The sequence below is a fragment of the Bacillus sp. ZY-1-1 genome (assembly GCF_003047165.1).
GTDB classification, from domain to species: Bacteria; Bacillota; Bacilli; order Bacillales; family Bacillaceae; genus Bacillus; species Bacillus velezensis.
Genome location: NZ_CP027061.1, coordinates 1,773,882 through 1,885,712, shown reverse-complemented (window position 1 = coordinate 1,885,712; position 111,831 = coordinate 1,773,882). Strand labels below are relative to the sequence as shown.

Sequence of the window (111,831 nt, the reverse complement as noted above, 5' to 3'; positions counted from 1 at the left end):
AGTCATAATGCTCCTGAAATTGAGGGTGAAACACAGTGGAGAAAAAGAAAAAAGGCTGTTTCGCTGCCGCGGGTCTTATGATGATATGTGTTTTTGTCATGGTTTCCTTCTTCCTCATTCTGTTATTTTCAAATAATGAATGGCTCAAAAGCCTTCCGTTTGATGTCAAACCGATCGTGCTTGAACGGCTGACAGATTACAAACCGCTTGTTGAAGACGAGCTGGATGAAAAAGGACTCACCAAATATACATCGCTTGTACTCGGCATGATATATCAGGAGTCAAAAGGAAGAGGAAATGATCCCATGCAGTCTTCAGAATCTCTGGGTTTAAAGCGAAATGAGATTAAAAACCCTCAAACCAGTATCAAACAGGGAATCAAACAATTCACTCTCATGTACCAAACAGGCAAGAAAAAAGGCGTAGACTTGGATACGATTATACAAAGCTACAACATGGGAGCCGGCTATATTGATTTTGTGGCTGAACATGGAGGATCGCATACTGAGGAACTGGCAAAACAATACTCCGAGCAGCAGGTCAAAAAGAATCCGAAACTTTACACTTGCGGAGGGAACAAAGACAATTTCCGTTATCCCTACTGCTATGGTGATTACACGTACGCAGAAAAAGTAAAAGCAAAAACAAAAACCGTTGAACAATCCTTAAATGTAACAACACTTGAAACGCTTGAAGAGTAAAAGGCGCCCTGATGAGGCGCCTTTTTCCATCAATAGAAAAAAGCCGCGCAGAGCACGGCTTTTTTTTAATAATACGGTGAGATCATTAAGTATACAATGACACCCGTCAGACTGACATACAGCCAGAGCGGCATCGTCCATCTCGCGATTTTTTTGTGGCGCTCCACCTGCATGCTGAATCCTCTGATCAGCGTAAACAGCGCAAGCGGCACGATAACGGCGGAAAGACAGATGTGCGTAATCAAAATAAAGAAATAAATCCCCCGAATGATGCCGTGGCCGCCGAATAAAGTATTCTCAGCTATCGAGTGGTACACGACATAGCAGATCAAAAACAGCAGAGTCGTCGTAAACGCCGCCAAAATAAAGCGTTTATGCGCTTGAATATTTTTTTGCTTAATCATAAAGAGCGCTGCCAGCAAAAAGATAAAAGTAAAGCTGTTAAAAATAGCATTTAACATCGGCAGAATATGAATATTGGCAATGCTGACCTGTCCCGATTTCGGCATAAAAAACAGCACCGCAATTAACCCGTTGATCAAAACGGTCAATGTCAGCACGATACCGGTATAACTTTTAGGTTTGTTTTCTGTCTGATTCATCTTATGACCTCTCTCAATTTTACTGACTATCCAAATGGTATGAGAATTCAGCTTTGATGTCAACGGTTTCGTCCGCTTCGTCAGAAATTAGACAAACTTAAGCCCTAAAAAGACCGGGTGTTTGAGACCCGGCCTTTCGTCATATTATGCTTCCTTCAACAGTTCTTCTATCACTTTATGTTCGTTTTCATTCAACAGATTTTTTGGAATGATCCGATCTATCGGTTTATTCATATGCTGATCGAGAATATCGGCTGTTTCTTTGTCCCCTGCGATTACGAGACGCTCCCATTGGTGTGAAGCGGCCTTTTGATCAAGGTTTGAAGCCAATCGTTTATACAGCCTGTTTTGGTTTTCTTCGACATGGGCTTTGGCGGCGTCTTCGTCCATTGATGCGGAGCTTCCGCTTACATCCTGCGGTTTCCACGATTCATTGATGACGTCGTATTGATAATGCTCCACCCCTTCAATTTTTCCGAGTACGGTTTCTATGATCTTCACTTCATTCTGCTGGGTGAGAATAAAAGCCGTGCTTGGAAATTGTTCACGGAGAAGTTCTAATTGATCAAGGACAGCCGTTTCTTCCCAATAAAATCGTGTTTCGACAGGCACCTGCAATTCAATCGTCTCCCAGACACCGCCTTCCCCCGATGCAAAAAATACGAGGCTTCGCGGCATCTCTTTACCAAGCCCATCGATATATTGATAGACACGTTGCATGATGCGGACGAGAGATTTTTCTTCTTCCGGATCACTTACAGACAGATACTCTTTTAATCTCCGAAAACCGGTTTTCAAGGCGATTTTCCACTCTCCCCCCTGCTGATCCGGATTTCTCATATCCGTATTTACATATAAGGAAAGCATTTTATCAGGAGATTCCGTCATTACGTACTTCAATTTGCCGATGAGTGAGTCAATTGCCATTATAGATTCCTCCTTTTTCCGCTGCTCACTGTTCCTTTCCCTATCCCCACCGCCTTAAAAACGTCAATCCACATATAAACGGCAGACTTTTCTAAAAAAGTTTTTGCAAAACCCATTTACAAACCAAGACATCATTTACTACAATGGATACTTGTGTTTGACTAAGACTTTTACGCTGTGAAAGGAGTATGATTTTGTTTACTGCAGAAGAAAGAGATCAGAAAGAGCTGGAAAAAGAGCTTCATAAACTTGAATTTCAGATTTTCAGAATGCGGGAAAATCTGATAGATGTATCAAAAGACGCGCGAGTGCTTGGTATTGATCAATCGAACAATGACGATTGGATCATTGTTTCCTCGATTGATGATGGCCAAACATGTAAGATTATGCTGACTGATTGTGAATCAGCCTACCGGGGAAGAGGCTGTTTTTCACTGATCGCTTCTTATTATGACAATGCCATTCATATCGGGGATATTAAAGGCCCGCCGAACCACGGCTACGGCTCGATCTGCATGAAATTTTTAAAACATATCGCCAGAGAGCAGAATATCCCGAAAGTGACGGGCGACATCGCTAAGCGTGATTGGGATCATGTCGACCGGCTCGTTCATTTTTATGAAAAGCATCAATTTGATGTCTGGATTGACAATGATACGCAATCAGGCGGCATTAAATGGGTCGACCTGTAAAAAATGATAGATAAACCCTCGTTAATATGGTGTAATAGATTAAACCATTTAAGGAGGGTTTTTTTTGTATCCGGAAAAATTGAAAAAAGGCGACGGCATCCGTATTGTGTCTCCGGCCACAAGCATGTCCGCTATGTCAGATGAAAATATAAATGCCGCGAAGACAAAATTGGAGGAGCTGGGCTTTTGTGTCTCTTTTTCAGAGAATGCGAAAGAAATAAATGAATTTCATTCATCATCGATTGAATCGCGTGTACGGGATCTGCACGAAGCTTTCGCTGATCCTGACATCAAAGCGATTTTGACGACACTCGGCGGCTTCCAATCAAATCAGCTGCTCCGCTACCTTGATTATGAAAACATCAAGCGGCATCCGAAAATCCTTTGCGGCTATTCAGATATTACCGCTCTCGGCCATGCCATATATCAAAAAACCGGCCTTATTACATATTCCGGTCCCCATTTTTCTTCATTTGCCATGAAAAAAGGGCTGGACTATACGATTGACTCTTTCTTGGCCTGCTGTGCTTCTGACAACCCGTATGAGGTAAAACCTTCATCCGAGTGGAGTGATGATAAATGGTATTTGAACCAGGAGGACAGACGTTTTTATCGGAATCCGGGACCGATCGTTATTCAGCCCGGATATGCGGAAGGAACACTGATCGGAGGAAATCTATGCACGCTGAATCTTCTGCAGGGCACCGAATACTTTCCGGAGATGGAACAAGTGATTCTGTTTATAGAAGATGATCATATGTCGGACATTCATATGTTTGACCGGGATTTGCAGTCACTCATCCATCTTCCCGCTTTTTCAGCCGTGAAGGGAATTGTCATCGGACGTTTCCAGCATGCTTCAAATGTGTCTGAGGAGGCTCTGCGTGCCGTCATCCGTACAAAAGAAGAACTGTCATCCATGCCTGTTATCGCAAATGCTGATTTCGGCCATACCTCCCCTTTGATGACATTCCCGATCGGAGGAGCATGCAGGATAGAAGCCGGCTCAGAAGGCGGACGGATATGGATCGATCGGCATTAATACATAAAGACGGGAAAACCGCCCCGTCTTTTTATTTTGACGCCTTATGCCGCGGCGTGCGAGGAGCGATCATAATTCGTCCGCCAGCCGCTGCCGTCACCCATACGGAAGCTCCTTCATAAAAACGGCTGATCTCTTCATTATATACGGCGTGTGTCAGTTCACGTTTATCATGCGTTCCGTCTTGGTTTTTTACGTTTAAAATAAGTACAAGCTCGTGCCTGCCATTCTTCATCACGCCAGTACGTCTCACCTTTTCAATAACGGCTGGCCTTCCTCTCCCTCTGTCAAGCGCCTGAAACAGCCTGACAGCAGGCATAGACAGTCCGATAACGAGCACAATGGCGAAAGCGGTGCATATACCTGCTTGAAACACCGGTGATTCCGTGGAGGCATTCCATAAACATATACATTCCGGCTCCATCAGATTCATCCCTTCCGATTCTTTTTTCACATCCATTCCTTATTATATTAGAGAAACGCTTTTTCTTTTTCCGCATATAACGATTATATACAGTCAAAAAAGGGAAGAAAAAAAGAACACAAAGCATTTCGCCTTGTGTTCTTCATCTCTATATGAAACTAGTCTAATACTTTAACATTTACTGTTCTGACGCCCCAGTTGTTAGCGTCACTTTTCTTTGCAACAAATACGTCAATTTTATTTCCTTTAATTGCGCCGCCTGTATCTGCTGCTGTTGCCACTCCGTAACCTTCAACATAAACCTTAGAGCCAAGCGGAATGACACTAGGGTCTACCGCGATGACTTTTGCATCAGGGTTTTTGTTTAAGTCAACACCGGTTGCCGTTACACCGGAAATGCCGCCGTCGTTAGCAGAGTAAGCAGTTGCAGTCATTGTCAGCTGCTTTTTAGGCTCTTGTTGGTTTGTATTTGATTGAACAGGCTGCTGTTTTGCTTCGACAGCCTTCGCTTCTTGTTTAGGTTGTTGTTGTTCTTGAACAGGTTCTTGTTTAGGCTGCTCGTTTTTGACAGCTTCTTGTTTCGGCTGTTCTGTCTCAGCAGCTGGTTTTTGTTCAGTTTGCGGCTGGCTGGCTTCTTGAGCCGGCTGTGCAGCCTGAGCCTGACCTTTCACATTTAACGTTGTGCCTGCGTAAATTATATCTGATTGCAAGTTATTCAAGCTTTTCAGATTGCCGACTGATGTTCCGAATTTCTGAGCAATTTTCCAGAGGCTGTCGCCCTGCTTCACTGTGTACTGCCCAGATGTGGTTGTTTCTACTGAAGAAATAGTCAGTTTCTCTCCTTCAATGATTAAATCAGAAGATAACTGATTCCATTCTTTTAAGTCCTTTAGGTTCACTCCGTTTTTTTGCGAGATCCCCCAGAGCGTGTCACCCTTTTGCACCGTGATTTCTTTAGCAGAAGCGTGAGCTCCAAATGCAGTTGTTGAAATTGCTGCAACTGCGACAAAGGACATAATCGTCTTCTTCATAAGTAAATCCTCCCTTGTTAGCTTTTTATTGGCGGCTAACAGGTGATATCGTAACATATGAAAATGTCAGTTCAATAACAAAACGATTTGAATTAGATTACAGTTCCTTTACATGAAACATTTCTCTCGCTTGGTAAGTCTTGCTGAAACCTTGATACAGCAAGGGTTTTCAGGCTTCTGATTTTTCCGGCGCCAATGAAAAACACAATGTGCAAATTTCTAAAAAAACTTTTTTTCACTCTGTTTCTCTTACATAATTTCGGATTTCTTCTAAAAAAACCGCTCCGTATTTCAATCTTTTTTGTTCCCCGACCCCTTTTACGGAAAGAAGATCCTGATCTGTTTTCGGAAGTTTCGCCGACATTTCTTTTAACGTCTGATCTGAGAACACGACAAATGGAGGCACACCCTGTTCAGCTGCAATCTCTTTGCGGAGACGCCGGAGAAGCTCAAATAATTCATCATTTTCGGTAACGGCGGCGGCCTGTAAGGCTTCTTTTCTCGCGACTGCGCTTTTTCCAAGCAGAACGTCCCTGCCTTTTTGGGTGACCATAAGCGTGGGAAATGTGCCGTCCGCCATTCTGATATATTCATCTGAAATAAGAAATTCGATAAAATCACTGATTTCCGCTGCGGATTGATGCTTCATAATGCCGTAAGTGGACAGGCTGCTGAAGCCGTTTTCCAGCACTTTTTTATTTTTTGACCCGCTAAGCACCTGCGCCACCATCGTTTTTCCGAAGCGCTCATTCATTCTGATGATGCATGACAATACCATCTGCGCTTCTTTTGTGACGTCATGGGCGGTCCTTGTATCAGTGCAATTGCCGCACGCTTCGCAAGCTTCCGCCTCATTCTCGCCGAAATACTTCAGAATAAACCGCTGCAGGCAATCTTCCGTATGACAGTAATCCACCATCTGTCTCAGTTTTTTGAGATCCTGCTTTTGTTTTTCTTCTCCGGCGGCCGATTGGTCTATTAAAAAACGCTGCACCATAATATCCTGCGGCGAAAATAAGAGCACACACTCGCTGTTAAGACCGTCGCGCCCGGCCCGTCCGGCTTCCTGGTAATAGCTCTCCATATCTTTCGGAATCTGCGCGTGTAAAACAAACCTGATGTTGCTCTTATCGATTCCCATTCCGAAAGCGGACGTAGCTACCATCACTTGTATCTGATCGTTAAGAAAACGCTCCTGCTGGTCTTTTCTGTCATCATCCGCCAATCCGCCGTGATAACGGCCGGCATTGATGCCGCTGCGTTTTAATTTCTCATATAAACGGTCGGTTTCTTTTCTTGTCGCTGTATATATAATGCCGGCTTCGTGTTTATTTTTTTCGAGGTACCGCTCGATAAACCGGTCTTTGTTTTCGCCCTTTACTACTTTAAACGTTAAATTCTCTCTGGCAAAACCGGTATATACAGTTTGTTCTTTCTTAATATGAAGCTGCTTGCAGATGTCATCATGAACCTCAGGCGTAGCCGTCGCCGTTAAGGCGATGATGACGGGCGGTTCTTTTAATTCATTAAAAAGGATTTCGATATTCCGGTAACTCGGCCTGAAATCATGTCCCCATTGCGATATACAGTGAGCTTCGTCAATGGCGACAAGAGGAACCGTAATATTCTGCAGGATGTGAATGAATTCAGAAGAAGTCAAACGCTCCGGTGTGATGTAAAAGAGCCGGTAAGCCCCTTGTTTCAAACCGGTCAGGCGCTCATGAATGTCACGGCTTGTCTGGGTGCTGTTAATATAAGCTGCCGCGATACCCGCTTCTTCAAGCGCGTCGACTTGATCTTTCATTAAGGAAATAAGAGGGGAAATAACGATTGTGGTTCCTTCAAACAGCAGTGCGGGAATCTGATAGCAGATTGATTTTCCGCCCCCCGTCGGCATAATGCAGACCGTGTTTTTTCTCTCCTCTGCAACTGATTGTATCGCCTGCTTTTGGCCCGCGCGAAGACTGTCGTAGCCAAAATAATGCGCCAGAAGGGATTGGGCTTTATCCAGCATATGTTGTAAAACCTCACTTTGTCTTTGATTCTTTCATTTTATCATACTGATAAAGTACGCTGCTCAAGGGCAATTCAAAATAAAAAGCCATCTCCGCAAGGGAAATGGCTTTCGCTACGTATGCCGTACGCAAGTAAGAAAGTTTTAAACCACCACTCCTCAAAGTGGGTGTTTGCAGAAGCGTTCCTGTCGTCCTCTGCAATGGAGGCATGACATTCCGGCTTCGATATAAAACTCCCTATTACAGCTTAAAGGTTAAAACTTAATTAACAATACGAACAATGTAGCTTCTCTTATATCCTACACCATCAGTCGTATTTTGGCAAGAGGGTTAATTCTTTTACAGAAAACCTTTTTTCTTTGTAAAAAATGCTTTATTCTACATAAAAATTGTTTTTTCGACAAAATATCAATATATCAATATAAGATCAGATCGAAAGCTGCCGCCAGTTTCTTCTATAATAGAAAAAACTCTCACACCCTGTAGGGGCGCAAGAGTTATGGCAATTAGAATTTTGCAGCCAGATCTTTCGCTTCTTGCAGTCCTTTTTCAATGATCGCTTGAGCGTTATCCGGTGCAGCATTATGACCTTCAACGACAACAGTGTGAAGATCTTGGACACCCCAGAAACCGAGAACGGTTTTCATGAAGTTTAATGACATTTCAAGAGATGCCATCGGTCCTTCAGAATATACGCCGCCGCGTGCGTTTAAGAGCGCTACTTTTTTATCTCCCATCAGACCTTTAGGGCCTTCAGGCGTGTATGTGAAAGTAACCCCTGCGCGAGACAGGTAATCAACATAAGTATGAAGCACAGCAGGCACTGTGAAGTTCCAAAGCGGGAATGCAAACACGACTTTGTCAGCTTTGACAAATTGATTTAAGTAAATGTCAGCAGTTGACGCTTGTTTTTTCTCTTCGTCTGTCATTTCAATTCCTTTTGAAGCTTTGAATGTTCCGTTAATCATATCTCTTCCGAGGTAAGGAAGGTTTTCTTTATGAAGATCAAGTTCGATCACTTCATCATTCGGATTGTTTTCTTTATAAGCAGCCAGAAACGCTTCGTATAATTTTACGGATACGCCTTCTTCAGCCGTACGGTCGCTTGATTTTACAAATAATACTTGAGACATTCTAAATTCCTCCCGGTAATCTTTTAATATTTACTTACAAATAGTATGTTACTTTCTTTTTTATATAAAGTCAATGATTTTATTTCGATTCTGAGATTTTTTATGGAATAAAAAAACAGGTACATATGAATGTACCTGCTGCTATTATTGTGAATCCTGTTCACGATCCAGGATTTCGTAAGTTTGTGAGCTTTTTTGATCAACGGTTTCTTTATTTGAGAGGTCTTTCACCTGCTCGTGAAATTCCCTTTCATATGACGGAGCGTCTGTTTTCACATCCCCTTCTGTTTCTCGCTGCGCTTCGACGGTCATTCTGGCGTACGGTACGGCTTCAAGTCTTTCATAAGGAATTTCTTTTCCCGTTTTCTCGCAAATCCCGTATGTTCCTTTATCCATTCGTTCAAGCGCGGCGTTCACCTCATCTAAAAGATTCTGATCGACACCGTCCAGCGTCTGATTCGTGACCCTGTCCAAATAAATGCTTCCGTGATCAGCTAAGTGATTATCTACTCCGTTCGACAGTTCTCCTGTGTCTTCGCTCATTGAATGATTTTCTTTGGATTCTCCCTGAAGACTTTCCTTTAAATCGATTAATTTATGATAAAGGCTGTCCTGCTGTTCTTTTGATAATGACATATTCATCATCTCCTTTTTCGTCTGTATTCTTCGCTGCATCTGTTAATACATACCCTCGAAAAAGGAGGATGAAACAATGGGGGTCAATGCTTTCTCCCCCTGATGGTGACATTGGGTGTCTGCTGCTTTGTCTGTCTTTTTTCTTTCGCAGCATCATTTTGCGGGTTGTCCCGACTTTCTTCAGCGCAGGCTTGTTTGAGCCTGTGCGCCGGTGTATGGTAAGTGGCGCCGATATTCAGCATACCGCTCAGCTCTTCTATACTCAGCTGTTCAAAATCAATATTGTATTCAACCTTGTCCACTTTGACGTGCTCAATATGGACATATGTTTTTTCCCCTTCAACCGTTTGCGGCTCAAAATGACACTTATCCTGAAGCTCATCAAGCTGTTGTTCCACTTTCTTAAGCCGGTCTAATTCTTCTTCACACACTTTTTTGAAAATCTCTTTCATTATTTTTTTCAAAGAAAATCACTTCTTTCCCCGTCACTCTTGGAAAGTTCTATGCGTCCCGTATTGCGAATATATAAACATGATATACAAAAAGGAGGCGAATCATGATGTTTTTTCCGTCCGTTATCAACTTTGAGTATATAAAAATGAACGGAATCAGCGGCGGAGCGGCTTTTAACACCGGCTCTTCCGTTATGGTGAGAAACACAGCAGCCAATAAAAGAAATGAAGGGTACGGTGAACAAAACGGTGATTGCACCGTTGTCGCCATCCCTATCATGAGTATCGATGATTCAGATCTGATAGATGGCACAGCGAACAAGATCAGCCTTCGATAATGATCTGGCTTGCATCCCCCAGATGTTTAGCAATCGATATATATAAAATCCCGTCTTTGAATACCGCCTGCATTCCCTTCGTACCTTGAGCGGAATGCGGAAGATCGAGTTTTTTTTCAAAATCGCCGTATTTTCCGGTCTTCTGTTTAAAATCCTGTTCATTGAAAAAGGATTTTCTCGTGCCTTTTACGACAATATATTCTCCGTAGGACAACAGCTGAACATCTTGTTTCCGGTAGCCGGGCAGATACAGCAAAAATTGGAGCTCATCATGGGTTTCCACAATATCTATAAGAGGAAAAGCATCCTCATTTCTTCTCATTTGCCCATCTCCCTGTTGAAAGGGAAAATGAGAATGGCCGTTTTGAAATGATTTCAGTTGTTCATCATCAAAAACGTTTTTCCAAAAGTCGCCGCCGGACATGTTTTGCGCCATTTCCATCCATTGCTTCATCTTATCGAAATCCATTTTTATCGCCCCCTGTCTAAGCATACGGTCATAACAGCCGGCATACACCTGTATTAAAGGAGGTTTGCCTGTGGTTCAACCAACTCCATATATCAATATTAATATTTTCATGTTGAAAATTAATTCCTTTGAAAATGCTTCAGCGGTGAATGTCGGACAAAATTTACTGGCGGAATGGCAGAATTCTGATAAAAAGAATCAGGGATACGGACAGAACTTCGGAGATGCAAGCGGCTTCATCGGCACGAACGGCAAAGTGGATGACCGGGATCAAATTGATTCTCCATCAACCTTTGAGTCTGCATGCGACAAAATCCCTGCCGGAAAAGGAGGCCCATTATGATGTTTTCGCCGGTTTTGGTAAATGTAGGAGGCTTTAAAGTAAATGCGGTCGACCGCGGTTCTTCCATTACGATCGGCCCGTATCAGCAAATCGATTATTTTTTATCCAATAAGATCAACTACGGATTCGGTGAAGAAAATGGTGATTTGGCGCCGATTTATATCCCCATCAGTTCTATCGCTGACCCGGATCTCATTGATTCGAACTCCGGAAAAACAAGCATTATATAATAAAAAGGCCATCCGCATGCATTCGGATGGCTTTTATGTGATATTTAACTGCATAAGTATTTTGTTAAGATGGCTTGAACCTCAGTCAAGTCCGTTTCTTTTGCAAATTCCAATTCGAAAGTTTTTCCCCTTGTCATTAATACAAGCCCGGTATCGGGATCAAACATCCCCGCTTCTTGAATGGCGAAGCTTTCAATTGTTTTATATGGAAGAAATACGCGCACTTTCTTTTTGGAGAACATTTTATTATCAAAGAAAATCACTCGTTTATTCGTAAAGCATATTTGGTCAACCCGCAGTTTATAAATCGTTTCGATCCGTTCTCCCTCAACGAGCAAAGCCTCCAGCTTTTTTGTGTCGGTTGATCTGCTGACAGAAAAAATTCCCAATGAAGAACCCCACTTTCTGCTTCTATACTATTGTTTTATTACAATCATAAAAAATAAGTTCTTTATCCCTATATAAGAATACGACATAGACGGCATTTAAACCATTACGAACAGATTACATTTTTAGAACGTTCATCAAAAAAGCCCTTCGCGAAAGGTGCCGCTGTTATGAAGTAATACGGTTCAGCGGAAGAAAAGGTTTCAAGAAAACGGTATTTTTTTCGAAAAGTCAGTTTTTTATTTTCGCCATAAAAAACCGCGGCTTCTCCAATGCCGCGGTTTCAACAAAACATCAACGATCCGTATCTTCAATTGTTCCTTCTTTATAGGTATCTGAAATTTGTTCCATCGTCGTGTCGGTGCCTTCTTCAGGTTGCACTTGCTGAAGCTGATCTGATGTTTTATTTTGTTTGTCTTGCTCTGTTTTTTTCATTTTGCAGCCACCCTTTATATGTAGTCTTTTTTAGTATGGCTCAGGCAAAATAAATTCATTCAGCTTTAAACTTCTTCAAAATACGCTTTGTAGAAGCCTCCGACTTTGTTTGTATTGTCTGCAACAAAAATGAATTCTTCTGTTTCATTTTTGACTTCATACTCTTTACCCGGCGTCAGCACATTTTTGACAATGTATTTTTTCGCATCTGTATGTACGCATTTGACCTTTTTGACGCTTTCTTTTGTCTGCCAATTATTATGAATCATTTATAAAACTCCTTTTCTTAATCGATAAGCTTATTGTAGCCGTTTTTTCTTGTGAATTGCAATAACGGTTATCGATTGATTTTACCGGGGGTGTTATTATAGAATGACTGTATGCGCTTACTTTGCGCGGACATCAAGATGCTCAAAACAGACCATAAAAAATTTCGGGAGGTTTGTTACGAATGAGTTCTTTAACGATGCAGATCACAAAAAGGCTGGAAACATTTTTACAGGGTACGAAGAAACTTTATATTGACGGAAAATTTGTTCCGAGCGCTTCAGGATCAACATTTGTCACACCGAATCCGGCAACCGGAGAAACGCTGATGACGCTTTACGAGGCACAGTCAGAAGACATTGACAGTGCAGTGAAAGCGGCACGCAAAGCCTTTGATCACGGCGAATGGCGCACTATGCCGGCCGCTTCCAGAAGCAGGCTGATGTATAAGCTTGCCGATTTAATGGAAGAGCACAAAACGGAACTCGCGCAGCTTGAAACACTTGATAACGGAAAACCGATTAATGAAACGACGAATGGGGATATCCCGCTCGCAATTGAGCATATGCGTTATTATGCCGGGTGGTCTACAAAGATAACCGGACAAACGATTCCGGTCGCCGGCTCATATTTTAATTACACCCGCCATGAGCCTGTCGGCGTCGTGGGGCAGATCATCCCTTGGAACTTTCCGCTCCTTATGGCGATGTGGAAAATGGGCGCCGCCCTTGCCACAGGCTGCACAATCGTTTTGAAACCGGCGGAGCAGACACCGCTGACCGCCCTCTATTTAGCGGAATTAATAGATCAGGCGGGCTTCCCTGACGGCGTCATCAATATTGTCCCAGGGTTCGGCGAGACGGCCGGGGAAGCGCTGACCAACCATGACGATGTCGATAAACTCGCTTTTACCGGTTCTACAGAAATCGGCAAAAAAATCATGGAAAAAGCCGCAAAAAAAATTAAACGCGTGACACTGGAGCTTGGCGGAAAGTCACCTAACATCATTTTGCCTGATGCCAATTTGAAGAAAGCCATTCCCGGCGCTTTAAACGGGGTCATGTTTAATCAGGGACAGGTATGCTGCGCAGGCTCCCGTGTCTTCATTCACAAAGACAAATATGATGAGGTCGTAAGCGAAATGGTTTCATATGCGAAATCGCTTCAGCAAGGCGCCGGCCTTCACCAAGATACACAAATCGGCCCGCTCGTCAGCCAGGAACAGCATGAGCGCGTGCTTTCATATATTGAAAAAGGAAAAGCGGAAGGAGCCAAAGCTGTCGCGGGCGGCAGCTGCCCGTTTGAAGAAGGGTATTTTGTCTCCCCGACTGTATTTGCGGATGTGGATGACAGCATGACCATCGCAAAAGAAGAAATTTTCGGCCCGGTCTTAGCCGCCATTCCGTATGATACGGTTGATGAAGTCATTGAGCGGGCGAACCGCTCGGAATACGGTCTTGCAGCCGGACTTTGGACTGAAAATGTGAAAAACGCTCATTACATTGCTGACCGTCTCCAAGCCGGCACCGTTTGGGTCAACTGCTACAATGTTTTCGATGCGGCATCTCCTTTCGGCGGCTATAAGCAATCCGGCCTCGGGCGGGAAATGGGCTCTTACGCGCTGAATAATTATACAGAAGTGAAAAGCGTCTGGATCAACCTGGAAGATTAAATCAAACAAGAAACTGCTGCCTGTCAGCAGTTTCTTTCTTTTGTCATGCCGCCTTTTACATATGAATATATATGCTTCTGAAGGAGTTGAGCGAGTGTGAGCACAATTCATGAAAACGTCAGAAGCTGCCAAAAGAAAACCATCTCCCTATTAAGAGAAACGCAAAATCCGGACGGCTCATGGTCATTTTGTTTTGAAGGTCCGATTTTGACAAACGCCTTTCTGATCCTCCTTCTCACTTCTCTTGGAGACAATGATAAAGAACTGATCGCTGAGCTTGCAGAAGGCATTCGCGCTAAACAGCGCCCGGACGGAACTTTTGCCAACTATCCTGATGACCGGAAAGGAAATGTGACCGCTACTGTACAGGGCTATGCCGGCTTGCTGGCTTCCGGTTTATATAGCCGTTCTGAGGCGCATATGATTCAGGCCGAACGCTTTATCATCTCAAATGGCGGCTTGCGCAACGTACACTTCATGACAAAGTGGATGCTTGCGGCAAACGGCCTTTACCCATGGCCCGCGCTGCATCTGCCATTATCTTTCTTAGTCATTCCCCCATCCTTCCCGCTGCATTTTTACCAGTTCAGTACATACGCTCGTATTCATTTCGTACCGATGGCCGTGACGCTTAACAAAAGATTTTCGCTGAAAAATCCCAATGTTCCGTCTCTCGCGCATTTAGATCGGCATATGACTAAAAATCCGTTTACATGGCTTCGTTCCGATCATGATGAGAACAGAGACCTCTCTTCTCTTTTCGCCCACTGGAAGCGGCTTTTGCAGATTCCTGCCGCTTTTCACCAGCTCAGTCTGCGTACGGCCAAAACGTATATGCTTGACCGGATTGAAGGAGACGGCACATTATACAGCTATGCGAGTGCCACTATTTTTATGGTGTACGGCCTGCTCGCTCTCGGTGTATCGCGCCACTCCCCCGTTATCAGAAAAGCGCTTGCCGGCACGAAAGCTTTGCTCACGTCTTGCAGCGATATACCGTACCTGGAAAATTCAACGTCGACCGTTTGGGATACGGCGCTTCTCAGCTATGCGCTTATGAAAAGCGGCATCTCAGATAACGATCAAATGATAACCGGAGCCGCCCGGTTTCTGCGTGAACGGCAGCAGACGAAAGTCGCTGATTGGGCCGTTCACAACCCGCATGCTGAACCGGGAGGATGGGGTTTTTCAAACATTAATACAAATAATCCTGATTGTGATGACACAGCCGCAGTGCTCAAAGCCATTCCGCGAAAACGTTATCCCGCCTCATGGGAACGCGGACTGAGCTGGCTTTTGTCCATGCAAAACAGTGACGGCGGCTTCTCTGCTTTTGAGAAAAATGTCAATCATCCGCTGGTCCGCCTGCTGCCGCTGGAATCGGCTGAGGAAGCTGCCATCGATCCTTCAACAAGCGACTTAACCGGACGGGTGCTGCACTGTTTAGGAGAAGCGGGGCTTTCTCCTGATCACCCTCAGATTGAAAAGGCCGTCCAATGGCTGATCCGCCATCAAGAAGAGGACGGATCGTGGTACGGCAGATGGGGTGTCTGCTATATTTACGGCACATGGGCAGCGCTGACAGGGATGAAAGCTTGCGGCGTAAGCCAAAACCACCCGGCCGTGAAAAAAGCGATCCGCTGGCTGAAGTCCATTCAAAACGAGGACGGAAGCTGGGGAGAATCCTGTAAAAGCGCAGAAGTCAAAACCTATGTTCCGCTTTCTTACGGGACGCTTGTACAGACGGCTTGGGCGGCCGAAGCTTTGCTGCAATACGAAAAACCTCATCATCAAGCCGTCACAAAAGGCATATCTTTTCTTATTGAAAACCGGCATTACGAAGGAGACGCTTTCAGCTATCCGACCGGAATCGGCCTGCCGAAACAGTTTTACATCAGGTATCACAGCTACCCGTATGTGTTTTCTTTGCTTGCGCTCAGCACTTTTATGAAAGTGAGTGAAAAGGAGGAAGAAAAATGAAACGGCACGCTTATCAAACCGAAATGCTGAATTGGTGTGAAACCTTGAAGGAACAAGTCATACAGCAAGGTCGGTTCGATCGCTTCGCGGCACAAATCGACCGGATTTTTCACACCCTTCAGGATGATGGATTAACGGAGGCGGAATGGTACGAACAGGCATCAGCACTTTACCGGGACATTACCGAACCGGAAGAGCCGGATGAGCGCAGAGCCTATGTGCCGATCGGCAAGCATGTCCTCCCTAAACTGCCATACAGTTATTCCGCACTGGAACCGTATATTTCAAGAGAGATTATGAAACTCCACCATACTAAACACCATCAGAGCTATGTTGACGGTCTGAATAAAGCAGAACTGGAGCTCAAAAAAGCGAGACAAACGAAACAGTACGACTTAGTGGCGCATTGGGAGCGGCAATTGGCGTTTCACGGTGCCGGCCATTATTTGCACAGTATTTTTTGGTTTTCCATGAATCCAAACGGAAAAAGACGGCCGACGGGTGCGCTCTTTCAAATGATTGATGTGTCATTCGGAAGCTATTCCGCTTTTAAAGAGCAATTTTCTCAAGCAGCAAAAAAAGTCGAAGGAGTCGGCTGGGCTATCCTTGTCTGGGCGCCGCGCTCCGGACGGCTGGAGATTTTGGCCGCTGAGAAGCATCAGCTCTACAGCCAATGGGACGTCATTCCTTTGCTTCCGCTGGATGTATGGGAACACGCCTATTATTTACAATATAAAAATGACCGCGCGGCTTACGTGGATCAATGGTGGAATGTCGTTGATTGGCGGGAGGCGGAGAAACGGTTCGAGCAAGCGCGCCGCGTGATGTGGCCGCTTTATTAAAAAAGGCCCCCGTCTTGAACGGGGGCCTGCTTCTTTTGGTCTAAAAAATACCAAGCACGTGCAGAAAAACGATAATAATGGCTACAGGAGCCACATAACGGATTAATAGGAGCCAGACTGCAAACCATTTTCGTTTTATACCGGAACCGCTTTTCAGTTCGTCAAACAGCATCTGTTTCGGAATTTTCAGCGGTACGAACACGGCAATTAAAAGCGCGCCCAACGGCATTAAGACATTGCTGACCAGAAAATCCGCAGCGTCAAAAATACTGCGGTGAAAAATAGAAACATCACTCAAAATGCCGTACGACAGCGCCGAAGGGACCCCGACAATAAATATAGCAAGTCCCCCGATCCATGCATACCGCTTCCGTTTTGCCGAATCGCCTTTTGACAAAACAGCAACTAAAATTTCAAGCATTGAAAAAGCCGATGTCAGCGTCGCAAATAAAAACAGCAGCAAAAAGGCGAGTAAAAACACGATGCCCAACGGCATTTGGTTAAAGACGGTCGGCAGCACGTTAAATAAAAGCTGCGGACCTTGATCCGGCTTGAGACCGAATGCAAATACCGCCGGAAAAATCGCCACTCCCGCCATCACGGCAACAAGGACATTTAATACCGTCACCGATACGGCGGATTGAACAATATTTTCTTCTTTTTCTAAATATGCGCTGTATGTAACCATTACGGACACTCCGACGCTTAACGAGAAAAATGATTGACCCATCGCATATAAAATGGTATTGGCATCCATCGCGCCAAAATCAGGCATGAAGAAGAATTTTAATCCCTTCGCTGCATCATGCAGCGTAACGGAGCGGATCATTAAAAGAATAAACAGAATAAACAGAGCCGGCATCAGCACCTGGCTTACCTTTTCGATGCCGCTGCTCACCCCTTTTGCCACAACTAAAATCGTCAGCACGATAAACAGCAGCTGACCGAAAACCGCTGCATAAGGGTTTGAAATGGTATCGATAAATAACGTATCAAATCCCGAAGAAAGCGTTAAACCGCCTGTAAAGCCTTTTATAATGTAGATTAATATCCATCCCCCCACTACGCTGTAGAAGGATAATAGAATAAAACACGTTATGATTCCGAGATATCCGATCCAGTGCCACTTTTTCCCCGGCGCCAGCGCCTTATAGGATTCAACGGCGTTTTTTTGTGTTTTTCTGCCGATAATAAATTCAGCAAGCAAAAGCGGCAGTCCGATTAAAACAGTAAATAAAATAAAAACAAGCAGAAAAGCGCCGCCTCCGCTGGTTCCCGCTACGTAAGGGAACTTCCATATTGCGCCGAGCCCGATTGCAGAGCCGGCCGTAGCTAAAATAAATCCCAGCTTAGATGACCATTGATTAGCTTCTTTCACTTCAGCACTCCCAATTCATTTCAGTATAAAAAACAATTGTAAGAATATATGTCTGAATAGTCAAGAAGATATTAGTTTACATAATAATTTTATCGAAAACTTATATTTAATATTGAATTATTCAGAATATTATTTATAATGGAGTACAGAAAAGTCAGTCATATTTTCTGACTGATTGATTGGATGTAAAAGGAGCTGTGTTTATGGAATGGCTGAAAAAAATAAGCGGGTTTGCGGGCCAAACCTTTGGCTTGTGGGTTATCGTCTTTGCCGGTTTGGGATTCGCCTGCCCTGATTTGTTTTCTTGGATCAGTTCTTATATGACGATTTTCCTTGGTATTATTATGTTTGGGATGGGGCTTACTCTTCAAGCAGACGATTTTAAAGAATTAATCAGAAAGCCTTGGCATGTCGTGATCGGAGTCGCTGCCCAGTTTACGATTATGCCGCTTGCGGCTTTCTGTTTATCAGTCGGGCTCCGCCTCCCCGCAGAAATCGCCGCGGGCGTCATTCTGGTCGGATGCTGTCCGGGCGGTACGGCATCAAATGTCATGACGTTTTTGGCGAAAGGCAATACGGCGCTTTCTGTTGCGGTCACCACGATCTCAACATTGCTTGCTCCTATTGTAACGCCGGCACTTATTATGCTGTTTGCGAAAGAGTGGCTTCCCGTTTCTTTCGGTTCACTGTTTGTTTCCATTATGCAAGCCGTGCTTTTGCCGATCGTCCTCGGGGTGATTGTGAAGCTGTTCTTCAAAAAACAGGTCGGACAAGCCGTGCACGCACTTCCTCTCGTATCGGTAATCGGCATCGTAGCGATTGTATCCTCTGTCGTCAGCGTAAATCGTGAGCATCTGCTTCAATCCGGACTGCTGATTGTGTCTGTCGTCATCTTACATAACGGAATCGGATATTTGTTAGGATTCCTGACTGCAAAGCTGTTCAGAATGGATTATGCTTCACAAAAAGCGATTGCGATAGAAGTCGGAATGCAAAACTCCGGACTGGGCGCAGCGCTTGCGACAGCGCATTTCTCCCCTTTGTCAGCCGTGCCGAGCGCAATTTTCAGCATATGGCACAATCTGTCGGGGTCTGTTCTTGCCACCTACTGGTCTAAGAAAAAAGAGAAAAACAGCGCCGAAGAAGAAACGGCAAAGATTCCGTTTTCATAACTGAACAAGGATAGGCTGCCGCCGCTCCTATCCTTGATTATTCTGCAGATCACGAAACAGGCGCAAAAGCGCTTTTTTTACATCCCCCTGAAATAAACCTCCATGATAACAAATCAATTGGCGGATATCGTAATCAAGCAGCCGCTGCACAGATCGGACCGCATCATCCATATGTAACGTATAGTCAGGATTAGCAAGTTTCAGCTTTCCGTCTTCAATGACGACCGCATCACCTGTGATCATTGTTTTTTCGGCAGGCAGATAAAGACTGATATGGCCGGGTGTATGACCCGGCGTGGCTACAACGCGAATGCCTCCGCACCAAGGCAGCAGCTCACCGTCAGTAACTGTCCGGTGAACTGGAGCCGATTCGACTGATTGAAGCGAGCAAATGAACTGTTTTGCATAAGGCTTTGCATCCTCTGGCAATGAACTAAACGTTGATTCAGCCTGCTCAAGCCGTAAAGATTTTTTAGAGCCGTCAATATACGGCGCTTCACGCTCATGTACTGTCACGCTGATATCCGGGTGCAAACGATGTAATGCAGCGAGTGAGCCGATATGGTCTATGTCGTGATGCGTTACAATGATTTTTGTCAATGAATGAAGCGACATTCCATGCCGGGCAGCAGCATGTTGAAGATGGTTTGTAAAACCGGGATATCCGCAGTCTATTAATATCGTGTCATGTTCGTCTTGCAGAAGAACCGGAGTGATAGAATGCAATTCTTCATTATATTCAAATTCGATCTCAAGCGGATAACAGCTTTTCATATAAATTCTCCCCTTCGCTCAATAAAAAAGTACACTGCTTGTAAGGGCAGTGTACTTTTTGTCTGTCTCAAATTATCCTTCCAGCAGCAGCTGTTCCGGATCTTCAAGCAGGTTTTTAATGGTGACAAGGAACCCGACCGCTTCTTTACCATCTACAATTCTGTGATCATATGATAAAGCGATGTACATCATCGGACGGTTTTCAGAGCGCTCCGCATCAATTGCTACTGGGCGCAGCTGAATTTTGTGCATACCTAAGATCCCGACCTGAGGGCTGTTTAGGATCGGTGTTGACATAAGCGATCCGAATGTACCTCCGTTTGTGATCGTGAAGGAGCCTCCTTGCAGCTCACCTAATGTTAATTTATTGTTTCGCGCTTTCTTCGCAAGTTCGCCGATCTCTCTTTCAATGCCGGCAAACGTCAGGCGGTCAGCGTCACGTACGACTGGGACGACAAGCCCTTCTTCAGCCGCGACAGCGATACCGATGTCATAGAATTTTTTCACGATCAGCTCATCGCCTTGAATTTCAGCGTTAAGGAGCGGGAATTTTTTCAATGCAGCCACGACGGCTTTTGTAAAGAACGACATGAAACCGAGTTTTACATCGTTTTGCTCAAGGAATTGGTCTTTACGGCGTTTTCTTAGATTCATAACGGCCGTCATGTCAACTTCGTTAAATGTAGTCAGCATCGCAGAAGTCTGCTGCACTTCAACCAATCGTTTCGCGATCGTCTGTCTGCGGCGGGACATTTTTTGCACTTCGACAGGTTTGTCAAAGCTTTGCTGTGTTTTTTGAGCCTGCTGTTTCGGCTGTGCCGCAGGTTTTGAAGCCGGTTTTTCATAAGCTTCCACATCTTGTTTGCGCACGCGGCCAAGCGGGTCCCCCGTCGGAATTTGTGATAGATCAATCCCTTTTTCCCTTGCCAGCTTGCGTGCAGCCGGAGACGCTACCGTTCTGGATTTCGCTTCTGATTGTGCTTCCTGGCTGACTTCTTGTGCAGCAGGTTCAGCTTTTGCTTCCTCTTTCGTTTGTTCATTGGCTGGAGCACTTTCTGAAGGGGCGGGTGCAGAACTTTCGCCAGCGCCTTCTGTAATGGTACCGATAATTTCTCCTACTTGGACGGTATCACCCGAATCTTTCAATACCTCTTTTAGAACACCCGATTCTTCTGCTGTCAATTCAACATTTACTTTGTCCGTCTCCAGTTCAAGCAAGTACTCACCCTGTTCTACATAATCACCGGGCTGCTTTAACCATTGGGCTATCGTTCCTTCTGAGATTGATTCTGCTAATTCAGGTACCTTAATTTCCGCCATTTTTACATTTCCCCCTTAGTTTTTGCGAGTCAAGCTATCAGATACAATGCGTTCCTGTTCTTTTTTGTGGACTGTCGGATCTCCTTCTGCGGGACTGGATCGTCTTCTTCGGCCGATGTATTGGACATTTACTCCTTTTGGCGCAATTTCCGTCAGATACGGGCTGATATAACTCCATGCCCCCATGTTCTGCGGCTCTTCCTGAACCCAAACGATCTCTTGCAGGTTCGGCAGTTTGGCGAAAAGCTCCTTCGTATCTTTTGCCGGGAACGGATACAGCTGTTCGATTCTGGCAATATGAAGCCAATCCTTATCGCCTTCCATTTTGTTGAAGTGATCGCTGATATCAATTGACACTTTTCCGCTTGATAATACGACGCGAGTCACTTTTTCGTAAGCATGGGAAAGACCGGACTGCTCATAGACAGGCTTGAATCGGCTTTCGCTCAGTTCCTGCACTTCAGATACCGTATTCGGGTTGCGCAGCAGGCTCTTCGGCGTCATGATCACAAGCGGGCGGATTTCCTCACGAAGCAGCATTTTCGCTTGTCTTCTTAAAATGTGGAAATACTGAGCCGCACTTGTCAGGTTGGCCACTGTCCAGTTGTTTTCCGCCGCCAGCTGCAGGAACCGCTCGACGCGGCCGCTGGAGTGTTCAGGGCCCTGCCCTTCGTAACCGTGAGGCAGCAGCATGACCAGCCCTGATTTTTGTCCCCATTTTGCCCGTCCTGCAGATATGAATTGATCAAAATAGACTTGAGCCGCATTGGCAAAGTCCCCGTACTGCGCCTCCCACAACACAAGCGTTTCAGGCGAATACACGTTGTATCCATATTCAAAGCCGAGAACCGATCCTTCAGAGAGCGGGCTGTTATGCACCGTAAATGAAGAAGCGCAGTCGTCTAAGTGATGGAGAGCAACAAATTCTTCTCCTGTTTCGCTGTCATGCAGCACAAGGTTTCTTTGAGCGAACGTTCCGCGCTCTGAATCCTGCCCGGTCAGCCGGATCGGCGTGCCGTCTTTCAAAATGGAAGCAAACGCAAGCGATTCAGCCAATGACCATTCAACTTTACGGTCATCATCAAACGCTTTTGCACGTCTTTCCAGGATTCTTTTCAGCTTGCCGAACACGTTAAAGGATTCCGGCCAGTTGATAAGTTCGCCGTTCAGCTTGCGGAGAACATCAAAATCAATGGCTGTGTCAACGTCTGGAAAACCGTTGGACACAGGCTCCGGCAATTCAATTTCCCGTACGGCGTCTTCTTTTTTGGCGGGCACCTTTTTATAGGCGTCTTCAATTCGTTTTGTCACTGCCGTTTCGATGTTTTGCGCTTTTTCCTCGCTGATCAGTCCTTCACTTACGAGTTTTTCCGCAAAGATCCGCTTGACAGTCGGGTGTTTTCTGACGGCATCATACAGCATCGGCTGTGTCGTTGACGGCTCATCCATTTCATTGTGGCCGTATCGTCTGTACCCGATTAAATCGATTAAGAAATCTTTATTGAACCGCTTCCGGTATTCAACCGCAAATTTAACGGCTGACAGGCATGCTTCCGGATCATCCGCGTTGACGTGAACGATCGGAATTTCATAGCCCTTCGCCAAATCACTGGCATATTTTGTGGATCGTGATTCATCGCTTTCAGTTGTAAAGCCGATCATATTATTGGCGATGATATGAATGGCCCCGCCCACCTGATAGCCTTTCAGTGAGCTTAAGTTCAGCGTCTCGGCGACAATGCCTTCTCCCGGGAACGCTGCGTCACCGTGAATTAAAATGGCGAGCGATTTTGTTTCGTCTTGAACCGGGTACCCCTTTTGCGTTCTTGTTTCCTGTGCCGCCCGCGTGCTTCCTTCCACAATCGGATTGATGAATTCCAAGTGGCTCGGGTTATTTGCAAGCGTAATCCGCGCGCTTTTGGTTTCAGCATTCTGAAGCTGTCTGTCTGCACCGAGGTGGTATTTAACATCGCCCGTCCAGCCGTAGCTGATGCCGGTCGATCCTTCAGACGGCACAAGGTCTTTATTCGGCGCGTGCTGGAATTCTGAGAAAATAATCTCATACGGTTTGCCGAGCACATGCGCAAGCACATTTAAACGGCCTCTGTGCGCCATCCCGATATTGACATTGGTTGTGCCCGCTTTCACAGACTGGGCGATAATGTCGTCAAGAACCGGCACAAGCGCGTCTAATCCCTCAATTGAGAAACGCTTCTGACCGACGAATGTCCGGTGTAAAAATTGTTCAAATCCTTCTACTTCCGTCAGTCTTTCTAAAACGGCTGACAGTTTTTCCGGTGAATTTTTCCGGAACAGTTCTCCGGACTCGACCATTTTTGTAATCCATGCGCGCTCTTCGAAATCATGCACATGGTCAAACTCGAAAGAGATGGTTCTTTTATAGGTATTGCGTAAATGCTGGATGGCTTCTAAGCCGTTTGTTATATTGGCAGGTGCGTCTTTACAGATGACAGACGCTGGTATTGCTTTCATTTCTTCTTCTGTAAGCCCGTACTCGGATAACGGAAAGAGCTCGCTCTTTTTCGGATCCTTTCTGAGCGGATTGACGGAAGCGTTCAGATGGCCATAGGTTCGAATATCTTCTGCAAGTTTAACTGCTGCTGCGATCTTTTGAATCAGATCTGCGGTGACGCGTCCCTGTTCCTTTGTTTCCGATGCCTCTTTTATTTGGCTTGGCGGAGCGCCTAGTTCGTCAAACATGTCTTTCAGATCCGGATCAATGCTGTCTGGATCTTCAGCATATTGGTCGTACAGCTCCAGTGCGTAGCCGAGGTTCGGTCCGTAAAAATCTTCCCAATTCATTCTTTGTTTCATATTATTTTGAAACATTTGAATATTACCCCCAACCTAGATAATCAAGTGATCAATTCACTATCTTGAAATAACTTTTGAACGCTGTGCCCAAAATTATGTAATAAAAACGCTTCCAAGGATATTTTACCACTGATTGCGTTTGGATTCTACCTTGATTGTTCACAAAATAGTAAAAAAAACAGATCAATACCGAAAAAATTAAATCATTTTAAAATAAAAAGCGAAAAAGCATAGGAAAAAGCCTATCCTATGCTTTTATGAAGCAGTTTTTTCAAAAGCGGATACAGCACATCGGGCAGCTGATCGACATCCGGAACAAAAATACTGTACTTTCCGTACATATCCTGAATGGTTTTCATCTGGGATTCTTCTATCGCAGTATTGGACAGAAAAACATTTATGACTTCTATCCCTTTTTTTCTCGCTTCGATGACAGCCTCGCTCGTATCGACGATGCCGTTTTGTTCGTATCCGAATGCTGCCGGCTCTCCGTCTGAAAACACGATTAAAAATTTTTGCGCCTCACTCCGCCGCATCAGCTGTTTCGTCATTTGTCTGATGGCGTATCCGTCTCTGTTATCTTCTTCTGGCGCAAGCTGCATGATCAGCGGACCCGCCGCCTGCAGCAGCGACTCTTCGAACGGAATGACGGTATTGAAGAAATTCGGCTGGCTCGTTTCGGTCGCTTCGTTTGTATCCTCCCAAAATCCGACGATTTGGTGAGGGACGGACACTGATTTCAAGGCTTCATGAAAAAGAACGATCCCTCTTTTTGTTTCATCCATTTTGTCAAACATGCTGGCCGAACAATCGACAAGCAATGTAAAAACGGCGTCAATGTCTGAGGACGGGTCCTGCTTTTTATAGAAAAGGCGCGGGTTCCGTTCCGTAAAATAGCGGATCAGTTTGCGATTCAGCCGGCCTGCGTGAAGGTCGGTCCGCGGGAGCGTTTTTTTGTGCTCAAGTGTTTTTTGTATCATCTGCTTCAGGCGTTTTTGATATGATTCTATCGTTTTTGCCTGTTCTTTATAAGACTGCTCCTCTTCAGGAGACGCTTTATGAGGCGTTTGATAAACCGGGAAGGCAAATTTGTTTTCTATTCCGTCAGCCAGCCCGGCGCCCTCATGTTCATCCTGAATGGATTCAAGCGCTTCCAGTTTGGAGTAATCCTCTCTTTTCGTCTGACGTGCGGAACCTTGAACGGAGCCGAGCGCCTGGTCACCGTCATCGCCTTCTCTGGCCGCGTCTTTCCCAAGATCTGACTTCGCGCCGTGCTCAATATCAAATTGAAGGAAGCTTTTTGACGGCGCTTCGGTTTCCCGGTGCCACGTATTCATTTTCTCTTCAAGGATCTCTTCATCTCCGTCGGAAGACTCAGGGAGCGTGAGATCGTCACTTAATGAAGGCGCTTTTTTTACGCTTTCGAATAAAGGCTCTTCAGCCGCTTTTTCGTAATCAAGTTCCGGCAGAAAAAAGTATGTGTTCAGCATATCTTTCTCAAGCACTTCATCAAGGCCTTCCATGAGGTCTTCCGTTATTGTTGCGATTTGTTCCGTAGAATCCGCCTCATACACCCGGATGAGCTGACGTTCAATATACGGTATCATCATATCAATATTTTCATGCATGGTAGGAATGCCTTCAAGCGGAGACTCAGCCGTCAGCTTGACAAACATCGCGCAATACAAAGCGTCGGTGAAAATGCTCCGTTCTAAATTCAATGTCAGCTGCGTCGTGAAATATTTCCTGTACATCTCCCTCCGCTTCTGAAAAACACGTTTCGTTCCCGGCCGTTCTTTTTTGATCAGCTCTTCAATTCTGATATCCTCAAGCAGCATAAACAGCTGCTTGGCAAAGCTTTGGCGGGTGAAGTGCCGGTGAACGTCATTTAAAAACCCCGCAAATACCCGAAATGAGCTGCTGCGTGTTCCGACAGCGCGCAAATAGACATCGCTTTTCAGGCCGGCTTCCATATCCCCGGCTGATCGGTCTTTCCAAAAGTGGCTCATGTAAATTTTCTTTTCAAAGGGATTGTAGTAAGACTGCACGCCGTATTCCACTTCAACTTCACTGCTTCTGGTCAGTGTTTTTGCCAGATCAGTCAGCATCATGAACAAAAACGAATCAATCGTGCTGTCGTTAAATTTGATAAACTTCATTGTATATCCCTCATTCGAACAGCGTTTCTGCAATATTTCTGACAGCGGCTTTTTCCCTGTCGTCATCAAGTTTTTCCACGATGCCTCTTTCAATCGCCCGTTTCGGCGGGATGTACGCAGCCAAGTCGCACGTATCTATGAGAGCCCTGATGGACGCCGCTTCTTCTGACACTTGTCCGTTATGCGCTTGTGCGATTAAATCAGAAGACAGCGTCATAAAGCGCTCAATTAATTTCTCATCTTTTAAGACAGACTGAGAGGTCAGCACCTGTTTCAGGAGGCTTCCTTTAATATACGGAACATCAATGATGACAAAACGGTTTTTAAGGGCTTCGTTCAGCGGAACGGTGCCGACGTAGCCTTCATTAATCGCGGCGATAACACCGAATCCTTCGCTTGCCTTAATCACTTCTCCTGTAAAGGGATTTGTCATCATTTTTCTGTAATCAAGCACGCCGTTTAGAATCGGAAGGGTTTCAGGCTTTGCCATATTGATTTCATCAATGTATAAAAAATGTCCCTCGTTCATTGCGGTTGTTACAGGTCCGGGAACGAATTCAATTGTCGCCTGCCCCTGTTCATTTTCAATCGTTTTATAGCCGACAAGCGCTTCCGCATCGAGGTCTACGGAGCAGTTGACGCTGTGCATCGGTTTATGAAAATAGTTCGAAAGCGTTTCCGCCAATTTTGTTTTTCCCGAACCCGTCGGTCCTTTTAATAAGATATTTTTTCCCATTGTCAAAGCGATGACGGCATCGAATACAATCGCTTTATCTTCGGCCTCATAGCCTGATGATCCGATTAAATCCCGGAATTCTTGGGAAACGGGATGATTTTGATAAGCCTGCAGTTTGTTTTGTATATCTTCCGGAAGTGATAGGTGCTGTAATTCTGAAGTCATAGGTGATGTTTCCTTTCCATTTGTATTCCATAACCGAGTATACTAAAAAAGCCCTTGTATACTCAATACAAAAGGGCTCATTCCCTGCGGGCGCTTTTTGTCAGGGGAGCGCAGGCGATTCTGGCTCCGGAATTTCCGCTCGGGTTTGTTAAATAATCGTCCGTATGTTCATGAATGACGAACGCGCTTCCGTCCCGGTCGAGCAGGCTGAGTCTGCTCCCTTCTTTTAATGAAGTTTGCGGCGCGTTCATAATGACATCCACTTTACCGTCAGCCCCCACTTCAAGATTGGGGAGATCTCCGGCGTGATGACCCATCGGATTGTTGAAGCCGTGTTCTTTGTTCAAAGGGTTGAACGGACCGCCGGCTGATTCGAAATCAGGTGCCTGACATGTCCCTTTTTCATAAATATGAAATCCGAGAGAAGCGCCGGGCGGCAGATGTCCCGCTGATATATGAATGTCTGATCCTTCATCATCAGATTCCCTCACTTCGATATATCCGATCGTTTTTCCGTTTTGATTGATGAGTCCGGCATGCTCACGGTATGCAGATGCTTCCAATGCGCGGCTTTCCCCATGTTTTTTGGGCGGAACAGGAGCGGGTCTCGCCCCGCAGCCGCAAAGCGTAATTGATGCGAGCATGAGAAAAAGCAAGAGACGATTCATGCTTCCTCCCCCTTATTTTTTTACCCATCAGTCTTGTCAAAACGTGAAAATGGTAAACAAAAAAAGCCCCGAAAGGCTTTTTTTTAAAAATAACTGCGCGCTCCTAAATAAGCTTTTTTCCAATATGGATTGCTTAAGTTTGAAATTTCAACCCCGGAGGAGCTTGCGTGAATAAAATCTCCTCCGCCTAAATACATTCCCATATGAGAAGGGCCCGCTTTATATGTCGTAAAGAAGACAAAGTCGCCTGCTGACGGCTGGCTGATATGTTTCATCGTATTCCAATATCCGGCCGTGCTCAGACGGGAAACAGAGCTTACCTTATTTAAAAGGTAATAGATGTAACCGCTGCAATCGAAGCCCGCAGGCGTATTGCCTCCCCAGCGGTAAGGCACGCCGACATGTTTTTTCGCCTCGCCTATCATTCTGTCAATCTTTGACCCTGTCACCGGAGGTTCGGGAGTATTTGGCTTGTTTGGCTTTGCCGGTTTGTTACCCGGCTGCCCCACAGGATCTTCTGTTTTTCCCGTTCCGTTAATCAACAGAACCTGTCCGATTTGAAGCACATCAGTTGTCAGTTTATTTTTTTCTCTGATGAGCTGAGCGGTGATGCCGAACCGATTAGCAATTTTCCAGAGGGAATCGCCTGCTTTTACTTTGTAAGTGGATGGCTTCTCAGAAGGGTTTGAATGAGATGGCGGTGTTGTGCCGCTGTTTCCGTTATGTGAAGAACCTTTGATCTTTAATACTTGATTCGGATACAGCATGTCTGATGTTAATTGATTCAGCTTTTTCAGTTCGGCGATGGTGATGCCGGTTTGATTGGCGATTTTCCACAGCGAGTCACCCGGCTTCACAGTGTAAGTCCCTGATGCGCCTTTATCAGGCTTTGTCTGTCTGCCGCCTCCGTCCGTGCCGCCGGCAGACCCTTTAATTTTCAGTTTTTGGCCCGGATAGATGATATCTGAACTCAAACGGTTCAGGCTTCTCAGTTCAGAAACGCTCATTCGGTATTTTTTAGCGATCACCCATAATGAGTCTCCGTATGTAACTGTGTAAGCACCAGTGTTTCGTTTTCCTTTTTGCCCCGTTTTATGTGTGCCGCTGCCGTCGGGAATGTGCAGCCGCTGTCCTGGGTGGAGTATCGTTGATTTCAGTTTATTTTCCGCCTGCAGGGCTGAAATACTTGTATGATATTGCCGGGAAAGCTTCCAAAGAGAGTCGCCGCTTTTTACTTGAATGGTTTTTGCTTCAGCGGGATGCACGGCGAAGGTTGAAGTCATTACTGCAGATACAGCCAGTCCGGCTGCGATTTTTTTCTTCATATAACGAAAAACCTCCTATTTATCATTGCTGAAAGGGACGTTCCTTTTCTTTGGACGCCTCCTGTTATGCAGGATTCATTCAGAAGTCGACATTAATTCCGAATCATTTGTCTTAGATCATCACCAATGCCACACATTTTACATAAATTGAGAACATTTCACAAAAGACTTTGGAATCATTTTCATAACATGGCTTTTTTCCGCGACATTCCACCTTTCTTGTCTGTTTTTCATACAATTCTCTTCACGGCGTGAAAATCCTCCCGAAAAACAAACAAAAAAAAGCCCGCTTCCTATAAAGGAAGCGGGTGACGGCTGATTACAGAACCCGGGTCTCGGCAGTTTTCACGTCTTCTGCTATCAATTCCGCTGCACGCTGTGCTCCGCCGGCCGCTTTCAGGGATTCTCCGATTTCAGAAGCTTTTGTCTGATATTCAGGATTTTCGCTCAATTCTTTTATTGCTTCAGTGAGCAGTTCCGCTGTTACATCTTCTTTTTTAAACATCTTGCCCGCGCCCGTGTTTTCCACTTGGCTTCCGACGGCGAACTGATCTGCTCCCATCGGAATGACGATCATCGGGGTTTTGTAGTAAAGCCCTTCGCTCGTACTGTTCATTCCGCCGTGAGTGATAAATAAGTCCGCTCTCTTCAGGATCTCAAGCTGCGGAACATAAGGCTTTACAATAACATTCTCAGGAATTTCATCAAGCTCCGTCGGATCAAGATGTTTGCCGATTGACATGACGGCTTTTCCGTTAAAGTTCCTGACCGCTTTTAAGCATTTATTAAACAATTCCTTCTGATTGTTAAAAATCGTGCCCATTGAAATAAACAGGACTTTTTCTCCTTCAAGCTGGTCAAACGGGAAATCCTGAGCCGCCGGCCTTTCAGTTATGGACGGACCGACAAAGAGATAAGAATCGCCAAACTCTTCTTCTTTCGGCTGAAACGCTCTTGAAGTAAATACGATGGTTTTTCTGCCGTCATTTGAGAAAATATCATACGGCGTTTTAATGTCTGCGCTGAATTCTTCATTAAGCCGGCTGACCGCTTCGGTATAAGCCGGATAATGAGATGATTCCTCTGATATAAGGTTTGTATTTGAAAACACTTCTTTAATAAATGCTTCATTCATTGCAAATGTTGTGCAAAGTGAATATGCCGGCAGTTTCAGCTTATTTCTCACAAGCCTTCCTGCCAGAAAATGATGATCATAAAGGATGTAGTCGTATGATTCATCTTTTACTTCCTCAAGAATACGGAGTGCGGCTTTTTCGGAAGTCTCAATCATTAACAGTAAAAACTCGGTAGCATCCCGCTGTTCATCACCCGTTGCGTTTTTTCCGAATTCATCTTTTCGGAAATCTTCACATTCACGGAATTCCGCTCCGCTTGACGCGATTTTGTGCTCATATTCCTTCACGCCGTAATATACGACATGTTCCCCTTTTGCCTTCAGTTCTTTTACGACGCCTAAAGACGGATTGATATGGCCTTCTCCCGGAAAGCCGATCATCAATACATTTGCCATCTTTCCACTCCCTATTCTTTTAAATTTTATGTATATTTAAACGATAACACCAATACAGAAAAAGGTAAAGATGTTCACCTTATTAATATTAAATGGGTACAATATTCCCATTTTCTTATTATTTCGTATGAAGCGCCCGCGGCGAAACAAGCGGATACAGTCCGCCGTCTTTAGCAAAAGACATTTTTCCCGTTTCTTCTGAAACAACGAGCACGAGTGCATCAGTCACGGCCGAAAGTCCCATCGCGGCCCTGTGGCGCGTCCCGTATTTGAGATCGACATGTTTTGTTGTGAGCGGAAGCACATTGGCTGCTGATACAACCCGGTTTTCTCTGACCAATACGGCTCCGTCATGAAGCGGATTGCCGGGATAAAAAATACTCTCAATTAAAGCTGAACTGATCTCGGCATGCAGGCTGGTCCCTTTTTGTATCATTCCGTCCAGCGGATCTGCACGTTCAATCACAATCAGCGCTCCGTGCTTTTCTTCCGCCAGATGCTGCACGGCCCTCGCCAGCTCTGTATAGGAAGGCGTAAAATGTTCGATATATGACTGCAGGTAAAACGACGAAGCGACAGCCTGCATTTCCTGAAACGTATGTCCCAGTTCATCTAATTCGCAAAGAAGGCATTGGTCTTTTTCATCCAATGTCCGCAGTATCATTCCGGCATCCTCGGTAATTTGTTTCAAGTACGTTTGAACGGCGGCCGTAAACGCGCTTTCCGTCATTTGAGTGTGGCGCATGTCACATCATCTCCTTTCCCTTATTTTCTGCATCGCGCGCATGGATATGCGCCGCTGTGTACACCATAATCATGAAAGGAGGAGACATCATATGGAATTCGCACGGCTGATGCAATATATCTGCACCTTTTTAGGGGTCATTTCACTTTCATTCATTTATGCCAAGATGTTTAAAAAGCCGAAACCGGACAAAAAAGAGTAGGCCGGCTTTCATTGCTTTTTATACATAAAATGTTATAATTTCTCTCGTTAAAATAAAGAAACGGGGAACCTAAATTGAGAGAAACGAACACGATCGGCCAAAAGGTCAGACAGCTGTTACATATCTTCATTCCGATTTTAATCACACAGGCGGGCCTTGCCCTGATCACCTTTTTGGACACGGTGATGTCAGGGAAAGTGAGCGCCGCCGATTTAGCCGGTGTTGCAATCGGTTCAAGCCTGTGGACGCCGGTGTATACGGGCCTTGCAGGAATATTAATGGCCGTTACGCCCGTTGTTTCGCAGCTGTTTGGAGCCGGCAGACAAAAGGAAGTGCCGTTTTCCGTCATCCAGGCCGTTTATGTAGCGGCCATTCTCAGTGCGGCGGTTATCCTGGTCGGCTTTTTCACCGTTGATATGATCTTGGGACATTTGGGCCTGGAACCTCGTGTCCGGACGATCGCCAAACACTTTTTAGGCTTTTTATCCCTCGGTATTTTTCCTTTGTTTGTGTACGCCGTTTTGCGCTCGTTCATTGACGCACTCGGCAAAACGCGAGTCACGATGCTTATTACGCTTTGCTCATTGCCTATTAATTTTGTTTTAAATTATGTATTTATTTTCGGGAAATTCAACATGCCGGCATTGGGCGGAGTCGGTGCGGGGCTCGCTTCCGCCCTGACTTACTGGTGTATTTGCGCCGTCAGCTTTTTTATCGTCTTCAGATTTGAGCCGTTTGCCGGGTACTCTGTATTTCAGAAACTGTACCGTTTTTCTCCGTCTGAATGCAGAAAACTTTTGAAAATCGGTTTGCCTATCGGTTTTGCGGTATTTTTTGAAACGAGCATTTTTGCGGCTGTCACACTTCTAATGAGCCATTTCCGGACGGTGACGATTGCATCCCACCAGGCGGCAATGAATTTTGCTTCTCTCTTGTATATGCTGCCGCTCAGCGTATCCATGGCCATGACGATTTTAGTCGGCTTTGAAGCAGGCGCAAAGCGTTACAGGGATGCCCGGTCATACAGCTATATCGGCATTGTGATGGCCCTTTGTTTTTCTTTATGCACGGCGGCTTTCATTTTACTGTTCAGGCCGCAAATCGCCGGAATGTATACATCAGATCCGGAGGTGCTCATGTTGACGCAGCACTTTTTAATCTATGCGCTGTTTTTCCAGCTTTCTGATGCCGTAGCAGCTCCGATACAAGGCGCCCTGAGAGGATATAAGGATGTCAACTATACACTCGGTGCGGCTTTTGTTTCGTATTGGATTATCGGGCTTCCGCTCGGTTACGCAGTCGGCACTTACACGAGCCTCGGGGCATACGGCTACTGGATCGGGTTAATTGCAGGACTTGCCGCAGGAGCTGTCGGTTTATTCTTCAGACTGATGAAGCTGCAAAAGCGTTATGTGAAAAAAATGATGATTTTATAAAGGAGGAGCAGCAATGCCAAAACATAAACTGCTGTACGATTATTTAACCGAACGGGCGGAGGACATCAGTCAGACATGGTTTGATACCCTTCATGATACGGATCCTGATTCTGTTTATGCTTCTACTGACCCGGCTGTTCTCACAAATCTGAAAAAACAAAATCTGGCGTTTAATTATCAACTCAATCGGATTTTTTCTGAAGAGAAGGAAGTATATACAGCGGCATTGGAAAAGTGGGCGTTTGAAGCCGCACGGGATAAAGAACATTTAAAAACTCCCATCCATTACATCATTCGCGAGTTTATCAGAGTTCGTGATTTGTATGTCGGCCATGTAAAGCAGTTTACCAGACTTCATTCAGACACCGTGACAGAAGAAGATGCCGAAGATATATTCCATACGCTGATTAAATCGTTTGATGTGGTCATTCATATTTTCATAGAGGAAATGTATAAAAACACAAACATTCAGCTTGAAGCGCAAAAAGAATTGATTACAGAGCTGAGCTCGCCGGTAATTGTGCTTTTTGACAATGTCGGACTGCTGCCGCTGATCGGGGATATTGACACGGCAAGAGCCAAAATGATTTTGGAGAATACGCTGCACCAGTGTTCAGAGAAGCGCATCACGCAGCTGTACATTGATTTATCAGGCGTAGCCATGATTGATACGATGGTTGCTCAACAGCTTTTCACCTTAATTGAATCACTCGGAATGCTCGGCGTGAAAGCGACGTTATCCGGAATCCGTCCTGAAATCGCCCAAACCGCGGTGCAGCTCGGACTGAGTTTTTCAAATTTATCAATACGGTCTTCGCTTGCGGAAGCGATCGCTTCCGACCTGACACAAAAAAAGGGATAAGGCATTTCAGCCTTATCCCTTTTTTTATCAGTCTTTCCACGGATATGTCCAATACACTTCTTCTTCAAACCATGTCTGAAGAACCGGCTCGTTATTTTTTAATTTTTCTTCCAGCTCTCTCAGCATGCCTTCCGTTTGGGTGCGGTGCGCTTTTAAGGCATTCATTTTAATATCGGCAACCTCTTTAATATCAAGAATGACATCAGGCTTGCCGACGGCTTCCTCCCTGTTGCGGGTGATTGCCATGCAAAGCGTGCGCGGGCGGTCCTCTTTTTTCTTTCTGTAAAGCGCTCTGATGACCGCTTCGCCGCATGCATCATGATCCGGATGGACGCCGTGCTCCGGATAGAATGTGACAATCAGACTCGGTTTTACATCGTCGATAATCTCTTCCATCATATCCGCGAGCCACTCGTCATCTTCAAATTCAAGTGTTTTATCACGAAGCCCGAGCATTCTCAGGTCAGTAATGTCCATTGCTTTGCATGCGTCAATCAGCTCTTGCTTTCTTAACAGCGGCAGTGTTTCACGGTTCGCGAAAAAGGGATCTCCCATGTTCCGGCCCATTTCGCCAAGCGTTGCGCATGCATACGTAACGGGAATATCTTTTTGTCTGTGTAAAGCAATCAGTCCTGCCACTCCGTATGATTCATCATCAGGGTGAGGCAGGATGACGAGTACATGTTCTTTCATGATTTTCACCCTTTTCTTTAAACTGTAAACGGCTTTTCGCTGATTTGAAGCGAAATCGCCAATTTTCCGCCCGGCAGATGCCCCGCCATTAACAAACGGTCTTCTTCATCTACTGTATACTCAGTCAAACCTTCTGCGTAAATCCAGCCCTCTTCTGTTTTCAAACCGACGCGGTACGGGCCGTTTCCTTTGATTTTCGCCTGATGGTACGTCACTTTTGCATTGCGTATATAGGCTACAACCGTCATATTTTTCTCATTCAGATGCGCTGAATAAGAACCGGTCGTTGTTTCCAAATGGATATATACAGGACGATCGGCATATCGCTCTAAAGAAGTTTGCACATCTTCTTTTATGATCGCTTTCATAGTTGCTCCCCTCTTTCTTCTTTTAAAAATTGCAAACGCTTCGTATGTAGTTCAACCAATTCATATTTCTCAATCGGCCGCAGCCGGGAATCTACAATTCGCTGCACCGCCAGAGCAAACTTTTCCTCGGGTGACTTCCGGAGCCTCGGATGTGTTCTTTGATCAAGCAGTTCAAGATCAATCGCCTTTTCCGCTTCTTCAAGGGTTGAAGCCGGGAGAGTGCGGTTATTCCACAGTGCCTGATAGGCTTTTGCTATGTCTTTATCAGTGCCCATTGTACAGCTCCTTTACATACTCGTAATGATTATACATAATTTAAGCTATCGCTGGAAAGCGAAAGGCTTAGCGGCTTTTTATCGGCCGCTTCCATTTTATCTGTGAAAAGGTAAACAAAAGCAATGCTGCCCATATACAAATGAAGGTAAACGCTTTTTGCCCGGAAAACGGTTCATGATACACAAATACGCCAAGCATAAGGGTGATGGTCGGCGCTATATATTGCAAAATGCCGACTTGATACAGCGGCAGACGCTTTGCCCCCTCTGCAAACAATAACAGCGGCAGGGCCGTAAATACGCCTGCGAAAAATAGGAGCGCCCATGTTCCTGCCCCCAAGGACCCAAAAGTGCTCCCGTCAGCTGTATATCCTAAATAAATAAGTGCAGCCGGGGTAATCAAAAGCGTCTCCAGCGTCAGCCCGATCGTGCTGGACATGCGGGTTCTTTTTTTACATAAGCCGTACAGACCGAAGCTGAATGCAAGCAGCAATGCGATATAAGGAACCGCGCCATATTGAAACGCAGATATGAGCACGGCCGCCCCGGCAATAGAAACGGCTGCTGTTTGCATCTTGTTAAGCTTTTCTTTTAAGAATAGGATGCCCAAAAGAACGGAAACGAGCGGATTAATGTAGTACCCGAGACTTGCTTCAAGCAAAAAGCCGTGATTGACGGCCCATATGTACACAAACCAATTAACGGAAATTAAAACGGAAGCGAAAAAAAGCGCCAGCAGGCCCCCTTCCGATTTCAAAAGACGCAGTTCACGCCATCCGGTTTTCCACTTCTTAAGCACAGTTAAAAGCACACACATGAAAACAAATGACCATAAAATCCGGTGAGCTAAAATGTCCAATGCGGGTATTTGTTCAAGAAGTTTCCAATAGACCGGAAACAGCCCCCACATGACGAAAGAACAAGCGGTATAAATGATTCCTTTTCTTACGTTATTCCCTTGCACGGCCTTCCCCTTCCTTTCTGTAAACAGATTATATTATATCACGGGAAGCTTCCGGCGGGCATATACTATGTTGTCCGTTAAGAAAGGGTGAGATGCCGTGTTTGATTGGAACAGATATTTTCCCTTCCAAAATCAGTTCTCTAAAGAAACGTTTAAAAATGCTGATCCGAAAGATGTCGAGACATATGTCAACCGAGTGATGGAAAGCGTATTCGGCGCCGGTTATGCCGGACAGTTCCCTTTTCGCGACCCGATGTCCAAAAAGGCCGATCCGGTCGAAGCGGAACCGCCCAAGCCGGAAATTGACCTGTTTGAAACATCCGATCATGTTTTTGCGAAAATTCCCGCCGAACAAGAGGAACTCGACCGTATCAGGATTAAGCATACGTCACACAGCCTCGTTGTAGAGAACAGCAGCCTGGGAGAAGGAAAAAAAGAAATCGTACTTCCGAGCCTCGTCAAACGGAAAGGAACAAAAGCAGTCTATAAAGACGGGATGATTGAAGTTATGTTTTCAAAACAGGAAGACTACAATCTATCGGAAGTGGAGATTTTAAGATAAAAAAACGGCCCGCGCGATGCAGGCCGTTTTTTCTTAATAAAATGGCGGATAACCGCCGGCTCCCGGCCCGAAACCGCCGTATGGGACGCCTCCGTATCCGTAACCGGCAAACCCGTACGGATAGCGGGGTCTTGTAAAACCTGTGGCAATCACGCCTCCGAGAAGACCGCCTAAAAATCCGCCGAATAAAGGAGCGCCGAACAAAAAAGGACTTCTCGCCGGAAATCCGGCAGGACCGAAATTCCCGCGATACAATGCATGACGAGGGTACATGTTTTTCCTCCTTTATGTCTGCCTATTCTTAAGCGTATTCATAAAATGAGGAAATTGATTGGGCGATTGTAACAACTTGTGCCTCTCTTTGATATTGCGTTAACATGTAAACAATTTGGTTATAATTTAATTATATTTTGATTAACTGTTATACTTTTTTTACAAGTTGCGACATTATAAAACCATCAGGGGGAATAAAATATGCCATTACTTCGTTTTGACGTTATTGAAGGCCGGGATGACGCAGCATTAAAAAAATTACTGGATACCGCCCATTACGCCATGGTTAAAGCTTTTGACGTCCCAGTAACGGACCGTTATCAGATCGTTCACCAGCATCGGCCTCATGAGCTTATCATTGAAGATACCGGGCTCGGTTTCAAAAGAAGCAAAGATCTTGTCATCATCAGCATTGTCAGCAAAGCGCGCACCGAACATCAGAAAGAAACGTTATATCAACTGATGGCTGATCAGCTTAAAACAGAATGCGGCATATCACCCGAGGACGTCATGATTTCCATTACAGAAAACGGGAACGCCGATTGGAGCTTCGGGCTCGGTGAGGCTCAGTTTTTAACCGGGAAACTGTAAAAGGCCTCCCTGCTTGTTTTTTGGATGATTTCAAACTGAATAAAAGAGGGATGTATGTTGGTTAGTGAGTTGTATCCTTGTTTGATATGCGGATTTAAAGGATTAGAGACAAGTCCCGTTTATAACGGCGAATATCAAAAAACATTTGATATCTGCCCTTGCTGCGGGTTTGAATTCGGCTACAGTGAGGACCATGACGTAAGCTTAGGGTTTATTGTAACGCCTGATCATTTAATTGAAGCGGCATTTCAGTTATACCGGAAACAGTGGATTGAGGGAGGAATGGAACTATTTTCTCCAGATGATGTTCCGGCGGAATGTAAAAATGATCATTTCCTTACATTCGATGCTTTATTAAAGCAATTAAAAGGCTTGAACCTCAATCTGAACAATTTTGATATTAATGGTTTTTATGACGATTAAACATTATCATTAAGTAAAGGCTGCCTTGGGCAGCCTTTATTATTCATGACATGTGTCGTTGGCAGATCCCCCGGGCTCGTAAAAACTGTCTGCCCATTTTTGCATTTCCTGAAAAACGGCTTGCAGGGCCATGCCTTTATCAGTCAGTTTATAAATGACTTTGACAGGTGTTTCTGGCAGCACCTGACGCTCGACGATTTCATTTTGTTCCAGCTCTTTGAGCCGCTCCGCGAGCATTTTTTGACTGATTGTCGGTATCGTTTCGGTCATATCTTTAAATCGTTTCGGCCCGTCCATCAGTACATGGATAATGAGGCCGTTCCAGCGTTTTCCCAAAAGAGAAAAAGCGGATTCCATTTTAGGACACATTGTATATCCCACGTGAATTCATCCCTTCATCTATGAATTGACAAGTTTTTTGTGATCCATTAAAATTAGTTTTCAAGTTACATTTAGTAAGCTTCTAACTTTTCTATTATGATAACACGTTTATCCGAAGGAGGAAACATGATGACATCCGTATTAGACGTTTTAAAGGAACGCGCATCTGTTAAAGAATACGATAAAGACGCGGTCATTACAAAAGAGGAATTGACAGAACTCCTTGAAATCACAACGCAAGCGCCTTCCGCCTGGAACCTTCAGCATTGGCATTTTCAAGTTTTTCACAGTGATGAAGCAAAAGCTGCCCTGCTTCCGGTTGCTTTTAATCAAAAACAGATTATTGATTCATCAGCAGTTATTGCCGTATTAGGCGACTTAAAAGCAAATGAAAATGGTGAAGACGTTTATGCTGAACTGGCTGAGCAAGGCAATATCACAGAAGAGATTAAACAAACGCTTTTAGGCCAGATTAACGGTGCATACCAAAATGATCAGTTTGCCCGCGATTCAGCATTTTTAAACGCTTCTTTAGCAGCGATGCAGCTGATGCTTGCCGCTAAAGCAAAAGGCTACGACACTTGCGCGATCGGCGGATTCAATAAAGAGCAATTCGTTAAAGAATTCGACGTGAGCGAGCGTTTCGTGCCCGTCATGCTGATTTCAATCGGTAAAGCCGTTAAGCCGGCGCATAAAAGCAACCGGCTGCCTGTATCTAAAGTGTCAACTTGGCTGTAAGATGAAAGAAACCCTTAGTCCGCTTAAGCAGACTAAGGGTTTTTTATAGGAATCGCTCACTGTACCAGGCTCGTGCCTGCTCGGCTTCCTGCTGTGTGAGCTGATGACCGCCCTCCTGCCATTCAAGAGCAACGGATGCATGAGCATCTGTCAGATACTGATAAAGCTCCTCCGATTCTTCTTTTGTACATAGGGGATCGCGTTTTCCCGCACCGATAAACACAGGCAGCCCTTCCATATCAGGCAGCTTCACTCCGCGTATCGGCACCATCGGATGATGCAGAACCGCTCCTTTCAGTACATCTTTATAATGAAACAAAAGACTTGCTGCAATATTGGCGCCGTTTGAATAGCCGGCAGCAATCACGTTTTCTCTGCTGAACCCGTACATTTGCGCCGCTTCATCAATAAAATTCTTTAATTCTTCCGTCCGTTCAATTAAATCTTTCTCGTCAAATACCCCTTCTTTCAGCCGCTTAAAAAAACGGGGCATGCCGTTTTCCGACACTGATCCTCTGACCCCCAGCAGACTTGCGTTCGGATCGATAAAACGTCCGAGCGACAGAAGATCATGTTCATTTCCTCCCGTTCCGTGCAAAAGCAGCAGAACATTTTCTGACGTTCCCTGTTCAAACATATGTTTCATCATCATTCTCCTTTCTCCATTTTGGGCAGAACAGCTGTAATCTGACTGCGATGCTCTTCCAGCCATTCCGGAAGCTTCAGCTCTGTTCCGAGATTTTCAAAGGATTCATCCGTCATAAAGCCCGGTTCGTCGGTTGCCATTTCAAATAAAATGCCGCCGCTTTCTCTGAAATAGATTGAAGTAAAGTATGACCTGTCAAGAATGTCAGATGAAGCAAGATGAGAATCAGCAAGAATATCCTTCCACTCCGCCTGCTCTTTTTCGCTCGTGCGGAAAGCGACATGATGAACTGTCCCGTAACCGCCGGCTCCCGCTTCTTTCGGAGCAAGGTCAACATCTATAATATGTCCGATCCGTGCCTCCGATTGCAGCCTGACAATTTGATTTTCTTCTCCTGTCTTTGAATAACCGAAGCGTTCTATGAGAAATTGAATGGTTGCTTCAGGACGGTATGAGTACAGAAGAACACCTCTCATGCCTGTGATCGCTTCTTTTTCAGTAATGCCCGAAGGAGTCCATTCACTCTGTCCGCTTCTTTCATCTTCCATTATGGCAAGCGGCAGGTCTTCTGTATCATTAAAGAGAAGGACTTGTTCAGACAGCATGATCTGTTCTTTTACAGACAAGCCGTTTTCTTCAAGCCGGCGCTTCCAAAACGCGAGTGCTCCTTTCGGCACGGAGAAATAAATTCTTCCGGCCTGCCCTTTTCCCACGGTTCCCGGGCGGCTTCCCTGAAAAGGAAAAAATGTAATGATCGTGCCCGGCTCTCCGTTTTGGTTGCCGAAATAAAAGTGATAAGTGGCCGGGTCGTCAAAATTAACGGTTTTTTTAACGAGCCGCAAACCCAGCACTTCAGTATAAAACCGAAGATTTTCAGCAGGATCTTTTGCAAATGCGGTAACATGGTGCAATCCTTGTGTATTCAATGTATTCACTCCTAAATATCTTGATTTCGAGATATTAACTATTCTAATTTAATATGAATGAAGATGCAACTAAAGTGTTTCAGTTAAAAAAGTAATAGAATTCTTTTTTTTCTGAAAAATATGTTGTGATCTTATCTGACACCTGCTATGATAAGGAGCATTATCAAGTTTCAGGAGGAAAGTAAATGGTCAGAAAAGCACTAATTTTCGTTCTCATCTTAATCCCTTTCAGCCAGCTGGCCCTGCTGTCAGTCGCTAATCGGGTTCATCCGATCATTATCGGGCTGCCCTTTTTTCATTTCTGGCTGCTTTTATGGATCGCAGTCACTCCATTATGTTCGTTTCTTATTTATAGGCTGCAGAAGAAACAAGGAGGACTGGACTGATGCCCGCAAATATAACAGCATTGATCATTACAGCCGTCATCGTTTTAACCGTTGTCTGTATCGGCTTTATAGCCGGAAGAGACAAATCATCACGTACTTCTGTTGAGGAATGGTCTGTCGGCGGCAGACGGTTCGGGGGGCTCCTCGTCTGGTTTTTAGTCGGCGCGGATCTCTATACGGCTTATACGTTTTTAGGCTTAACAAGCACAGCCTACACAGGGGGAAGCGTTGCTTTTTTTGCAATCCCGTATTCTGTTTTGGCGTATTTTATCGCTTATTTCTTTCTGCCGAAATTGTGGAAAGTGGCAAAAATTCACAAATTAACGACGCTTGCCGATTATGCCCGTGAGCGTTTTGACAGTAAACTTTTGGCCAGTCTTGTCGCCATTGTCGGCGTTCTTATGCTCATTCCTTATATTTGTCTCCAGCTGAGCGGGATTCAAGATACGCTTCAGGTGGCCGGAACGGGTGTCATTAATGTCAATATGGTCGTCATCATCTCTTTTATTCTTGTAGCGCTGTATACTTTTTTCAGCGGAATTAAAGGGCCGACGTTTACGGCGATTATTAAAGACATTCTGGTGTGGGTGATTATGCTGTTTATGGTCGTCTCACTCCCGCTGATCCATTTTCACGGCTGGACGCCGATGATTCACACTTTGGCTGAAAAAGCGCCGCATATGCTGACGATACCGGATTCGGGGCCGAAAGGAATTCCTTGGTTTATCACAGCTTCCATCGTATCTGCGCTGGCGCTCTTTATGTGGGCGCATGCGGCAACCGGCGTATTTACGGCAAAAAGCGCAGATGCCGTCCGCAAAAACAGCATGTTTCTGCCGCTATATAATATTGTTTTGATTCTTGTTATTTTTCTCGGCTTTATCGCGTTTCTTGTCCTGCCGGAAGATACCAATCCGCGGCTCGCTTTATTGAAGCTGATTCAAACGTCTTACGGCGGAGTCGCACAGGGATTTGCTTACTCCACGATCGCCCTTGCGTCATTGATTCCCTGCTCCATCATGGCCATCGGAGCATCAAACTTATTTGCGAATAACTTATATCGGGATTTGATTCACCCGAATGTGTCACCAAGCAAGCTGACGATGATCACCCGTTCAATGGTATTTGTCGTCATCGGGCTCGCGCTTTTATTCGGTATGCTGTTCCCGACTGCGCTCGTTACCCTTCAGCTTCTCGGTGTTTCCGGCATGGTTCAGATCTTTCCGGCTATCGCCGTCAGTCTGTTTTGGAAGAATCAAACGAAAGAAGCGACAATTACCGGTCTTCTCGTCGGTCTTATCGTGACATTCACGGTAAATATCACCCAATCCGCCCACGGTATATATGAAGGGTTTTGGGGTTTGACCGCTAACATGGCAGCCGTTATTATCCTTAACCCGTTTTTTGTAAAAAAAGCGTCTTCAAACGCCGTCAAAGACGGTTTATTCAATAAAGCGCCCTCTGATAAACTGAACCAAAAAGGCGCTTAACAGAAAAAAGCCGGCACATCGATGTGCCGGCTTTTTTACTTTTTGTGCTGCCATTTGTAGGTGGCGACGGTTTTAGCCGGGATGACGGCTTCAAACTGCCGATTTTCTGAAACGACATGGAATTTTTGTTCTGAAGATGTCTGGTTGATTACGACTGTCACAATGGATTGATCAGGATTAAGGAACGATACATTCGAGACTGTGTTTTTGGAGCCGTAATTACTTTCTATCCGCTTTGCTCCCCGGTCGATAAATTTTGAAAAGTTGCCTGTCATATGAAAGATCGGGATATTCCAATAGCGGTCAGGGTTTTTAGCATCCTGAATAAACAGCGTCGGGTCCGGGGTGCCTATCCAATGATGCGTCTTAATTTGACTGTCGAGCATCGTCACCCACGCATTGTAGCTCGACGCGCCGTTGCGGAAATACTGTGCGATCCGATCCGCCCCTGCCGTCCCCCAGACAGACCGCTCCGTTAAGTGAATAGATTGATCAGGATATCTCTTTCCGATTTCCGACATGACAGAAAGGTCACCGTCATAATCGTGAAAAGCGATGCCGTCTGCCGCCCGGTTTCCTTTTTTATCATCTAAAATCGGCGGAATATAGTTCCACGCCCCGCTCGCATTGTGATCATAAATCCAAATTTTCGTGTCAATTATGTGTTTTTTCAATTCTTTTTTCACGGCTATCGCCAGTTTGCGCTGCTGAGACGGCGGCATGTACATGCTCGGATAGTCGATTTCCAGCAAAGGTTCATTTTGAAGGGTCATCGCATAAATCGGAATTCCCTGCTTTTCGTACGCCTCAATAAATTTGCGGAAGTAAACGGCCAGTGCGCCGATATATTTATCTTTCAGCTTTCCCCGCTTGAGGTTTTCATTCGTTTTCATCCAAGCCGGCGGGCTCCACGGTGAGGCAATGATTTTCAGTTCCGGATTTATCGCCAGCGCTTCCTTGATGGTTGCTGTAATGTGTAAATCAATATCCTTTTGGATCGAGAAATGACGGAGCTTAGGATCTGTTTGGCCTTCAGGCATATCGTCATACGTATAAAATTCCTGTGCCGTAAAATCAGATGTCCCGATCGTTATGCGCATAACGTCCATGCCGATACCATCTTTGGGATCAACCAATTTTTTCAGCACTTCTTTTCTTTTTGCAGGTGTCATTTTTGATAAATTATGGATTGTGGATTCTTCCAGGGACGATCCTACGCCTAACACACTTTGATAGCGGCGCGACGGATCAATATACACGGCGGCGGAGTCAGAAGTCTTCTTTTTTGTCCATGTAAGCGGTGTTTGTTCGTCTAAGGCGTATTTCACTTCCAGCGGCCCGTCATACCACGTACGGGAAGCCGGATCTTTTTCAGAACTGAACCACACCCTTACTTTGTTTTTGTCTGAAGCCTTCCGATCAGCCGCATACACTTCGGCTTCCGTGCTGCTTGATATGAAAAAGAAAAACACAAGAAAAACCAGGGTCATGTGCAGACTTTTTTTAAAAAACATGAACCACCATCCCTTTCCTTATTTTTATAAGCGATTCTAAATGAAAAGCCGGACAGTCACCTCCTTCCCGTTTTAATGAATGCGCTTTCATAGTTACTGATAAAAAGCCGGCTTCACACAACGGTGAAGCCTTCCCTTTTTATACCTTTAGGATACATATGCGCCGTTTGTTTCAATCACTTTTTTATACCATTCAAATGAGTCTTTCTTAAGCCGCTTCATTGAACCGTTGCCTTCATTATCCCGATCAACATAAATCATGCCGTAGCGTTTTTTCATTTCTCCGGTTGTAAATGACACGATATCAATAATTCCCCATGGTGTATAGCCCATTACATCCACGCCATCATATGTGACTGCTTTTTCCAAAGCTTTTATATGTGACGATAAATATTCAATTCTTGAAGCGTCATGAATTGAACCGTCCTCTTCTAATGTGTCAATGGCGCCGAATCCGTTTTCCACGATAAATAATGGAATCTGGTAGCGGTCGTATAAGCGGTTTAATGTGTACCGTAAACCGGTCGGGTCAATCGCCCAGCCCCAATCACTCGCTGTAATATAAGGATTTTCCACGCCGTTTGGCAATCCTCCGTTTACGACATCCCCGGTATTATCGTTTATCACGTCACTTTTTACGGTAGTGGACATGTAATAGCTGAATCCGAGGTAGTCCACTCGGCCATTTTTCAAAATCTCTTCATCACCGTCTTCAAAGTGTATCTGATAGCCTTCTCTTTCAAATTCTTTTAACGCATAGCTTGGATAATATCCGCGAACCTGGACGTCCGGGAAGAAAAAGCGCTGTCTCATCGTTTCTTCAGCCAGCATCACATCATCGGGGTGAGATGAGTACGGGTAAATCGGGACATGTGATACCATCGCGCCGATCCTGAACTCAGGATTGATTTCTCTTCCCTTCGAAACAGCCAATGCGCTTGCCAGCAGTTCGTGATGGCCGGCCTGATACATGACTTCTTTTGCGTTTTCGTTTTCTTTAACGGCGACGCCCGAGTTCGTCCATAAAAAGATCGGATTATTCACATCCATCTTATTATTGATTTCGTTAAACGTCATCCAATACTTCACCTTATGTTTATAGCGTTCAAAACACACTTCAGCGAATTTCACAAAAAATCCGACTGTTTTTCTGTTTCTGAAACCGCCGTATTCCCTCGCCAAATGCAGCGGCATCTCAAAATGTGACAGCGTGATTACCGGTTCAATCCCATGTTTCAGCAATTCATCAAACACCCGGTCGTAAAAAGCCAATCCTTCCTCATTGGGCTCCGCTTCATCACCTTTAGGAAAAATTCTGCTCCAGCCGATGGACGTTCTTAAACATTTCAGGCCCAGCTCGCTGAATAATGCGATGTCCTCTTTATAACGATGATAAAAATCGATCGCTTCATGATTCGGATAAAATTCCCGCTCTTCAATTGTATCTGTTATTTTCCGGGGCACACCATGCGCGCCTGCCGTCATGACGTCCACTACACTCGGCCCCTTGCCGCCTTTATTCCATCCCCCTTCAAATTGGTGGGCGGCCAGAGCGCCTCCCCATAAAAAATCTTTTGGCAATGTCCCCATCGTTTATATCCTCCTTTATTTGACTGCCGCTTGCATACCGAATAAATGCACTGCAGCAGCTTCAAGCACCGCTTCGCAGGTGTAGAAGAATTCCTGCCTTCATTTTCATATTATACGTTTACATTATAATTGTACCGGTATAATTTATCAATACATAAACAATTATAGTTAATTTACGAAATGGCTTTTAAAAACGATTATGCTATAATTCTGAAAGAAGCGGGACAATAAATGAATGAGGAATGGATATGTTAAAATACCAGCAAATCGCGATAGATATTGAAAAATACATAGAAGAACATCAGCTGCAGCAAGGGGATAAACTGCCTGTGCTGCAAACCTTAATGACCCGGTTTAACGTGAGCAAAAGCACGATCACCAAGTCCTTAGATTTATTAGAAAAAAAGGGGATTGTGTTTCAAGTGAGGGGAAGCGGCATTTTTGTCAGACGGAATAAAAGAAAAGGGTATATCAGTCTGCTTTCTAATCAGGGATTTAAAGAATCACTTGAAGATTTTAATGTCACTTCCAAATTATTAGCGCTGGAAGTGAGAAAACCCACGCCTGAGGCTGCCCAAAATCTGAATATGCCGCCTGACGGCGACGTGTATTATGTCAAGCGAATCCGATATATTGACGGGCTGACATTGTGTATCGAAGAGTCATTTTACAACAAATCCATTATTACGTATTTGAATAAAGAGATCGTGGCAGAATCAATATTTGATTATATTAGAGACGGTCTCGGGTTAAAGCGCGGTTTTTCAGATTTATATCTGTACGCGGGGATGTTAAATGAGGAAGAAGCGGAGTACTTAGGTCTGTTTACAGGAGCGCCTAAGCTTTGCGTTGAAACGATTTTTCATTTAACCAACGGCCAGCCGTTTGATTTCTCAAAAGTCACCTATCACTATGAGCAATCACAGTTTTTCATTCAGGCGAACAGCCACCTTTTTGAACAGGAAACGACATAAGACGGGCTTTTCGCAAATAAAAAACACCCCATGCGCGAGCGACGCATCGGGTGTTTTTTACTATTTCATATTCTTATTTAATGTTTCAACGGCTTGTTTCATTTGTGTATCGTTGTCCGCAAGCTGTTTTTGCAGATCCGTCATCAGTTTTGCCGTTGTGTCTCCCGTTAAAATACCTGTTTGTTTCAGCTTCTCTTTTGCTTGGAATTGTTTGACTGCTTGTTCAAATGCTTTATTATACGTGCCGTTTACATTCACGCTGTACCCCAGCGCTTTCAGCATTTTTTGCGCATTGGTGACGGTCGTTCCGGAATCCCCGTATTTGTATGTTTTTTTCGCATCTAAATACGGCAGGTTCGCATATTCAGGAAGCTTAACCTGATATTGCGGTTTGATGCCTTTTTTATGGATCCACTCTCCGTCCGCTGTCAGCCATTTTGCGATTGTCAGTTTAACGGTAGAACCGTCGCTGTAATCTTTTGCCGTCTGCACGGTTCCTTTTCCGAACGTTTTCTCGCCGATGAGCGGAATTCCGGATGATTCATGCAGCGCAGCCGACATAATTTCCGCGGCGCTCGCGGTGCCGTCATTGACGAGGACGACTGTCGGTTTTGTCACTTTGCGCTCTTTCGTCGCTTTCATGACTTCTTTCGTGCCGTCTTTGTATTCGACCTGCATGATATTTTTCCCTTTATCGATAAACATGTTGCTCATTTTGATGGCTTCATCCATCAGGCCGCCCGGATTGCCCCTTAAATCGAGAATGTATCCTTTCGCTCCTTGTTTTTCGAGGCTGTCAATGGCTGAATTCAGCTCTTTTGCCGTCGATTCGGAGAATGATGTGATTTGGATTTCGCCGATGTCTCCTTTTTTCATTTCAGAGTACACCGTTTCAACCGGGATGGTGTCACGTTTGATCGACAGGTTCAGATCGCCGACACCCGCTCTGTGCAGCACAAGCTTGACGTTTGTTCCCTTTTTGCCGCGGATTAATGCGACGGCTTCGTTTACATTAAGGCCTTTAACGCTTTTGCCGTTGACCTTCAAGATCTGGTCATTCGGTTTAACCCCCGCTTTTTCCGCGGGTGACCCTTTAATCGGCGATACGATCAGGATGCTGCCGTCCTTTTCTTCCACTTGTGCGCCGATGCCTTCAAACGAAGCGGAAATTGTTTCTTCAAACGACTTTCCTTCCTGAGGATCCATATAAGAAGAATACGGATCATCCAGGGAACTGATCATGCCTTTTATCGCTCCGTCTACTAATTTGCTGTCATCTGTTTTTTGATAGTAATCACTTTTAATCTGCTCATAGGCTTTATTGAATTTCTCAAATTTGCTGTTCGTCAAAGCAGCCGAGCCTTGTCCGAAAATGGTCGTATTGCCCGTGATAAACAGCGTAAGCGCCGAGGCTGCGACCGCAGTGATCAATATAATAAAAAACAGTTTAAATTGCCGCTTCAAGAAAACACCACCTTTTTATTCTTACATTATTATCATAGACGAACGCTCATTCGTCAACTTCAAACGTGAGGCGCCCTTCTTTCCCGTTTACCCAAACCTATGCTTTTCTCTTAACATATGCTGAGGAAAAAAGGAGGATTCGGCCTTTGAGCAAATATTTAGAAATGCTGTCCTTATTCGGAGTCGGAGGGGCTCACCCGGGCGGGCTCGCTTTTTCCAAAGCCGTTCTCGCAAAAGCGGCTCCTCCTCCTGGCGAACCGATTCTTGACGCCGGCTGCGGAACGGGACAGACGGCCGCTTATCTCGGCCACCTGCTGTATCCCGTCACCTGTGTGGATAAGGATCCTCTTATGCTTGAAAAAGCAGCAAAACGATTTGCCGCTGAAGGCTTAACCATTCCGGGCTATTTAGCGGAGCTTGAGCGGCTTCCGTTTGCTGAAAATCAATTTTCCGCCGTTCTTTCCGAATCAGTTCTCACCTTTTCAAATCTTGATTCATCGCTGTCTGAAATCCTGCGGGTCCTTAAACCCGGGGGCATGCTGATCGGCATTGAAGCTGCTTTACAAAAGCCCATGCCGGAAAACGCCATCACGCAGATAAAAGACTTCTACGGTTTTACCGTATTGCAGGATGAAACCGCATGGAAACAGAGATTGCTTCAGCAAGGCTTTCAGAAAGCGGATTTCATTCCCGCTGTCTATGAAAACAATGCGCAGGAGCCGACTACAGAAATGGATTTATCGCCCGTTATTCAGCCGGTTCACTACGATACGCTGACGGCTCATTACGAGCTTATGCAGACGTACCGTGAATATATGGGACACTGCGCTTTTGTCGCTTACAAGTAAAACGGCAATTGTCCTCCTGTTTTCGTCCAACCTTTTTACCGCACTCTATCATAAGCTGACATAGAAAGATAGGTTGGATAGGAGGAGAAAAGATGCAAAACTATTATCATCTTTGCCGGCAGCACCAAGGAAAAGTAGCAAGAATTACAGAACGAAACGGCAGAGTCCACGTCGGAAGAATCGTACGGGTGACTAACAGCAAAGTGTATATCACCCCTGTCGGCGGCCGTCACAGAGGGTACGGATTCGGTTATTGGGGAGGAGGCTGGGGAGGCTGGGGAGCAGCCTACGGTATCGGCCTTGGTTTCATTACCGGATTTGCGCTTGGAGGTCTGCTCTTCTGGTAATAAAGAAAGCCCGCTTTCTATTTTTCAAGCGGGCTTCTTCTCATTACACTTTCTTTACTTCATTAAAATATTCTTCAAGCGTTAATTGATGGTCATGGATGGCTTTTGCCGCTTTTTTGCCTACATAGCGTAAATGCCATGGTTCATACTCATACTTTGTAACATTTTCTTTGCCTTTAGGATAGCGGATGATAAAGCCGTATTCATACGCATGGTCTTTCACCCATTTGCCGTCCGCCGTGTTTCCGAACGCCTCATTCAGCTCATATCCGTTGCTTTTGCTTGAAATGTCCATGGCAAGCCCCGTCTGGTGTTCGCTTTGCCCCGGATATGCGACGGCTTCTTTCGCCTTTTTTTCACCTTTCAGACTGACTTCATTATCGAAAATAACTTTCTGTCTGTCATAAGAACGGTATCCTGAAACGGCAACCAGGTCATAACCTTCTTTTTTCCCGGCGCTGAATAGTTCCGCCAAAGCATCGGCGGCAGGTTTGCGGATATATCGTTTCTCGATTTTCTCAGTAAAAGAAAATTCGACTTTCGGGATTACGAGATCATTCGGTTTATAATCTCCCGGCAGCGTATATGTCTTATTTACGAGCGCAAGTGTATTTGTCGGGTTTTGAATGGTCTCAAGCCCGTTCACTTCTTTAATATCATTAAAATATTTGCTCTCCAATACAAAATCACTGTTTTCTGTCTTCGTTGTTTTTTTGCTTGATGTGTCATCTGATTGTTTTGTTTCAGCTGCTGTTTTTGTGTCCTTATGGCTGTCGCCGCCTGAAATGCTGCAGCCGGTGCCCACGATTGCGGTTACGCTGAGAGCGGCAGCGAGCGAGAACCATTTAGTGGATTTCTTCATTTTACCCTTACCTTTCTTTTTTTGAATCAGGGCGATGCATAAAGAAGAGGGCTGCTTTAATCAGCAAACCCTCATCTCAAGTTTACGATACAGTATGCAGCGCCAGTTTAATCATATCATGAAAAGTCGTTTGACGCTCTTCTGCCGTTGTTTCTTCTCCCGTTAATACGTGGTCGCTTACAGTCAGGATAGACAGCGCTTTTTTGCCGTATTTAGCGGCAAGCGTATATAAAGCAGTCGTTTCCATCTCTACACCGAGGACGCCGTATCTGGCAAGCTTTTCGATTTGGGAGTCTTCATTGTAAAACTGATCGGCGGTGAATACGCTTCCGACCGCTACGGGAAGATTGTTTTTTTGCGCATCCTGGTACGCTTTATGAAGCAGTTCGAAGTCTGCGCAAGGAGCATAATCTACACTGCCGAAGGCGACACGGTTCATCTGTGAATCCGTTGAAGACGTCATAGCCAAAATCACGTCACGCACCTTCACGTCATTACGGATGGCTCCGCATGAGCCGACTCTGATTAAGTTTTGAACATCATAGCTTTGAATCAGTTCATTCACATAAATAGAGATAGACGGAACACCCATGCCGGTGCCTTGAACTGATACTTTTTTGCCGTTATATGTACCCGTAAATCCGTACATTCCTCTGACTTCATTATAGCATTCCACATTTTCAAGATACGTTTCCGCAATAAATTTCGCTCGGAGCGGATCTCCCGGCAAAAGCACTGTATCCGCAATTTGGCCTTTTTCTGCGTTTATATGTACACTCATTTCCTTTTCCTCCTGCCTATTCAAACTCCCACCCATTGTACACTGAATAACGGTAAGAGACAATCATCAGCATTGATCAGGGCAATCTTGGGCAGAATATGCAGGATGACAAGCCTAAAGAAAAAGGAGTGAACATAATGGGCAAAAAACAGCGCAACCGGGTGACCGGCCAGAAAAAGAACAATCACGTGCCCGTTTCAGACGTCATTGCAGCTGATGAAGCACATGGAAAAGAGCATTCCGCCGCTAAACGGAAGCCTTAACACTGTCTTTCCCAGACAATACGGAAGCCGGCTGAATCTTCAGCCGGCTCCGTCTTACCTCGGCTGGACGAGCAGCCGGTTAATTTTACTCCATCCCGCAGGGTTAAGCCTGTAATAGGTCTTTCCTTTTCTTCCTTCGTCTATGAGTATGACGTCTCCGGTCGCTATGAATCTGGCTTGATAGTCGTTTGGGACCGTATCAGGCACATTAAAAACAGAAAATGCCCTTTCCAGTGCGTCTTGATGATTGTCAGCGGCCAGCTCTGTCCGATAGACGACCCTGTATCCCTTTTTCTCGCCGTAGCGGGGTGTTTGAAAAATCGTCACATCATAGGCACAAGTCTTTTTTTTAAACACGGGCAGCGATAACAGCATCAAGATCCCTCCCTCTTATTTCTTAATAGTATTAGCGTTTTTTCTCATTTTTCCTGTCTCTATTTTTGTCGAAACGGATGATACTTTTCGTCAAAGAGCGCAAAAAGCGAAACGAGGCAAAGTCCGAGACTGAATCCGGCAAGGACATCCGTCGGAAAATGCGCGCCCAAATAAATTCTGCTGAATCCGATCAGAATGACGAGAACTCCGGTAAAGACGGTGAGGGCCCTCTTTCTTTTCGTGAAAAACGGAACATGCTTGATCAAAAAGTAAGCGATGACGGGATACATCACTGCCGAATTCATGGAGTGGCCGCTCGGAAAACTGTATGAGGTTTCATGGACGAGCGGTTCAAAAGCGGGTCTGGCTCTTTCAATCAATTCTTTTATTTTTATGTTTACAATCCGTTCAATGAGAAAGAGAAGCGGCAAAAAAACAACATCCGGCGTTTTTTTGTACATATACAGAGCTGCGCCTGTCAAAAGAAGAAGCGGCAAAAGCACCGCGGTCGTGCCGAGCTCCGTTATCCATAACATCAATTCATTCAGCCAGACAGACCTGATCCTGACAGCCGCTTCTATCACACGCTCATCAAAAGCCCGGACGGCTTCTATCCGGATCGCTGCTGCGAGCAGAATAAACAATGCGAAAAGACTTGCTGGCTTGTACAACGTTTTCCCCCCATGTTTCATTCTCCCGAGCTGATTGAAAAAACCGAAGCTTTTTCACTTCGGTTCCGCAGTTTCAGTCTTCATCAAGCTCTTCGTCTATCATACATTTTTCTAATAAATAATCAAAGGTGATGTCGGCTATTTCGAAGATTTCCTCTTCACTCGGTATGTACCCGCGCATAGCAAGCTGACTGTAAAAATAATCAGCTATTTCTTCTGTGTCAATCACAAGATCTATTTCTTTCATGCAAACACCGCCTCCTTTTTTATGTTTTATGAAAAAACCGTTCAAATTATACCCGAAAGTTCTAAACGTTTTGTCCGCTCATATACTTTTAAAAAAACAAGCCCCGGAGGGAGAAAAGATAATGACGAAAATGATGGCTTTATTGGACGGAGATGGATTTGATATCGTATTGGAAAAAGTGCTGAAAGGAATGTCGTTTGTCATCTTTGCCGGCTGTCTGCCCTGGTTTTTATATGTCACCGTCCGTTTTTTTGCCGGCTAGCTGAAATGCTCCCGCAGGCTTTCCAGCACAAAATTCATCATATCTTTATATTCTTCGTCACCGAACAAATGATAAAGAATCTTATAATCGTTATAAATATCAAGCAGCTCATCTACAATCGATACCGCCAGCACATGCAGGGCATCGGGATCATCAGCATCGCCTTCAAACTGAAGAAGAGCAGACGCGACGGTATCCTCGCCGATCTCATGAGATGCTTCCCCAACATAGTGGACAAACAGCAGCTGATGCACAAACTGATCCATTTCATATTTTCTCAGAACCAGCGTGAGATCCTCTTCCTCCGTTTCAAGCCACTCTCCGTCTTTCAGCCGAGTCAGCTCATAAATAATATCCTCCCAGCCATCCTCTAAATATCTCCATATTTCAGTTCTGTGACCGATAACTCGGAATAATTCCTTTCCGTAGTCCTTTACATATACGACGTCGCCGATCAGAAATTCATATTCAATATCTAATTTTTCCATATCGACGATCACGCCCTCATAATCTTTATAAAGCTGGATGGACGATTCAAAATAAAGCACTTCATTATGATTGACTTCATAAAGATAATGTTTATCAATTTGATGAACCTTCGTAATGGTGCCGACGGTTCCGTACATCACGACGACCACGATGTCTCCCACTTGAAATTTCGGTTTATCTGGCTTCATGCTGTCTCCCCCTTGCCGCGGACTGTCATACGCTATCGTATGCCGGCCGCCATAATTTCGCATGGGCATGAAAACCACAGGAAATATCTATTTCTGCACCTGTTCAAAATGTCAAAAACCCCAACATGCTTGTGCGTTTTTTCACTTACCGTAACAGAAGCGTCTGATGGCATTGCGCTTTCGATCGAATGAGCAGTAACAATGACGAGACAAAAAGCGCCTGTTTTTGAATGAGTTTTTGTTTATTTCTCCGTGACGCAAAGGTAAATACCCGGCCCGAAGGCATGTTGACAATATCACCGCCGTGATGTTCAAGATTTGCCGTGAAACACATCATCGAAGGTGTATGGAGATCCAATTCCGGCTGCATATTCGTAATGGCTTGTTTATCATGAAGAACCAAACTCGTTTCGGCTTTCAATGAAGCCACAACTTCAATCCGCTTCAACCTTGTCACAAAAAATTCCCTTTCCGTCCAAACGTCAGTGCCTCACCATAGATCATTTGATTCCTCTCACTTCATTTAAATGTTTGACTATTTCTCCGTGAAAAGAGGCTCCTTACACGGGACCCCGCCGGCAGCAGGTCTGATCCGGTGAACTCTGCAGCTATACATTCTGCTGCCTTATGATCCGTGCCGTCAGGAAGATTTGTTTACGCCTGATCAAAACGAAAGGCATTGCGGGATTTGATCATACGGCACCTCATAAGCGATTGATTTCAACAGAAAAAAACCGCACAATGTGCGGTTTTTCGTCAGGCGTGATGCACCTCGGTCTCATATTTTTCCCAAGCTTCATCAAATGTCGCCATCGTTTCTAAATAGTCGGCGCTCAGTTCTAAATAAGAACTGAGCTCGTGATAATCGCTTGACGTTTTCGGAAAGCCGTGATCTTCGTATGCCTGATTCGCAAACCGGCTGATTGCGTCCTGCGGTTTGGGATGCCTGTATTTCATCAAATAGTGATAAAAGGATTTCATGGGTTTCCCCTCCTGATGACTGTCTTTTGTTGTACTATTATACAATTCAAGTGTGAAATTACAACAAAAGAAGACTAGGAGAAGTCAAAATAATTCCGTTTCAAGATCCGTTCTGTCCCCATCAGCTCTTGATATGTGAGTGTTTCCGGTAATTTTTTTGCATCGACTAAAAAAAGCTGATTTTCGATTTCCGCTATGACCGCTTCCTCCTGATACGTCATGCCGCAGGAGGAGCAGGCGAATGCGGGTGTTTCTGTAATTTCTATGGCTCTCGTACCGTCAGGAAGCTCCCAGTACACAGCCGCCTGACAAGCTGACGCCTTCTGATTGCCGCACCACTCGCATGGCTTCACGGCGATTCACCTCCGACTTCCGATCCTGCTTTTTGCTCTTTCTTTTGCTGTGCAATAAATTTCTTTTCTTTTAATTCATCTCTCTTTTCCCTGCGGTCTTTCAGCGTTTCATGATCAGGGTTTGATGTAAACGTTTTCCTTCTGGCGATCCTCGATACATTTTCCGGTGTGAACGAAACCTCTTTGTCCGCGAAAATGGCGCTCAGTCCGACAGGCTCGCGTTTGGCCATTGTTCCCGGAAAAACAGATTCAAAATAGTCGTCAGCTTGATTCGGGATATAGTTTTCCGGCTCGGGATAAGATGTAATCACCCCTTCGAAGTTTCTGATCACAACTTTCTCCGGACTTTGGGAGAGCAAGTAGTTCGGCTGCAGGGCGATTTTACCGCCTCCGCCCGGGGCGTCGACGACAAAGGTCGGCACGGCAAAGCCTGTTGTGTGGCCTCTCAGTCCTTCAATGATTTCCAATCCTTTTGACACAGGCGCTCTGAAATGGCCGATTCCCTCTGACAAATCACATTGATAAATATAGTACGGACGCACGCGGATTTTCACTAAATCATGCATGAGTTTTTTCATAATCGGCACCGAATCGTTAATGCCTGCTAAAATAACAGCCTGGTTACCGACCGGAACACCTGCGTTAACGAGCTTTTCACACGCCGCAACCGATTCTTCCGTCAGTTCGATGCTCGTATTAAAATGAGTGTTCAGCCAGACCGGATGATACTTTTTCAAAATCTGACAAAGGTTATCCGTTATCCGCTGCGGAAATACGACGGGCGCTCTCGTTCCGATCCTGATAATTTCAAGGTGGGGAATATCACGCAGGTTTTTCAAAATATATTCCAGAATCTGATCGTTAATTAAAAGCCCGTCTCCGCCGGAAATCAGGCAGTCACGGATTTCCGGCGTTTCCCGGATGTAAGCGATTGCCGCATCGAGCTGTTTTTTCGGCACCCCCATTCCGATCTGTCCGGAAAAACGCCTTCTGGTGCAGTATCGGCAATACATCGAGCATTGATTTGTCACCAGAAAAAGAACGCGGTCGGGATAGCGGTGCGTAAGACCGGGAACCGGTGAATCTTCATCTTCAAACAGCGGATCTTCAAGGTCATATTTCGTTTTGTGCATTTCTTCTGACAGCGGCACGGACTGCATGCGGATCGGACATCTCGGGTTATCGGGATCCATTAAAGAAGCATAATAAGGCGTAATGTTCAGGGGAATGGTTTTTACAGACATCCTGACGCCTTCTTCTTCCTCTTCGGTCAAATGAATGACTTTTTTCAGGTCATCGACGGTTCTTACAGTATGGGTGAGCTGCCACAGCCAATCATTCCACTTTTCTTCCGGCACATCTTTCCACAATTCAATCTCCTTCCAGTGACGCTTCGGCTGAAACCATTTGTTTGTCAAACGAATTCCTCCTTATGAATGGCCAAACGTAAAGTTTTGCACCATATATTCATATTTTCGAGCCCTTCTGAAATGCGGCAGTTGTTCACAAGCCTGCCTCTGTAGCCGTATCCCGCATGATACAAAACGGCGTTCATCCCGTAAGACGCTGCACGGGCCAAGGAAAAAAGATGAATGATTCCCCGGCCAGCGAGTTCCTGCTCCAACGCTTTAAACAAGTGTGCCGTTACGGAGTTCCCCCTGTAATCTGACAGAACCGCGCAATCGGTCATTTCAGCGTGCCCCAAAACCGGATTGATATCTGCGCTTGCCGCCCCAATGAGACGATCCTGATCGAATGCGGCATAATAGATGGTGTTTTCTTTCATTGTTTTTTTAATATAAAGGGGATTAAAAACAGGAGTCGGATAGGTAAGAAAAACATGTTTATATAAGTGCGTTAAACGGTCCGCATCATCTTCGTCCGCTTTTCTGAACATCAGCGTGCTTTCTGTCTGAGTCAGTCCCCGCCGCGGTGTCTCATATAAACGGTCAACAGCCGAATCTTCTGATACATATGAATCTGACCGTCTCCGTTCCTCTGATAAATAGCGCACCATCACAACAGCCTCATGCCCGTTGTAATACCCGTCTATGGCACCCTCAACAATAAAAAGATGCTTGACAAATTCCGGCTCATCGCCGCGCTTGGCAAAGAAAATCACCTTTTGGGCTCCTTCTTGCTTTGCTTCTGCCAAAACGGCCGGTATAAGCGCCGTGATCTGTCCGTCATAACGAATGACTCTAAGCCGCTCATTGAAACGGTCTGCATCAATCTCGGCCGCTCCGCTTTCAGCCCTCAGTTCCTTTATCAGCTCCGTCACCCCCATCTGCCACCCCGCACCATTCCATGATAAAAAGAGAAATGATTTTGACGGCATCGATTAACGCCCGGACTTCAATGTATTCATTCGCCTGATGCGCCGCCTTGACTTCTCCCGGACCGAAGACGATGACCGGCGTCTGTCCCGCGTGCTGCAAAAGCCCTCCGTCCGTTCCCCACGGGGACGCTTCACGAACCGGTTTTGCCCCTTTCATTTTCTCAAAAGAAGATTCCAGAGCGGAAATCAGCGGATGCTCATCCGGGAGATCATTCGGAAGCCACTGAGCCCCAAACCATTCTATTTCCGCGGAGTGGTGTTTAAACCATTCATCCCGGTACTCCAAATCTTTCAGCCAGCTTGCCAGCTCTTCTTTTACTGCTTCGGGCGTTTCATCCGGCGCTATTCCGCACCTGCCTTCTATCACCACACGGTCAGCTACCGATGATGGCCACGTTCCCCCTTGGACGGTGCCGATATTAATGGGAACCGGAATCGGAACGTCCCGATAAAGCGGGTCTTTGATACGGGCGTTACGGACGTGTTCAAGCTCTTTAAGGGCTGTGATGACATGCAGGCTTTTTTCAATGGCGCTCACCCCTTCATAGCGGGTGCCGCCGTGTGCGGACAACCCTCTTACCGTAATGCGGAACCACATGGACCCTTGCTGCTTAACAAACAGCTTTAAATTAGTCGGTTCGGGAATAAGCGCCCCGTCAGCCTTGTAGCCCTTCATAACAGCCGCCAGTGTTCCCGCGCCGCCGCACTCTTCATCTATGACACTTTGAAACAGAACATCTCCTTTTAACGTAATCCCGCAGGCTTCAAGCGCTTCTAACGCAAACAAGAGGGCTGTATTGCCGCCTTTCATATCCGTTGAACCGCGTCCGTAAACTTTGCCGTCCTTTTCAACAGCGGTAAACGGTTCATACGTCCATGCGGCGGGATTTCCTTCCGGGACAACATCAATATGTCCGTTCAGTATCAGTGATCTTCCGCCCCCGGCCCCTTTCTTTACGGCTGTGATATTCGGGCTTTCATGGAAGTCTTCGCGTTCCGATACAAAATAAGGATGCTCTTTCAATTGTTTGACACTCGGCTCCCAGACATCAATATCCATGTCAAACTGTCTCAGTTTTTCTAAAACGACTGCCTGTGCGTTAAATTCATGGCCGAACGTGCTTTTTTCCCCGATCAGCCGTTTCAGCAGGCTTACCGCTTTTGCTGTGTTTTCTTCCGCCCACTCAGTGACTTTCTTTTCTAATTGATCCATGGACAGACCCCCTTTTAAGAAAACATTCTCCCAATCTGATTTCGGCATCCGTTGTTTGAATGACATCGTCTATGGTCGTGCCATTCAGCAGTTCCTCAAGAACAAAAGCTCCCTCATCTATGCTGATGACGGCTTTCTCTGTAATGATGAGATCTGCACAGCCTGCTGCTGTAAGCGGCAATGAACAGCTTTCGACCAGCTTCGGCCGGCCTTTCTGATCGGTGTGGCTCATGACGACAACCACTTTTTTCGCGCCTTGGGCAAGCTCCATCGCCCCGCCCATTCCGGGCACCTTTTTCCCCGGCACGAGCCAATTGGCGAGATCACCTGTCCTGCTGACTTGGAGCGCGCCTAAAATGGTAATATCTATCAGCCCTTTTCTGATCATGGCAAAAGACAGAGCTGAATCAAAATAGGAAGCACCCTTAACTGTACTGACAGGAAATCCGGCCGCATTGCATAAAAGCTCATCCTCCTCTCCGCGCTCCGGACTACCGCCGATCCCGAGGACGCCGTTTTCCGCCTGCAGCATTACCTCCATGCCGGCCGGCAGAAAGTTCGGCACTAAAGAAGGAATGCCGATCCCCAGGTTGACAATCATACCTGAGGTAATTTCACTGGCGGCCCGCCTCGCGATACTCTCTCTTTCCGCTATTCCCAAGCCCATCTCCACTTCACTCCTTCACTTTGCACGACACCCTCCACGAAAACGCCCGGCGTTACAATATGCTCGCTGTCAAGTTCGCCGGCAGGCACAATTTCTGCCGCCTCAGCAAATGTTCTTTCGGCCGCAGCAGCCATCAGAGGGTTCATGTTGCGCGCCGTTTTGTCAAACGTCAGATTTCCGAATTCATCAGCAATATGTGCCGACACAAAAGCGAAATCAGCTGTCAGCGCTTTTTCAACTAAATAGGACTTTCCGTCAATCGTTACGGTTTCTTTGTTTTCACAAACGGTTGCGTTATCAATGCCGATATCAGTTAAAATACCGCCTAGCCCCGCTCCGCCTGCGCGAATCCGTTCAGCAAGCGTCCCTTGCGGCGAAAATTCCACCTCAAGCGCTCCGTCAGTCATTTTTCTGCCCGCGACAGGATTTGAGCCGATATGGGAAGTGATCAGCCTTTTTACCCGCTTATGAACGATAAGCGGACCGATACCGATTTCCGGAAATCCGGCATCATTGCAGATAACGGTCAATTCTTTAACGCCGCTTTCCAAAATCGCTTCGATTAATGACGGAGGGGAACCCACTCCCCCAAAACCGCCGAACATGATGACAGATTCGTCCTTGACATCGGCAATTGCTTCATGAATATCGATTTTTTTATGAAAAATAGACATATCAGCTCAATCCTTCTTCATCATTTTTTCAGCTTCTTCTGCGGACTGGGAAAATAGATCTGACAGCTCATCCAGCTCCGCATATGAAATCGTGAACGGCGGGGCGATGATGACGGCGTCTCCTTCTCCGCTGTCAATACCGGGCTTTGCTGGGTAAATAAGCAGGCCCCGATTTTTTGCCGCTTTAATGATTTTTTCGGTGAAGGCCTGTTTTTTCGAAAAAACGTCCTTCGTCGTTTTATCCTTAACGAATTCAACCCCGATCAGGAGGCCTTTACCGCGGACATCCCCGATCACCCCGCTGCGGTCTTTGATTTCTTCTAATTTCCGCTTCAGCATTACGCCTTTTTCCTCTGACTGCCGAAGCAGCTCGTGTTTCTTGACATAGCGAAGCACTTCAAGCGCCGCCCTTGCACAGTATGGGTTGGCACTGTACGTATGTCCGCTCATAATGACCCCGGAGCCCCGCTTGATCGTTTCAATGATGTCATCAGACGCAACAGCTGCCGCAATCGGAGCGTAACCGGCGCCCAACCCTTTTCCGAGCACCGCGATATCAGGGGCAATCCCCCAATGCTCAGAAGCAAGCATCCGCCCTGTTCTCCCGAGCCCCGTCATGACTTCATCCGCAATAAACAAAATACCGTGCCTGCGGCAGACAACCTCAAGCGCTTCATAATAACCTGCCGGCGGAGTGATGGCCGCCCCGGCTGCTCCGACAATCGGCTCTGCGACAAATCCCGCGATAAATGAGGAACCGATCCGCTGAACAGCCGTTTCCAGTTCAGCCGCCGCAGCTTTCACAAATTCCTCTCCCTGCAGCTCTGAACGATACATATTAGGCGCTGAAACGGCCGGAAACCGTTCAAGCAGTTGGGTGAAGCGGTATCTCCGTTCATAGAACCCTGATAATGAAAGCGCTCCCAAAGTAATACCGTGGTAACTTCCCCATCTTGATAGAAAGACGGATTTTTGGTATTGCCCTTTTTCCTGCCAATATTGAACGGCCATTTTCATCGCTGTTTCGACTGCCTCTGAGCCGCTGTTTACAAAAAATGACCAATTCAGTCCGCCCGGCAGATGATCGGCCAGAAATAAAGCCAGTTCTTCTGCCGGAGTACTGGTGAATTGCGAGCGATACACAAACGAAACGGAGTCAAGCTGCTCTTTTAAAGCTTGTATAATCTCCTCCGTGCCGTGGCCGATATTGCAAGTGACCGCCCCCGATGCTCCGTCCAGATACTTGTTCCCCTCCTGATCATACACATATGATCCCTTACCATGACTGACTGACGGATAATTTGCGTCAAGCTCCGGTTTGATTAAATAGCTCCCCATATCTTTCCACCTCGAAAACCCATTTGCTTCATTGTATGAACAGATGAATAACCGCATTCTTATCCTTCAGAAAGTTTTTTGCAGAAAATACCTTTCTGTAAAACAGGCTGCCGGAGATGTCCCGACAGCCTGAAGAGCGTTCTGGAAATTCTATTCCTATTGTTGATTTTATTCTTTCTTCGGTTCTGCTATTTATCTGCTCATCCCATCATTTTTGATCTGAATCTGTATAAGCAGCAGGCGGAAAATTCCCGTCTTCTTTACTGTATGGGAATCAATATTTCACACAAATGATGATTCACCTTTTGTAAAGTATACCTTTCGATAATAGGCTGTTCTCTGATTGATAAATTATTTTTTTCGATCTCAGAAAAAACAGTGTTCCAAAATCCGCTGACTGCCTCTTTTGTATGATCAAGCAAGAAAACAGCGTACTTCCCTCCGGAAAATGTACCGATCCGGGCTGGTTCAGGCACATGGTCTTGATTGATAACAAGACAAACATCATAGCGGCATTTCTCTTTAGGAGTACGATTCGGATGATCTTGCGGAATTCCTAAAATGACAGAATGATCAAGCAGGCCATTCAATTGCGCCCAGTTTTTAAATGACTCCATCAGTTCTTTGTTTTGCTTTCCGCCATACTCTCCGACGTTTCGGAAATAAGCAATTCTGGATTCTGGTAATTCTTCAATCGTTCTGTTCACATTTCCCCCCCTTCTCCAGAAAGGTAATATGTATTAGTATGTTTTTCAAGCTGATCTTTCAGCATGGAAATAACAAAAAGCCTGCAGAAAGTGATGTTCTCTGCAGGCTGATTTTCATTATAGGATTTTTTCAGTCTAACAAATAAAAGCCGCACCGACGATGATTAATAAAATAAACAATACCACGATCAGCACAAAAGTGCTGGTTCCGCCTCCGCAGCCGCCGTGCCCGTAACCATAGCCAAAACTGCCGCAACCGTAGCCATATCCGTATCCGTACATACGCAAATCATCCTTTCTTCTTACGATATACGGCATTGTATGCGGGCCAACTCCCAATTGGTTTATGCGAATGCCCAACTATGTAAGAAAATAATGAAAAATTGTATGCACGCGCCGAAATCTTTTGAAGCCGAGTTTTTCATAAAAGCGGTTTACACCGTCCATCCCGGACGTCACAAGGTATACGGTTTCCATGCCGTTCAGCTTTGCCGCCGCCATCAGCTCATTCATCAATATCGATCCGTAGCCTTTTCGTTGGAATTGATCCAGAATTGCGACTTCTTCTATTTTTGCGGTTTTATCTGCTTTGTTGATGAAAAGCTCTCCGCAGCCGATCGGAATCGTTTGCGAGGCGTCGCTGTAGCACACGACAAGCATAACCGTTCCCTCCTTATACAAAGGATATTTCCGCTCAAGCTTTTGTTCGGCCGCCGCCTCGCCAATGTAAAGGGCATCATAGATGTTCATAATAGACGACCCATCGGCGAGGCTCTTTTCCGTCCCCCAAGCAGTGAGCGGGTGTCCGGCCTGCAGGTCCCCATTTTCCAGTTTCCTTGCAAAAAACAGCTCATCTTCCACTACGCAGCCCTGCTTTACCAGAGTTTGTTTCAGAAGAAGCGGAAATGCGTGCTCCGGAGACGCTTTCACATGAATATAATTGGCTTGAAGCATGCCCGGAACGGACGAAAGAAACGGCAGCAGTTTGTCTAACGGAAATGTACGGTGCAGCTGAACAAAGTTATGCGAAAAAATCTGCGGCAAAAAAGGGTCCGTATATACACTGAAATGCTCGAACCTCTGAATGCCGGAAGTAAGCTCTATATACTGCTTCTCGGTTTTATCAAATTGATCGGTCATAAAAGCTCTCCTTTTCCTTGCACATCCGACTGCATCTCTCAACCTTTTGTTATATTGAGATTTCTTATAATTTCATCGTACACCGGATAGAACGGCATTCCAATTGGTAATTGTTTAATTTGCTGAAAGGAAATGGGTATCGCCTTCTGATTCGCAAAAAAGCGTTTCGCTACGTCATGACTGATCGGATGGAGAACCCCTCTCAAATAAACATAAAATTTCCGTTCAATGCGAAACAGCATCCTCCCGGGCAAATGTTGAACACAGTCAGATGTCCACCGGCTGATCGGCGGACCGTCCGGAAGCGATTGTATTTCGGCCCGTTCTAAAGCCGGGATGCCATGCCGTTTAAATCGGTAAAAGCGAAATGCGCTATGATCAACCAGCCTTTTCTCCCCGTCTTCTATAAAATAAACATGAAACTGATCCCTGACGAGCTGAAAATTCGGAATACTGGCGGAGTCCTCTTCCTCATATTGAAATAAAAACGGATCCGGAATGACGACGGTCCGGCCTTCGTATAACGTATGCCAGCGCTCGTTTACAGGCTTCCTTTTATTTCGGTCAAGCTGATATACTTTCTGATCCGTCCCCTTTACAAAGGATCCGTCGATCAAGACAGACGGAAGCGATTGATACGTGTTCTGAAATGAGTGGGGTGTTTTATAGGTCGTATCCAACACTTCTTTTATCGGCAGAAATGATGTAAATGTGTTGAGCCTGCTCCAAAAAACAGAGTCTCCGTGATTCCAATGCATAACATCTTCGTCCCAAAAGCTGCCGAACTTCTCTTTCACACGCTCAAGCAATGATCTCCGGTGCATCACTGAACAGTGATCAACGAGAAAAGCGGCCTGATCAAGCACCTCTTCAGCAAAACGATAGAAGTGGAATTGTTCTGTTCCGCGCCCGTTTACATGTATCACCTTCTGGCTGGAATAGACGGCATCAAACTCGCTGCATTGATTAAGCGCTTCCGCCATGCGGCTGAGCCTATTCGGATGAAATACGGTGTCGTCTGTCAAATAAGTGATGTATTCGCCTTCGGCCCGTGAAAGCGCATCATTAATCAAAACGGCATACCGGGTCGACTTCAGCCGTTCGGCCGGATTGATAAAACTGTTGTCATAATATATGCGATGATCTTTTATATACGTACTGATGGCGGCCGAGGTTTCTTCATTTGAATGATCATCCATCACAAACAGCTCCCAATTGCTGTAGGTCTGATGCAAAACACTTTCAATCGCCTGTTTTACAAGATCCGGTTTGTTGTAACTCGTTAAGATAATTGAGACCTTCTTTTCCATCCCATCACCCCTTCTGTAAAACGTAAAAAACGGCTCCGAAAAAGACAGAGCCTGATATCGTTATTAAAAAGCCCCCCAGCTGACGATGCTTGAAATCGCGACGTTTGATCTCGTATTATTGAGCGGATTTTGAAAAACGGCCAAATCTGACAGCACTTCTTTGACAATTACGTTCTGCAGTGTGCTGCCGTTAATCAGATTGACGCGCGATACAGGAACCCCAAGCTCTTTTGCCATTACAAGCTGACGCCGCAAATCTGAATGATCTCCGGACGGCTGATGAGATAACAAAAGAAGAAGAAGCAGTACGAGCTGAAATTCCTCCTCAAAACCCCCGTGTTTTACAGTTTCTCCTGAATCCAAAATATTCCTCTCCTTCATTTTTTAATCTATACAACGTATGTCATACTCTTACAATCCGCATAGGCAAACAAAGCCTGATTCGAAAATTCAGCTGTTTGATTAATTGTTGAAAAAAATGCAAGCAAAACGGCATTCGACTTATACCAATCTTTTCAATCAGGAATATGAATAAACGTGAGGTTGAAATTGTAAAGGAGGTGTATGTCCGCATGAGCGAGGATCGTTTGGAGCTTAAAAAGAAATTATTAAAAACTCTTTTAGCCCCTGTATTTGACAACAGCGCTTTATCTGGCGGCACAGATGGAGGAGATAATGTGGAAAACAAAGTAAAAGATTTATTGGAATCGGCAATTGATGCAAAAGTGGATGAAGCAGCGGCGAAAGACAGTCTCAGCGCACAATCTGTATTGGGAAGCGGTATTTCATTAGCGGCGAGATGGATTTTTGCAAGAATTCAGCCCGGCACTGTCATCAGCATTGTGATGGATTCAGGAGACATGATCGGCCCGGTTCAATTTGTTGCCTTTGACGAAATTCACGGAATCGTTTTTGTTACGCAGGAAAATTCCGTTACACCGGCAGGCTCTGCTACAACATTGCTTGACGTCGACAAAGTTGAAAGTGTCACGTTCACTTCGTAACAGCATATGAACGTTTTATATATCCGTTCAGGATATAAAGGCATATACACGTATTTTGACCGCTGGATCGAGGAAGGCTTTTTACAGTCTTCCGTCCGCTTTTTTTCTGTTTCTGAGTTTGAGGAAGATACCATCCGCAGTATACGGGCATTCAAACCAGACATCAGTCTGATGATGACGGGAGACCGTATTCCGTCTGAATGGCTTCAATGGCTGAAGACAGAACAGATTCCCGTTTATCTATGGATGACGGAGGATCCTTTTTATTTCGATGTGAGTATGACAATCGCGCCGCTTGCGGATGCCGTTTTAACGATAGAACAAAACGCGCTTGATGCTTACCGGCAAATGGGCTTACAGCACGTATATTATGTCCCGATCCCCGTTAATCAGCGGCTTTTTAAAAAACAACCTGCTGAAGCCTCTCTTCACACAAATCTGCTTCTGATCGGATACCCGTATCCGAACCGCGTTGAACTGGTGAAAGCAGCGGCGAAGCTTCCGTATACGCTTCGTATTATCGGGAAGGGATGGCGCAGACATCTGCCTAAAAAAATCGCCAGACAGCAAAATGTGCTCGTAATGGATGAATGGATTGAACCCGAACTTGCCGCATTATATTACAACAGCGCAGAGGTGGTCTTAAACCCTCACCGTTCTTATCGGTTTGCGCTCAATCAGAACGGACGCGGCATCGAAAATACCAGTTTAAATACGAGAAGCTTAGACATTGCGGCTTGTCAGGCCTTTCAGCTGACAGACCTTTCTCCCGCGCCCCCGTTTTCATCATTTGTTTCTTACAGCGGGTTTGCGGATTTTGCGGATAAGATCCATTTTTATATGACAAACCCGGGTGAACGTAAACAAATCGCGGCGCTTAATTATCAAGAGACAGTACCGGCGTACACGTATGACCGGCTGCCGGCTGTGCTTACGGCTATCCGTTCCAAGACTTTCTCATGAAACGCTCTTCACATCAAAAAGCAGCTTGGATAAGCTGCTTTTTTCATGTTTATTTTCCGCTTCTGTCAGTCAGTTTTCTCGGGTCAACCTGTTTATTGACCTGCGGATGAAAGCCGATTTTATCAGCGATTCTTTCCCATGGCACCATTTTAAAATTTTGATTGGCCTTTTGGCCGTGATCTATATTCTCTCCGTCCTGTGCGACAAAAAGGCCGAACGGATACTCAGGCCCCAGCCCGAAACCCAGAACGTCAATTCCGTCTGTATCGCTTGTGCCGTCTGTTTCAGGCCCGTCTGTTATCTGAAAGTCCGCAACATATTTGTTCTGTCCCTGTCTTTCATAAATCGCGTAGCTGCTGTTACCCTGGCTTGAGGCAAGCAGATAACCTTTCCCGTCAGCAGCGTAGTAAATCGTCAGTCCTTCAATATCAGGGGTTAAATGCCTGCCATCGGCACGATCGATAACCGTTCCGTTACTGCCGCCGTCCGGCTCAGCGCTGAACTTCCAGATGGCCTCATCTTCTTCTGCGATATAAAGACTGCCGTATTCATCGTCTGCTGCCATCCCTTCTGTCTGAGAATTCATTTTAAACGCCCTTACCTTTTTGCCGGATATGTATCCATTTTTATCCGCATTTAATTCGTATTGTTCAAATTCGCCTTCTTTCCCTGTCACCATCGCGTAATATTTTCCTGTTTTTTGACTGTGGTACAAGCTGAAACCGTATACTTCATCAATTGCTGATGCAATCGGGCGGTTTGGATCCGTAATGCTTTGTAATGTGCCGTTTTTCCCGTCAATGGCGTAAATCTCAATGGTATTCTTTCCTTCAGACCGATTGGATGCCGCCGCAATATCGACTTTTTTTCCGTTCAACGGAAAATCATAACGGATATCAACATTGTTCAGCTTCCCGGTATGATAGGAATGAAGCATCTTTCCCTCTAGGCTGTACACGACTAAGCCTGATTTTTTATTGGTTGTGATCAATTTGCTGTTCTGAGGATTCTTGGGGTCCAGCCAAATCGCAGGATCATCAGCTGCATCACCGGCTGTATCAACCGGCTCCGTTTCCGCCGCCGCATTCACGGTAAAATGATAAGGATCAGACAGCTTATGTTTGGCCTGGGAAGAAACCGCACCGCATGTGAGCATCAATCCGGCTGCCGCGGTTAACAAAAGTGTTTTTGAATGATTCATTTTCCATCCTCCTTTTATGAACGTGCACTTTAATTGTAAAATACATACAGGAAGTTCAGTGTTAAGTTTTTGTGAAGATTGTCCGAATGTGAGGATTTATGAAGAGAAAAAATTGACGTGAGCAAATATTTAAAATGAATATTTAGTACAATGTTTTATTTGTAATTTCTATTCTATTAATCGGGTAACGCGATATGAAAGCGCATCAGATTAATGTTTTTCTCTAATTTTTGATTTATTGGTTTCTTTCATTAACTCGCTGAAATTGTTCAACATATGATGCATGGTAGAGAAACGAGAGTTGGAGGATAAGCCATGCCTAAACAGCAAGCAGTAGAGCTACAACCGTTTTTTCACGATAAAACTGTTCTCGTCACAGGCGGAACAGGATCAATCGGAAGCCAAATAGTAAAACGCCTTTTGCTCTTAACCCCTAAAGAAGTCATTGTGTTCAGCAAAGATGACAGTAAACAATATGTGATGAAGCAAAAATACGCGGATGAACAAAGACTGTCGTTTGTGCTCGGCGATGTTCGTGACTACAGAAGAGTCAACCAAGTGATGAAAGGTGTTGATATTGTCTTTCACACAGCTGCGCTGAAGCAGGTTCCGACATGTGAGGATAATCCCTTTGAAGCCATTCAAACCAACCTTATCGGCGGACAAAATGTCGCAGAAGCGGCTTTGCTGCAAGAAGTGACGCATGTGATTAATATCAGTACCGATAAAGCCGTTTATTAAGATACTCACCACAAGCAAATCAAAAAAAGAAGCTTACTCTGCACTCCTTTCCAAAGCAGCCTCCAATAAATGCTGAGCAAATTGTTTATAAAATTCATCTAAGTCATTACTCGCTTCATCCTGATCTATATAGCGGATACTGTAATTATCTTTATGGACAACCTTTATTGTTTTCTTCTTTAATTCCTCATAACGTTGGTAAGGTTCCAAAACTACACCCCCGCTTTCACAGGAGTATTATATGTATGTAATGGTTCGTCTCTTGACTGTTCTTTCTTTATCAAAGCCTCGCAAGCTTGTTCAAATGTATGATCCAGCGTTCAGTACCGATCTCTTCGCATATGAATATGGGAATGCTGGCTTTATTCAAGGTGCCCAGTAATTCAAAATGTGTTCTTGACATATGCCTTCTCTGCACCTGAGTCAACAATTGTCAAATAAATCCCGGGGCAGGAATAAGCCACCGCGAATGAAGAATGACGTGAGGTTTGAAGACATTATTTCGGTTCAATATGCCGTTTCAGTTTTGCAGCGGTATTTCTGAGAATTAAAGAATAGGTACTAAATCCTTTCAAACTTTGAGATATTTGTTTTTGGCGGTGAAGATTCATTTAATTTTTTATACCAAATACGAATTTTTTGTCCTTTGCTCAAGTCATCTTTATTGTTAAGTTGACTAAGTCCCAGTAAAACTATATCCGATCTATACTTTTTAATAATCTCTTTTTCACTAAGATTTTCATAGTCTTTAACATCAGCTTTTTCATTATGTATGAAAATTGCTTGATTCTCTCCTTTTAAAATGACATAGCCGACCATGGTTTGCTCAGCCTCCATAAAATGTTTGCTTTGGGTTTTGACACCCTAATGTTATACTTAACAAAATTAACAGCATTGTACATAATCTATACAAGTTCAAACCGCCCTTCTTGCATATTTGTAACAAGAGTAAAACACTGTTTTAGGAAATGACAGACTAAAACGACTCATTTTTAAGGATTTTAACAACTTCCCCGTAGTCTTATGGAACACGGCGAGGTCTTTACCATCATAGAACCGCACAATTGCATCATGAAATATTCAATTGGCTGATCAACCACAACACCTTCTTTAAGCGATCTAATGTGGAATATGTGTAAGGAGGCGGTTTATTTGAAAAACGATCAGATAATAACACTTGACTCTTCTTTTGCGTTATCCACTCTTATTGTCTTACTTATTGCATTGTACCCGTCCTATTCTTCTTGGTTTGTCACAATATTCTTTTTAGGATTTGCACTAATATACACATTTGAAAAAAAGAGCAAATCTTCAAAACTAATTGCTATTATCTCTTATCCATTATTTATTGTTGCGTTTGTTTACAGCATAATAAACAGCATGTAATAATCCCCCGCCTAAGACAGGGTTATTTTTTATCACATTGCAGCAACTTTTGGGCCGCCTTTGTCTGTGATGATAAAGCTGTCACTCCCGATTTTTTCTTTTGATCCTTATCTTCATAAATCGTTACAAGGTGTTTTGTCATAAGAGCCGTCCCTGCCGTCTTACATTCCTGCTTATCCTAAAAGTAAACAATTTTATATTCACCTAGAATGATCATTATTAGCTAATCCAGCTAAATCAGATGACCAGCCCCCTGTAGGCAAATTAAAAGCAAATCCTAATGTTTGAACGACAGCAGCAGTTGAGTATTTGTCAAAGTTGATCGTAGACGTTGCTTTCAGTATCATTCCAAGTCTGAGTTATCTCTTTTCGCCTTAACTCCTGCCCCAAAATCATAAAGCAAACCACTCCAGTAAAATTCCAACAATTTCAATCTTGCCAATGGTGTTTCTTAAACCTAATTCCCCCTCTGAGTTGTTTTATGATATTACACTCCTGAAAATATTTGTTTTTGTTAAACCTACAGTTTTATTGAATCTTCTCCACGGCATAAAATGGGCATCCCCAATGAGACTTTCGGTTCTTTTTTAAGAAAATTGTGTCTCGTATAATAACAAAAGTATGTTTTTAAAATTCTTGTTCCTTCTTTTATAACTAAAATTTTTTAGGTAATATATTGATTTCATTACAAATATCCATTATATTTGTAAATATATTAAACTAATGGTTATTTAAGGATGGTGAAGAAATGAAGAAAAAACTTATTTCATTTATCATGGTGTTCACGTTGGCTGTGCTGGCTATATCAGTTGTTTCTCCTGGCTATGCAAGTGCAGCAGAAAGTAAAAAAGCACCTGTAGTTCAAAATAGCGTACAGGCTCCTTTAGCTTCAAATTCTGAAGTACATACACAGGGCATTCCTTTCGCTAAACAAATATTAGTAAAAGCACTTAGGGTTGGTGGCCCCGCTTTAGGAAACCTTATTAAAAAGATCCCATATAAATGGGCACAAAAAGCTGGTGATGCTTGTTCTAAGTGGGGACACAAAGCGGCGGACGTTATAGATGAACTTACAAATTTCGGAGAAACAGCTGTTACTGTGGCCTTAGTGAAAGCCGGAATTCCATTAGCTGATGCACAGTTAATTGCGAAGGTTGTTGTGTTCTTTTTGGTATAACTATACATTAAAAACAAGAGAGTGAGGCTTACAACCTTCACTCTTTTGTTTTAATTAGGTAAGGAGAGATCACCATGAATCTGCTTGTTATGACGTTATCAATTTATCTTTTATCTCTCATCGTCTTTTTTATTTTTATGTACAGAGGAGAAAAGAAAGAAGCTGCAGAAAAAAACACAAATGAAAAATTTTTATTATCTACAGTAATAGGAGCTTTGGTTTTATCACTCATTCCTACTGCAATCATAATGGTGATAATCTTATTTGCAACAGGATCAGCAAATGTGCTTGTAAAATTCTTTGAATTAGAAATAGAATTTAAACAGATTGTTATAACAAGTGTGTGTATGGTTGTTTATTCTTTTACTTTTGATAATATTTTTGTGGCTGTTGGAAGGCATCTCATTGGGGATAACTTCTTCAAGTTTATATTTGCCTCGTTGTTTAGGTTTTTATTTATTTATATAGTGGGTATCTTATGTTCCATTGGGAACAGCGACAATTTTAAATTATCATTAGGATTAACTTTATTTTTTCTTTTGTTAGAATGTATTTTCCCTAAAAAGTCTGACCGTGCCCAGAATTTAAAATCTTAAGGACGGGCATTTGGTGAGAACATTAATTCATATAAAAAAGGAATAATGTTCAAAAAGATAAAGCAGGCTTAATGTCTGCTTTATTTAATTAAAATCCCTCTTCATACAGTGCTTTCTCTAAGCAATTCGGCTCCTAAAGCTACACTGAACCTTCCAGCTTTATACTCGTTTACAACAATAAAGTAACAAGCAAGTTGAGAAATCTCGAATCTTGATATGCTCAATGGTACTGTTGTTTTTGCTTCCTGACTTTGAGACTGTAATGGGACGCTTTATGTCTAAAAAATCTGCCTATAATATCGTTTACTGTGTAGTCGATATAATTTATATTAATTGGCATTCAATTGCTAATAACCCGCTCACTGAACGGAAAAGCATGCTTTTAGACATTAACCTTGACCATAACAATGTATTTGTTATTGAAGGTCTGCAGGGAAACGGATTAGCTTACTTTAATCTGCCAATGAAAAGCATCTTGAAGGAATCGTCGTATTAATAAAGCTAACTCTCCATATGGGATTAATAAACATTCTTATAGCTGGCTGAAAGTGATTATAGATTTAAGACTACATGGTAAACTCCGCATACCTTCCTTTGAATCTTGGAGAGTATAATCTCTCTTCTATTACATAACTCCTTAATGCTTAGCAAAACAGACTGAAAATTCAGTACATAATACAATAAGTTATCCAAATCGTTTAGCTGTAATTCACCAAAATGCTCTTCATATTTTGTGACAGATTCATTCCAGTTTGAATAAACCTATTGACCTCCTGAAATTAAATGTTATTATTTACTTTAACTTACAAATAAAGGAGTGTTTAATTTGAAAAAGTTGTTTAGTTTTATTGTTTGCACCATGGTGGCCATTCTTTCTCTGAGCATTGCCACTGCCGCATCTGCTGAGACCGACAATTCTAGGTTTTCAACTAAGCTTACTAACTCTGTCGAAAGTGAATTTAAAGCTTTTGGTCTTAACCCTCCTAATTCAAATAGCGTTGTAAATCTTACGAAAAACAAATTGACATTCGCTGGACAAGCAACTGGCAATACGTTATATTCAAACAGTTATTTTCAAGGCAAATCTTCGATAAGCTATTCAATTACAAATAATATTGGAACTAAACTAACTGTGAAAGTTTGGAATGATTCCGACTGGATTTTTGCTACTGAAACACTAACTGTAAATGCTAACGGTACAGCTACAGGAACAATAAAAAATCTAGATGCCAATGCGCTTTACTATCTATCTTTCTCTGCTCCGAGCGACTTTTCTGGCTATGTTCAATAATACGTAATCTAGCAGCTCCATTCGTGGGGCTTTTTTGTATTCGTTAAAAACTATCGTAAGAGAGAATTGGATTAATTGTAGAAATTTTGATATATTAGTAATACAATCGAATATTCAAGGCTGCTCCTACACAAAAAACAAGCCAGTGATAAAATCCTTCTTCTTATTATTTTTTATCTTAGTGTTAAATTTTTTCACAGGGGCTGATTTTATGTTTCTAATAAACAATTCTTTTGACTTTATGAGCAACGTAACAACACTAGTTGATTTTGTTGGCATTGTAGGTGCGATAGGCTCTGCCTTGAGTATTTGAATAAAAACTATCTTTTATCTAGACTTGTCCAGCTCTCTCCAACATTTCAAAGAGATTGTGCCTGCCTCAATTAGTTTGGCATTGTAGTCTTCAACCTCTTTCTTTGCGCTGGCCAATTTATCAAAAGCTACTCGCCAACACCATTATGAAATTTGATAAAAGATTTAATCCTCAAGCCATCAAAACAAACATCTAAAATTAGTCTATTGCCTGAAGTGCCATCAATTTTGCTAAACGCAGCTTCTTTATTGTACCAGCATAAAGCACCTCTTCAATGGATTCATTGGTAAAGTACTCAGTTTCCTTGGTTGCTACATAGGTTTTCATTTCTTCCTCTTACTACGTTTAAAATCACGATTTCATCTTCGGTCCTAGTGATCTTAAGTCCTTTCTCTATATATACGCAGAGTGTATTTGAGTTCGCACAGTATTTAGTGAATTGTATTTGATATCAATAACTTCAATATTAATTGACTCTGTTCTTATAAATATATTTAATAGCCTATCAATTTCAACCCATTCACCATTGCAATATTCATCTTGGAATAGCGTTATTTTAATCATTGTCTAACCCTTCCTTTAATGAACTGCTTTCGTCTAACTTTCGGAAAACATATTAATCTGCTAACAAATAGCTCATCGACTTTATCATTGTATTCACCATATTCACCAGAGTCCCATTCAACACCTACAGAACCTCGATTTGTCGTCCACAATATAATTCCCATTTCTCCATTCTCAAAGACCTTACTTGCTCCCTTTTTTGATAATCGAGTATATTTCAACCTCTTTCTTAAAATAATCACATTTTAAGTTAACTTTAAACTGCATTATGTTGAGAATTTCACCTTTAATTGGTAAGCTGACATCTAAGTCATACTTATACAAAGCAGGTGATATATTGAACAAAATAATCGGAATGACCGGATTAATTATCTCCTTACTTGCGCAAGGGTTTTCAGCAAGTGATTCATTGACTCATAAGATCGCCATGGCTTGTCTATTTTTGTTCTTATTGATTTATAATTTTAACCATACTAAGGAGTTCTCTAAAAAGTCTCTCGCTATTATAGGCGCTTCCTTTATTGTGCTGATGCTTGGAATTTATCAATTGCTCTTTTTTACTGAGGATTACTTTGAAAGGCACGGTTTGAAATTTGGGTTTATCCTCTTACTTGAAATTGTTTTAGTTATTGCATTAGTGACTGCTGCGCTGAGTTTAATTAAGCATATTGCAGACCGCTTAAGGAAAACACCTGATGGTAAAGAGCGTTGACTCTTTGCCTTTTTTTAGCTAACCATTTCTTTTTATGCCGTCTTTCTTGTACAAAATCAAACGCAATATCGACTTTTGCCGGCTCTGTTCTGTCAATGATGAATTGATTTCAGAATGATTCTTAATTCCTCATCATTCATTGGACTCCGCCTTAATGGACTCTTTTTCATTTTTCACCAGAATTTCTTGATCAATTACCTTTTTGACACTTTACAAAAAATCCAGTCGCATTTCTCTCTTTGATAAGAGCTCTACATTTCTAATAGCAAGATTGAATATTATTTGTTAATACACTCGGCCCCAACTTTTGCGTCTTAGAATTTGAAAGGCGTACTTGCACTTGAACATTTGTCATTTCAGCTGATATGGAATCAATCCTTCCAGCCCAATTAGGACTCTCTCCCTCGGGAGTCGGATATAGTTTAAATCGCCAACTGATCTCCCCTGTTTTGGAGGCAAATCCTTCATAACCGTCGTAGCTTCCATAAGAAGATGGCTGAGGAAGGTGGACAGCAAGAATACTCATATTCGTTCTCGCAGCACTTGGCGGGTATAACTGCACTTTATAGATTAGTGCCGCACCCTTCGCATTTTTCAATTTTTGATTCACCGGTTCGAGTACTGCACTACAAGGCATTGGACTTGCTTTCATTTGAGTTGGAGAGACAATAACAGCAGCCAATAAAGGTATAACCAAAATAAATCGTTTCATCTAAATTCCCTCACATTTTTTTGTTAATTTTCCTTACTCCCGCCTTGAATATTCATCACTTTTGAATGATTAGCTTCATTAAAAAAAAGGTGAAAAAGGCAGTACTGAAGCTACTAGCGCTGCCGGTAAAGATGGAAAATCAGCATATGAATTAGCCGTTCAACAAGGTTTCTCCGGAACATTAGATGAGTGGCTTGCCTCACTGAAAGCAACAGGAAATTGATCATATCCCCTTCTCGAACGAGGGGGCTTCTATCGCATTCCACACCAAATTGAGAAATTAAGAAAAAACACTCTTCCTAATATATTACATTATGATAAAATATTACATAATCAGTCGAAATACTAGGAGGGTGATTTTTTTGGAGCAATTGATCTCTTCTTCAAAGGTTGGCTTAAAAATCAATAAATGGTACAAATACATAAGATTATTCAGTGTTGCAGATGCAGAAATTCTAAAGGGTGAAGTTGAACAAGAAATAGAGCATATGGAAGAAGATCAAGATTTATTGTTGTACTATTCGCTCATGTGTTTTCGACATCAATTAATGCTTGATTATCTTGAACCAAAAACCATGAATGAAGAACGACCTAAAATTTCAGACTTATCAGAAGAGATCGAAAGTAAACAAAGCGATCTAAAAGGAATTCTTGAATATTATTTTAACTTTTTTCATGGGATGTATGAATTTGAACAGTACGAATATCTTAAAGCAATAAGTTTTTACAACCGAGCTGAAAAGAAGATATCTATTGTCCCCGATGAAATAGAGCGAGCTGAATTTCACTACAAAGTTGCTGAAGTGTACTATCACATGAAGCAAACCCACATGTCTATGCATCATATTGTTCAAGCAATAGAAACCTACAAAGCACACGAGACATACTCAATAAGAGTAATCCAATGTTCATTCGTCATCGGTCTGAATTATTTAGACATGGAGTATCCAGAAAAAGCAATACCGCATTTCATGAATGCATTAAAACAAGCACAAGAAATTGATATGCCGCGGTTAATAGGTTCTTCTTTGTACAATCTCGGTTTATGCTCATTTACAACAGGACATATGGAGAAGGCATTGGAGTATTTTAAAGAAGGCGTCTCAATTTATCAAAGTAATTCTCTTCACAATTCTAGCCGACTGCTTGACATACTTCTAATGTTGGCAAAAACGCACTTTAAATTATTCAACACGGTCGATGGAAAACAGGTTTGTGAACAAGGTCTTATGCTTTCAAAGGAGTTGAACGATGACGTATTAGGAAAAATGTTTGATTTTCTTATGGGTTTATTCGTTGAGAATGACAAAGAACGACTTTTTAAAATCTTAGATTACTTAGAATCAAAAGCTATGCTTTCAGATGTGGAAGACCTAGCGACTGATGCAGCAATGTATTATAATGTAAATGAAGACCATAAAGTAGCTACAGCCTTTTATGAGAAAGTGCTTTATGCCCGAAAACAAATTCAGAGAGGGGATTGTCTTTATGAAATTTAAATTTGCATCGGCTTTTATCTTTTTAGTTATTTTACTTGGGCTTGTTGGACATTATCTTCTTGACGGCCACAAAGTTTTTAAAGAAGCCCGAAGAGGCCACACAGCCAGTATCCATATCGCGCTTGATCACCATAATGACTTCTCAGCGGAACGCCGAGGGCAAACCGCATAAATGTTTTGGCACTCCCGCATAGGGGGTGTTTTTTTATGATCTGTGTTCACCTGTAAAGCTCTATGCAATGCTGTCCTTCATAGTAAAACAGGTAAGCCTATTCATAGCTGCAACCAAAAAAAGCACAAATAAATAGTATTGCTCCTCTAAACTTGTGTGGCAATCATACAAAAACACAAAAGGAACAGACCTAAACAGTAATGGAGAAGCACTTGTCACATCTGGATATTGACCGCTCATCAAAAACTGTCTGCTCCTAATCATTTACTTTGCAGATTTATTCTGCAAGTGTGTTTTTTTTATATAAAAGATAAGGAGCGTTATATGAAAAAGTCTTATGTTTTATATGGGATTTCAGGAGTTCTAATTGGTGCAATAGTTATATTGTTGATCAATGCATTCTTTATAAATAAAGGTGAACACTCTGTAAGTACTTCTAAAATAAATCCAACCGAGGATAAAATCTTTTTATGCTATTCACAATGCCACTCATCAGAAAAGCGTAACTCCAAGTATCCCACATCACAAAGGAGAAAAATTCTCAATAAACGATACTTTAAGGTACCGGATATACCATATACTCCCAGAAAAAAACCCCCTCTTCAGACGATATCGTCCTTGTTAGCTGAACATGAACCATATTTATTACACATTAAAAAACAACACTATTAAAGAACATAATTATCCAATCCCATTTGCTTTTTGGTATCAGGAGAAGATATTTCTGTAAAAGCTATAATGTCGACACCAATGGAATGAACTGAAAGTAAATGATAAAAAGTTCAATAAAAAATATAGCCTGACTTTGCCTACCCTCGTAACCATGGGAGGAAGCGATAATAGGTATATTTACGTCATTCAAGGAATGTCTATGTACGTCATTGATAGAAACACAGAAGGGATTATCAAACGGATCTCGGATTAGCCTCTCCTATGGAGATGTTATTTGGATCCTCCTGAACAATATGTTGTAGCGTATTCTTCAGAACATGAACTAACTGTAATCGAAAAAGGATCATGGAAATCAAAATTCATAAAATATCCTGATGATCTCGAACAAGCGGACGCTGTGTATTACGACAAAAAAAGCGGTAAATTTTACGTTACATATATTAATAAATCCGTATACGCCTGCTTACTTGAGTACGGTAAAGATTTTTCTTTTGAAAAATTCGATTTAAAATTTCCGTATATGAATGCAAAGTTTAAAGATCAAAAACTTTATGTAATTTCACAAGAGGAAAACAAAAAAGGGATTGGTGGATATATGGGGATTTTTGATATCCGTACTAAAAAGAAACTTAATGAATTTGATTTGCCTGAAGAAGAAACAAAAGTGCAGGACTTTATGGTTTTAGATTAAACATAAAGAATAAGTTGCAAAGCAAAAGCCCCTTCCTGAATAAGGGGCTTTAATTTTAAATTAAATAGATGTTTTATACGCGTTAATGGCTTGATTTCTCAAAAGCATATTATCTTTCGTAACCATTCCAAGATTGTATGCTTGTTTGATGATATCTAACACTTGATTATCAGTTTCAGTTACAGCTCGTCCCCCAGTTATTCTGGACTTCCAGTAATCAAACTGGTGATTTAACTCTGAACTGCTTTTAAGGTTTTTATTATCAACTACTTTGCCATTCTCCAGCGCTTCTTTGAATTCATTAAAACCAATTGAACATTGCGTATTCGAACTAATTCCTGCACCTTCTGTCGCTAAACTGCAAAACGCTAAAAATTTCGGATCTTTCGTGATATTGTAAGAGTTATTTAGACCTTCCATAACATTCATCCTCTCTCGAATTTTACAACGTTGCTATAAATGATTTTCATGTTTTTCCCAAGACCTTCAACTTGAATCTCATTTGAAGGAAGTTCGTTCATTGGAATTTCAATGTATTTGTCCCATCCTATCACAACTTTGTTTTGTCCAAGTATAGGGTCATATTTGTATATGTTCGCTTCACCTTTGTATAACAAATTTCTCCCATCCTTTGCTTTAATGACGGTCGAATTTGTATAGCCCATAAAGCGAACTTTAATATGCAGCTTGTCACCTTTCAAAACATTTGTTGCATTTGGCTTGCTGCTTGTAACAGGCTCCCATACAAAGTCGTTTCCATCCGATGTGACGGAAAGAATCTGAAGACTGTAAAGCGGTGTTGCTTCAATTGCTTTTGCTTTCGATGTGCTAATGGAAAACATCGTTGTAACAGCAAGAAGTGTAATTGTTACTAAACTAAGTACTTTTTTCAATCCCTTAACCTCCTTGGTATTATTTCACATGTTATTTATCGGTAATTCCAGCCGATTATTTAACTCAAATTCAAAAAAGAACCTGATTCTAACATGGTTCTTTTCGCATAGGTAACTGAATGGGTTTTTAACGACATATAAATGATTCCTGTACATTAAATATGCTCACTTAAGGGAATCTTGGAGTCTTGGAGTCTTGCTCACCCCCTATAGAAAGGGGGTGATGCTTATGTCAACATTTCAGGCATTAATGTGAATGCTTGCATTTGGGTCGTTTATAATCGCCCTGTTGACGTATATAAATAAAAAATAGACCTCCCTTGAGCCTGAAAACCTGAAGGGTTAGATCTATCATGAATAACATAACATCTGAGCAAGCCCTTTGATGGGGTGCGACCAACACCATGCTCTTTTTATTTTATGCATTTCTTGTTAAAGAAATACACTATAACCAGTCTGTATTTTACAGATTGATTATAACAGATTAAATGAAACCATTGGAATGGTTTGCAAAACTTTTGTTTATTGGATAAAATCATTATTGTATTTGGAACCGATAAGCATCTTTAATGTATCAATGCGCTTTATTACTTTCCAAATACTTCTCATGTTGTCTTTCTAAAACCTTAATATCCTTTTTAATGATCTCAACTTTATATTCTTCTTTAACTTCCTTAGATAAGTTATCGTTTAGATAGCGTCGTAATTCTTCTTCATTTTTTGTTTTATCCATACCAATTGATATGACTGGGTCTGTTTCTCCAATTCCAAGGCTAAATAAGCCAAATTCATCCCATGCACTTTCTAATACTTCCTCAGTGGATTTTTGATTTTTAAAAGAATGTGTAACTGCGCCATACATGAACACAGAAAAACAAACAATGATCAAGACCCCAATTAATTTCTTTTTCATTGTCTCCTCCTTTCATTTCAAGAATACCATAAAATACAATACATGGAAAAATAATTCCTCAGCCAACAGTATCCTAGTTCATTACGGGTTGGTTTTGAGAGGATAAATGCTAATCCGTATCTTAATAACGATCTAATTAGATTAGCTTAAGTTACCGTCTATCATCGTTTGTGAAAGTAACCTCCCACACATTCACCATAATTCTCGGGAATTTTATTTTAATACTTTAAGGAGTTTTACATATTCATCTTCACCAAGAAATAATACGGTTGTAAAGCCCTTTTTTTCATATAGATGTCTTGCGTTTAAGTTATCTGTATCTACACCGAGTGTTATTTCCTCAAATCCAAGTTGTTTAGCATAATCAATCAAATAATCAACAATAATACCGCCTATCCCGCAATTTCAATATCCTTCTTTAACAATCATACGAGATAGATAAATGCGTTTATCCGGAATGGTATAATCTGGGTCATTGTTTTGAAAAACTAACGATCCTTCTCCTATAAACTCGTCATTCACTGAGTAAATAAAAGTAATTCTGTTTCCGCTTACTAATTCGTCATAAAACACCTTAGCCATTTTCTTTTTCTTTTCCATGTCCCAAATATTATTACACTTATGGTATTCTTCGGGTTTTAATTTCTTTACTTGGTACGAATCCATAACCTCTCTCCCTTTTTATAATTAGTTTCTATCGAAAATAAAAAAGCTCTCTTTCTGAGAGCTTAACTTTGCAATACTTTTCCTAACAATAAAAGCTAATTGTCCTTACAATTTTGCAAAGTCATTGTCTAAAACCTCAATTTCCACATCACTGTCATTATCATCAGTTTCAATTGGTTCATCTACTAAACTTAGAATAAACTCTTCAAAAGAGTTGGCAATAAGGAAAAAGTCTTTATCGGGGTGACTTAATTCATGATCCCAAAACAATATCTTTTCATTATCGATATCCATGGATATTTCATTCCCACCTGCCGAGCTTGCTATAGGAATAATGTTCCTAGGAAAGCGATCAGAATAAGTATTGATTGCTTCTTGGAGACTGTTATGATCGTTAGCTAAACCATAGAAGCTCTCTATTAATTGTGTATCATCTTCCTGACCCATCCAAGGATCTTTCTCTATAGGTTTGTAGCAAACGTCATACTCAATCTCATCTGTTGTTTTTTTACTTTCTAAATAACAGCCTCCATATCCCTTCAAAAAATCCTTATAGTCGGAAGGCAATTGATTACCTATATTTCTTTCAATTTCTTTGAGCTGCTCGTTTGTATTAATGCTAGGATCTGTGCCAGCATTAATCGTAAACTCTTTCAACTTTTGTTTGATCTTAGTGAAGCTCATTTTAATACTCCTTCATATGCTATGGAAAAACAGATATAGACATTCTTTTTAGTTTTAATCGTCCCAGTCCTCATCATCGATCCAGTCGTCTTTCGATTCTTCAAGCTCTTCTATTAAAAACTCTTGGAATGTCCTAGCAACTTGTTTACCATATCCCTCTTGGTTATCCCAAAGAATGACTGGGCATTCTCCATCTATCATCTTGTTAGTGTCAAGACAATAAGAAAATTCATCTACATATTCGATCACTACAAGACCATCGGAAAGGTTATAATATTTTTTATATTCATTGGTCTGCTCGACAACTTCAGCGCCGTGAGAGTCATATCCGAGAATCATTGTTCCGTATGCTCCCCCTGAACCATACTCAGTTAAAAACCATTTATAGCTGTCTGGAAGAGTTACATTGAGCTCCTCTTCTATTTCTCTAATCTGATCTTCAGTGACTCCCCCCGTGAGAATTGAATTTTCTTTATTTTCATCAAAGAAAGTTTTTATTTTCGAATAATCCATTAAACTTTCACCTCTTATTCTTGATTCTCAAATTGCTGAGCTCTCCATCTCCAATACCTTCTTCTGAAACTTTTATATTGTTTATCAAGCACAGGATCATTTCTAAAACTCTGTCCATTCCCTTTTAATCCATGCAAAACATCACTGTACTTATTATGCCAGCTTTCAGGTATCTCCAGCATAGTACCAGGCTCTTCTTGAATTAAGTGATGTAAATTTATTTGCGTGCCATCTTTAGCAAACGGAGCATTACCATTTTTCATCAGTTGAAGATTCGTAAAGCCTTTACGATTTTTTTGATTAAGGTCAATATCTTTTATTGTGTATACTCTACGGCTTACATCTCTAGGCTCTCCTTTAACTTTTACCTTGCCGTCTATTTCATAGGCCTCATACTTCTCTTTATTTAACCAAGGGACATTTACTTTCTGACCAGTAAATGGCTTTCTGCTTTCATCCAATTTCTTTGCACTGGACAAAAGTCCATTTTTAAGGTTTTGGCTGTTAACCACATTGTATGGTACGTTATCAGCCAGAGCAAGATCATACTTAGTGTTATAAGGAAGCAAATCTGAAATCTTAATGTCCTTAATTTTCTGACCTGCCTGTCCTGCCTTGTTTATGACCTTCCCCGCCGCATCAGCTTTGTTAACGGCTCCTGCGCCTTTTGTTCCGACGACAGCCACAGCCACTGAACCGACCGCATATGTCACCCATCTTGATCTGGAGTAAGCATCCCCGTTCACCATATCTTTTTGATACGATTCCTCAATAGCTGTTGAAATGGCATTATACGTGTTAATTGGATGGGCAACTGCCCCTATGATACCTTCAACAACTTCATCAGGCTTACTGATCAGCTGCCATAAACCGGTTACCGTGTCTTTCCCGACACCATAAAGGCCGACGCCGGCTCCTTTTAAAATATCCCAAGTCACTTCTCCGGCTTCTTCCAGCTGTTTTGCTTGTTCAAGCTGGATCACATATTGCTGTTGGGAAAGTTCAAGGTTCGCGTACCCGATCTTCCTCGCAATCTCCAAGTATTCATCAGGATCAGTTACTCCATCAGCGAGCTTTTTCTTCAGATCCTTGATTTCTCGCTCTTTCGCTTCTTCCTTCTTAAACGTTAAATATGTGTCTGAGTGTCTTGCAATCTCGCCTTTTTTCTTATGTATGTCACTTTCTCTGTACGCCTTGGCGTTATAGTGAAGTGGTGTTGCATTTTTCCCTTTACCTGTAGCATTTTGGAGCTGCTGAAAGTCAGCCTGAATGAAATGTTCATTTGCCTCGGTTTCTGCGTATTCTTTCGTTAGATCATGATCAAGCTTGCCGAGCTTATGTACAGTATCGTCCCGTTTTTTGTCTGCTGATTCCAGCTTTTGATCGACATCTTCTGTAGAGAAAACATCAAGATGAATGATATCGCTGATTTCATCAAGGATACCTTTCATTTCATTCTGCTGCTCCTGCATGATGGCTTGTGATTTATTCTTCGCATGAATCAACTCATGTTCTAAAAACGATTCTTCCACAAACGAATCGGCTAGTCCCGCATCAGTTACTTTTCCTGAGATACTGTTAAGAAAAGCAATCTTCATATCGATCAGATCAAGCCAGCTGTCTGTAACACCTGCGTGATCTTGAAAGAATGCCTTGATGTTATCAGCACCTTTGCCCGAAAACTCATTGTCATCTAAATCAGCCATTCCCTGAAACGCTTTTCTGAGATTGATAAATTGTTCTCTAATCTGATCGTATTCTTTTGCCCGTTTCTCCGCTGCTGAAATGAACGAGGATGCTTCAAATACTTTCATATCTGGATCCTTTCCACTGATCTTATCTAAACTTTCTATTTTGAAACATATTTATAATACTCTTGAATATTTGGATTCACTTCCCAGTATTTAGTTCCGTTTGATGACACCAACATGTCAAACCATATCTCAAAGTTAGAGTCTAAATATATCGCATCTTCAATATTATCAATTGAATCCAGATACAACATATATCCTAATCCCTTATTTGATTTGTTTGTGTCAACAACATACCTGCCATCATAGTGGTATCCAATTAGGACATAGCCTTTAGGGAAGTCTTGAACTTCATTAAATTCAATTATCCCTTCTGTGCTAAGAAGCTCAATACCATTAAACATTTCCAATCCATTGTGATTGAATAGGAACTCTTTATAATCATTAGGCAAAGTTACCCCTAACATCTTTTCTAAACTATTAATTTCTTGAGGACTGGCCGGATCTCTGAATTGAAAAGCAGCGTCTTCCATGACATGCCCCCCATGTTGGAACATAGGAAAAGTTCCGTATTTAGAAACAGCATCCTTTATTCCATTAAGAGTCATGTGAATTAACTTCCCTTCTTCCATATAAATTCCCTCCTCTAATGTTTAGACCACTAAATTTTACCTCAAAACTGTATTTGAGTGTCTTAAAATGCCAAAATGTAATTTACAATCTTTGGTTTTATATTTATAATTAGGAAGGTTTGTCCGATATAGAGACAGAACAACAAATTTGGGGGAATTACATTGAAGAAATGGTTATTAGGTATTTGCGCATTATCTTTAAGCTTTTCTTTGGCCGCGTGCGGGTCTGATTCTGATTCTTCAGATAAAATAGATTTAGACAAAGCTAAAACAACGCAGCAAGAAGAAAAGGATGTAAAAGAGACAAAGGCAGACACTCAATCAAATGACAAAAGTACTAATGACAACAATGAAAAAGCCGAAAATGCTTCAAAGAAGGATTCGGTGGATAAAAAGGCGTCTGACAAGAAGAAAAAGCTGGTCGATGTAACACTTAACAGAACAGTTGATGGGAATACGATTAAAGTAAACTATAAAGGCGAAGTCAAAATGGTTCGTTATTTACTTGTTGACACGCCTAAAACTAAGAAGCCAAACTCTTGCGTACAACCATATGGTGAGGATGCTTCAGCAAGAAACAAACAGCTGGTTAACAAGGGAAAACTTCAACTGGAGTTTGATAAAGGCGATCGTACAGACAAGTATGGCAGAATGCTGGCTTACGTTTATGCAGATGGCAAATCAGTACAAGAAACACTGCTTAAAGAAGGATTAGCACGAGTAGCTTATGTATATGAGCCAAACACGAAGTATTTAGACACGTATAAGAAAGATGAGCAAGCTGCGAAAGATAAAGACTTGAAGATTTGGAGTAAGAATGGGTATGTGACTGATAAAGGATTTAATGGCTGCGCAACGAAACCGAAGAAATCAGTAAGTGTATCTAAGCCGGATCAAAAGTCAGTTACAACACACCAATCCGAGACACATAAATCGAACCCTAGCAATTCAAATTCAAGCAGTTCAGCATCAAGCAGCTCTTCTAACTCTGCACAAGCCTCCCCTTCTGCTGGAGGAACAGAACACTTTGCAAACTGCACAGAGCTGAGAAAGAAATACCCGCATGGCGTACCAAGCACTCACCCTGCTTATACATCTAAAATGGATCGGGATAATGACAACTTTGCATGTGAGAAGAATTAATTAATTTGAAGTCCTCTGAGGCTTCTTTTTTATTTGGTACATTCAATCTAAACAAAAAACCACAGAGCGTGTGAGGGACTCTGTGGCCTATAGTGGCTGATTAAACCCCTATGATACATCAATTAGGATTTTATCAAAACTTTTCTTTTAAAGATAACATCATCTCTGTCTCAAATAATGCCTGCAGCAGCTCATCTATATTAATTTCTTTCTGCTTGTAATTATTCTTTTCATAAGTACGAATAATTTCTTCATATTCTGATCGATTATCTCCTTTAATGGAGCTAATTCCAAGCTCTTCACCGTATCGGTTAATGAATAGTTGTTTATTCATTTCTTTCGCTTTATCATTTTCATAATTACAAAATGCACCTGACAACTGGACGAGAAAAGTTTCGTCTTCAGAATTTAGGTTATTTTCGTTACACCAGTCTACAAAACGATTTCCAGTCATGTTATCACCTTTAATTTTAGTATTTAAAGAACAAGATAATCTGCAGCAAGGATGATATATTCTACTGCCATGCCAATTGTTTCAGCAACTCCTGCGCCAACTGCACCTTTAATAGCTGGTGGAATTTATTTTCTTGCCATAGCAGCAACCTCTTTAGGAGCTCCGGTTATATCTTCGAGAACCTTACAAATTTTGTTTGTGTTTTTAATAATCTTGTTTACCGTGGACTTTCCGAACATTGTACCTAAAATGTCTTTTGCCCAAGCATTATTCGCTAGTCCTCTAATAACCTTAATCGCTTCTTTAGCTGCGGCGCTTTTAGCTCCCATAGTACTCATTTGATCTTGTGAGTTACCATTTTCGAGACCTTTTAATTCATCAGCAGCATTTAAAATGCCTTTCTCTTTAACTGGTGGGGCTGAGTATTCTTTAGCTAGTTTTTGAAGCTCGGTAGGATTATAAGTAAATTGCACGTCCTGTTTAGAAACACTCGCTTTTTGCACTTCTGAGGCCGAAGCTCCAGCAGTAGGGATGGCTATAACGGCTGCAAGCAACATCAAAAGAATTTTAGCAAATAGACTTTTCAATTTGAACTCTCCTTTATCCCTAATTTTATTGTTCAACACATTGACCACAATACCATAAAACACCAATATTTTTTCCTGTTTTTATTATATTCGTTTAAAAAAGGTAAGGCATTCCTGCATTTGAAACTGTTCAGAAATCACTACGGTGATCATATATTCATTCACAATTTAAGATATGTTTACTGCACAAAAAAGACTGTTCTCAAAAACAGTCTTAGATGTTTTGAGAATTAACGTATCCGTTAATTTCTTTAATTCTTATTCTGATTTTTAACGCCAAGTGCCCAATTCCTTGATCCTTAAAAACTTGACGGATGTAGGGAGGCGAATAATTATATTTCCGGCCAATTTCTTTGTCTTTTGCTCTCCTCCTCTTTGACAATTCAGAGTAAGAAAGCTTGCCACTTTTTTTGCCTTAAATAGATTCAGAATACCCCAGTCTGAGATATTAAGTTCCTTTGATATTTCCCCCACCGTTTTAAGTTCTTTGTTTATGGATAAAACCATTATTTTATTTAGTGTTCAAGTTATAGTTGCTCATAAGCGCTTTCATATAAGGATTAAATGAACAAAATAAAAACCCTGTTAAATACAGTCGGCGTTTGAATAGATCAATATTCAAACAATACAATATTTACAATTTATTAGTTATTTTCGTATTCAATGTCAGACAGAATATTGTACGAATACTTCTGTTTTTACAGTAAATACAATAAAGAGGAGGTGCTGATTTTTTGGAGTTAAAAAACATCGTTCATTCTTACAACATTACAAATATTTTGGGTTATCTCAGACGCTCTCGTCAGGATATGGAGCGGGAAAAAAGAACAGGCGAAGATACGCTAACAGAACAAAATGAACTCATGAATAAAATACTGAAGTCGATTGAAATCCCCTATGAATTAAAAATGGAAATCGGATCTGGAGAAAGCATTGAGGGTCGCCCTGTTTTTAAAGAATGTCTTAAAGACCTCGAGGAAGGCAAGTACCAGGCAATTGCTGTTAAAGAAATAACAAGACTCAGCCGCGGGAGCTACAGTGATGCGGGACAAATTGTTAACCTTCTTCAAAGTAAGCGATTGATTATCATTACACCATATAAAGTTTATGACCCTCGAAATCCTGCAGACATGCGTCAGATTCGTTTTGAATTGTTTATGGCCAGAGAAGAATTTGAAATGACCAGAGAGCGTATGACAGGCGCTAAATACACATATGCGGCACAAGGGAAATGGATTTCAGGACTAGCGCCTTATGGATACCGGTTAAACAAAAAAACATCCAAACTAGTCCCAGTCGAAGAAAAAGCAAAAGTCGTTCAATTCATCTTTAACATCTTTTTAAATGGGTTGAATGGAAAAGAAGTTAGTTATACAGCGATTGCTTCTCACTTAACAAAATTACAAATACCGACTCCATCAGGAAAAAAGCGCTGGAATCAATACACAATTAAAGCAATTCTGCAAAACGAAGCGTATATCGGAACTGTTAAATATAAGGTTAGGGAAAGAACAAAAGACGGCAAACGAACAATTAGACCTGAAAAGGAACAAATTGTAGTATCGGATGCACATGCCCCTATAATAGATCAAGAACAATTTCAACAATCACAAGAGAAAATTGCAAACAAAATCCCCCTGCTGCCTAATAAAAACGCATTGGAATTAAGTGAATTGGCAGGCGTATGCACTTGTTCTAAGTGCGGTGAACCATTATCTAAATACGAAACTAGACGAACGCGAGAAAACAAAAACGGCACGGAAAGTGTGTATCACGTTAAATCACTTACTTGCAAAAAGAATAAATGCACTTATGTGAGATATAACGATGTTGAAAATGCCATTCTGGATTACCTCTCTTCTTTAAGCAACTTAGATAATAAGACTTTAACAAAACATATCATATCAATGATTTCTAAATACGAAGACGTAAATAGTAATGTGAAAACAAAGAAGCAAATGTCTGAACATCTTTCACAAAAAGAACAAGAGTTAAAAAACAAAGAGAATTTTATCTTCGAGAAATATGAAAGCGGCATTTACACTGATGAACTTTTTTTGAAAAGAAAAGCTGTTTTAGATGAAGAATTTAAAGAGCTCCAGATTGCCAAGCATGAACTCAATGGAACTCAAGAAGCGCAATCAGAAATAGACAGTAATACAGTCAGAAACAACATAAATAAGATAATTGATCAATATCACATTGAAACAAGCACAGAAAAAAAGAACTCGCTATTAAGAATGGTCTTCAAAGAAGTTATCGTTACGATGACACAAAAAAGAAAAGGGCCAATTCCGGCTCAGTTTGAAATCACCCCTATCCTGAGGTTTAATTTTTCGCTTTCGATCTCACCGCCACTGATAGTTCCTCAAAATGCAGTAAATGTCTTAAAAAACCGATAAAGCCGTTTCCCCGGTAAACACAATGGGAGCTACGAAGCTGTTGTCCGAGAAGCTGTTTCATCAGGCGAATCATCATGTTCAAAACCGCGGTACGGTGTTTTGTTCGGTCCGCTTCGGCAATGTGCTCGGTTCACGCGGTTCCGTTATTCCTATTTTATTTGAGCAGTTGATGGCAGGCGGTCCGCTCACCATTACGGATAAAAACATGACGAGGTTTTTTATGTCGATCGATGACGCCGCAACGCTCACCCTGCAATCTGCGGCGATTACAAAGGGCGGAGAAACGTTTATTTTTAAAATGGAGTCCCTGAGGCTTGAAGAACTGCTTCACGGGTTTGAAGAATATGCGTTCCGGCACGGACTGCCGCAGCCAGCCGCTGTTGAAGTGGGAAAACGCCCCGGTGAGAAGCTTCATGAAGAACTGACCTCTCCTCATGAGACGGAATCTTTATATGAATGGGGCAATCTTTACGCGATATTGCCGGATCCCGCCAAACATCCGGAATTTCGGAAGGTCAATCTCCCCAGATATCAATCGGATCAGGCGCCGCTCATCACAAAAGAAACAATCGTAAAGATTATTGAACGATTACATGAAGAAAAAAAAACATAGAAAAAAGGCCTGTCTGATAGGCAGGCCTCATTGCTGAGCTCTATTTTTCAAATAAATGCAGGCAGGCTTCATAGCCCTCTTCCTTCAGCTTGTCTTTCGGAATAAACCGGAGTGCCGCAGAGTTAATGCAATAACGGAGACCGCTTGGCCCCGGGCCGTCATTAAATACGTGGCCTAAGTGGGAGTCCGCTATTTTGCTTCTCACTTCCGTCCGGATCATCCCGTGGCTTGTGTCCAGTTTTTCGTCAACCTCTTCTTCCTCAATCGGTTTTGTAAAACTGGGCCAGCCGCAATGAGAATCGAATTTATCCAGAGATGTAAACAAGGGCTTTCCTGATACGATATCAACATACAGCCCCTCTTCTTTGTGATCCCAGAATTCATTTTGAAACGGCGGCTCCGTTCCGTTGTTTTGCGTGACTTCATATTGCATGCGGTTTAATGATTTGATTTTTTCTTCTTTATTAAAAGCCATCTTATCTGTCCCTCCAATGCTCATCCAGAAAGCCTTGACGTCCGGAACCTACACGGTAGCGCCCGTAGTGATCAGGATTTTTCTTATAAAAGTGCTGATGATAGCCTTCCGCTTCATAAAAAGGCTCAGCCTTTAAAATGTCTGTGACGATCGGCTTTTTAAATATGCCGCTTTCTTCAAGCTGTTTTTTTGAGGCTTCAGCGATTTGTTTTTGTTCATCATTATGGTAATATATCGCCGCCCGATATGAACTTCCGCGGTCTGCAAACTGGCCGCCTGCATCAGTCGGGTCGATCTGCTGCCAAAACAGCTCGACAAGCTTTTCATACGGATAAATGTCAGGTTGAAATGTGATTTGAACGGCTTCTCTGTGTCCGGTCGTTTCACTGCACACTTCTTCATAAGTCGGATTCTCAGTATGACCTCCTGTATAGCCGGACACCACCTTTTCAATCCCGGGCTGTTCGTCAAACGGCTTCACCATGCACCAAAAACAGCCGCCTGCAAATGTGGCGATTTCTTTTTTTTCTGACATACGGGTGCCCTCCTTTGTTCATACGTGGTATTATTATATTATAGCATGTATAAACAGAATAAAAATAATTCTGCTTTCAGGGGAAGCTGAACGAATGCCACGCTGACTACATATTGGAGGTTCATGATTTGAAAGTAAGGACACAAATGATGTATGATATGGAAGCTTTGCTTCGAAAAGTGTTTAAACAAATCAGAAATGAAGTTAATGAAATTCTAGATAAAGAGCTGTCCAGGAACGAATTCACCATTTTGCGGATTCTCAGTGAACAAGGGCCTAAAAAAGTAACGGAATTTGCCCCCATTCTTGAGGTCTCCGCAAGCCACATTACCGCAGTGACCGATGCTTTAGTAGAAAAGGAATGGATCACCCGCATCCGTTCTAAAGAGGACAGGCGAATTATCAGAATCCATATTACGGAAGCCGGGGAGAAAATTGTCGATCATTTCAACCAGAAAAAAACAGAATACTTTTTTAAACGGTTTGACTGCTACTCTGATGAAGAGCTTGCAACGTTAATCAAACTGTTCAGCAAGCTAGACAAAAAACGCTGACACGAAAAAACACAAATCCCTGAAAGGATCTGTGTTTTTTTTATGAAAACTTATTGTTTCGGATGATAATAGGAAAATTCAATTTCATCCGTGTCGAGATTGATTTTATCCGCTTTTACATACATGCCGTTGTCTAAAGGCATTTCTGACAGACGGATCTCGATGCTTTTATCCCCGGAATGAACGTGCACAAATGACGGGAGTTCATAAAAGCTGTCCATATAATTCAGCACAAAGCTGATCGGCAAGCTTAATTCACCTAATGAAAACTTCGTCACTTTCAAAACCACATCTCCGTTCTCCTGTACGGACGGTTCAAATGTGACGACCGCGTTAATGGAGGTTGAGAATGCTTTGATTTTACCTGCCACGTGCACATCGTTATTGATGTCCACTTTGTAGTCAAGCTGATTCGATGCCTTCTCTTTTAAGTACGAATTCACAAACCTGGCAAGAGATTCTTTCGAGCTTGTGATATGAAAGCCGTACTCACTTTTTGTCTGATCTTGTATTTTCGTCTGTTCTCCCGGCATAACCAATAATGTCACAATTACCGCGGCGGCAATCACATTGAGTGCGAGAAGAACAAAAAACAGCGATTTCCATTTTTTCATCATTTCACCCTATTCTGCTGGTAACCCTTGTTTTTCTATGATGCCGTATAATCGGTCGGCGATGAGTGCATACCCTTTTGCGTTCGGATGAAAATCATCATCCTTTGAAATCCGTCTGCTGCCGCTTTTTTGACTGAACAAGTCTTCAACATTCACCGCAGCGGCGTGAGGATCTTTTTCCAGCTCTTTTGCGGCGATCTTGTTCCAATCCGTCACAACCCCATTAATTTCTTTTAATTCAGGCAGCGTAAACGTGAATGGATTATACATGCTGACATACACCAGCTCTGCGTTTTCATTATATTTGCGGATTTTTGAAATGATCGTCTTGAACCGTTTTTCAAAAGGTTTCTCTTCCTTTTGGAACGGCTGAACCGTCAGCTGCATCATATTCTGGCGGAGCACCTTCATTAAGTCATTGCCGCCGATGGTAAAAAAGATATAGTCGGCGCTCCTTAATGATTTCTGCACTTTTTTATTATCAAGCTTTTTCAGCAGGTCTGACGTTTTGTCGCCCTGCACCGCATAATTTTTAATATCTACCGTTTTCACATGTCCCTTTTTCTTAAGAGACTCCGCTGTCTTGCCGACGTATCCTGAACCGTCAGGATCTCCTACTCCTTCAGTCAATGAATCACCGACCGCAGCTATGACAATATGATCTTTCGTTTTCGGTTCTTCAGCGTCAAAACCGGTGCGCTGGACAGAACAAGCTGATAAAAGCAAAGCCAGTCCGGCGATCAATGAGAACATTCGCAGCTTCAATCTGGTTGCTCCTTCCCCGTCTACTAGTGGAAAGTGTAACATGTTTTTTCAGTTTTGAAAATGTCTAATCTGCCAGTTTACTTGAGCTCCTCAGCCGCTTTGACATCTGACAGGATATCATCATACGGAACCTTCTGCACGCCGTCATAATCTTTAAGCACCTTGCCGTCAGGTCCGACTAAATAAAAAGAAGTTTGATGTATGACCTGGTCCTCTCCCTCCGGCTTTTTGACGATTGCTTTAAAGCTGTTCATCGCAAAATCTTCAATGTCCTTTTGGCTGTAACCGGTCAGAAAATCCCAGTTGCGAAGCGAAAGCGGATATTTGGAAGCAAAGGCTTTCAGCTGTTTCGGCGTATCATTTTCAGGATCTACACTGAATGACACAATCCGCACGTCCAGGTTCTCAGCCTTCAGTTTTTTTTGCAGTTCGGTCATGTGGGCCGTCATCGGCGGACAGACTGTATTACAGTTTGTAAACATAAAATCGGCAATCCAGACATGCCCCTTCAGGCTTTTCAGTGACACTGTTTTCCCGTCTTGGTTCTGATATGAAAACGGCTCAATCTGATAGTTCAGCGGGTCTTTTATCGTTTTCCCCCCGCAGGCGCACAAGAGCAGCAAACAAAAGACGGCAGCGAAGCTTTTCATTTTTTTCATTACCATTCCCCCCATAGATAAAACGCTTACAGCGTTCATCATAAAAAAATTCCCGCACCCTCCCTTATCAAAAGGAAGGCGCTAAGGAATGTGCACCGTTATGCGTTATGTTTTAAAATCTCTTGGCTGAAAACGGCCTCATAATCTTTCCACTTCATACGGCGCTTGACATATTGTCGGAATGAATACACTGTTCCCACACTTTGTGAAGCAAAAACTTCTCTCAAATAAAGCTCAAGGTGCTGATGAATTTGAAAAAAATATTGTTCACCTTCCGTGACAACCGGTATTTCTGTCACTTTTACCTGAATCCCGTCCTGTCGTTTGAACTCTAGGCTTTTGAGTAACAAGATATCAATCCTTCTTTTTCGATTGTTTTCTTTTTATTATATACAATCTGAGAAAGCGTGTCTGTCATTTTGCGCGGCCGTTCTAAAAAAAGTCAGATTAACAGGTGGAACAGATCCTGATCTTTATTCACCTCTACGTAATGAAATCCTTTTTGATTCATCCGGGCAATGAGCGCGCCGTAATCTTCCCGATGCTTAAGCTCAATGCCGACCAATGCGGGGCCGCTGCTTTTGTTATTTTTTTTCGTGTATTCAAACCGGGTGATGTCATCATCAGGACCGAGCACCTCATCAAGGTATTCGCGAAGCGCTCCCGCCCTTTGCGGGAAATTAACGATAAAATAATGCTGCAGCCCCTCGTAAATCATGGAGCGCTCCTTCATCTCCTGCATTCTGCCGATGTCATTATTCCCTCCGCTGACCATGCAGATGACGTTTTTCCCTTTAATCTCTTCTTTGTACAGATCAAGTGCTGACACGGACAATGCACCCGCCGGTTCAGCCACGATGGCGCATTGATTATATAATTCAAGAATCGTGCTGCACACTTTTCCTTCCGGGACAAGCAAAACGTCATCGACGACGGTTTCGAGCGTTTGAAAGGTTTCAGCGCCGATTTTTTTTACGGCAGCCCCATCGACAAATTTATCAATTTTCTCAAGTTCAACCACTTGTCCGGCTTTTTTCGATTCAAAATAGGAGGCTGCGCCCTTCGGCTCTACCGCTATGATTTTTGTATCCGGCGAGATGTTTTTCATGTACGTGCCGAGCCCGGACAGGAGTCCTCCTCCCCCTACGCTTGCAAAAAGAAAATGCGGTTCGACGTCAATGTCATTTAAAATTTCGATGGCAGCCGTTCCCTGTCCGGCCATGACATCGGGATCGTCAAACGGATGAATAAACGTGCGGTTTTCTTTTTCACAGCATTCCGCAGAACTCTTATACGCATCATCGAAAGTGTCACCCGTCAATATGATTTCAACAAATTCTTTTCCGAACAGTTCCACTTGGGATACTTTCTGTCTCGGTGTGGTTGACGGCATAAAAATCTTGCCGTGAATGCCGAGGTGTTTGCATGAAAACGCAACCCCCTGCGCATGGTTTCCCGCACTTGCGCATACAATTCCGTTTTCAGTCTGCTCTTTTGAGAGCTGCCTCATTTTATTATAAGCCCCTCTGAGCTTAAATGATCTGACTACCTGCAGGTCTTCTCTTTTCAAATAGATATTGCAGCCATACCTCTCAGAAAGTCTGTCATTCCTCTGCAAAGGCGTATGTATCACAACGTCCTTTACGTTTTGGTGCGCTTTTAAAATGTCTTTTACCTGGATGAGAGAGTCTTCTTTAAGCAACGGTTTCATTTACAGAGTCCTTTCTTATTTAAATCCCTATTTAATATGCCATTATAACATGAATATTCAAACAATAAGATAATTATTTTAATTTTGTAAATAAAAATAAATGAACCGATACAAGAGAAAAAGATATTTTCGATCGCATAAACGTGTTATACTTAAACCAATTAGAACCAAAAGGAGCCAATTTATGAGTGTAATTGAACAAACTGATCCTTTTTATCAGCTAGCCGGCGAACATCACACCTTTTCAGAAGCGAAACGATTGGCCTCGCAATTTGCCTTATCTGATTTGCCGGTCTTCATAACGGGTGAAGTCGGAACCGGAAAAAAACAAATGGCCAGAGCGATCCATCATAAATCCCGCAGAAACAGCGAACTATTTATTACCGTTCACTGCAGTCAAAGCGAAGAGCGGCTCGAATATGAACTGTTCGGCGCTGAAGGCGCATTAAACAGGGCCCGCCGCGGAACATTATTCTTATATGAAATCGGAGACATGCCGCTCTCGGTACAGGCCCGCCTTCTTTCCGAGCTGGACGCCGGGCTTTCCGCCCGCATCATTGCAAGCAGCACGGCGAATCTTGGCGATACCGGCGCGGAAAACACGTTCAGCATAGATTTATTTTACAGGCTTCACGTGTTATGCCTTCCGCTCCCTGCTTTATCTGAACGAAAAAGCGATATACCGCTTCTTCTGCAGCATATGCTGACAGCCTCGGGGCAGCATGTTCATATCGATCCGTCCGTTTATCCGCTGTTTGAGCGGCACACCTTTAACGGCAACATCAGAGAACTTGAAAATGCGGCGCACTATATGGCCGCGGCAGCATCCGGCAGCACGATTTATCCCGAGCATGTCCCGCCGTATATCAAAAACAGCCAGAAAGCGAAAACCGCTAAGAAAAAAGAAAAACGGCTGACATTGATGGAGAAAGAAGAGTTTTTGTTTATTTTGGAAGCAATTAAAGACTTAAATACAAAAGGCGAACCCGCCAGCAGACGGAGCATATCCGAATTAAGCGAAAACAGCACAATGACATTAACGCCCCAGCAAGTCAGAAACAGGCTTGATTACTTAGAAAAGATGAACTATGTGACAAAAGGCCGGGGACGCGCAGGAACAAAAATCACATTAGAAGGGTTGACCTTTTTGCAGTCACTGCAAAAACAAATCCTTTAAAAAGGAGGACATTTGATTGTTTACAATAAAAGAAGAAATCGCAAATGCCGTCACACACGGAATCGGTGTATTGCTGTCGATTCCGGCGCTTATTTTTCTCATTATCTTTGCGGTGAAATACGGCTCGCCGACAGACATCGTCAGCTTTTCCATATTCGGCGCTTCAATGCTCCTGCTGTATCTCAGCTCGACTCTTTTGCACAGCATCCAGCATAAAAAAACGAAAGACATTCTTGAAATTGTGGATCATTCCGCGATATACGTATTAATAGCCGGAACATATACGCCATTTTTATTAGGACCCCTTAAAGGGGCGCTCGGTCTGACCCTTTTAATTATTGTTTGGTCGCTTGCCATCGGAGGCATCGTGTTTAAAATCTTTTTTGTGAAGCGGTTTATCATTTTTTCAACGCTTGTCTATTTAATGATGGGCTGGCTGATCATCATCGCCATTAAACCGCTGTACGCTTCGCTGTCAGGTCCCGGTTTCGGCCTTCTTCTTTTCGGCGGCTTATTGTATTCCGCCGGCACAATATTTTATATTTGGAGAAAAGTTCCGTATCATCACGCCATTTGGCACAGTTTTGTTTTAGGCGGCAGCGCCTCGATGTTTTTCTGTATTTTGTTTTATTGCGTCAAAGTTCCCTTTATCTGAAATAAAAAAGCACAGCCTCTCGTATAGAGACTGTGCTTTTTTTATGCACGGAGCCGTTTCTGACCGGCCGGATAATAAGCGGGCTTTATATGTAATTCAATGTCAGCCGGTTTCAGCCGTTTCAATAACCTGCCCCGCAGCAGCCGGTCTGTTCCCGAAGTGCTGACAGGCACAATCGGGAGATCGAAACGAAGGGCCAGTTCCTCCGGATTGATTTCGCCGTCTTCGGACAGAATCAGACTTTGCCCTTTTTGCAGCCGGACTTCCGCCTCCTGAAGCACTGCATCCCGGCTGTCTCCGCCACAAATGACACCCATCAGACGCAGCCAATTTCCGAGAAACGGCATCCGGAAAGCTTTCTCGCCAGCGATAAAACCAGCCGGCTCTTCAAGATGTCCCGCAAGCAGCAGAAGATCAGCCGGGCGCAATCTGGGATGCACATACAATACGGGGCCGTCCGGTATCGGCTGATCATGATGAATGCCGATTGCCGATCCCGACACGTCAATGCAGCCTCTCATAAAGGCTTTCGGCCGCTCATACACCAGCCTCATCTGTTTTTGAAAAGAGAGCCGCGGGTCAAGCTCTTTTTGATTGATATATTCCTGAATATTTTTCATGAACATAAATACAACGTAAATCACAAGGCAGCCGTAACGAATCAATTCTTGTCCCCCTGCTTAATTCTTTTTCTCGTATACAAGGTACTCATAATCGTAAGGGTTTTTTTCATCTTTTACTCCCTGTTTGCGGGAGGTCAATTCCCATTCAGCTTCATTAAATTCCGGAAAAAAACGGTCTCCTTCAAAGACATGGTGAATTTTTGTCATGTAGAGTCTGTCCGCATAGGGAAAGAGCGCACTGTACAGCTGGGCGCCGCCGATTACAAAGCATTCTTCATCCGCCGGGATCAGCTTGAGCACTTCCTCAGCCGAGTCGGCGGTAATACAGCCCGGGAATGAAGATTCGTCCCGTGAGGTTACAACGATGTTCCGCCGGTTCGGAAGCGGGCGTCCGATTGATTCAAACGTTTTGCGCCCCATTACAATGGTGTGACCCGTCGTCACTTTTTTGAAATATGCGAGATCATCGGGAAGGTGCCAAGGCAGATCGTTATCTTTTCCGATCAGCCGGTTCTCATCCATCGCAAAAATAAACGAAATCATACGCTGACAGCTCCTTTTATGTGCGGATGCGGGTCATAATCCTCAATGATAAAGTCTTCAAACGTAAAATCAAAAATAGAATCAACATTTCGCGCAAACCGCAGTTTCGGCAGCGGACGGACATCCCTTGTCAGCTGCAAATTCACCTGCTCCACATGGTTTTGGTAAATGTGGACGTCTCCGAATGTATGAACAAACTCACCCGGTTCAAGTCCCGTCACATGCGCGATCATCATTGTTAAAAGCGCATAAGACGCAATATTAAACGGCACGCCGAGAAAGACATCCGCTGAGCGCTGATAAAGCTGACACGACAGTTTTCCGTCCGCGACATAAAACTGAAACAGGCAGTGGCAGGGCGGAAGCGCCATATGATCAATTTCGCCGACATTCCAGGCGCTGACGATTAAACGTCTGGAATTCGGGTTTGTCTTGATGTCATGAATCAGCCGGGAGATTTGATCAATGGTCTCGCCGTCTGCTCCGCGCCACGAACGCCATTGAGAGCCGTAAACCGGTCCGAGTTCTCCGTTTTCATCCGCCCATTCGTTCCAGATGCGGACTCCGTTTTCCTGAAGGTAGCGGACGTTCGTATCTCCTTTTAAAAACCAAAGCAGCTCATGCGCGATGGACTTAAAATGGAGCTTTTTCGTCGTAAGCATCGGGAAACCTTCCTGAAGGTTAAACCGCATTTGGTAGCCGAACGTGCTGATCGTACCCGTTCCCGTACGGTCTCCTTTTTTTTCTCCGTTTTCTAACACATGACGGCACAAATCTTTATATTGTTTCATTTTTTTCATCCTTTTAAAGTAGTCTTTTAGTAGTGTAACACAATAAAAAATCATTTCTGCAAAATTTCTCAGAAATGATTTTTTTATTTCTTCTCGCTATTACACGCTCATCCAGTCAGGCGGCGTATTGCGGTCCCAGTAAATGCTGCCGAGCTCATGATGTGATTGAAATCCGTCTTCAGCGGTATGGTAATGAAAATTAAACCAGTAGCCGTCTTGCGGAGGATGATCCCGGCGGACGTGGAACCTTAAAAGATCTTCCCCTGTCAGCCTGTTATACACATGAAAAATTTTTTCAGTTTTTCCGGCCGACGGTTTACTGGAAATAACCACATCCTGATACGCTTCATCATCTTGAAACTTGGCTAAATGTCCTGTGATGACATCTTCGATTTTCGGCAGAATTTCACTTCTGTAATCATCTTCAATGACCGGAGAGATTTTGCTGCCGAATTTTAAAAATGATTGATTTTCAGCATCACCGAGAAGCTGCTGCTGATACGATTGAAACAGTAATTCAGGCTCCCGCCCTGCCTTCGCTTCTCCCGTCAGGGCATGTTCATCATAAAAAGCGGTGTAATCATTCTGCTCAAGACTGCTCGACTGTCCTGAAGGCTTGTCTGTCATCAAAGCAGCCGGAGGAGACACGAGTCCGAACGTTACAATGGTAAACAGAACCACAAGGGTCTTTTTCATCCACAATTTCATGATAGATTGTTCCCCTCTGTTTTATTGTCCTCTTTTCCTTTATTTTAGCATAGATTAAAGCGCGGCGTCATGTCCGGCACCGTATTATCATGCAATATGGGAAATTGGTAACTGTGACCGAGCGGATAAACCGCTTACAATAAGAAGGAGAAAAAGGAGGAGATGAGATGATTAACGCTTTATTTGCGACTGTATCACTTCTCACGCTGCTTTATTTTGTCGTTATGGAAATCACTGATTAACGAAAAAGAAGCCCATGATATCATGAGCTTACATGGATGACACCGAAGTGGAAAAGCGCCGTCTTTCTTTTCAGCACCTTGAAGCCGTATCGTTCAAACCGCGGGCTTTTCCAATGGTCTTTAAGCACTACGCATTTTTTCGCCGCCCGGACGGCTTGCGTGATGCACTCTTCGTTAAAACCCTCTTCTGCCAGCGCGCGGAGCGGTGCAATGCCGTCTGACGTTTCAACAGGTTCGTGAAACATCGGGTCAAAATAAATGACATCTACCGATGAATCAGGGAGCTCCCGCAAATAATCGGCGCAGTCGGCATGTTTAACCTGAATGCGTTTCATGGCGGTTTGGAGCTGCTCCATTTCGGTTTCCCACGTTTGAAGTCCTGTTTCTACAAGCAATGAGACAAGCTTGTTTTTCTCCAGGCCGATGACTTGTCCGCTTTTTCCGACTGCCAGGCTTGCCAAAATCGCATCGGATGCCAGGCCGAGCGTACAATCTAAAAAGGAATCCCCCTCGCGTAATCCGGCTGCTTTTAACAACGGCTCGGCTTCCCCTCTCAGAAACCGCTTTGCGCGGAACATCGCTGTATTCGGGTGAAAAAAGAACTTCTCCCCTTGCTTCGTGTAAAGTTCGAACCGTTCCTTTCCGATGACTAAAAGATCGCTAGCGGCTCGTTCCAGCATTTTTTCAATGGGCTGTTTATTGCGGCTGCAGTAAGTGTCACCCAGCCTGACACTGAGTGACTGCGCTGTGTGTATCGTGTATTCGCTTGGTCTGTAACTCGTTGTGATCATCTTTTTCTCCAAAAAGAAAATGCCCGGAATTTGGGCATTTCAGCAGTGCGCATCGAAGGCATCCGTCAGATTTTTCATAATTTCCTCCATGTCATGCCCTTCGATTTCGTGGCGGGGAATAAAATGAACGACCTCTTTCCCTTTTAACAGCGCCATTGATGGCGAGGAAGGTTCCTGCCCCGTAAAATATTCACGCATTTTTGCAGTTGCGTCTTTATCTTGACCGGCAAATACGGTAACCGTATGATCAGGCGCTTTTTCATGCTGTAAAACAGCCTGAGTCGCAGCCGGACGGGCGAGACCGGCTGCACAGCCGCACACGGAGTTGACAACGACCAATGTCGTGCCCTCTGCCTGTTCCATAAAGCTTTCTACTTCTTCAGCAGTCGTTAATTCCTGAAAACCCGCACCCGTCAGCTCACGGCGCATCGGCACGACCAGCTGGCGCATATATTCTTCATAAGCCATTGACATAAAAAAGCCCCCTCTAAAATCCTTATATGAAGTCAAGGATACTATAGAGGGGGCCGGAATTCAATTGTTCAGGCCTCTGTTTTATATTTTCATGATTCCGCCTGTATTGGCGCTTGTTACGAGTTTGGAATACCGGGCCAGATATCCTGTTTTTACTTTCGGCTCGAAGCCTTTCCATTCGGCCTTGCGTTTTTCCCATTCTTCTTCAGGCACTTGTACGTCCAAAATCCGTTTTTCTATGTCAACGATGACATGGTCGCCGTTTTCTACGAATGCGAGCGGGCCGCCTTCAGCCGCTTCAGGTGATACGTGCCCGATTGAAAGACCCCGGGACGCTCCTGAAAAACGGCCGTCTGTAATAAGCGCCACTTTCGGGCCAAGCCCCATCCCGACAATCTGAGACGTCGGAGCAAGCATCTCCGGCATGCCCGGTCCGCCCTTTGGCCCTTCATAACGGATAATGACAACATCTCCTTCTTTTACTTTGCGGTTTATAATGCCTTCAAGCGCGGCATCCTGGGAATCAAAGACGACAGCGGGGCCTTCATGTCTTGTAATCCCGTCCTGTACGCCGCCTGTTTTGATAATGGCGCCGTCCGGAGCCAGATTCCCAAACAGGACGGCCAAACCGCCTTTTTCGGTAAACGGATTGTCAAGCGGATGAATCACGTCATAATCCTTTACTTCATGACCTGCAATTGTTTCTCCGAGTGTGCGGCCTGTTACAGTCAGCGCGTCAAGATGAAGCGCCCCTTCTTTTTTCGCCAATTCATTAAGGGCCGCCGAGACTCCTCCCGCTTCGTGCAGATCTTCAATGAAGACATCCGAGGCCGGCGCCAATTTCGATAAGTGAGGCACCCGTTCAGCCACTTCGTTAATGCGTTCTAAAGAGTACTCAACCCCAGCTTCATTGGCAAGCGCAAGCGTATGTAGCACTGTGTTGGTTGAGCCGCCGAGAGCCATGTCTAACGCAAAGGCGTTGTCAATCGCTTTTTCGGTGACAATATCGCGCGGCTTAATGTCTTTTTTGATGGTCTCCATCAATTGGGCCGCTGATTTTCTCACAAACTCTCTTCTCTCCGGTGAAGTTGCCAGAATTGTTCCGTTGCCCGGAAGCGCCAGACCGAGCGCTTCAGACAGACAGTTCATGGAGTTTGCCGTAAACATACCTGAACAAGATCCGCACGTCGGGCAGCCGAACTGTTCCAGCTCCTGCAGGTCGCTTTCACCGATTTTCCCGGCTTGATATGCGCCGACGCCTTCAAATACTGAAGAAAGCGAAATTTTGCGGCCGTCGCTTGTGCGGCCGGCTGCCATCGGCCCCCCGCTGACAAAAATGGTCGGAATATTAATCCGCATAGCCGCCATCAGCATTCCCGGCGTAATTTTGTCGCAGTTCGGAATGCAGACCATTCCGTCAAACCAGTGCGCCGAGACGACCGTTTCAACTGAATCGGCAATGATTTCACGGCTCGGCAGTGAATATCTCATGCCGATATGCCCCATCGCGATTCCGTCATCTACTCCGATCGTGTTAAATTCAAAAGGCACACCGCCCGCTTCCCTGATTGCTTCTTTTACGATTTTTCCAAATTCCTGCAGGTGAACATGCCCGGGAACGATATCGATGTATGAATTACAGACCGCGATAAACGGCTTGCCGAAGTCTTCTTCTTTTACGCCGGCAGCGCGAAGAAGGCTGCGGTGCGGCGCTCTGTCAATTCCCTGTGTGATCATGTTGCTGCGTAATTCTGCCATGGTGATCCCCCTACTGTTTTTAGACTGTGCAATATTTTTAAAATTTTCAGTTTATTCTAGGGCGCGTTCTGCAAATTACCTGTTTACAGCGTCTTTGCCCTGTCTCGCTTTTCTATTCTTTCTGTATTTCGATAAAAACCCTCCAACAATTAATATTGTACTTACTATATAGAGTTTTGAATCATTTTTCAACAATATTCTAAATAATTTTTATAAAAAGTGAATTCAAATAAAAAAGGTGCATGGCGCACCTTTTTGTTGTCACTGTTCTTTTTTTCTGCTTTCAGTCATCTGTTTCCAGACTGAACCTTTCGCCTCTTCTCCGTGCTCAATCCGTTCAATCGCCATTTTGACTTGCAGGCTGACTTCGAATTCCGGATCGTCTTCCGCCGCTTTTAATGCTTCCAGCGCGCTTTCATCGCCGACTTCATATAAAAACATGGCCGCGCGCCAGCGCACGAGCTTGCTTGAGTCACTGAGCGATTTCATCATAGCCGGGATGGCGCTCGCATCGCCGAGATCCGACAGACAGTCACCCGCCGTCCTTCTGACCGTCACCGTTTTGTCTTCAAGCGCTTTGTATAACAGCGGAAGCACAGACGGCTTTTCGATCATTCCCAAATAAACGACGGCTTGTCTTCTGATCGAAGTCTTCGGATCATGCAGCGCCTTTTCCAATACTGGTAAATCGTCTTCATCCGGATCCATTTGCTCAAGATGGGCATAGCGCTGTTTCCAGTCTTCATCATCGAGCATTTCCAAAGTCACTTTATAAGCTTTCCGCTGCACTGCCGGTTTGGCCTCACCCTTTTGCTGTACGGCTGCTTCTGTCAGGCGTTTGAGCCGCTCATCACTGTAGGCGGCCTGAAGCTCTTCTGTGACATCGTGTCCGATTTCGGTAAAATCCCCGAAGCGCACGCCTTGTTCTTTCCAAGCCCGCTCAAATACAACATTTGAAGCTTCGGAACGCAGCTTTAAGATGGCTTCTTGGAAACGTTCCGGAAGGCCGAAGCGCTCTTCACGTTCGCCGTCCGTCAATTTGACCTGCATCGGGATTCCGCTGAACATTTGTACGAAAACCTTCACTTCACCGAACGATTCCTGTTCAGAACGGCTCTCAGACTGCTCTGTATGTTCCATTCCGAAAGCGGAACGGACCTGAGGCAGAATGTCCTTCCAGTCAAAACGGGCGTTTCTCTCCACAGCCAGGAAATCGGCAACGTGATAAACACCCTTTACTCCTTCAATGTTTAAAATATCACGTACGACGGCCGGAGCATCATCTGCCTGATCAGGCTTGTAATTGTTGCTTTTCCCCGCCGGAAGCTCTTCAGTCAAAATCACTTTCATCGTGTTCGGACTTGGCGTCGGTTCTATTGATTTAATCTTCATATTGGTCCTCCTATGCGCAATCTGACACTTATTCTAACATAGTCGGCACAAGCGTTCTATTGCGCCGCTTAGCTTTTGCCGATGCCGGCCTCTTTTTGGATACGGGCGGCGAACTGCAAAAGAAATTGATGCCGCTCCTCTGCTAAACCGGCTCCCGCTTTTGTATTCATTAAGCCTTTAAGCTTGATTAATTTATCCTCTATATGGGCCAGTACACTTGTTTGAGTTCCGTACATCGGGTGACCCTTCGCCCCGGCAAACATAAAAGCCCTGCCGATGCCCGCTGCGCCGATCGCATCAAGCATGTCTGCATCCTGAACAACTTTCCCCTCCAATGAAAGCGGCCGCTTTATCAGGAGTTCCCTGTGTCTGAATGACATTCTCGTGATGATATCCGCGATCTCCTCAATGGAGCCAGCCGCAATGTTGAAAGCAGCCAGCCGTTCTGTCACTTCGCCTGCCGTCAGCCTTTCGCTTTTTTCGAGCTTGGCGTCAATCAGATCATGAACCAGCGCGGCCGTCTCAGTGATAAATAAGTCGGCGCCTTCTTCTTTTGCCATATAAACAGAAAGTGTTGCGACCCGGGAAATATGAAGCCAGTCATGGCCCGTACGTTCATTGATAAGCTTTTCTCTGACCCAATTCCTGACGCTTTCCAGCTGCTCTTTTTCGTTCACCGTATCACCTCTTATCGGGCCAAAAGCCTCTGCACCGTATCTTCAAGCTCTTTTGGGTTGACGTTCGGTGAAAAACGCCCGTTGACTTCACCGTTTCGGTCCACGATAAACTTAGTGAAATTCCATTTGACCGCTTTTGTGCCGAGCATCCCCTTCGCCTGTTCCGTCAGATATTTGAAGAGAGGATGAGCGTCTGCCCCATTGACATCAACTTTCGCAAACATCGGGAATGTGACTCCGTAGTTTTTCACACAGAACTCTTGAATTTCCGCTTCGTTTCCAGGTTCTTGGTTCATGAATTGGTTGCAGGGAAATCCCAATATTTCAAGACCTTCCTCCCGATATGTATCATAGAGCTCCTGAAGCTGCTTGAGCTGGGATGTAAACCCGCATTTGCTTGCTGTATTCACAATGATCATCACCTTGCCTCTGTAAGCCGATAGCGTCATGTCTTCGCCTGTTATGGTCCGTACGTTTATATCGTAAATTGTCATCTGCGGCCCTCCTTTTTACATTCTTCATTTATTTTACCTGTTTTACACTGCAAAACAAACTGTAACCGCTTTTTCCTTCCACTTAACGGAAAACGTTTTTTTCGAGGAACCAAACGGCTCTTTACCCGTCATAATAAAAGAGCCGCTCCGAATTTATACCCATTTGCCGCTTTTATCCCTGTCATTATGCGTTAAATGCGGTTTATTACGCCGGGATGGATTGAAAAATGGCTTAAAAATTTCTATAATGAAGAAAATTAACGGGGAATAACGGAGGTGGCATGTTGCCTATTAATATACCAAATCACCTGCCCGCTAAGCAGGTGCTTGAAAGTGAACACATCTTTGTAATGGATGAAAGCCGGGCTTTTCATCAGGATATCCGGCCGCAGAAGATCGTGATTTTAAATCTGATGCCGAAAAAAATCCAAACGGAAACCCAGCTCCTCAGGATGCTTGGGAATTCACCTTTACAAGTTCACTTTACGTTTTTAATTCCGAGCACACATACTCCAAAAAATACGGCAAGGCAGCATCTGGATGAATTTTATACGGATTTTTCCAGCATCCGCCACAAACGGTTTGACGGAATGATTATTACCGGGGCTCCGATTGAGCACCTGCCGTTTGAGGATGTTTCTTACTGGGAAGAATTGAAGGAAATCATGGAATGGAGCAAAACGAACGTCACTTCAACACTCCATATCTGCTGGGGCGCTCAAGCCGGTTTATACTATCATTACGGCATTGAGAAAGTGGAGCTGCCGAAAAAAATCTTCGGTGTGTTTGAGCATACCGTTCTTAAAAAACATGAGAGATTGGTAAGAGGATTTGACGAGCTATACTATGTGCCACACTCACGGCATACAGATATTAATACGGAGCAGCTGCAATCGGCTTCGGATCTGAATGTGCTCAGCGTTTCAGAGGAAGCGGGGGTCTGTTTAATCGTTTCAAAAGACGAAAAACAGATTTTCTTAACGGGTCATCCGGAATATGATACCGATACGCTGCTTCAGGAGTATGAGAGAGACATAGAGAGAAATCTTTCAAACGTAGAAGCTCCTAAGCACTATTTTGCGCCCGGCGGGAAAGAACCTGTTAACCGCTGGAAAGCTCATGCAACGTTATTGTTTATGAATTGGCTGAATTATTACGTATATCAGGAAACTCCGTATGAATGGGATTAATTTTTGTTTTAAGTGATACGGTGACAAAAATATGATAAAATACTTTTGATTCAGTATGCGTATAACAAAACTTTAAAATAATGGAACATATCAATTAAATTTAGTTTAAATATGTTGCCGCGCTTATTATAAAATGATGCACTTGTGTTATGTTTATCTATAGACAATAACTCCTTACGATGCATGAAGCTTGCTTGTTGTTGATTACATTGAGGTGAATTTACTTGAATACCAATAAAAAAGTATTAATTTTGACTGCAAATTACGGAAACGGGCATGTTCAAGTGGCCAAAACGCTCTACGAACAATGTCTGCGTCTCGGCTTAGATGTGACGGTTTCCAATTTGTATCAAGAGTCAAATCCGATTGTTTCAGAGGTTACTCAATACCTTTATTTAAAAAGCTTCTCAATCGGGAAACAGTTTTATCGTTTGTTTTATTACGGAGTTGACAAAATCTATAATAAACGCAAATTCAATATTTATTTTAAAATGGGAAATAAACGTTTAGGCCAGCTCGTCGAAGAGCATAAGCCGGACATTATTATCAATACATTTCCGATGATTGTCGTACCGGAATACAGACGGAGAACCGGAAAAGTGATCCCGACGTTCAACGTTATGACCGATTTCTGCCTTCACAAAATCTGGGTTCATGAAAATGTTGATAAATATTATGTCGCCACAGATTACGTAAAGGAAAAACTGATTGAAATCGGCACTCACCCGAACAACGTAAAGATCACAGGCATTCCCATCAGGCCTCAATTCGAGGAATCGATGCCGAAAGAGCCGATTTATAAAAAATACAATCTCTCTCCCGACAAAAAAGTTCTTCTTATTATGGCGGGAGCGCATGGTGTGCTGAAAAACGTAAAAGAACTGTGCGAAAATCTCGTTCATGACGATCAGGTGCAGGTTGTGGTGGTATGCGGCAAAAACAGCTCGCTGAAAGAATCCCTCAGCAGCTTGGAAGGTGACAATGCCGACCGGCTGAAAGTGCTGGGTTATGTAGAAAGAATTGACGAGCTGTTCCGTATTACGGACTGCATGATCACAAAACCAGGCGGCATCACACTGACGGAAGCGACGGCGATCGGCGTACCCGTTATTTTGTACAAACCGGTTCCCGGACAGGAAAAGGAAAACGCCATTTTCTTTGAAGATCGCGGTGCGGCTGTCGTGGTCAACCGCCACGAAGAAATTTTAGAGTCTGTCACCTCCCTTCTTGCGGATGAGGAGAAGCTGAACCGGATGAAGAGCAATATTAAAAGCCTTCACCTCCCCAACTCTTCTGAAGTCATTTTGCAGGACATTATAAAAGAATCTGAAATGATGGCCGGGAAGGCGGATATGGCATTATCGTAAAAGAAAAGCACACGAACGATTCGTGTGCTTCTTGTTTTTTTCCGGTTAAGCTTTGTTACTGGAAAAATAAAGATAAAAAATAGGGAGCGGCCGCTTGACGCCCGCTCCCATATGGTGTATAGTTGAACCATCATTTAACAACGTTTACATACGTACGGTTGGATGATGACAAAATTTTTTTTAGCACGAAGGTGCTACAGTACTAGGAGGAATTAAGCAATATGCAAAACGGTAAAGTAAAATGGTTCAATAACGAAAAAGGATTCGGCTTCATCGAAGTTGAAGGCGGAGACGACGTATTTGTTCACTTCACTGCTATCGAAGGAGAAGGATACAAATCATTAGAAGAAGGACAAGAAGTTTCTTTTGAAATTGTCGAAGGTAATCGTGGACCTCAAGCTTCTAATGTTGTAAAACTCTAAACTCAATACATGTTGATCAGATGACAAATAGAGGAGAGGCGTATGCCTCTCCTATTTGATTGCCGTCTGAATCTCAATTGCGACAAGATTCTGCTTACAGCGCTGCTCGATTTCTTCAATTTGTTTCTCCATTGACGGCATTCCTTTTTTCGCCATTTCCGCTAAACTTCCCAAATCACCGTATATTTCTTTAAATGTCTGCTGAAGGATTGTTTTTAAATCATTATCATTCACGGCTGGTTTTTCCCTTCTCTCCCAAGATACCCTGAATAATAGTAAATAAGCCCTAATTAATCAGGTTCAATAGTTATATCGGCTTATTTTCTATATTTTTTTCTATTTTCCGTACATATTTCTAAAAAAAATCTCCAAACTATTTGCGGAGGTGTTTTTTAATGGACTCTGAATTTTTTCCAAACGGACTGACGGATAAACGCCAGCTTGAATTAGCGGTGGAAACGGCCCAGAAAACAACGGGAGCGGCTACCCGGGGCCAAAGTTCAACTTTGGTGGAGTCTGCTTACCAGGCGATTCAGGATGCCAGAACGATGTCACAATCCAGTGAACTGCAAGCTCTCGACCAGGATTTTCTGCAAAAGCAGCGAATGCTTCTCGACGATTGCCAGCATCAGCTTGATGAATTCGAAAAATAAAACCGCAGAAGCTGCGGTTTTATTTTTTATTGATTTGTCAGCACCTTGCCGTAGGCTTTCAGCTTCTCCCCCACCGTGCATTGGTTGATGCAGAAAGAATGAGCGTGCGTTTTTCCAAACTCTTTGCGGAAATGCTTTTTTACGAAACAGTCTTTGCAATATTCATCCTGAAGCTCTGTCAATTCTTTATAAATGCTTTTTTTATCCAATATCAGTCATCTCCGTTACCTTCTAATGTTATGCGGCTTTCAATCTGCCGGTCCGAGAGAATTTTTCTGGCAAGGTCATCCGCTTCTTGATTTTCCTTTCGGTTTACGGCTTCATATGTCGGTGTCAGCTTTAAGGATTCGAGCAGCGCTTCAATTTTATCCAGCCATTCGTTTTGCGTTTCATCATAACACGGCCAGCTGCCGTCAAGCTGATGCAAAACGACGAGGGAATCCCCTCTTATCGTGATTGAATTTCTGCTTGCGCCAAGTTCCTGCACTTCCTTAAGCGCTTCGTACAAAGCGGCATATTCCGCCTCATTGTTCGTCTGAAGCGTTAAGCTTTTGTTTTTCCGTATGCGATGCCGCTTGCCGCCGAGAGAATAATACACGACAATTCCGAGTCCGGCGCGTCCGCTTGTTTTGTCAAAGCCGCCGTCGAAATACACTGTAATGTCGTCAGGTTCGTACGCAAGTTCTTCAGTAAGCTTTTCTAATTCTTTAAGCGTCCAGCTCGCGCCTTTTTCATCCTCAAAATAAATGTCTTTTATATAAGGAAAGCGGCTGACTTCTCTTGCAAGCATGCGCGCTTTCGGAACGGTCAGCCAATCTTCGGAAAAAAACGCGACAGGGCCTGTTCCTTTTGCTTCTATTTCGATATACGGCTTAAGATTCATTGAAATCACCTTACCATTCATTAGTTGACGGGCGTGTGCTATAATCAAACCATTCTCAAATTGAAAGGAAGTCAGCAGGTTTTGTTTAACGATGTGTTATGGATCTTATTTGCGGTCATTCATTTTATCATTGTTCTTCTGTTTTATAAAGGATTTGGCAAAACGGGCCTATTCGTATGGATCGGTTTCGCCACGGTGTGCGCCAACTTGCAGGTTGTCAAAACAGTTGAGCTGTTCGGGCTTACGGCGACACTGGGAAATATCATGTACGGCACCGTTTTCTTCGCAACGGATGTGCTGAACGAAAAATACGGTCCCCGGGAAGCGCGCAAAGCCGTCTGGCTCGGCTTTTCCACTTTGCTCGCTTTGACATGCGCCATGCAGGGGGCTCTTTTATATAAACCGGCTGCGTCAGATATCGCGCAGCCTGCCCTTGAGACGATTTTCGGTTTTCTGCCGCGTGTTGCGCTCGGAAGCCTCTTGGCTTTTATTTTCAGCCAAACGATAGATGTTTATGTATATTCAGCCATTCGGAGAATCTTTCCTTCAGACAGGCTTCTCTGGCTCAGAAACAGCGGAAGCACGGCGCTCAGCCAGCTGCTGGATACATTTATCTTCACTGCCGTGGCCTTTATCGGCGTTTATTCCGCGGGCGTATGGTTCAGCATCTTTATTTCGACTTACCTGATTAAATTTGCGGTATCACTCATTTCTGTCCCTTATGCGTATGCGGCAAAACGAATGACACCGAAGGGAGAGTGACGGATGATGCCTGCTGAAATTTACGTGGACGGTGCAAGCGCCGGAAACCCGGGCCCCTCCGGTATCGGTATTTTTATTAAACATGACGGGAAAACAGAATCTTTCTCAATTCCGATCGGCGACCATTCAAATCAGGAAGCTGAATTTCTCGCTTTAATTGAAGGAATGAAGCTGTGTGCCGCCCGCGGATTTGAGTCCGTGTCATTCCGGACGGATTCAGATATCGTGGAGCGGGCCGCGGAACTTGAAGCGGTTAAAAACAAGGCTTTCCAGCCGTTTGTGGATGAAATCATCCGCTTAAAGGCCGGATTTCCATTGTTTTTCATTAAGTGGATTCCCGGCAGACAAAACCAAACAGCCGATCAGCTCGCAAAAAAAGCGGTCCGGCTGAATAAATAACCGGAATGAAATTGCGTTTCACTGTTCATCCTACAAATGAGGTGAACAGCTATGAGAAAAGAAAATAAAGGCCGTCTGACCGGGGGCGTGAATCCTCAGGGAAATATGGAAGGAAATGCGCATAAAGACCCGAAATCAGCCCTTGAAAACAACGCAAAAAAAAGCAATACAAAACGCTAGAGGGATCAGCTGATCTCTCTGGCGTTCAGCTTTTCGAGCATTCTTTCAATTCCTTTTATCTGATGGCGTCTGAGCATTAAGGATGCTTCTTCCATCTTCAATGAAAAAATCGCTTCTTCAAGCGTACAGACTAACGGCACCTCGCAATGTATTTCAGCAAGCTGCCTTGACAGCTCCAATTCTTTCAAGCTTTGCTGAATTTTCGTTTGCTGGCCCTTCGGCAAGAGAGCGAGGCTTTCTAATAACCGTTCTATGTTTTCGTATTCACGGATCAGCTTGTACGCCGTTTTTTCCCCGATCCCTTTAACGCCGGGATAGTTATCGCTCGAGTCTCCCATCAGCGCCTTAATGTCAATCAGCGCTTTTGGCGGAACCCCCGTTTCTTCTCTGAATATCTCATCTGTATATACCTTATAATTGCCGATACCCTTTTGCAGCAGCGCTACCTGAACTTGATGATTCAGCAGTTGAAGCAGATCTTTATCACCCGTTACAATCGTAATTTCCGCTTCTCCGGAAAATAGGGCAGAAAGCGTACCGATACAGTCATCCGCCTCATAGCCTTTTATGCCGATGTTTAAAAAACCGAGCTCTCGCGCTGCTTCTTTCGCTAAATCAAATTGCGGAATCAGCTCAAGCGGCGGTTCGCTTCTGTTGGCCTTATAATCTTGAAACAAATCATTGCGGTACGTTTTGCTTCCCATATCCCAGCAGCAGACGACATGTGTGGGCTGAAATGTATCAACCGCCGTAATGAGATGCTTTAAAAAACCGTTGACGCCGTTTGTCGGGATTCCGTTTTCATTTATCATAAAATTGCGATGAACGGCCGTCGCGAAAAATGAGCGGAACAAAAGCGCCATGCCGTCCACGAGCAGTAATTTGTTATTCATATATCGAAACTCCTTTTTTTATTCAATGTTCCTATTTTACCAAAGAAGGCGGTAAAAAAACAGCATCCCCCCATTTGGAAGATGCTGCCGTCACGTTACTCACCGTGTCTTTTATTGCTTGCCATCAGCTTTTCAGCTTCACGGCCGGCATAAGAATCAAATTTCTGTCCGAAACCGTTTTTCTTTTTGGCATTGTTATTCTGCTGAGCATTTCTGTTTCCCAGTTTTGTTCTGCCCATTGTCATATCCCCCCTTAGAGAA

Annotated in this window: 136 protein-coding genes, 1 other RNA gene and 7 pseudogenes; 50 read left to right on the top strand and 94 right to left on the bottom strand. The window is 43.6% G+C overall.

The features are described from left to right. The first annotated feature begins 35 nt into the window (after positions 1-35). Complete coding sequence (locus C5I45_RS09855) at positions 36-701, top strand: lysozyme family protein (protein ID WP_003153802.1); 666 nt, start codon at positions 36-38, stop codon at positions 699-701. A 65-nt stretch (positions 702-766) separates the two neighbouring features. Here C5I45_RS09855 and C5I45_RS09850 read toward each other — a convergent pair whose 3' ends face one another. Both C5I45_RS09850 and C5I45_RS09845 read right to left on the bottom strand, forming a co-directional pair. Beyond that, the gene (locus C5I45_RS09850) at positions 767-1,303 is read right to left on the bottom strand and encodes a DUF420 domain-containing protein (RefSeq protein ID WP_003153801.1); all 537 of its coding nucleotides are present in this window, start codon (positions 1,301-1,303) and stop codon (positions 767-769) included. 144 nt (positions 1,304-1,447) lie between these two features. Then, positions 1,448-2,230 carry a VLRF1 family aeRF1-type release factor gene (locus C5I45_RS09845; protein ID WP_052586090.1) on the bottom strand — a complete coding sequence of 261 codons (783 nt, stop codon included), beginning with the start codon at positions 2,228-2,230 and terminating at the stop codon, positions 1,448-1,450. A gap of 188 nt (positions 2,231-2,418) precedes the next feature. Between C5I45_RS09845 and C5I45_RS09840 the strand changes: the two genes are divergently transcribed. Continuing rightward, complete coding sequence (locus C5I45_RS09840) at positions 2,419-2,922, top strand: N-acetyltransferase (RefSeq protein WP_014305189.1); 504 nt, start codon at positions 2,419-2,421, stop codon at positions 2,920-2,922. Between the two features lie 64 nt (positions 2,923-2,986). Beyond that, positions 2,987-3,964 carry a S66 family peptidase gene (locus C5I45_RS09835; protein WP_107994349.1) on the top strand — a complete coding sequence of 326 codons (978 nt, stop codon included), beginning with the start codon at positions 2,987-2,989 and terminating at the stop codon, positions 3,962-3,964. 31 nt (positions 3,965-3,995) lie between these two features. On the opposite strand, the gene C5I45_RS09830 is transcribed toward C5I45_RS09835, so the two are convergent. The 7 genes from C5I45_RS09830 to gerPC all read right to left on the bottom strand — a co-directional run bounded on the left by C5I45_RS09830 (position 3,996) and on the right by gerPC (position 9,667). Next, on the bottom strand, positions 3,996-4,388 hold the full coding sequence (locus tag C5I45_RS09830) for a hypothetical protein (RefSeq protein WP_031306618.1): 393 nt from the start codon (positions 4,386-4,388) through the stop codon (positions 3,996-3,998). Between the two features lie 158 nt (positions 4,389-4,546). Next, positions 4,547-5,419 (bottom strand): 3D domain-containing protein, encoded by an 873-nt coding sequence (locus C5I45_RS09825; RefSeq protein WP_003153795.1) that lies wholly within the window; start codon positions 5,417-5,419, stop codon positions 4,547-4,549. A gap of 235 nt (positions 5,420-5,654) precedes the next feature. Then, a complete protein-coding gene (gene recQ, locus C5I45_RS09820; RefSeq protein ID WP_003153793.1) occupies positions 5,655-7,433 on the bottom strand; it encodes a DNA helicase RecQ in 1,779 nt (592 codons plus the stop codon). Between the two features lie 107 nt (positions 7,434-7,540). Continuing rightward, positions 7,541-7,726, bottom strand: a non-coding RNA gene (gene ssrS / locus C5I45_RS09815) — 6S RNA. Positions 7,727-7,940: 214 nt separating this feature from the next. Next, on the bottom strand, positions 7,941-8,567 hold the full coding sequence (locus C5I45_RS09810; protein ID WP_003153791.1) for an FMN-dependent NADH-azoreductase: 627 nt from the start codon (positions 8,565-8,567) through the stop codon (positions 7,941-7,943). Between the two features lie 144 nt (positions 8,568-8,711). Beyond that, entirely contained in the window at positions 8,712-9,203 is a 492-nt protein-coding gene (locus C5I45_RS09805; RefSeq protein WP_003153790.1) for a TraR/DksA family transcriptional regulator, read from the bottom strand. 83 nt (positions 9,204-9,286) lie between these two features. Further along, positions 9,287-9,667 carry a spore germination protein GerPC gene (gene gerPC, locus C5I45_RS09800; protein ID WP_025852313.1) on the bottom strand — a complete coding sequence of 127 codons (381 nt, stop codon included), beginning with the start codon at positions 9,665-9,667 and terminating at the stop codon, positions 9,287-9,289. Between the two features lie 92 nt (positions 9,668-9,759). Between gerPC and C5I45_RS09795 the strand changes: the two genes are divergently transcribed. After that, positions 9,760-9,993 carry a hypothetical protein gene (locus C5I45_RS09795; RefSeq protein WP_014305194.1) on the top strand — a complete coding sequence of 78 codons (234 nt, stop codon included), beginning with the start codon at positions 9,760-9,762 and terminating at the stop codon, positions 9,991-9,993. On the opposite strand, the gene C5I45_RS09790 is transcribed toward C5I45_RS09795, so the two are convergent. Further along, positions 9,980-10,462, bottom strand: a complete 483-nt coding sequence (locus C5I45_RS09790) for an Hsp20/alpha crystallin family protein (protein WP_003153787.1) — start codon at positions 10,460-10,462, stop codon at positions 9,980-9,982. The genes C5I45_RS09795 and C5I45_RS09790 overlap by 14 nt on opposite strands. A 70-nt stretch (positions 10,463-10,532) precedes the next feature. Here C5I45_RS09790 and C5I45_RS09785 point away from each other — a divergent pair, with 70 nt between their 5' ends. Further along, positions 10,533-10,805: a hypothetical protein gene (locus C5I45_RS09785; RefSeq protein WP_003153786.1), complete on the top strand. Its 273-nt coding sequence runs from the start codon at positions 10,533-10,535 to the stop codon at positions 10,803-10,805. Beyond that, a complete protein-coding gene (locus tag C5I45_RS09780) occupies positions 10,802-11,035 on the top strand; it encodes a hypothetical protein (protein ID WP_003153785.1) in 234 nt (77 codons plus the stop codon). The genes C5I45_RS09785 and C5I45_RS09780 overlap by 4 nt, the downstream gene beginning before the upstream one ends. Positions 11,036-11,079: 44 nt before the next feature. Here the strand turns inward: C5I45_RS09780 and C5I45_RS09775 are convergent, their stop codons facing one another. From C5I45_RS09775 to C5I45_RS09765, 3 genes are all read right to left on the bottom strand, one after another. After that, complete coding sequence (locus tag C5I45_RS09775; protein ID WP_003153783.1) at positions 11,080-11,424, bottom strand: PH domain-containing protein; 345 nt, start codon at positions 11,422-11,424, stop codon at positions 11,080-11,082. Between the two features lie 292 nt (positions 11,425-11,716). Further along, the gene (locus C5I45_RS09770) at positions 11,717-11,857 is read right to left on the bottom strand and encodes a DUF4025 domain-containing protein (protein ID WP_003153781.1); all 141 of its coding nucleotides are present in this window, start codon (positions 11,855-11,857) and stop codon (positions 11,717-11,719) included. 65 nt (positions 11,858-11,922) lie between these two features. Continuing rightward, positions 11,923-12,126, bottom strand: coding sequence for a DUF6501 family protein (locus C5I45_RS09765; protein ID WP_025852320.1), 204 nt, complete (start codon positions 12,124-12,126; stop codon positions 11,923-11,925). A gap of 182 nt (positions 12,127-12,308) precedes the next feature. Here C5I45_RS09765 and C5I45_RS09760 point away from each other — a divergent pair, with 182 nt between their 5' ends. The 3 genes from C5I45_RS09760 (at position 12,309) to C5I45_RS09750 (ending at position 16,618) form a co-directional block, all read left to right on the top strand. Continuing rightward, positions 12,309-13,796: an aldehyde dehydrogenase family protein gene (locus C5I45_RS09760; RefSeq protein WP_024085472.1), complete on the top strand. Its 1,488-nt coding sequence runs from the start codon at positions 12,309-12,311 to the stop codon at positions 13,794-13,796. A 96-nt stretch (positions 13,797-13,892) separates the two neighbouring features. Beyond that, a complete protein-coding gene (locus tag C5I45_RS09755) occupies positions 13,893-15,776 on the top strand; it encodes a terpene cyclase/mutase family protein (RefSeq protein ID WP_025852324.1) in 1,884 nt (627 codons plus the stop codon). Beyond that, positions 15,773-16,618 (top strand): superoxide dismutase, encoded by an 846-nt coding sequence (locus C5I45_RS09750; RefSeq protein ID WP_003153772.1) that lies wholly within the window; start codon positions 15,773-15,775, stop codon positions 16,616-16,618. Before C5I45_RS09755 ends, C5I45_RS09750 begins: the two co-directional genes overlap by 4 nt. A gap of 40 nt (positions 16,619-16,658) precedes the next feature. Here the strand turns inward: C5I45_RS09750 and C5I45_RS09745 are convergent, their stop codons facing one another. Then, positions 16,659-17,996, bottom strand: coding sequence for a sodium-dependent transporter (locus C5I45_RS09745; RefSeq protein WP_003153770.1), 1,338 nt, complete (start codon positions 17,994-17,996; stop codon positions 16,659-16,661). Between the two features lie 203 nt (positions 17,997-18,199). On the opposite strand from C5I45_RS09745, the gene C5I45_RS09740 reads away from it, so the two are divergent. Next, positions 18,200-19,168 (top strand): bile acid:sodium symporter family transporter, encoded by a 969-nt coding sequence (locus tag C5I45_RS09740; RefSeq protein ID WP_003153767.1) that lies wholly within the window; start codon positions 18,200-18,202, stop codon positions 19,166-19,168. A 27-nt stretch (positions 19,169-19,195) separates the two neighbouring features. Here the strand turns inward: C5I45_RS09740 and C5I45_RS09735 are convergent, their stop codons facing one another. From C5I45_RS09735 to cdaS, 9 genes are all read right to left on the bottom strand, one after another. Continuing rightward, complete coding sequence (locus tag C5I45_RS09735; RefSeq protein WP_003153765.1) at positions 19,196-19,942, bottom strand: MBL fold metallo-hydrolase; 747 nt, start codon at positions 19,940-19,942, stop codon at positions 19,196-19,198. A gap of 72 nt (positions 19,943-20,014) precedes the next feature. After that, positions 20,015-21,262 (bottom strand): 2-oxoglutarate dehydrogenase complex dihydrolipoyllysine-residue succinyltransferase, encoded by a 1,248-nt coding sequence (gene odhB / locus C5I45_RS09730; RefSeq protein ID WP_003153764.1) that lies wholly within the window; start codon positions 21,260-21,262, stop codon positions 20,015-20,017. Between the two features lie 15 nt (positions 21,263-21,277). Next, positions 21,278-24,112 (bottom strand): 2-oxoglutarate dehydrogenase E1 component, encoded by a 2,835-nt coding sequence (gene sucA, locus C5I45_RS09725; RefSeq protein WP_014305199.1) that lies wholly within the window; start codon positions 24,110-24,112, stop codon positions 21,278-21,280. Between the two features lie 227 nt (positions 24,113-24,339). Continuing rightward, the gene (locus tag C5I45_RS09720; RefSeq protein WP_107994348.1) at positions 24,340-26,256 is read right to left on the bottom strand and encodes a nitric oxide reductase activation protein NorD; all 1,917 of its coding nucleotides are present in this window, start codon (positions 26,254-26,256) and stop codon (positions 24,340-24,342) included. Positions 26,257-26,266: 10 nt separating this feature from the next. Next, positions 26,267-27,157 carry an AAA family ATPase gene (locus tag C5I45_RS09715; protein WP_003153758.1) on the bottom strand — a complete coding sequence of 297 codons (891 nt, stop codon included), beginning with the start codon at positions 27,155-27,157 and terminating at the stop codon, positions 26,267-26,269. Positions 27,158-27,234: 77 nt separating this feature from the next. Further along, positions 27,235-27,825, bottom strand: coding sequence for a superoxide dismutase family protein (locus C5I45_RS09710; RefSeq protein WP_014305201.1), 591 nt, complete (start codon positions 27,823-27,825; stop codon positions 27,235-27,237). A gap of 83 nt (positions 27,826-27,908) precedes the next feature. Next, complete coding sequence (locus C5I45_RS09705; RefSeq protein WP_107994347.1) at positions 27,909-29,150, bottom strand: C40 family peptidase; 1,242 nt, start codon at positions 29,148-29,150, stop codon at positions 27,909-27,911. Between the two features lie 319 nt (positions 29,151-29,469). Next, a complete protein-coding gene (locus tag C5I45_RS09700) occupies positions 29,470-30,681 on the bottom strand; it encodes a macrolide family glycosyltransferase (RefSeq protein ID WP_003153749.1) in 1,212 nt (403 codons plus the stop codon). 118 nt (positions 30,682-30,799) lie between these two features. Then, complete coding sequence (cdaS, locus tag C5I45_RS09695) at positions 30,800-31,426, bottom strand: sporulation-specific diadenylate cyclase CdaS (protein ID WP_014305204.1); 627 nt, start codon at positions 31,424-31,426, stop codon at positions 30,800-30,802. A 276-nt stretch (positions 31,427-31,702) separates the two neighbouring features. Between cdaS and C5I45_RS09690 the strand changes: the two genes are divergently transcribed. Continuing rightward, on the top strand, positions 31,703-33,064 hold the full coding sequence (locus tag C5I45_RS09690) for an MATE family efflux transporter (protein WP_043867208.1): 1,362 nt from the start codon (positions 31,703-31,705) through the stop codon (positions 33,062-33,064). 13 nt (positions 33,065-33,077) lie between these two features. After that, on the top strand, positions 33,078-33,926 hold the full coding sequence (locus C5I45_RS09685; protein WP_003153745.1) for an STAS domain-containing protein: 849 nt from the start codon (positions 33,078-33,080) through the stop codon (positions 33,924-33,926). Between the two features lie 27 nt (positions 33,927-33,953). On the opposite strand, the gene bshB2 is transcribed toward C5I45_RS09685, so the two are convergent. The 4 genes from bshB2 to rarD all read right to left on the bottom strand — a co-directional run bounded on the left by bshB2 (position 33,954) and on the right by rarD (position 36,226). After that, positions 33,954-34,619 (bottom strand): bacillithiol biosynthesis deacetylase BshB2, encoded by a 666-nt coding sequence (bshB2, locus tag C5I45_RS09680; RefSeq protein ID WP_003153744.1) that lies wholly within the window; start codon positions 34,617-34,619, stop codon positions 33,954-33,956. A 17-nt stretch (positions 34,620-34,636) separates the two neighbouring features. Beyond that, entirely contained in the window at positions 34,637-34,987 is a 351-nt protein-coding gene (locus C5I45_RS09675) for a YojF family protein (RefSeq protein WP_003153743.1), read from the bottom strand. Continuing rightward, a complete protein-coding gene (locus C5I45_RS09670) occupies positions 34,984-35,262 on the bottom strand; it encodes a hypothetical protein (protein WP_003153742.1) in 279 nt (92 codons plus the stop codon). The genes C5I45_RS09675 and C5I45_RS09670 overlap by 4 nt, the downstream gene beginning before the upstream one ends. 67 nt (positions 35,263-35,329) lie before the next feature. Then, entirely contained in the window at positions 35,330-36,226 is an 897-nt protein-coding gene (rarD, locus tag C5I45_RS09665) for an EamA family transporter RarD (RefSeq protein ID WP_003153740.1), read from the bottom strand. Positions 36,227-36,323: 97 nt separating this feature from the next. On the opposite strand from rarD, the gene C5I45_RS09660 reads away from it, so the two are divergent. Continuing rightward, positions 36,324-36,788 (top strand): hypothetical protein, encoded by a 465-nt coding sequence (locus C5I45_RS09660; protein ID WP_003153738.1) that lies wholly within the window; start codon positions 36,324-36,326, stop codon positions 36,786-36,788. A 33-nt stretch (positions 36,789-36,821) separates the two neighbouring features. Here the strand turns inward: C5I45_RS09660 and C5I45_RS09655 are convergent, their stop codons facing one another. After that, positions 36,822-37,061: a hypothetical protein gene (locus C5I45_RS09655; protein ID WP_003153736.1), complete on the bottom strand. Its 240-nt coding sequence runs from the start codon at positions 37,059-37,061 to the stop codon at positions 36,822-36,824. 201 nt (positions 37,062-37,262) lie between these two features. Between C5I45_RS09655 and C5I45_RS09650 the strand changes: the two genes are divergently transcribed. Next, on the top strand, positions 37,263-37,652 hold the full coding sequence (locus tag C5I45_RS09650) for a tautomerase family protein (RefSeq protein ID WP_003153733.1): 390 nt from the start codon (positions 37,263-37,265) through the stop codon (positions 37,650-37,652). Positions 37,653-37,706: 54 nt separating this feature from the next. Further along, the gene (locus C5I45_RS09645) at positions 37,707-38,075 is read left to right on the top strand and encodes a hypothetical protein (protein WP_014305208.1); all 369 of its coding nucleotides are present in this window, start codon (positions 37,707-37,709) and stop codon (positions 38,073-38,075) included. Between the two features lie 39 nt (positions 38,076-38,114). On the opposite strand, the gene C5I45_RS09640 is transcribed toward C5I45_RS09645, so the two are convergent. After that, the gene (locus C5I45_RS09640; protein ID WP_107994346.1) at positions 38,115-38,456 is read right to left on the bottom strand and encodes a transcriptional regulator YodB; all 342 of its coding nucleotides are present in this window, start codon (positions 38,454-38,456) and stop codon (positions 38,115-38,117) included. 129 nt (positions 38,457-38,585) lie between these two features. Here C5I45_RS09640 and C5I45_RS09635 point away from each other — a divergent pair, with 129 nt between their 5' ends. Then, positions 38,586-39,194 (top strand): nitroreductase family protein, encoded by a 609-nt coding sequence (locus C5I45_RS09635; RefSeq protein WP_003153727.1) that lies wholly within the window; start codon positions 38,586-38,588, stop codon positions 39,192-39,194. Positions 39,195-39,237: 43 nt separating this feature from the next. On the opposite strand, the gene C5I45_RS09630 is transcribed toward C5I45_RS09635, so the two are convergent. After that, positions 39,238-39,840, bottom strand: a complete 603-nt coding sequence (locus C5I45_RS09630) for an alpha/beta hydrolase (protein ID WP_032868766.1) — start codon at positions 39,838-39,840, stop codon at positions 39,238-39,240. Positions 39,841-39,842: 2 nt separating this feature from the next. Next, positions 39,843-40,766, bottom strand: a complete 924-nt coding sequence (locus C5I45_RS09625; protein ID WP_003153719.1) for a ring-cleaving dioxygenase — start codon at positions 40,764-40,766, stop codon at positions 39,843-39,845. 185 nt (positions 40,767-40,951) lie between these two features. Between C5I45_RS09625 and C5I45_RS09620 the strand changes: the two genes are divergently transcribed. Together C5I45_RS09620 and C5I45_RS09615 are read left to right on the top strand one after the other, a co-directional pair. Further along, positions 40,952-41,152 (top strand): DUF3311 domain-containing protein, encoded by a 201-nt coding sequence (locus C5I45_RS09620; RefSeq protein WP_003153716.1) that lies wholly within the window; start codon positions 40,952-40,954, stop codon positions 41,150-41,152. After that, positions 41,152-42,642 (top strand): sodium:solute symporter family protein, encoded by a 1,491-nt coding sequence (locus tag C5I45_RS09615; RefSeq protein ID WP_014305212.1) that lies wholly within the window; start codon positions 41,152-41,154, stop codon positions 42,640-42,642. Before C5I45_RS09620 ends, C5I45_RS09615 begins: the two co-directional genes overlap by 1 nt. A 35-nt stretch (positions 42,643-42,677) precedes the next feature. Here the strand turns inward: C5I45_RS09615 and C5I45_RS09610 are convergent, their stop codons facing one another. Together C5I45_RS09610 and bglA are read right to left on the bottom strand one after the other, a co-directional pair. Continuing rightward, a complete protein-coding gene (locus C5I45_RS09610) occupies positions 42,678-44,156 on the bottom strand; it encodes a glycoside hydrolase family 30 protein (protein WP_107994345.1) in 1,479 nt (492 codons plus the stop codon). A gap of 147 nt (positions 44,157-44,303) precedes the next feature. Beyond that, positions 44,304-45,746 carry a 6-phospho-beta-glucosidase BglA gene (gene bglA / locus C5I45_RS09605; protein ID WP_003153708.1) on the bottom strand — a complete coding sequence of 481 codons (1,443 nt, stop codon included), beginning with the start codon at positions 45,744-45,746 and terminating at the stop codon, positions 44,304-44,306. Positions 45,747-45,994: 248 nt separating this feature from the next. Here bglA and C5I45_RS09600 point away from each other — a divergent pair, with 248 nt between their 5' ends. Beyond that, positions 45,995-46,720 (top strand): GntR family transcriptional regulator, encoded by a 726-nt coding sequence (locus C5I45_RS09600; RefSeq protein ID WP_003153707.1) that lies wholly within the window; start codon positions 45,995-45,997, stop codon positions 46,718-46,720. A 60-nt stretch (positions 46,721-46,780) separates the two neighbouring features. Here the strand turns inward: C5I45_RS09600 and ctpA are convergent, their stop codons facing one another. Then, a complete protein-coding gene (ctpA, locus tag C5I45_RS09595) occupies positions 46,781-48,184 on the bottom strand; it encodes a carboxy-terminal processing protease CtpA (protein ID WP_003153706.1) in 1,404 nt (467 codons plus the stop codon). Between the two features lie 146 nt (positions 48,185-48,330). Between ctpA and C5I45_RS09590 the strand changes: the two genes are divergently transcribed. After that, the gene (locus tag C5I45_RS09590; RefSeq protein ID WP_025852453.1) at positions 48,331-49,032 is read left to right on the top strand and encodes a class I SAM-dependent methyltransferase; all 702 of its coding nucleotides are present in this window, start codon (positions 48,331-48,333) and stop codon (positions 49,030-49,032) included. Between the two features lie 92 nt (positions 49,033-49,124). After that, entirely contained in the window at positions 49,125-49,379 is a 255-nt protein-coding gene (locus C5I45_RS09585) for a hypothetical protein (protein WP_003153704.1), read from the top strand. 43 nt (positions 49,380-49,422) lie between these two features. Here the strand turns inward: C5I45_RS09585 and C5I45_RS09580 are convergent, their stop codons facing one another. Both C5I45_RS09580 and deoD read right to left on the bottom strand, forming a co-directional pair. Beyond that, positions 49,423-50,241: a M15 family metallopeptidase gene (locus C5I45_RS09580; protein WP_003153703.1), complete on the bottom strand. Its 819-nt coding sequence runs from the start codon at positions 50,239-50,241 to the stop codon at positions 49,423-49,425. Between the two features lie 82 nt (positions 50,242-50,323). Then, the gene (deoD, locus tag C5I45_RS09575) at positions 50,324-51,022 is read right to left on the bottom strand and encodes a purine-nucleoside phosphorylase (RefSeq protein WP_107994344.1); all 699 of its coding nucleotides are present in this window, start codon (positions 51,020-51,022) and stop codon (positions 50,324-50,326) included. A 137-nt stretch (positions 51,023-51,159) separates the two neighbouring features. On the opposite strand from deoD, the gene C5I45_RS09570 reads away from it, so the two are divergent. Continuing rightward, positions 51,160-51,285 carry a hypothetical protein gene (locus tag C5I45_RS09570; protein WP_003153701.1) on the top strand — a complete coding sequence of 42 codons (126 nt, stop codon included), beginning with the start codon at positions 51,160-51,162 and terminating at the stop codon, positions 51,283-51,285. Between the two features lie 54 nt (positions 51,286-51,339). On the opposite strand, the gene C5I45_RS09565 is transcribed toward C5I45_RS09570, so the two are convergent. The 3 genes from C5I45_RS09565 to C5I45_RS09555 form a co-directional block, all read right to left on the bottom strand. Further along, complete coding sequence (locus tag C5I45_RS09565) at positions 51,340-51,660, bottom strand: YodL domain-containing protein (RefSeq protein WP_003153700.1); 321 nt, start codon at positions 51,658-51,660, stop codon at positions 51,340-51,342. A 59-nt stretch (positions 51,661-51,719) separates the two neighbouring features. After that, on the bottom strand, positions 51,720-52,331 hold the full coding sequence (locus C5I45_RS09560) for a phosphatase PAP2 family protein (protein WP_014305218.1): 612 nt from the start codon (positions 52,329-52,331) through the stop codon (positions 51,720-51,722). Positions 52,332-52,404: 73 nt separating this feature from the next. Further along, a complete protein-coding gene (locus C5I45_RS09555; protein WP_003153696.1) occupies positions 52,405-52,578 on the bottom strand; it encodes a YozD family protein in 174 nt (57 codons plus the stop codon). 118 nt (positions 52,579-52,696) lie between these two features. Between C5I45_RS09555 and C5I45_RS09550 the strand changes: the two genes are divergently transcribed. Continuing rightward, positions 52,697-52,840, top strand: a complete 144-nt coding sequence (locus C5I45_RS09550) for a hypothetical protein (protein ID WP_012117771.1) — start codon at positions 52,697-52,699, stop codon at positions 52,838-52,840. Here the strand turns inward: C5I45_RS09550 and C5I45_RS09545 are convergent. The 15 genes from C5I45_RS09545 to cgeC all read right to left on the bottom strand — a co-directional run bounded on the left by C5I45_RS09545 (position 52,837) and on the right by cgeC (position 64,601). Further along, positions 52,837-53,517: a hypothetical protein gene (locus tag C5I45_RS09545; RefSeq protein WP_003153690.1), complete on the bottom strand. Its 681-nt coding sequence runs from the start codon at positions 53,515-53,517 to the stop codon at positions 52,837-52,839. The genes C5I45_RS09550 and C5I45_RS09545 overlap by 4 nt on opposite strands. A gap of 145 nt (positions 53,518-53,662) precedes the next feature. After that, on the bottom strand, positions 53,663-53,974 hold the full coding sequence (locus C5I45_RS09540; protein WP_226565926.1) for a VOC family protein: 312 nt from the start codon (positions 53,972-53,974) through the stop codon (positions 53,663-53,665). A gap of 299 nt (positions 53,975-54,273) precedes the next feature. Beyond that, entirely contained in the window at positions 54,274-54,498 is a 225-nt protein-coding gene (locus C5I45_RS09535) for a YozE family protein (RefSeq protein WP_003153684.1), read from the bottom strand. Between the two features lie 74 nt (positions 54,499-54,572). Further along, complete coding sequence (locus C5I45_RS09530) at positions 54,573-54,851, bottom strand: YokU family protein (RefSeq protein WP_014305221.1); 279 nt, start codon at positions 54,849-54,851, stop codon at positions 54,573-54,575. Continuing rightward, positions 54,848-56,269 carry a lysine 2,3-aminomutase gene (gene ablA / locus C5I45_RS09525; protein ID WP_025852459.1) on the bottom strand — a complete coding sequence of 474 codons (1,422 nt, stop codon included), beginning with the start codon at positions 56,267-56,269 and terminating at the stop codon, positions 54,848-54,850. Before ablA ends, C5I45_RS09530 begins: the two co-directional genes overlap by 4 nt. Next, on the bottom strand, positions 56,266-57,138 hold the full coding sequence (gene ablB / locus C5I45_RS09520) for a putative beta-lysine N-acetyltransferase (protein ID WP_032861523.1): 873 nt from the start codon (positions 57,136-57,138) through the stop codon (positions 56,266-56,268). The genes ablA and ablB overlap by 4 nt, the downstream gene beginning before the upstream one ends. Further along, complete coding sequence (locus tag C5I45_RS09515) at positions 57,101-58,402, bottom strand: peptidase (RefSeq protein ID WP_406842589.1); 1,302 nt, start codon at positions 58,400-58,402, stop codon at positions 57,101-57,103. Before C5I45_RS09515 ends, ablB begins: the two co-directional genes overlap by 38 nt. Further along, a complete protein-coding gene (locus C5I45_RS09510) occupies positions 58,374-59,069 on the bottom strand; it encodes a 3-oxoacid CoA-transferase subunit B (protein WP_025852465.1) in 696 nt (231 codons plus the stop codon). Before C5I45_RS09510 ends, C5I45_RS09515 begins: the two co-directional genes overlap by 29 nt. Beyond that, on the bottom strand, positions 59,054-59,743 hold the full coding sequence (locus C5I45_RS09505; RefSeq protein ID WP_095315643.1) for a CoA transferase subunit A: 690 nt from the start codon (positions 59,741-59,743) through the stop codon (positions 59,054-59,056). Before C5I45_RS09505 ends, C5I45_RS09510 begins: the two co-directional genes overlap by 16 nt. A 6-nt stretch (positions 59,744-59,749) precedes the next feature. Beyond that, positions 59,750-61,081, bottom strand: a complete 1,332-nt coding sequence (locus C5I45_RS09500; protein WP_025852469.1) for an aspartate aminotransferase family protein — start codon at positions 61,079-61,081, stop codon at positions 59,750-59,752. A gap of 260 nt (positions 61,082-61,341) precedes the next feature. Then, positions 61,342-61,788 (bottom strand): AraC family transcriptional regulator, encoded by a 447-nt coding sequence (locus C5I45_RS09495; RefSeq protein WP_025852472.1) that lies wholly within the window; start codon positions 61,786-61,788, stop codon positions 61,342-61,344. A 135-nt stretch (positions 61,789-61,923) separates the two neighbouring features. Then, complete coding sequence (locus C5I45_RS09490; RefSeq protein WP_014418145.1) at positions 61,924-62,070, bottom strand: YjcZ family sporulation protein; 147 nt, start codon at positions 62,068-62,070, stop codon at positions 61,924-61,926. Between the two features lie 78 nt (positions 62,071-62,148). Continuing rightward, positions 62,149-62,928: a GNAT family N-acetyltransferase gene (locus tag C5I45_RS09485; RefSeq protein ID WP_014305227.1), complete on the bottom strand. Its 780-nt coding sequence runs from the start codon at positions 62,926-62,928 to the stop codon at positions 62,149-62,151. A gap of 38 nt (positions 62,929-62,966) precedes the next feature. Then, positions 62,967-64,238: a glycosyltransferase family 2 protein gene (locus C5I45_RS09480; protein ID WP_024085490.1), complete on the bottom strand. Its 1,272-nt coding sequence runs from the start codon at positions 64,236-64,238 to the stop codon at positions 62,967-62,969. Between the two features lie 63 nt (positions 64,239-64,301). After that, entirely contained in the window at positions 64,302-64,601 is a 300-nt protein-coding gene (gene cgeC / locus C5I45_RS09475; protein WP_003153667.1) for a spore maturation protein CgeC, read from the bottom strand. A gap of 209 nt (positions 64,602-64,810) precedes the next feature. On the opposite strand from cgeC, the gene C5I45_RS09470 reads away from it, so the two are divergent. Continuing rightward, a complete protein-coding gene (locus C5I45_RS09470; protein ID WP_014305229.1) occupies positions 64,811-65,242 on the top strand; it encodes a hypothetical protein in 432 nt (143 codons plus the stop codon). A gap of 6 nt (positions 65,243-65,248) precedes the next feature. Further along, entirely contained in the window at positions 65,249-66,205 is a 957-nt protein-coding gene (locus tag C5I45_RS09465; RefSeq protein WP_057080779.1) for a CgeB family protein, read from the top strand. 49 nt (positions 66,206-66,254) lie between these two features. On the opposite strand, the gene phyC is transcribed toward C5I45_RS09465, so the two are convergent. After that, on the bottom strand, positions 66,255-67,406 hold the full coding sequence (gene phyC / locus C5I45_RS09460) for a 3-phytase (RefSeq protein ID WP_014305231.1): 1,152 nt from the start codon (positions 67,404-67,406) through the stop codon (positions 66,255-66,257). Positions 67,407-67,721: 315 nt separating this feature from the next. Here phyC and C5I45_RS09455 point away from each other — a divergent pair, with 315 nt between their 5' ends. Then, positions 67,722-68,147 carry an SDR family NAD(P)-dependent oxidoreductase gene (locus C5I45_RS09455; protein ID WP_003153663.1) on the top strand — a complete coding sequence of 142 codons (426 nt, stop codon included), beginning with the start codon at positions 67,722-67,724 and terminating at the stop codon, positions 68,145-68,147. A 33-nt stretch (positions 68,148-68,180) separates the two neighbouring features. On the opposite strand, the gene sprB is transcribed toward C5I45_RS09455, so the two are convergent. The 4 genes and pseudogenes from sprB to C5I45_RS20230 form a co-directional block, all read right to left on the bottom strand. Continuing rightward, positions 68,181-68,357: a recombination directionality factor SprB gene (gene sprB, locus C5I45_RS09450; protein ID WP_007612049.1), complete on the bottom strand. Its 177-nt coding sequence runs from the start codon at positions 68,355-68,357 to the stop codon at positions 68,181-68,183. 2 nt (positions 68,358-68,359) lie between these two features. Beyond that, a pseudogene (locus C5I45_RS09445) lies at positions 68,360-68,517 on the bottom strand (hypothetical protein); the annotation flags it as partial. Positions 68,518-68,708: 191 nt separating this feature from the next. After that, the gene (locus tag C5I45_RS09440; RefSeq protein WP_032861525.1) at positions 68,709-68,984 is read right to left on the bottom strand and encodes a DUF3221 domain-containing protein; all 276 of its coding nucleotides are present in this window, start codon (positions 68,982-68,984) and stop codon (positions 68,709-68,711) included. 78 nt (positions 68,985-69,062) lie between these two features. Beyond that, positions 69,063-69,271 (bottom strand): annotated as a pseudogene (locus tag C5I45_RS20230) (hypothetical protein); the annotation flags it as partial. A 28-nt stretch (positions 69,272-69,299) separates the two neighbouring features. Between C5I45_RS20230 and C5I45_RS19905 the strand changes: the two are divergent. From C5I45_RS19905 to C5I45_RS09410, 5 genes and pseudogenes are all read left to right on the top strand, one after another. Then, positions 69,300-69,533 carry a hypothetical protein gene (locus C5I45_RS19905; RefSeq protein ID WP_032858632.1) on the top strand — a complete coding sequence of 78 codons (234 nt, stop codon included), beginning with the start codon at positions 69,300-69,302 and terminating at the stop codon, positions 69,531-69,533. Between the two features lie 748 nt (positions 69,534-70,281). After that, complete coding sequence (locus tag C5I45_RS09425) at positions 70,282-70,710, top strand: hypothetical protein (protein WP_024085498.1); 429 nt, start codon at positions 70,282-70,284, stop codon at positions 70,708-70,710. Positions 70,711-70,784: 74 nt separating this feature from the next. Further along, on the top strand, positions 70,785-71,306 hold the full coding sequence (locus C5I45_RS09420; RefSeq protein WP_024085499.1) for a hypothetical protein: 522 nt from the start codon (positions 70,785-70,787) through the stop codon (positions 71,304-71,306). 244 nt (positions 71,307-71,550) lie between these two features. Next, positions 71,551-71,860: pseudogene (locus C5I45_RS20150) on the top strand (ATP-dependent DNA ligase); the annotation flags it as partial. Between the two features lie 272 nt (positions 71,861-72,132). Continuing rightward, on the top strand, positions 72,133-72,597 hold the full coding sequence (locus C5I45_RS09410; protein ID WP_025852481.1) for a hypothetical protein: 465 nt from the start codon (positions 72,133-72,135) through the stop codon (positions 72,595-72,597). Positions 72,598-73,108: 511 nt separating this feature from the next. Here C5I45_RS09410 and C5I45_RS20110 read toward each other — a convergent pair. Continuing rightward, positions 73,109-73,237 carry a hypothetical protein gene (locus tag C5I45_RS20110; protein WP_024085501.1) on the bottom strand — a complete coding sequence of 43 codons (129 nt, stop codon included), beginning with the start codon at positions 73,235-73,237 and terminating at the stop codon, positions 73,109-73,111. A 574-nt stretch (positions 73,238-73,811) separates the two neighbouring features. On the opposite strand from C5I45_RS20110, the gene C5I45_RS09405 reads away from it, so the two are divergent. After that, positions 73,812-74,186 carry a YoqO family protein gene (locus C5I45_RS09405; RefSeq protein ID WP_107994343.1) on the top strand — a complete coding sequence of 125 codons (375 nt, stop codon included), beginning with the start codon at positions 73,812-73,814 and terminating at the stop codon, positions 74,184-74,186. Between the two features lie 259 nt (positions 74,187-74,445). Here C5I45_RS09405 and C5I45_RS09400 read toward each other — a convergent pair whose 3' ends face one another. Then, positions 74,446-74,898 carry a YoqH family protein gene (locus C5I45_RS09400; protein WP_088005415.1) on the bottom strand — a complete coding sequence of 151 codons (453 nt, stop codon included), beginning with the start codon at positions 74,896-74,898 and terminating at the stop codon, positions 74,446-74,448. 362 nt (positions 74,899-75,260) lie between these two features. On the opposite strand from C5I45_RS09400, the gene C5I45_RS09395 reads away from it, so the two are divergent. The 3 genes from C5I45_RS09395 (at position 75,261) to C5I45_RS20225 (ending at position 77,932) form a co-directional block, all read left to right on the top strand. Further along, on the top strand, positions 75,261-76,397 hold the full coding sequence (locus C5I45_RS09395) for a Rap family tetratricopeptide repeat protein (RefSeq protein WP_057080784.1): 1,137 nt from the start codon (positions 75,261-75,263) through the stop codon (positions 76,395-76,397). Further along, positions 76,387-76,569, top strand: a complete 183-nt coding sequence (locus tag C5I45_RS09390; RefSeq protein WP_003153655.1) for a hypothetical protein — start codon at positions 76,387-76,389, stop codon at positions 76,567-76,569. The genes C5I45_RS09395 and C5I45_RS09390 overlap by 11 nt, the downstream gene beginning before the upstream one ends. A gap of 946 nt (positions 76,570-77,515) precedes the next feature. Continuing rightward, the gene (locus C5I45_RS20225) at positions 77,516-77,932 is read left to right on the top strand and encodes a hypothetical protein (RefSeq protein WP_442752074.1); all 417 of its coding nucleotides are present in this window, start codon (positions 77,516-77,518) and stop codon (positions 77,930-77,932) included. A 60-nt stretch (positions 77,933-77,992) separates the two neighbouring features. Here the strand turns inward: C5I45_RS20225 and C5I45_RS09380 are convergent, their stop codons facing one another. Then, on the bottom strand, positions 77,993-78,352 hold the full coding sequence (locus tag C5I45_RS09380; protein ID WP_014305240.1) for a hypothetical protein: 360 nt from the start codon (positions 78,350-78,352) through the stop codon (positions 77,993-77,995). Positions 78,353-78,357: 5 nt separating this feature from the next. Further along, the gene (locus tag C5I45_RS09375) at positions 78,358-78,825 is read right to left on the bottom strand and encodes a DUF4879 domain-containing protein (protein ID WP_024085506.1); all 468 of its coding nucleotides are present in this window, start codon (positions 78,823-78,825) and stop codon (positions 78,358-78,360) included. Between the two features lie 256 nt (positions 78,826-79,081). Between C5I45_RS09375 and C5I45_RS20220 the strand changes: the two are divergent. Further along, positions 79,082-79,149: pseudogene (locus C5I45_RS20220) on the top strand (putative holin-like toxin). A 250-nt stretch (positions 79,150-79,399) separates the two neighbouring features. Here C5I45_RS20220 and C5I45_RS09370 read toward each other — a convergent pair. The 7 genes from C5I45_RS09370 to C5I45_RS09345 all read right to left on the bottom strand — a co-directional run bounded on the left by C5I45_RS09370 (position 79,400) and on the right by C5I45_RS09345 (position 83,885). After that, positions 79,400-79,738 (bottom strand): YolC/YozM family protein, encoded by a 339-nt coding sequence (locus C5I45_RS09370; RefSeq protein WP_014305242.1) that lies wholly within the window; start codon positions 79,736-79,738, stop codon positions 79,400-79,402. Between the two features lie 213 nt (positions 79,739-79,951). Beyond that, complete coding sequence (locus tag C5I45_RS19900) at positions 79,952-80,134, bottom strand: GNAT family N-acetyltransferase (RefSeq protein ID WP_223203798.1); 183 nt, start codon at positions 80,132-80,134, stop codon at positions 79,952-79,954. Positions 80,135-80,143: 9 nt separating this feature from the next. Further along, entirely contained in the window at positions 80,144-80,404 is a 261-nt protein-coding gene (locus tag C5I45_RS19895; protein ID WP_223151887.1) for a GNAT family N-acetyltransferase, read from the bottom strand. 105 nt (positions 80,405-80,509) lie between these two features. After that, a complete protein-coding gene (locus C5I45_RS09360) occupies positions 80,510-81,088 on the bottom strand; it encodes an SMI1/KNR4 family protein (RefSeq protein ID WP_024085507.1) in 579 nt (192 codons plus the stop codon). A gap of 54 nt (positions 81,089-81,142) precedes the next feature. Beyond that, entirely contained in the window at positions 81,143-81,601 is a 459-nt protein-coding gene (locus tag C5I45_RS09355; protein WP_024085508.1) for an SMI1/KNR4 family protein, read from the bottom strand. Positions 81,602-81,615: 14 nt separating this feature from the next. Continuing rightward, positions 81,616-83,415, bottom strand: a complete 1,800-nt coding sequence (locus C5I45_RS09350) for a T7SS effector LXG polymorphic toxin (protein WP_107994342.1) — start codon at positions 83,413-83,415, stop codon at positions 81,616-81,618. A gap of 35 nt (positions 83,416-83,450) precedes the next feature. Continuing rightward, positions 83,451-83,885, bottom strand: a complete 435-nt coding sequence (locus C5I45_RS09345; protein WP_095324154.1) for an SMI1/KNR4 family protein — start codon at positions 83,883-83,885, stop codon at positions 83,451-83,453. A gap of 261 nt (positions 83,886-84,146) precedes the next feature. Here C5I45_RS09345 and C5I45_RS09340 point away from each other — a divergent pair, with 261 nt between their 5' ends. Then, positions 84,147-85,127, top strand: coding sequence for a thermonuclease family protein (locus C5I45_RS09340; protein ID WP_025852496.1), 981 nt, complete (start codon positions 84,147-84,149; stop codon positions 85,125-85,127). 133 nt (positions 85,128-85,260) lie between these two features. Here C5I45_RS09340 and C5I45_RS09335 read toward each other — a convergent pair whose 3' ends face one another. Both C5I45_RS09335 and C5I45_RS09330 read right to left on the bottom strand, forming a co-directional pair. Next, positions 85,261-85,581, bottom strand: coding sequence for a hypothetical protein (locus C5I45_RS09335; protein WP_025852498.1), 321 nt, complete (start codon positions 85,579-85,581; stop codon positions 85,261-85,263). Between the two features lie 125 nt (positions 85,582-85,706). Continuing rightward, positions 85,707-86,168: a hypothetical protein gene (locus C5I45_RS09330; protein ID WP_128969817.1), complete on the bottom strand. Its 462-nt coding sequence runs from the start codon at positions 86,166-86,168 to the stop codon at positions 85,707-85,709. A 734-nt stretch (positions 86,169-86,902) separates the two neighbouring features. On the opposite strand from C5I45_RS09330, the pseudogene C5I45_RS09320 reads away from it, so the two are divergent. Beyond that, positions 86,903-88,587: pseudogene (locus C5I45_RS09320) on the top strand (recombinase family protein). Further along, positions 88,563-89,183, top strand: a pseudogene (locus tag C5I45_RS09315) (polysaccharide biosynthesis protein); the annotation flags it as partial. The pseudogenes C5I45_RS09320 and C5I45_RS09315, both read left to right, overlap by 25 nt. 40 nt (positions 89,184-89,223) lie before the next feature. Here C5I45_RS09315 and msrB read toward each other — a convergent pair. Next, a complete protein-coding gene (gene msrB, locus C5I45_RS09310) occupies positions 89,224-89,658 on the bottom strand; it encodes a peptide-methionine (R)-S-oxide reductase MsrB (RefSeq protein WP_107994341.1) in 435 nt (144 codons plus the stop codon). A gap of 1 nt (position 89,659) precedes the next feature. After that, positions 89,660-90,193: a peptide-methionine (S)-S-oxide reductase MsrA gene (gene msrA, locus C5I45_RS09305; protein ID WP_003153641.1), complete on the bottom strand. Its 534-nt coding sequence runs from the start codon at positions 90,191-90,193 to the stop codon at positions 89,660-89,662. A 128-nt stretch (positions 90,194-90,321) separates the two neighbouring features. Between msrA and C5I45_RS09300 the strand changes: the two genes are divergently transcribed. After that, positions 90,322-90,747 (top strand): MarR family transcriptional regulator, encoded by a 426-nt coding sequence (locus C5I45_RS09300; protein WP_003153639.1) that lies wholly within the window; start codon positions 90,322-90,324, stop codon positions 90,745-90,747. 50 nt (positions 90,748-90,797) lie between these two features. On the opposite strand, the gene C5I45_RS09295 is transcribed toward C5I45_RS09300, so the two are convergent. The 5 genes from C5I45_RS09295 to ilvA form a co-directional block, all read right to left on the bottom strand. Continuing rightward, entirely contained in the window at positions 90,798-91,361 is a 564-nt protein-coding gene (locus C5I45_RS09295; RefSeq protein ID WP_024085511.1) for a YpmS family protein, read from the bottom strand. 9 nt (positions 91,362-91,370) lie between these two features. Next, positions 91,371-92,126 (bottom strand): SGNH/GDSL hydrolase family protein, encoded by a 756-nt coding sequence (locus C5I45_RS09290; protein ID WP_025852507.1) that lies wholly within the window; start codon positions 92,124-92,126, stop codon positions 91,371-91,373. Positions 92,127-92,203: 77 nt separating this feature from the next. After that, a complete protein-coding gene (locus tag C5I45_RS09285) occupies positions 92,204-92,785 on the bottom strand; it encodes an SCO family protein (RefSeq protein ID WP_032861527.1) in 582 nt (193 codons plus the stop codon). A 98-nt stretch (positions 92,786-92,883) separates the two neighbouring features. Beyond that, a complete protein-coding gene (locus C5I45_RS09280) occupies positions 92,884-93,135 on the bottom strand; it encodes a DUF2535 family protein (RefSeq protein ID WP_015388089.1) in 252 nt (83 codons plus the stop codon). 92 nt (positions 93,136-93,227) lie between these two features. Beyond that, complete coding sequence (gene ilvA, locus C5I45_RS09275; protein WP_003153629.1) at positions 93,228-94,496, bottom strand: threonine ammonia-lyase IlvA; 1,269 nt, start codon at positions 94,494-94,496, stop codon at positions 93,228-93,230. Between the two features lie 184 nt (positions 94,497-94,680). Here ilvA and C5I45_RS09270 point away from each other — a divergent pair, with 184 nt between their 5' ends. Both C5I45_RS09270 and trhA read left to right on the top strand, forming a co-directional pair. Continuing rightward, positions 94,681-95,673 (top strand): sigma 54-interacting transcriptional regulator, encoded by a 993-nt coding sequence (locus C5I45_RS09270; RefSeq protein ID WP_003153626.1) that lies wholly within the window; start codon positions 94,681-94,683, stop codon positions 95,671-95,673. 16 nt (positions 95,674-95,689) lie between these two features. Then, positions 95,690-96,328 carry a PAQR family membrane homeostasis protein TrhA gene (gene trhA / locus C5I45_RS09265; protein WP_003153625.1) on the top strand — a complete coding sequence of 213 codons (639 nt, stop codon included), beginning with the start codon at positions 95,690-95,692 and terminating at the stop codon, positions 96,326-96,328. Between the two features lie 41 nt (positions 96,329-96,369). Here trhA and C5I45_RS09260 read toward each other — a convergent pair whose 3' ends face one another. The 10 genes from C5I45_RS09260 to C5I45_RS09215 all read right to left on the bottom strand — a co-directional run bounded on the left by C5I45_RS09260 (position 96,370) and on the right by C5I45_RS09215 (position 104,821). After that, the gene (locus C5I45_RS09260; RefSeq protein ID WP_025852515.1) at positions 96,370-96,993 is read right to left on the bottom strand and encodes a lysophospholipid acyltransferase family protein; all 624 of its coding nucleotides are present in this window, start codon (positions 96,991-96,993) and stop codon (positions 96,370-96,372) included. Between the two features lie 15 nt (positions 96,994-97,008). Beyond that, positions 97,009-97,494, bottom strand: a complete 486-nt coding sequence (locus C5I45_RS09255; protein WP_012117807.1) for a dihydrofolate reductase — start codon at positions 97,492-97,494, stop codon at positions 97,009-97,011. After that, positions 97,491-98,285: a thymidylate synthase gene (locus tag C5I45_RS09250; RefSeq protein WP_003153622.1), complete on the bottom strand. Its 795-nt coding sequence runs from the start codon at positions 98,283-98,285 to the stop codon at positions 97,491-97,493. The genes C5I45_RS09255 and C5I45_RS09250 overlap by 4 nt, the downstream gene beginning before the upstream one ends. Before the next feature lie 99 nt (positions 98,286-98,384). Continuing rightward, complete coding sequence (locus C5I45_RS09245) at positions 98,385-98,993, bottom strand: YpjP family protein (RefSeq protein ID WP_003153621.1); 609 nt, start codon at positions 98,991-98,993, stop codon at positions 98,385-98,387. A gap of 262 nt (positions 98,994-99,255) precedes the next feature. After that, complete coding sequence (locus C5I45_RS09240; RefSeq protein WP_025852520.1) at positions 99,256-100,026, bottom strand: class I SAM-dependent methyltransferase; 771 nt, start codon at positions 100,024-100,026, stop codon at positions 99,256-99,258. A gap of 39 nt (positions 100,027-100,065) precedes the next feature. Next, positions 100,066-100,500, bottom strand: a complete 435-nt coding sequence (locus tag C5I45_RS09235) for a BrxA/BrxB family bacilliredoxin (RefSeq protein WP_003153619.1) — start codon at positions 100,498-100,500, stop codon at positions 100,066-100,068. An 81-nt stretch (positions 100,501-100,581) separates the two neighbouring features. Beyond that, positions 100,582-102,258, bottom strand: a complete 1,677-nt coding sequence (gene ilvD / locus C5I45_RS09230; RefSeq protein ID WP_007409524.1) for a dihydroxy-acid dehydratase — start codon at positions 102,256-102,258, stop codon at positions 100,582-100,584. A gap of 261 nt (positions 102,259-102,519) precedes the next feature. Then, on the bottom strand, positions 102,520-103,650 hold the full coding sequence (locus C5I45_RS09225; protein ID WP_003153614.1) for a conserved virulence factor C family protein: 1,131 nt from the start codon (positions 103,648-103,650) through the stop codon (positions 102,520-102,522). Between the two features lie 68 nt (positions 103,651-103,718). Continuing rightward, positions 103,719-104,327 (bottom strand): HD domain-containing protein, encoded by a 609-nt coding sequence (locus tag C5I45_RS09220; protein ID WP_003153612.1) that lies wholly within the window; start codon positions 104,325-104,327, stop codon positions 103,719-103,721. Positions 104,328-104,338: 11 nt separating this feature from the next. Next, positions 104,339-104,821 carry a glutathione peroxidase gene (locus C5I45_RS09215; protein ID WP_015388087.1) on the bottom strand — a complete coding sequence of 161 codons (483 nt, stop codon included), beginning with the start codon at positions 104,819-104,821 and terminating at the stop codon, positions 104,339-104,341. Positions 104,822-105,105: 284 nt separating this feature from the next. Between C5I45_RS09215 and metA the strand changes: the two genes are divergently transcribed. From metA to cspD, 4 genes and pseudogenes are all read left to right on the top strand, one after another. Further along, entirely contained in the window at positions 105,106-106,011 is a 906-nt protein-coding gene (gene metA, locus C5I45_RS09210) for a homoserine O-acetyltransferase MetA (RefSeq protein WP_014305265.1), read from the top strand. A gap of 224 nt (positions 106,012-106,235) precedes the next feature. Next, positions 106,236-107,378: a diglucosyl diacylglycerol synthase gene (locus tag C5I45_RS09205; RefSeq protein ID WP_003153606.1), complete on the top strand. Its 1,143-nt coding sequence runs from the start codon at positions 106,236-106,238 to the stop codon at positions 107,376-107,378. A gap of 94 nt (positions 107,379-107,472) precedes the next feature. Further along, positions 107,473-107,584, top strand: a pseudogene (locus tag C5I45_RS19660) (hypothetical protein); the annotation flags it as partial. A gap of 15 nt (positions 107,585-107,599) precedes the next feature. After that, positions 107,600-107,800: a cold-shock protein CspD gene (gene cspD, locus C5I45_RS09200; protein ID WP_003153604.1), complete on the top strand. Its 201-nt coding sequence runs from the start codon at positions 107,600-107,602 to the stop codon at positions 107,798-107,800. Positions 107,801-107,851: 51 nt separating this feature from the next. Here the strand turns inward: cspD and C5I45_RS09195 are convergent, their stop codons facing one another. Beyond that, entirely contained in the window at positions 107,852-108,034 is a 183-nt protein-coding gene (locus tag C5I45_RS09195; protein ID WP_003153585.1) for a hypothetical protein, read from the bottom strand. Between the two features lie 161 nt (positions 108,035-108,195). Between C5I45_RS09195 and C5I45_RS09190 the strand changes: the two genes are divergently transcribed. Continuing rightward, positions 108,196-108,453 carry a DUF2564 family protein gene (locus C5I45_RS09190; protein WP_003153583.1) on the top strand — a complete coding sequence of 86 codons (258 nt, stop codon included), beginning with the start codon at positions 108,196-108,198 and terminating at the stop codon, positions 108,451-108,453. Positions 108,454-108,479: 26 nt separating this feature from the next. On the opposite strand, the gene C5I45_RS09185 is transcribed toward C5I45_RS09190, so the two are convergent. Continuing rightward, positions 108,480-108,662 (bottom strand): zinc-finger domain-containing protein, encoded by a 183-nt coding sequence (locus C5I45_RS09185; RefSeq protein ID WP_003153581.1) that lies wholly within the window; start codon positions 108,660-108,662, stop codon positions 108,480-108,482. Between the two features lie 2 nt (positions 108,663-108,664). Further along, complete coding sequence (locus C5I45_RS09180) at positions 108,665-109,336, bottom strand: ribonuclease H family protein (protein WP_024085518.1); 672 nt, start codon at positions 109,334-109,336, stop codon at positions 108,665-108,667. Positions 109,337-109,417: 81 nt separating this feature from the next. On the opposite strand from C5I45_RS09180, the gene C5I45_RS09175 reads away from it, so the two are divergent. Genes C5I45_RS09175 through sspL form a run of 3 tightly spaced genes read left to right on the top strand, consistent with a single transcriptional unit; the run spans position 109,418 to position 110,677 of the window. Then, positions 109,418-110,098: a queuosine precursor transporter gene (locus C5I45_RS09175; protein WP_003153578.1), complete on the top strand. Its 681-nt coding sequence runs from the start codon at positions 109,418-109,420 to the stop codon at positions 110,096-110,098. 6 nt (positions 110,099-110,104) lie between these two features. After that, entirely contained in the window at positions 110,105-110,497 is a 393-nt protein-coding gene (locus tag C5I45_RS09170; RefSeq protein WP_003153577.1) for a reverse transcriptase-like protein, read from the top strand. Positions 110,498-110,548: 51 nt separating this feature from the next. Further along, complete coding sequence (sspL, locus tag C5I45_RS09165; protein ID WP_003153575.1) at positions 110,549-110,677, top strand: small, acid-soluble spore protein L; 129 nt, start codon at positions 110,549-110,551, stop codon at positions 110,675-110,677. 5 nt (positions 110,678-110,682) lie between these two features. Here sspL and C5I45_RS09160 read toward each other — a convergent pair whose 3' ends face one another. Then, positions 110,683-111,570 carry a 5'-3' exonuclease gene (locus tag C5I45_RS09160; RefSeq protein WP_015388086.1) on the bottom strand — a complete coding sequence of 296 codons (888 nt, stop codon included), beginning with the start codon at positions 111,568-111,570 and terminating at the stop codon, positions 110,683-110,685. Between the two features lie 95 nt (positions 111,571-111,665). Continuing rightward, a complete protein-coding gene (locus C5I45_RS09155; RefSeq protein WP_003153570.1) occupies positions 111,666-111,809 on the bottom strand; it encodes a hypothetical protein in 144 nt (47 codons plus the stop codon). Between the last annotated feature and the right edge of the window lie 22 nt (positions 111,810-111,831).

Coding starts and splice junctions, on each gene's coding strand:
- sspL (WP_003153575.1), top strand. CDS start 110,549: ATGAGAAAAGAAAATAAAGGCCGTCTGACCGGGGGCGTGAATCCTCAG.
- C5I45_RS09390 (WP_003153655.1), top strand. CDS start 76,387: ATGAAATTTAAATTTGCATCGGCTTTTATCTTTTTAGTTATTTTACTT.
- C5I45_RS09400 (WP_088005415.1), bottom strand. CDS start 74,898: ATGAAACGATTTATTTTGGTTATACCTTTATTGGCTGCTGTTATTGTC.
- C5I45_RS09215 (WP_015388087.1), bottom strand. CDS start 104,821: ATGACAATTTACGATATAAACGTACGGACCATAACAGGCGAAGACATG.
- C5I45_RS09490 (WP_014418145.1), bottom strand. CDS start 62,070: ATGTACGGATACGGATATGGCTACGGTTGCGGCAGTTTTGGCTATGGT.
- C5I45_RS09345 (WP_095324154.1), bottom strand. CDS start 83,885: ATGGAAGACGCTGCTTTTCAATTCAGAGATCCGGCCAGTCCTCAAGAA.
- C5I45_RS09825 (WP_003153795.1), bottom strand. CDS start 5,419: ATGAAGAAGACGATTATGTCCTTTGTCGCAGTTGCAGCAATTTCAACA.
- C5I45_RS09710 (WP_014305201.1), bottom strand. CDS start 27,825: ATGAATCGTCTCTTGCTTTTTCTCATGCTCGCATCAATTACGCTTTGC.
- C5I45_RS09190 (WP_003153583.1), top strand. CDS start 108,196: ATGGACTCTGAATTTTTTCCAAACGGACTGACGGATAAACGCCAGCTT.
- C5I45_RS09655 (WP_003153736.1), bottom strand. CDS start 37,061: ATGTACCCTCGTCATGCATTGTATCGCGGGAATTTCGGTCCTGCCGGA.
- C5I45_RS09510 (WP_025852465.1), bottom strand. CDS start 59,069: ATGGGCTTGGGAATAGCGGAAAGAGAGAGTATCGCGAGGCGGGCCGCC.
- C5I45_RS09380 (WP_014305240.1), bottom strand. CDS start 78,352: ATGGAAGGTCTAAATAACTCTTACAATATCACGAAAGATCCGAAATTT.
- C5I45_RS09585 (WP_003153704.1), top strand. CDS start 49,125: ATGCAAAACTATTATCATCTTTGCCGGCAGCACCAAGGAAAAGTAGCA.
- C5I45_RS09180 (WP_024085518.1), bottom strand. CDS start 109,336: ATGAATCTTAAGCCGTATATCGAAATAGAAGCAAAAGGAACAGGCCCT.
- C5I45_RS09780 (WP_003153785.1), top strand. CDS start 10,802: ATGATGTTTTCGCCGGTTTTGGTAAATGTAGGAGGCTTTAAAGTAAAT.
- ilvD (WP_007409524.1), bottom strand. CDS start 102,258: ATGGCAGAATTACGCAGCAACATGATCACACAGGGAATTGACAGAGCG.
- C5I45_RS09465 (WP_057080779.1), top strand. CDS start 65,249: ATGAACGTTTTATATATCCGTTCAGGATATAAAGGCATATACACGTAT.
- C5I45_RS09545 (WP_003153690.1), bottom strand. CDS start 53,517: ATGAAGCCAGATAAACCGAAATTTCAAGTGGGAGACATCGTGGTCGTC.
- C5I45_RS09335 (WP_025852498.1), bottom strand. CDS start 85,581: ATGACTGGAAATCGTTTTGTAGACTGGTGTAACGAAAATAACCTAAAT.
- C5I45_RS09360 (WP_024085507.1), bottom strand. CDS start 81,088: ATGAGCTTCACTAAGATCAAACAAAAGTTGAAAGAGTTTACGATTAAT.
- C5I45_RS09675 (WP_003153743.1), bottom strand. CDS start 34,987: ATGAAAGCGATCATAAAAGAAGATGTGCAAACTTCTTTAGAGCGATAT.
- C5I45_RS09480 (WP_024085490.1), bottom strand. CDS start 64,238: ATGGAAAAGAAGGTCTCAATTATCTTAACGAGTTACAACAAACCGGAT.
- C5I45_RS09830 (WP_031306618.1), bottom strand. CDS start 4,388: ATGGAGCCGGAATGTATATGTTTATGGAATGCCTCCACGGAATCACCG.
- C5I45_RS09795 (WP_014305194.1), top strand. CDS start 9,760: ATGATGTTTTTTCCGTCCGTTATCAACTTTGAGTATATAAAAATGAAC.
- C5I45_RS09685 (WP_003153745.1), top strand. CDS start 33,078: ATGCCAAAACATAAACTGCTGTACGATTATTTAACCGAACGGGCGGAG.
- C5I45_RS09285 (WP_032861527.1), bottom strand. CDS start 92,785: ATGAAAAAAATGAAAAGCTTCGCTGCCGTCTTTTGTTTGCTGCTCTTG.
- C5I45_RS09790 (WP_003153787.1), bottom strand. CDS start 10,462: ATGGATTTCGATAAGATGAAGCAATGGATGGAAATGGCGCAAAACATG.
- deoD (WP_107994344.1), bottom strand. CDS start 51,022: ATGAGTGTACATATAAACGCAGAAAAAGGCCAAATTGCGGATACAGTG.
- C5I45_RS09245 (WP_003153621.1), bottom strand. CDS start 98,993: ATGAAATTGTGGATGAAAAAGACCCTTGTGGTTCTGTTTACCATTGTA.
- C5I45_RS09420 (WP_024085499.1), top strand. CDS start 70,785: ATGAATCTGCTTGTTATGACGTTATCAATTTATCTTTTATCTCTCATC.
- C5I45_RS09610 (WP_107994345.1), bottom strand. CDS start 44,156: ATGTTTTTTAAAAAAAGTCTGCACATGACCCTGGTTTTTCTTGTGTTT.
- C5I45_RS09670 (WP_003153742.1), bottom strand. CDS start 35,262: ATGGGCACTGATAAAGACATAGCAAAAGCCTATCAGGCACTGTGGAAT.
- ilvA (WP_003153629.1), bottom strand. CDS start 94,496: ATGAAACCGTTGCTTAAAGAAGACTCTCTCATCCAGGTAAAAGACATT.
- C5I45_RS09765 (WP_025852320.1), bottom strand. CDS start 12,126: ATGATTCATAATAATTGGCAGACAAAAGAAAGCGTCAAAAAGGTCAAA.
- C5I45_RS09645 (WP_014305208.1), top strand. CDS start 37,707: ATGTTGGTTAGTGAGTTGTATCCTTGTTTGATATGCGGATTTAAAGGA.
- C5I45_RS20110 (WP_024085501.1), bottom strand. CDS start 73,237: ATGAAAACCTATGTAGCAACCAAGGAAACTGAGTACTTTACCAATGAA.
- C5I45_RS09270 (WP_003153626.1), top strand. CDS start 94,681: ATGAGTGTAATTGAACAAACTGATCCTTTTTATCAGCTAGCCGGCGAA.
- C5I45_RS09295 (WP_024085511.1), bottom strand. CDS start 91,361: ATGAAAAAATGGAAATCGCTGTTTTTTGTTCTTCTCGCACTCAATGTG.
- C5I45_RS09740 (WP_003153767.1), top strand. CDS start 18,200: ATGGAATGGCTGAAAAAAATAAGCGGGTTTGCGGGCCAAACCTTTGGC.
- C5I45_RS09160 (WP_015388086.1), bottom strand. CDS start 111,570: ATGAATAACAAATTACTGCTCGTGGACGGCATGGCGCTTTTGTTCCGC.
- C5I45_RS09470 (WP_014305229.1), top strand. CDS start 64,811: ATGAGCGAGGATCGTTTGGAGCTTAAAAAGAAATTATTAAAAACTCTT.
- C5I45_RS09355 (WP_024085508.1), bottom strand. CDS start 81,601: ATGGATTATTCGAAAATAAAAACTTTCTTTGATGAAAATAAAGAAAAT.
- C5I45_RS09805 (WP_003153790.1), bottom strand. CDS start 9,203: ATGTCATTATCAAAAGAACAGCAGGACAGCCTTTATCATAAATTAATC.
- C5I45_RS09850 (WP_003153801.1), bottom strand. CDS start 1,303: ATGAATCAGACAGAAAACAAACCTAAAAGTTATACCGGTATCGTGCTG.
- C5I45_RS09170 (WP_003153577.1), top strand. CDS start 110,105: ATGCCTGCTGAAATTTACGTGGACGGTGCAAGCGCCGGAAACCCGGGC.
- C5I45_RS09845 (WP_052586090.1), bottom strand. CDS start 2,230: ATGGCAATTGACTCACTCATCGGCAAATTGAAGTACGTAATGACGGAA.
- C5I45_RS09650 (WP_003153733.1), top strand. CDS start 37,263: ATGCCATTACTTCGTTTTGACGTTATTGAAGGCCGGGATGACGCAGCA.
- C5I45_RS09630 (WP_032868766.1), bottom strand. CDS start 39,840: ATGAAACATATGTTTGAACAGGGAACGTCAGAAAATGTTCTGCTGCTT.
- C5I45_RS09455 (WP_003153663.1), top strand. CDS start 67,722: ATGCCTAAACAGCAAGCAGTAGAGCTACAACCGTTTTTTCACGATAAA.
- cdaS (WP_014305204.1), bottom strand. CDS start 31,426: ATGCGCCACACTCAAATGACGGAAAGCGCGTTTACGGCCGCCGTTCAA.
- C5I45_RS09505 (WP_095315643.1), bottom strand. CDS start 59,743: ATGTCTATTTTTCATAAAAAAATCGATATTCATGAAGCAATTGCCGAT.
- C5I45_RS09440 (WP_032861525.1), bottom strand. CDS start 68,984: ATGGAGGCTGAGCAAACCATGGTCGGCTATGTCATTTTAAAAGGAGAG.
- C5I45_RS09240 (WP_025852520.1), bottom strand. CDS start 100,026: ATGATCACAACGAGTTACAGACCAAGCGAATACACGATACACACAGCG.
- C5I45_RS09600 (WP_003153707.1), top strand. CDS start 45,995: ATGTTAAAATACCAGCAAATCGCGATAGATATTGAAAAATACATAGAA.
- C5I45_RS09500 (WP_025852469.1), bottom strand. CDS start 61,081: ATGGGGAGCTATTTAATCAAACCGGAGCTTGACGCAAATTATCCGTCA.
- C5I45_RS09535 (WP_003153684.1), bottom strand. CDS start 54,498: ATGAAATCCTTTTATCACTATTTGATGAAATACAGGCATCCCAAACCG.
- C5I45_RS09720 (WP_107994348.1), bottom strand. CDS start 26,256: ATGAAGTTTATCAAATTTAACGACAGCACGATTGATTCGTTTTTGTTC.
- C5I45_RS09515 (WP_406842589.1), bottom strand. CDS start 58,402: ATGGATCAATTAGAAAAGAAAGTCACTGAGTGGGCGGAAGAAAACACA.
- C5I45_RS09735 (WP_003153765.1), bottom strand. CDS start 19,942: ATGAAAAGCTGTTATCCGCTTGAGATCGAATTTGAATATAATGAAGAA.
- C5I45_RS09760 (WP_024085472.1), top strand. CDS start 12,309: ATGAGTTCTTTAACGATGCAGATCACAAAAAGGCTGGAAACATTTTTA.
- C5I45_RS09155 (WP_003153570.1), bottom strand. CDS start 111,809: ATGGGCAGAACAAAACTGGGAAACAGAAATGCTCAGCAGAATAACAAT.
- C5I45_RS09370 (WP_014305242.1), bottom strand. CDS start 79,738: ATGAAAAAGAAATTAATTGGGGTCTTGATCATTGTTTGTTTTTCTGTG.
- C5I45_RS09485 (WP_014305227.1), bottom strand. CDS start 62,928: ATGACCGATCAATTTGATAAAACCGAGAAGCAGTATATAGAGCTTACT.
- msrB (WP_107994341.1), bottom strand. CDS start 89,658: ATGGCTTTTAATAAAGAAGAAAAAATCAAATCATTAAACCGCATGCAA.
- C5I45_RS09250 (WP_003153622.1), bottom strand. CDS start 98,285: ATGAAACAATATAAAGATTTGTGCCGTCATGTGTTAGAAAACGGAGAA.
- C5I45_RS09350 (WP_107994342.1), bottom strand. CDS start 83,415: ATGAAAGTATTTGAAGCATCCTCGTTCATTTCAGCAGCGGAGAAACGG.
- C5I45_RS19895 (WP_223151887.1), bottom strand. CDS start 80,404: ATGGATTCGTACCAAGTAAAGAAATTAAAACCCGAAGAATACCATAAG.
- C5I45_RS09810 (WP_003153791.1), bottom strand. CDS start 8,567: ATGTCTCAAGTATTATTTGTAAAATCAAGCGACCGTACGGCTGAAGAA.
- C5I45_RS09570 (WP_003153701.1), top strand. CDS start 51,160: ATGGGCAAAAAACAGCGCAACCGGGTGACCGGCCAGAAAAAGAACAAT.
- C5I45_RS09620 (WP_003153716.1), top strand. CDS start 40,952: ATGGTCAGAAAAGCACTAATTTTCGTTCTCATCTTAATCCCTTTCAGC.
- recQ (WP_003153793.1), bottom strand. CDS start 7,433: ATGCTGGATAAAGCCCAATCCCTTCTGGCGCATTATTTTGGCTACGAC.
- sucA (WP_014305199.1), bottom strand. CDS start 24,112: ATGTTTCAAAATAATATGAAACAAAGAATGAATTGGGAAGATTTTTAC.
- C5I45_RS09715 (WP_003153758.1), bottom strand. CDS start 27,157: ATGACTTCAGAATTACAGCACCTATCACTTCCGGAAGATATACAAAAC.
- C5I45_RS09615 (WP_014305212.1), top strand. CDS start 41,152: ATGCCCGCAAATATAACAGCATTGATCATTACAGCCGTCATCGTTTTA.
- cspD (WP_003153604.1), top strand. CDS start 107,600: ATGCAAAACGGTAAAGTAAAATGGTTCAATAACGAAAAAGGATTCGGC.
- odhB (WP_003153764.1), bottom strand. CDS start 21,262: ATGGCGGAAATTAAGGTACCTGAATTAGCAGAATCAATCTCAGAAGGA.
- C5I45_RS09255 (WP_012117807.1), bottom strand. CDS start 97,494: ATGATTTCGTTTATTTTTGCGATGGATGAGAACCGGCTGATCGGAAAA.
- C5I45_RS09770 (WP_003153781.1), bottom strand. CDS start 11,857: ATGAAAAAAACAGAGCAAGACAAACAAAATAAAACATCAGATCAGCTT.
- msrA (WP_003153641.1), bottom strand. CDS start 90,193: ATGTCAGAAAAAAAAGAAATCGCCACATTTGCAGGCGGCTGTTTTTGG.
- bglA (WP_003153708.1), bottom strand. CDS start 45,746: ATGGGGACATTGCCAAAAGATTTTTTATGGGGAGGCGCTCTGGCCGCC.
- C5I45_RS09700 (WP_003153749.1), bottom strand. CDS start 30,681: ATGGCAAATGTATTGATGATCGGCTTTCCGGGAGAAGGCCATATCAAT.
- C5I45_RS09425 (WP_024085498.1), top strand. CDS start 70,282: ATGAAGAAAAAACTTATTTCATTTATCATGGTGTTCACGTTGGCTGTG.
- C5I45_RS09225 (WP_003153614.1), bottom strand. CDS start 103,650: ATGAAGATTAAATCAATAGAACCGACGCCAAGTCCGAACACGATGAAA.
- C5I45_RS09840 (WP_014305189.1), top strand. CDS start 2,419: ATGATTTTGTTTACTGCAGAAGAAAGAGATCAGAAAGAGCTGGAAAAA.
- C5I45_RS09580 (WP_003153703.1), bottom strand. CDS start 50,241: ATGAAGAAATCCACTAAATGGTTCTCGCTCGCTGCCGCTCTCAGCGTA.
- C5I45_RS09750 (WP_003153772.1), top strand. CDS start 15,773: ATGAAACGGCACGCTTATCAAACCGAAATGCTGAATTGGTGTGAAACC.
- phyC (WP_014305231.1), bottom strand. CDS start 67,406: ATGAATCATTCAAAAACACTTTTGTTAACCGCGGCAGCCGGATTGATG.
- C5I45_RS09235 (WP_003153619.1), bottom strand. CDS start 100,500: ATGTCAATGGCTTATGAAGAATATATGCGCCAGCTGGTCGTGCCGATG.
- bshB2 (WP_003153744.1), bottom strand. CDS start 34,619: ATGAAAGAACATGTACTCGTCATCCTGCCTCACCCTGATGATGAATCA.
- C5I45_RS09705 (WP_107994347.1), bottom strand. CDS start 29,150: ATGAAGAAAAAAATCGCAGCCGGACTGGCTGTATCTGCAGTAATGACT.
- C5I45_RS09565 (WP_003153700.1), bottom strand. CDS start 51,660: ATGCTGTTATCGCTGCCCGTGTTTAAAAAAAAGACTTGTGCCTATGAT.
- ablB (WP_032861523.1), bottom strand. CDS start 57,138: ATGGGGGTGACGGAGCTGATAAAGGAACTGAGGGCTGAAAGCGGAGCG.
- C5I45_RS09555 (WP_003153696.1), bottom strand. CDS start 52,578: ATGAAAGAAATAGATCTTGTGATTGACACAGAAGAAATAGCTGATTAT.
- C5I45_RS09635 (WP_003153727.1), top strand. CDS start 38,586: ATGACATCCGTATTAGACGTTTTAAAGGAACGCGCATCTGTTAAAGAA.